Source organism: Pseudomonas sp. GW821-FHT05H12, assembly GCF_059419385.1.
The window spans coordinates 101036-188640 of record NZ_JBWKRS010000011.1 but is presented as its reverse complement, the minus strand read 5'-3'; the positions used below and the strand labels follow the sequence as shown (position 1 = coordinate 188640).

Sequence of the window (87605 nt, the reverse complement as noted above, 5' to 3'; positions counted from 1 at the left end):
CCCCCCCCCCCCCCCCCCCCCCCCCCCCCCCCCCCCCCCCCCCCCCCCCCCCCCCCCCCCCCCCCCCCCCCCCCACATCTATATTGAGTTCCTGCAGTAAGTTTTGTGGTGTGGCTTACACCACCAACGACAACAGCATGATGAAGATCAGCGCCACAATCGACAGGATGGTCTCCATCGCCGTCCAGGTCTTGAACGTCTCAGCCACAGTCATGTTGAAATACTGCTTCACCAGCCAGAACCCCGCATCGTTGACGTGAGACAGGATCAACGAGCCCGCCCCCGTCGCCAACACCAGCAGTTCACGGTTAACCCCCGGAATCATCCCCACCACCGGCACCACGATGCCTGCGCCGGTAATGGTCGCCACGGTCGCTGAACCGGTCGCCACACGAATCACCGCCGCCACCAGCCACGCCAGCAAAATCGGGTTGATCTGCGCGTTCACCGCCATGTGGCCGATCACGTCACCCACGCCGCTGGTCACCAGCATCTGCTTGAAACCACCGCCAGCACCGATGATCAGGATGATCGCAGCGGTGGGCGCCAGGCTGGCGTCGAGCAGCTTGAGGATCTGTTTGGAACCGATGCCCTGACGATGGCCAAAGGTGTACAGCGACAGCAGCAAGGCCAGCAACAGCGCGGTGATCGGGTGGCCGATCATGTCCATCCAGTTGCGAATGGCGTGGCCGTCCGGCAGGGCGATGTCGGCGAAGGTCTTGAGCAGCATCAGGAACACCGGCAGCAACACGGTGATCAGTGTCACGCTGAAGCTGGGCAGGTTCTTGTTTTCTGGTTCACGGGCCAGTTGGTCGACCAGTTCCTGGGACGGGTTGCCCGGGATGTACTTGGCGATGAACGTGCCGAAGATCGGGCCAGCGATGATGGCAGTCGGCAGTGCGACGATCAGGCCGTAGAGGATGGTCTTGCCGATGTCCGCGCCAAACACGCCGATGGCCAGCAGCGGGCCCGGGTGCGGCGGCACCAGGCCGTGCACCGCCGACAGGCCGGCGAGCAACGGGATGCCGATCTTGATCAGCGACACACCGGTGCGGCGCGCGACGATAAACACCAGCGGGATCAGCAGTACAAAGCCGATCTCGAAGAACAGCGGGATGCCCACCAGGAACGCGGCGAACATCATCGCCCACTGCACTTTCTCTTTACCGAAGGCGCGGATCAGCGTCTGGGCGATCTGATCGGCGCCGCCGGATTCGGCCATCATCTTGCCGAGCATCGTGCCCAGTGCGAGGATGATGCCGACAAAGCCGAGCACGCCGCCGAAACCGTCCTGGAACGCCTTGATGATCTTGTCCACGGGCATGCCCGAGGTCAGGCCGAGGAAGCCGGCCGCGATGATCAGTGCAATGAACGGGTGCACCTTGAACTTGGTGATCAGAACGATCAACCCGATGATAGTGACCACTGCATCGAGCAGTAGGTAAGACTCGTGGGACATGCCAAACATGGGGGGTCTCTCCTGTTTGTTGTTGTTATTAAAGCGGGTGTTGAATCTTTCGCCGGGGATAGCGCTATCTTTTCCGGCAAAAAATTAATGAGTAGGTTCAAAGCCGTGTTGCAGCCACCAGGCATGGGTTTGCTCGGCCAGCTCCTCGACGCTGTCTTCGCTGGCATTGAGGGCCAGGGTCAGCGGCTCGCCCACGGGCGATTCAAGGGTGGCGAACTGGCTGTCTATGAGGCTTGCCGGCATGAAGTGGCCGGGGCGATGGGACACGCGGTCGGCGGCGACGGCGCGGGTCAGCTCCAAAAAGACGAACCCCAGGCCGGGCGCGGCTTCACGCAGGTGGTCGCGGTATTTCTTTTTCAGGGCCGAACAGGTGAGCACCGGGTGCTCGCCCGCCTTGAGCGAACGGCGCAATTCATCGCACAGGATGTCGAGCCAGCCGGCGCGGTCGTCGTCGTTGAGGGGGTGGCCGGCGCTCATCTTCTCGATGTTCGCGGCGGGGTGAAAGCTGTCGCCTTCGATGGCGGTGGCGCCGTTCAGGCGGCACAGGGCCTCGCTGACGCTGGACTTGCCACAGCCGGAAACACCCATGATGACCAGGGCGGTAACAGGTTGACTCATGAAACACCTCAGGACGCAGATAGCGCTACCTTTGCACGCTGTAAGGCTAGTGCAAAAACAGGCTTTTCCCGCGCCGTCTTGTCATTTTTATGGAGTGACGCGTGCATCCTCTCCAATCATTTGAACCGGATCAGGCAACCCTGCGTTCAAGCATTTGCAGCCATTTGGAGACAGCGCTACCTTAGTGCCTCGATTTTTGTTTGGCAAGCCGCCTGATGACCTCCAAGAACGATAAAAAATTGCGCACCACGGGTCGCCCGACCCTCAACGAAGTCGCCCGCCTGGCCGGCGTCAGCCCGATTACCGCGTCCCGCGCCTTGCGGGGCGTGAGCACCGTGGCCAAGGAACTGGTGGAAAAAGTCCAGCAGGCCGCCAGCGAGCTGAACTACGTGGTCAACCCGGCCGCCCGTGCCCTGGCGTCGGCCCAGAGCCATTCGGTGGTGGTCATCGTGCCGTCGCTGTCCAATCTGCTGTTTATCGAAACCCTCGAAGCCATCCACCAGGTACTGCGGCCCAAGGGCTTTGAAGTGCTGATCGGCAACTCCCACTATTCCCGCGAAGAAGAAGAAAACCTGCTGCGCAACTACATGGCCTACCAGCCACGGGGCTTGCTGCTGACCGGCTTCGACCGCACCGAGAGTGCGCGACGGATGGTCGAGGCCAGCAATGTGCCGTGCATCTACATGATGGACCTGGACCCCAACGCCGGCGTGAACTGCGTGGGGTTCTCGCAACTGAGCGCAGGGGAAACCGCAGCGGCGCACCTGCTGTCCCGTGGGCGCAAGCGCCTGGCGTATATCGGCGCGCAGTTGGACCAGCGCACGTTGCTGCGCGGCGAGGGCTTTCGCCGTGCGTTGCAGCAGGCAGGCCTGTACGACCCGGCGCTGGAACTGCTGACCCCGCGGCCTTCCTCCGTCGGTCTAGGAGGCGAGCTGTTCCTGCAGATGCTGGCAGCCCATCCAGATGTGGATGCGATCTTCTTTGGCAACGACGACCTGGCCCAGGGCGCCCTGCTGGAAGCCCTGCGCCATGGCATCAAGGTGCCAGAGCGTGTGGCGGTGCTGGGTTTCAATGACCTGCCGGCGTCATCCTTCATGGTGCCGCGCCTGAGCAGCATCAGCACCCCGCGAGAAGCCATCGGGCGACGTGCGGCGGAGCATTTGCTGACGGTCATGGCGGGCAACAAGATCGCCAAACCGGTGGTGGACATGGGGTTTGAACTGCAGGTGCGTGAAAGTACCTGAGCTGCCTGAACGCATTCCTTTATGGGAGCCGGCTTGCCGGCGATGGCGGTGTGTCTGGCAATGATGCGCCGGCCGATCTGCCGCTATCGCAGGCAAGCCAGCTCCCACATTTTTGACCGTGCCCGCTTGAGAGGAAGGAGCCGGCTTGCCGGCGATGGCGGTGTGTCTGGCAATGATGTGCCGGCCGATCTGCCGCTATCGCAGGCAAGCCAGCTCCCACATTTTTGACCGTGCCCGCTTGAGAGGTAGGAGCCGGCTTGCCGGCGATGGCGGTGTGTCTGGCAATGATGTGCCGGCCAATCCACCGCTATCGCAGGCAAGCCAGCTCCCACATTTCGACCGTGCCCGCTTGAGAGGTAGGAGCCGGCTTGCCGGCGATGGCGGTGTGTCTGGCAATGCTGTGCTAGCCAATCCACCGCTATCGCAGGCAAGCCAGCTCCCACATTTTGACCGTGCTGGCTCCTACGGTGATGTGGCGGGTCAGTCCGGGTTGGCCAGCCGTTGTACCAGCGCCGAGGCGCCTTTGTGCAACGGCTGATGCTTCAACCACACCGCGTTCACCACCATCGCCAGCCCGTTCTCGATGTTCTTGAAGTTCAGCCGCCGCAACCGGCCTGCCGCCAGCAATGGCGCCACCGCCGACTGCGGGAAATTGCCCCAACCCAAGCCCGCCTCGACCATGTCCAGCGCCATGCCCAAGCTGTCGGTACGCCAATAGGATTGCCCCACGAGTGGGCGGCGATCGCTGAGAGGACTGTCCCGGCCCGCCACCAGAATCTGGCGTACCCGCACCAGGTCTTCCAGAAACGGCTCGCCTTGCGCCTGCGGATGGTGCGGGCCGATACAGGCGATCAACTGCTCACTGGCGACAAACTGAAAACGCTCCAACACGTTCACGCTCAGCCCTGCAAACACCACGCACACCTGCACGCGCCCGCTGTGCAGCAACTGCAACACGTCATCTTGTGGCGCCGTCAGCACTTCGATTTCCAACAGTGGAAATTGCTCGCTGATGTCGGCGATGGCCGCGAGCAAACGCCGAGTATTGATATCCACCCCCACACCGATCGACAACTTGCTTTCCAGCCCCTGGGACAGTTGCAACGCATGCACCTGCAACTGCTTGAGCTGTTCGGCCATCAACCGCGCATGGGGGATCAGCGCCAGCGCGAGGTCGGTGGGCACCGGCTCGCGGTGGCTGCGATCAAACAGCAGGTAACCCAGTTCAGCCTCAAGGTTGGCAATGCCCATGCTCACCGCCGAAGGTACCTTGCCCAGTGCCCGCGCCGCCGCTGAAAACGAGCCGCCCTCCACCACTGCCAGGAACACTTCAACGCTGTCGCTGGAAAAGCTCATCTCGCCACCTGTCAATAAAACTGAAAGCTTCTGACTTTTTGTGTCAGTCATATTGACGCTATCTTCCGCGCCTAGTGACGTTCCTGTCACCCGAAAAAAGAGGAAGCGGTATGCAAGGCGTGAAACGCAAACTGGTGTATGTGTCGCTCTATGAGCTGATCGGCATGACCTTCTCGGCTCTCGGCCTGGCGCTGCTGTCCGGCACACACCCCTCCAGCACCGGGCCCCTGGCCGTGGTGATCACCACCGTCGCGGTCACCTGGAACTTCATCTACACCTCGCTGTTCGAGCGTTGGGAAAGCCGCCAGCATGACCGCACGCGCACGGTCAAACGGCGCATCGCCCACGCGGTAGGGTTCCAGCTGACGCTGATCGTGTTCCTGATTCCGCTGATCGCCTGGTGGATGAACGTGAGCCTGGTGCAGGCGTTCCTGCTGGACCTGGCGCTGATCCTGTTCATCCCCTGCTACACCTTTACCTTCAACTGGCTGTTCGACCGCACCTTCGGCCTGCCCGCATCGGCGCTACCCGCCACGTCGGCGTAGCTTCGAGCGTGCACCGCTGCTAGATTCCTTCAGGTCATCTTCAGCGACAGGGAAGCACCATGGGACACTCACTGAAAATCCTCGGCCGTACGTCCTCTATCAACGTGCGAAAAGTCCTCTGGACCTGCCAGGAACTGGGCATCGACTACCACCGCGAAGACTGGGGTATCGGCTACAGCCCCACCCAGTCCCCCGAGTTCCTCGCCCTGAACCCCAACGCCCAGGTGCCGGTGCTGATCGACGACCATGGCGTGTTGTGGGAATCCAACACGATCTGCCGTTACCTCGTAGGCCTCTACCAACGCCACGACCTGCTGCCTGCCGAGCCCGCCCCACGGGCCCGGGTGGAGCAATGGATGGACTGGCAAGCCACCGAACTCAACCCGTCATGGGGCTACGCCTTCCACGCCCTGGTGCGCCAGAACCCGGACTACCAGGACCCGCAACGCATCAACGCGGGCGTGCAGGCCTGGAATGACAAGATGGGCCTGCTGGAGCAACAGTTGCTGAAAACGGGCGCCTATGTGGCCGGTGATGAGTTCAGCCTCGCCGACATCCTCGTCGGCCTGTCGGTACACCGCTGGCGCAACGCGCCGCTGGAGCACCCGCACTACCCGGCGGTCGAGGCGTATTACCAGCGGCTCAGCCAGCGCCCGGGTTTCCAGAAATTTGCCCTGGACGGTCACAACTGAGCCCCGCGCCATAAAACCTGCAAACACAACGCCTTGGCGCAATAAATCGGTGAATGTGAGGCCAAACACAGGCAACTTCACATGCACCGATTTCCGTTAGCCAGCTAAGATTCCAGGCCACTGCTCCTGGAATCTCGCTCATGTCGACACTCACTGCCTCTGCCACGGACGGTATCGACCCGATCCGTGCCGCCCATATCAGCGCGCGCATTGACCGCCTGCCCGCCGTCGCCACCGTCTGGCGCCTGGTGGCGCTGTTGTCGATTGGCGGTTTTTTCGAGCTGTATGACCTGTTCCAGACCGCCTACATCAGCCCGGGCCTGATCAGCGACGGGCTGTTCCACACCGGCAGCGAGGGCGTGTTCGGCTTCTCGGACCAGGCCGCGTTCGCCTCGGCCACCTTCCTCGGCCTGTTCCTCGGCGCCAGCCTGCTCAGCCCGATTGCCGACCGTTTCGGGCGCCGCGCCATCTTCACCTTCGCGCTGGTCTGGTACACCGTCGCCACTGTGTTGATGGGGATCCAGACCTCCGCCCTGGGCATTATCTGCATGCGTTTTCTGGTGGGCATTGGCCTGGGAATCGAGTTGGTGACCATCGATGCCTACCTGTCGGAACTGGTACCCAAGCGCATGCGCAGCTCGGCGTTTGCCTTTGCGTTTTTTGTGCAGTTCCTGTCGGTGCCGGCCGTGGCGCTGATGTCGTGGTGGCTGGTGCCCCAGGCGCCGTTTGGCATTTCCGGCTGGCGCTGGGTGGTGTTGGCCAGTGCAGTGTTTGCACTGTTTATCTGGTGGCTGCGCAAACGCCTGCCGGAATCACCACGCTGGCTCGCACAGAAAGGCCGCTTCGAGGAGGCCAGTGCGATCCTCGACACCCTGGAAGCCCGCTGCCAGAAGGATCACGGCAAGCCCCTGGATGCGCCAGAGCCCGAGGCGGTCAGCGTGCAAGGCAGCGGCCGCTTTGCCGATATCTGGCAACCGCCATACCGCCGCCGCGCGTTGATGCTGATCGTGTTCCATGTGTTCCAGGCCATCGGTTTCTTCGGCTTCGGCAATTGGTTGCCGGCATTGCTGTCGGGCCAGGGCGTCAGCGTGACCCACAGCCTGATGTACGCGTTCATCATCACCCTGGCCTACCCGCTGGGGCCGTTGCTGTTCGTGAAGGTGGCCAATCGCTTTGAGAACAAATGGCAGATTGTCGGCTCAGCCTTGGGCGCGATGATCTTCGGCAGCCTGTTCGCCCTGCAAACCACGGCGGTGGGCCTGGTGATCTGCGGGGTGATGATTACCTTCTGCAACGCCTGGCTCAGTTTCAGCTATCACTCGTACCAGAGCGAGCTGTTCCCCACCAACATCCGGGCGCGGGCGGTGGGGTTCTGCTATTCGTTCAGCCGCTTGTCCACGGTGTTCAGCAGCCTGTTGATCGGCCTGATCCTCGACCACCTGGGCACACCCGGCGTACTCGCGTTCATTGCCAGCAGCATGTTGATCGTGATGATCACCATCAGTGGGTTCGGGCCGCGCACGCGCAACCTGGCGCTGGAGAACATCGCCCACTGACGGCAAGGATCGGCCGTCGACAGGACAATACTTGCCGCGACGGCCGCGCCAGCCCCAATAAATACGGGGGCATGGCCCCCGGCACGCTATTTGCTCCACCTGTGGCACCGAACACACCCCAGGTGAGCAATCATGCTGATCAACAACAACACCCAAGCCATTTCCACCGTGCAACAGCTCAAGCGTGCCGACATGGACCCGGCCAACGCCGCCGCCAGCACGCTGTACAGCGGCGCCCTGCAAGCCGCGCAGCAAAGTGTGACCGTACCGGCCGCGCAGAAGGACCTGGACAAGGCCAACGACCGTATCGACGAGGCCTTCGCCAAGACCCGCGTGCAGTTGCAGGCCACCACCGCAGCCCCTGCGGCGACCACCGATGTGCCGGCAGCCGGTTCCAGCACCAGCACTGCCCGCGCTGACTTCACCGACTACATGAACAAAACCCCGGCCGAGCGTATCCGTGAGCAACTGCTCAAGGAACAGGGTTTGACCGAGGAAGAAGTGCAGGCCATGCCGCAGGAAAAACAGGACGCAATCGCCAAGCAAGTGGCTGAGCGCGTGAAGGAGCAGCAGGATCAGCAAGTGGCTGCCAAAGCCACTGACCCGGCACAAGCCGTGAAAGAAACCCTGGCCGCAATCTGATAAACGCCCCCCTGTAGGAGCCGGCTTGCCGGCGATGAGGCCCTTGAGTTCGATGTTGATCTCAGGGACGCCATCGCCGGCAAGCCGGCTCCTACAGGTATGGGTTACGCAGTCGCCGGTATGGGTTGTTTCAGTTGCAGAGTGGCGTTATTGCAGTTGCAACGTCGAATTGAACTGACTGATCGCATCCACCACATGCCGTGACCCTTCCTGAATCTCCAGGATCACCTGCCCCGCCTCATTCGCCAGTTCCACCCCCAGCCCCGTGCGGCTCAAGCTCGACTGCATGCTCGACACCGCGCTCACGGACAGGTCGTGGTTCTTGCGCACCACATCCACAATCTCCACCGTTGCCTGGCTGGTCCGTGCCGCGAGGCTGCGCACTTCGTCGGCCACCACCGCAAACCCACGCCCGTGTTCACCGGCACGCGCCGCTTCAATCGCCGCGTTAAGCGCGAGCATGTTGGTCTGCTCGGCGATGCTGCGGATGGTTTGCACGATGGCGCCGATGATGTCCGACTGCTTGCTCACGGCATCGATGCTTTGCGCGGCTTGGTTCAGGTCGTGGGAAATTTCTTCGATGATCTGCACCGTTTGCTGCACCACCTCCGAGCCTTTGCGTGCGCAGGCGTCATTTTGTACCGAGGTGGCATGTGCCGAATCCGCCGCGGTGCGCAGGGTGGTGACCTGATCGGTGATGTCACTGGCGAACTTCACCACCTTGTACAACCGGCCGTTGGTGTCGAAGATCGGGTTGTAGGACGCTTCCAGAAACAGCGTCTTGCCGTATTTGTTTTTGCGCTCGAAACGATGGGAGTGATATTCGCCGCGGTTGAGCGAGGCCCAAAACGCCTTGTACGAAGGCGAATCCACCTCGCTGCGGTGGCAGAACATGCTGTGGTGCTGGCCGATGATCTCTTCACGCGAGTACTGCACGGTGCGCAGGAAGTTGTCGTTGGCGTTGATGATCTGGCCCTGGGGGGTGAACTCGATCACCGCCATCGAGCGACTGATAGCGTCGATCAGGCTCTGGTTTTCGTGTTCATGGTGGACCCGCGCGGAAATATCCGACGCCACCTTGATCACGCTCTGTACCTGGTTCTGGCTGTCGAGCACCGGCATGTAGCTGGCCTCCAGCCACACCTCCTGGCCGCGCTTGTTCAAGCGCATAAACGTGCCGCTGAGGGCCTCGCCCCGCGCCAGGTCGCGCCATAGCTTGGCGTAGGCCTCGGTGTGGGTGTAGGCCTCTTCGCAGAAGACCCGATGATGTTTGCCGCGAATCTCCTCCACGGTGTAGCCCATGGCTTTGCAGAAGTTATCGTTGGCATCGAGAATCACGCCATTGCGGTCAAACTCGATCATCGCCATGGAACGGCTGATGGCGGCGAGTTTGGCGTTGGCTTCAGTGAGGGCACAGGAGAAACGTTCGATTTCTTGCAGGTCGGATTTGTGATGGCGGTTGAACATGTTCAGATCACCCTTGATTCCCGGCGCCTGGAAGGCGCATTCCATTCATAAGTTGGATAGAGCTGGCAAACCTTTCATGGGGAACAAACCAACCGAATCGCTTTATATGGCAAGCGTCATCACGGTTCAGGGTGAGCATAGACAGGGCTTGGCGCTATGCAAGGTCACTAGTCAGCCAGCATTTTTAACAATGCGCTGACCGCAGCGGAGGCCGGGCGGGTTGGGGAACCGACCAGGGCAAATTCGCGGTGCATCGGCACCGTCAACGGCATGACACGCAGGCCATTTCGCTGGGCCGGCAAGGCCATTTCGGGCACCAGTGTCACGCCGACGCCTTCGCGCACCAGGCTGAAGGCACTGTTGAACTCACGCACTTCCACACGGATATCACGCAGGCTCAGCCCGGCTGCGGCCCCCAGGCTGCGGACGTTGGCGGTGCAACCACCGGTGGCCAGCACGAACGGTTGCTCCAGCAACTCCTCCAGCGATACCGTCGCTTCAGCCGGGCGCAGTGCGAACGCATGCTGGGCCGGCAATACAGCCATCCAGAAATCACGCCCCAGTACGGTGGCATTGCGCTCGGGCTTGGGGTTGAGCACCACGCCCAGGTCGATCAGGTCGGCCTCCAGCAAGGTGTGCACTTCGCTGTCGGTGACATCCAGGGTGGTGACGTCGATACCGGGGTTCAACTGACGGAAACGCTGCAGCAGCGGTGTCAGAAACGTCGCCAGCACCATGGGGAAACTCGCGATACGAATGCTCCCACGCAGCAGCGGGCGAGCTTCGTCGACGGTGGTCCGAATCGCCTGCAAGGCCCCGAGCATCACCCGCGCCTGTTCGATCACACTCAAGCCCAGGGCGGTCGGCAAGGTCTTGCGCGGCTCACGGGTAAACAATTGCGCACCCAGGGTCGCCTCCATGCCGGCCATGGCCTGGCTGGCGGCGGATTGGGTCATGCCCACGTGCTCGGCGGCGGCGGTGATGCTGCCGTGGTCGGCCACGGCCACCAGCAGGCGCCAGTGCATCAGGTTCATCATGGCAGTAGCTGTCCTTATGGCGGGGCTCTGAAGGTTTAATTTTACGCAAGGTGTCATGCCCGTGAGACTGGCGCAAATCCAAAGGAGTCGCCCCAGATGAAACTGTATTTCTTCCCCCACGCCTGCTCTCTCGCCCCGCATATCGTGCTGCGCGAATTGGCGCTGCCGTTCGAGCTGGTGCGGGTGGACAACCAGACCAAAACCACCGCCACTGGCGAGAACTTCCTGCAGATCAACCCCAAGGGCTACGTGGCGGCACTGCAACTGGATAATGGCCAGGTGCTGACCGAAGCCAGCGCGATCCTGCAATACCTGGCCGACCAGAAAACCGAAGCGGGCCTGGCCCCGGCCAATGGCAGTTGGGAGCGCGTGCGCTTGCAGGAATGGCTGAACTTTATCGCCAGCGAAATCCACGGCGGCCTGGCGATCTTCTTCAATGGCGCGATCCAGGGCGACGTGCGCGCCATGTTCCTCGCCACCTTGCACAAGCGTTTCGCGATTCTGGTGCAGACGCTTGAGCGCCAGGATTACCTGCTGGAGTCCGGGTATTCGGTGGCGGATGCCTACCTGTTCGTGGTGCTGCGCTGGGCGGCGTTTCACGATATTGACCTGCAGGAATGGCCGGCGCTGGCGGCGTTTCAACAGCGCATCAGCGAGCGGCCAGCGGTGGTAACCGCATTGGCCACCGAAGCCGCCTGACCTCACCCACCCACCTGTAGGAGCCGGCTTGCCGGCGATGAGGCCCTTAAATTCAATGTTGATCTCAGGGAAGCCATCGCCGGCAAGCCGGCTCCTACAGGGGGAAGGGGGCGGTTTGGAGGAAGGTGCTCAGGGCCAGCACGTCCACCGAGCCGGAGCGGTCCTGGTCCAGGTGCGCCACGTGGCGGCGCACCGCCTCATGGACCTGCCGCACGCCCTGCCCCAGTTGCAACGGGCCACGCAGGTCCACGGCCTGTGCGGCGACGATCAGCTCGATGCTCGCCAACCACAGCACCCGCTCGGTCAAACGGCGGGTCTTGTCGACCACCGCCAGCGCTTGCCCGGCGTAATCCTCCACGCGATCGGCCACTGGCACACTCACCGCCGGCAACGGGTTGGCCAAGTGCCCGATTTCGGCGACCAGCGCCGAGCTGGTGCGTTGCAAAGCCGCCATCCCGACATGCCCCGGCTGGGTGATCAAAAACCGTGGCAAGTCGCTGGACGCAGGCGATAACAACTTGGCAATGCGTTCAGCACTGCAAGCGGCGACCCGACTCAGCGCCAGCCCCACGCCTTCGGCCGCCAGCGCCAGATGGGTGCTGTCAAAATTCGCCGTGGCCAGTACCAACGCCTCTTCGCTGATCAACGCCGGGTTATCCGCACCGCTGCGCAGTTCCAACTCGACCAGATCATGCAGCTGTTGCGACGCCTGCTGCGCGGCGCCCTGTACCACCGTGGCACAGCGAAAGCTCAACGGGTCCTGCAAGCGGCGTGGGCCATCGGCCAACTCACCGCCCGCCAGCAGCTGTAGCAGCGCCGCCGATTGTTCGGCCTGCCCCGGCGCCGCTCGCAAGCGCGACGCCCACGGTTGGAACGGGCTGAGGTTGGCCCGATAGCCTTCGCACGAAAGCGCCAGCGCCGCCAGCAACGCATCCAGCACCTGCTGCGCTTCGGCCACCAGCAAGGCGCCCAGGCCGACACTCGCGGCATTCGCCGACACCAGCGCCAGGCCGTCCTTGCCGGTCAACGGCACCGACAACGCCAGGCTCAGATGGGCCAGGGGCGCCAGGTCACTCTCGCCCAACGAGCCGAGCAACGGCACCGCAGGCTCGACCCCGGTATTGAGCAGCGCCAGCAACGCATCCGCTGCCCCAGGTGAAATGCCTGAACGGCCCTGGGCCAACCCCGCCAAACGCGCCGCTATGATCGCGCGCACTTCCTGCCGGTTGGCCAGGCGCCCCACGCCCACCGCCCGACCCAGGGGAATATTCGCCTGCACAGGGGCCACCGGCGTATCCACCGCCGCGCCGAGGCCAGTGGTCAGGCCATAAATCGGTGTGCCTTCGGCGGCCAGTTTCAGCAGCAGTGCGTGGCCTTCCTCGATGCGCTGACGCGCTCCAGCGCTGAAGTCGGCCGGTGCATCCTGCCGGGCAATCGCCAATAAATCCGCGAGCGCCAGGCCTTGGGGATCCAGCTCAATCATGCCCAGCGCAACCGCTGGCCAATCCCCAGGCGCTTGGCTTTTTCCAGCAGGGCGTGGCCCAGGGCGATATCGCTGAGGCTCAGCCCGCGGTGCCAGAACAGGATGGTTTCTTCAGGGTTTTCCCGGCCGTTTTTCAAGCCGGCAACGATCTGCCCCAGCTCGGCATGCAGGGTGTCGGCACTGAGTTTCCCCGCGTCGACATGGGCACGCAGCGAACCGAAAAGGCCGCCTTTGCACTGGCCCCAATCATCGACCACCAACTTGCTCATGATGTCGGTGAGCGACAGTTCCACCGCGCTCATGGTGCCGTAAGGCACGACAAACGCCCCGGGTTTGATCCAGTTGGTGCGCAGCAACGGCTCGGGCTGATCCAGGCGCGAGGCCTCGACCACGATGTCGGCGCCACGCACGGTGCTTTCCCAATCCTCGGTGACGATCACCGGTTTGCCCAAGTCCTGGCGCAGGCGCTCGGCGAAGGCTTCGCGGCTTTCGCTGCGGCGCGAATGCACGCGGATTTCCTCGAAGTCGAACAGGTGATCCAGCAAGCGCACGTTCCAGTACGCCGTGCCACGGGCACCGATATGCGCCAGCACTTTGCTGTCGGGCCGGGCCAGGTACTTGGCGCCGATGGCGGTGACCGCGCCGGTGCGCATATCGGTGATGGCCGAGGCATCGAGGATCGCCTTGGGAATGCCGGTGGCCGGGTCCAGCAGGTTGAGGATCGCCAGTTCCGAGGGCAGGCCCTTGCGATAGTTGTCGACGAAATCCCCCACCACTTTCACGCCGGCGTAGCCGATGTCGCCGCCCAGCACACCACGCAGTACGTTGAAGTGGCCGTTGATCTCGCCGCCGGGAATCAAGTGGGTGCGCGGCTCGATCACCGCCTCGCCCCGGCCCTGGATCGCCAGGCTGGCTTCGATGGCGGTGAGAATTTCGTCGTTGGAGAGGCCCAGTTCATCGATGTCGAGGCCGTTGAGAAAGTCGATGTAGATCGGTTGCATGATTAAGGGGCCTTGAAGACGATTTGCTGCACATCGACCTTTTTCGGGATCAGGCCGTTGGCAAAGAACAGGTCGGCGGTGCGTTGCTGGTTGGCAACGTCGACGGCTTGCAGCGGGCGGATCGGCGCGGGCGAGCGGTGCTCGAAGTAGCTGCGCACCACGGCCGGTGGCAGGCCCAGGGTCTTGGCCATCAGGGCGATGCTGTCGTCGGGCTGGTCCAGGGACAGGCGCTGCGCCTTGGCCAGGGTCTGGATGATGGTGGCAACCACCTGCGGGTGCTGTTGTGCAAACGGATGGTTGACCACGAAGAAACTGCCGGCCGGGTTGAGGCCCTGGCCATCACCCAGCACGCGGGCGGAACCGTCGACCACGGCGGCCGAGTAGTACGGGTCCCACACCACCCACGCGTCGACCTTGCCCTGCTCGAACGCGGCGCGCCCATCGGACGGTGACAGGTACACCACGTTCACGTCTTTCCATTGCAAACCGGCGCGCAGCAGGCTTTTCAAGAACAGGTTGTGGGCACTGGAACCCTTGAGCAGCGCCACGCGCTTGCCCTTGAGTTCGGCCACGCTCTGGATCGTGCTGGCCTTGGGCACCAGCACCGCTTCGGTCTTGCCTTCATTGGGCTCCACGGCGAAGTACTGCAGATCAATGCCGGCCGCCTGGGCGAAGATCGGCGGGATGTCGCCGATATTGCCGATGTCCAGGCTGCCGCCGTTCAACGCCTCGATCAGCGGCGGGCCGCCGAGAAACTCGATCCACTGCACCTGGGTGCCGGGCAGCGCGGCTTCAAAGAGCTTGTGCTCACGGGCCAGCACCATGCTCACCGAGCTTTTCTGGTAGCCGATGCGCAAGGTGGCCGGGTCGGCCGCCAGCACGTGGCCGACGACCAGCGATAAAACGGCAGCAGCGAGGAATTTAAGCATCAGAGCGCCCCCTTGACCTTGGCCGCGACGTCCGCCGGCACCCACTGTTGCCAGACTTGCGGTTGCTCCTTGAGGAACGTCAACGCCACTTGGCGCGGTTGCTCACGCTTCTCGCTCATCTGTGCGAGGGTGCCATTGAGCAGGTCGATCGGCAGGTCGACTTTCTCGAAGAACGTCACCAACTGAGGGTACTGCGCCTTGAACGGCGCCGACACGCCAATCGCCAAATGCGCGGGCAACGAACGGGTGCCGATGGGGTGCGGATTGTGGGCGTCGGCCAGGGTTTTCCAGGCCTCGGCGTTGAACGGCGGCTCTTCCAGCTTGATCAGCTTGAAGCGGCCGAGCAGCGGCGTCGGCGACCAGTAGTAGAACAACACCGGCTTGCCGCGACGGATCGACGACGCCACCTCGGCGTCCAGCGCCGCGCCGGAACCGGTGCGGAAGTTGACGAAGGTGTCGGTCAGGCCATACGCCTTGAGCTTCTGGCTGTTGACGATCTCCGAGGTCCAGCCGGTGGGGCTGTTGAGGAAGCGCCCTTTGCTGGGGTCTTCGGGGTCACGGAACACGTCTTTGTAGCGCGCCAGGTCGGCCACCGATTTCAGCTCGGGCGCCAGCGGTTTGATACCCCGTTCGGCATCGCCCTTGATCACGTACTCGGGCACCCACCAGCCTTCGGTGGCGCCTTTGACCGTGTCGCCCAGGCCGAACACCTTGCCTTCACTTTCGGCCTTGACCCACGCCGGACTGCGCCCGGCCCACTCTTCGCCGATCACCTGAATGTCGTCCTTGGCCAGGGCGGCTTCCAGGCTCACGGTGCTGCCGGGCAAGGTGTCGGTGGGCAGGCCGTAGCCTTTCTCGACGATCACGCGCAGCACTTCGGTGATGAGGCTGCCGCTTTCCCAGGTGATGTCACCAAAGTGGATCGGCTTGACCGCGTCGGCGGCGGGCGCGTGTTGGGCCACCAGGGCCAGTGCCAGTAGTGAGCCACCGAGCAGGTGTTTGATCTTTTTCATGCAGAACCTCGTGGTGATTCGGATGAGTAATACGGTGCATTGGATGACGCCATCGCCGGCAAGCCGGCTCCTACAGATCAACTCAATCCTGTAGGAGCCGGCTTGCCGGCGATGGCCTCGACTCGATCTCAACCCTTAAAAGTCATAACTGAGCCGCGTGTAGTAAAACGCCCCCTCCGGCGCGGTTGGCGACAGGTAGCTGTATTGCTGACCGGGCGTCTGGCGCAGGCGGGTGTTGAAGTCGTCGGGTTTGCTGTCGAACAGGTTGTTCACGCCCACCGAGACGCGCAGTTGCTTGGTGAACGCGTAGTTCACGTCCAGGTCGGTGGTCCATTGCGCACTGAAGGTCTGGTCGTATTGGGCATTGGCTTCGGCAGCCGCGTATTTGCGGTATTTGCCGTAGCGGGTTTCGTTGAGGGCAATGGTCCACTGGCTGATCTTGTGCACCGCGCCGAACACCAGCTTGTCCTCGGGGTAGCCATGCTCGATAAAGCCACGGGCTTCGCGGGTCAGCACTTCGAAGCCGTTGGGGTTTTCGTGGACCTTCTCGATGGTGGTGCGGGCCTTGGTGTAGCCGGCCGACAGGTTCAGGTCACCGAACTGCGCAAGGTCAATGTTGTACTTGCCGACGATGTCGACACCCCGGGTGCGGGTGTCGGCGGCGTTGGTCATGAACTGCGCCCAGGAGTACTGGCCGTAGCCGGCATTGGTGAGGATCTGCTCGGCCAAGGGCCCGGAAATACCGCCGCTGAACAACAGCCGGTCGCGGATCGAGATCTGGTAGGCATCGACGGTCAGGGATGCGTGTTCGGTCGGTCGCAGCACCAGGCCCAACGAGTAGTTGGTGGATTTTTCTGGCTTGAGCGCCTGAGCGCCGAGGGCTCGGGCCGCCGGGTTGTCGGCCGGCAGCATGCGAGTCAGCACCGGGTTGCCGTTGACGTCCAGGTTGGTGGTGGTGGTCCACGACGTGCCGATCTGCCCCAGGCTCGGCGCGTGGTACGCGTTGTTGACCGTCGCGCGCACGCCCACTTGCGGGGTGAAGTCATAGCGCGCCGACAGCTTGCCCGTGGTGGCCGAGCCGAAGTCCGAGTAGTGCTCGGTGCGCCCGGCCACACCCACTTGCAGCTTGTCGGTGACCTGGTTTTCCAGGCCGAAATACACCCCGCCCACGTCGCGCTTGAAGGTGCCGGCGTCATCCGGCGTCAGGCCCGAAGCCTGCACCGCGCCCACTTGCACGTTGTCGATACCGCCATAGGAGTAGGAATCGTAGTCACCCGCCTCCAGGCGATATTGCTCATGCCGGTAGGCCACGCCGGCCGAAACGGTCAGCGGGTGGCTGGACCAGTTCACGTCCAGGTCCTTGGCGTAGTCGAGGGTGATGTTGGTCTGATCGTTGATCAGGGTGGCGACGTTGAATTTGGTCGGGCTGTTGGCGCCATAGCTGGGGTTGACGGTATTGAAGGCCAGTTCATCGTGCTCGTCGCGACCGTAGGTGGCGCTCAGGTCGAAGCGGCCGATGCTGTCGTCTTCGTAGCGGGTGCCCACGGTGATGGCGCCGTCTTCATAGCGATAACGGTATTTGGGGATCGTGCCGTTGGGGTAGATCGCCGCCACGTTATTCGGGCTGCTGGCCAGCAAAGGCGGCGTGTTGTTCACCGACGTGTCCTGGCCAAAAGTGGCGAAGCTGTAGAGGCGCCATTGATCGTTCAGGCCGATCTCGGCGTTGGCCGCCAGGTTGTATTTGTCACGCCCGGCACCGCCCCAGCGCGGGTCTTGCACCTGGCCGTCGGCCACGTACTTGTCGCCGATGTCGTCGGGTTTGTTGTTCAGGGTGTTGAAGCTCAGGGTCAGGAACCCATCGCCCGGCAGGCCGATGCCGTACCAGCCGTCGGTGGTCTTGCTGAAGCCGTCGCCCTGGGCGTACTTGCCCAGTTGCGTGTTGATACCGCCGCCGCTGTCGCGCTCCTTGAGCACGATGTTGACCACGCCGGCCACCGCGTCGGAGCCGTACTGCGCCGAGGCGCCATCACGCAGCACTTCGACGTGGTCGATGGCGCTGATGGGGATCATGTCCAGGTCGACCGGCTGGGCACCAATGAACGGCACGCCCCCGGAAATATTCACCACCGCCGAGGTGTGCCGGCGCTTGCCGTTGATCAGCACCAGGGTCTGATCCGGCGACAGGCCGCGCAGTGACGCGCCCTTCGGGTCCTGGCCACGGGTGGCGCTGTTGTTCTGCGGAAAGTTGAACGAGGGCAGCAACTGGAACAGCGCCTGGTTGAGGCTGGTGGCGCCGGTCTGCTTGAGTTCTTCGGCGTTGATCACGTCCACCGGGGCGCTGCTGGTCAGGGCGGTGGCGTCACTGCGACGGGTGCCGATGGCGACCACGCGGTCCAGGGTCGGCGCCTGCGCGGCACTGGTTTGCGCCTTGACGCTGCTGGTGGCGTTTTTGCTCGCGCCTTCCTTGATGATAAAGGCACCTTCCGGGCTGACCTGCACTTGCAGGCCAGTGCCCTTGAGCGCGGCGTCGACGGCCTGATGGGCCGACAGTGAACCGTCCACACTGGCCGAGGAATATTGGCCCAGCTGCGGGGTGAAGGAGATCACCTGGCCGCTCTGGCGGCTGATGTTCAGCAGCACTTCATCCAACGGGCCAGGAGCGATGTGGTAGACCTGGCGCGCCTCTTCGGCACTGGCGGCAAACGCGAAAAACAGGCTGGCCAACGGCACCAGGGCAAAGGTTCGAAGCGGCACACGGTTGAACTGACTCACTTTGGCTCCCCCCAAGGAAACTCGAGAACGCTGCTCCCCGCAGCGCTTACGGGAGTGATGTGGGACAGCGGGAGGAAAACTTGCAGATCGTTTGGTTATGTCCTTAGAACCCCCACCGAACAACCGCCGCTCTGTAGGAGCTGGCTTGCCAGCGATGCAGGCGCCTCGGTCTTTGTTTAGGACCGGGTTGATGCCATCGCCGGCAAGCCGGCTCCTACAGAGGTCAGGCCGCACTGACGGTCACCCACAGGCCGGTCCGGCGCGTGATGTGGATCGGCAAGGTGCGCGCCAGGGTGTCGAGGATTTGCTGGGGGTTGTCGAGGCGGTACAGGCCGCTGACGCGCAGGCCGGCGACAGCGGGGTCCAGGCGCAGCACGCCGTTGTGATACGGGCGCAACGCCTCGATCACCTCGGCCAGCGGGCGGTCGCGTACCTGCAGGAAACCATCGACCCACGCGGTCGCGGCGGAAGAACTGGCTTCAACAGGACCAAAGCCCGAACGGCCGTAGTGCACTTCATGACCGGCCGCCAGTTGCAGGCGCTCGCCGTCCTGACGGTCGATCTGCACCGCACCGTTAAGCGCGACGACCTGGCCCTGCCCTTCCCGCTCACGCACCAAAAAGCGATTGCCATAGGCGTGCAGGCGCGCGTGGTCAGTCTGGATCAGAAACGGTCGATTGCGGTCGCTGGCAACCTTGGCGAGTAACTCGCCTTCGCGCAGGCGCACTAGGCGCCGTTGCGAATCAAACTGGATATCCGCCGCGCTTTGCGCGTTCAACAGTAATTCGCTGCCATCGGCCAGGGTGACGGTGCGGCGCTCGCCGGTGCCGGTGCGGACATCGGCGGTCAGCTCCGACAAGCCCATGGGCTTGGCCAGCAGTGCTGCGCCGATAGCCACGCCAGCACCGGCCAACGCGACCTGCAACACCTGGCGCCGACTGGAAGGCGCGTCCAACGCCTGCTGCAACACTTTGCCGCTCACCCTCTGGGCCTGGGGAATCTGAAACACCCCCAGACGTGTCTCCAGTTGCTGGCACAGCGCTTCGTGGCGCGGGTCACTGGCGCGCCACTGGTGATAACGCTGCCAATCCGCCGCCGTGGCCTGACCCGAACGCAACAGCACGTACCAGTGCGTGGCACTGTCGATCAGTTCGTCGTTCATTCCAGACACAGCCGCAGGCAACGGTTGAGGGCGCTGGCCATGTAGTCACTCACGGAGCGCTGGGAAATGCCCAGCTCGGCCGCGATTTCCGGGTAGGTCAGGCCATTGAGCTGCGACAACAAAAAGGTCGCCTTGACCTTGGCCGGCAAGCCGTCGAGCAAGTGGTCGATGGCCTGCAGGGCTTCGAGCATTTGCGCCAGGTCTTCCGGCGAGGGCGCGCTGGAGGTTTCGTCGTTGTCGAGGGCGTCGAGGTAAGCGCGCTCCAGGTCCCGACGACGCCACAGCTGGTACATCAGGCGCTGGGCAATGGTGGTGAGCAAGGCGCGGGGTTGCCGGATCGGCATCACACCCGGCGAACTCAAGAGTTGGACAAAGGTGTCGGCGGCGATGTCTTCGGCGTGTGCACGGGAGTCGAGATGACGGTGCAAACGGCTGCACAGCCAGTCGTAATGACTGCGGAACAATCCGCCCACATAATCGCTGTGAGAAGTGTCGGCGCCGGACATAGTGGCTCCATTTGAGTAGGTTGCGCGTTATGTCCGGTGTTCCGGTGGGGCGATCCTAGCAAGGCGGCTTATTCTTTAATAATATTTAAAAGGTATTTTTATATAACCTTATTGAAGTACCGAGTATCCCGCGCTGGCGGCTTGCTGTTGATAGTCCAGCAGCACCTGATAGTCGTCTTCGCTGGCCGGGAGCACCTCCTGCACGCCCAGGGTTTCAACCACCTGCGGCAAATCCTGCAGCGCCTGGTTCATCGCCTGGCGAATCGTGGCGACCTGTTCATCGCTCAAACCCAGCGGGCCGATATAAGGCAAGGTCGGGCTGGGCGCGCTACGGGTGATGAGGCGCAGCCCCGCCACGTCCTGCGGGGCGAAACGGGCCAGGTAGTCGTAGGTCACGCTGTCGATGGCGGCGAGGTCGGCGCGGTTTTCCCGCAGCCAGCGCAGGCTCTCGCGGTGCGCGCCGCTGATGCCGACGCTGGCGAAGAAGCGGCCATCGCGCTGCAACGGCGCGAGGCGTTCGCGCAGCAGGTTCATGCCGCTGTTGGAATCATGGCCATTGATCACGCCACGGCTGTCGTAGAACTGCGCCAGGCTGGTACGCGGGTTGTCGTCGCGGGTCAGCAGCAGGCTGCAATGTTCGCCGCCGCTGCTGTGGGGCAACTCGTAGCGCGGGCGGCCGATGACGCGGACCCTGCCGCGCAACTGGGTCATCAGCGGGTAGCCGCAGGTTTGTGTGACGAGCAGTTCGGGGGCGAGCCACAGACCGTGCAGGTCTAGGTGGTCGGCGTTGCGGCGGCTGAGGCCGAGCCGTTCAAAAATACGTGCCAGCCACTGCTGGTTGGCCTGGTGTATGTGATCCGGCGCGACGTACATCAGCAACTCGGCGTAATGCTCACTCATGGTCTTGTCTCACGCAAAAGGATGCCGGGGGCTGTCGATGGCCTTGAGGCCGTGACGGCTGATCAACTGGCCATAGCCCTGCACCAGGAACCCACCGCTGCGGGCCACCCACTGCTCGCGGCGCGCACGGTAGACCGTGGGCAGCAAATACCAGGGCAGTTTCGGCAAGTCGTGGTGCACCAGGTGCAGGTTGTTGTTGAGGAACAGCCAAGTCCATGGCCAGGACGCTTCGTTGAGCACGGTGCGTTGTTCCGGTTGCGGGTGCGGGCGGTGTTCATAGTAGGAACGGATCGACGCCAGCGACAAGGCTGGCACGCTGACCAGCAGCAGGTAGTGCAGCACCGACAAGGCGCTGTAGTGGGCGATGAAGCTGAGCATTAGTACGGTGACGGCGCCGTGGCACAGCCACATCGGCCATACCTGCGGCAGGCGTTGCCACTCATGGCGGGCCAGCCGGCCAATCGCCAACGGAGCGGCCAACAGGAAACGGCCAAGCACGGTCTTGGTCAGCCAGTGCACGCCGCGTTCGAACAGCGAACTGCTGTCCCATTGGGCTTGCTTGAGGTAGCGGCTTTCCGGGTCGATGCCCGGCAGCGTGAGGTCTTCGTCGTTGTGGTGCAGCAGGTGGCTGTCGCGGTACAGCGTATAGGGGTACCACACGGCGAACGGCGCGTAGCCGAGCAGTTTGTTCACGAACAGCGAACGGGTGGGATGGCCATGGAGCAGTTCGTGTTGCACCGACAGCCACAGCGTCACCAGCGGGATCAGCAACAAGGTGCTCAGCCACAGGCCCAGCCAATGGCTGGCGAACATCACGCTGAACCAGCCGGCGTACACGCCGATGATCAGCAGCCAGGTCGGCCATTCGGTGCGTACGGTAAAACGTTGCGCCAGGGCTTCGATTTCCCGGCGTTGGGTCAGATCAAGGTAGTTGGCCATCGGCAGCTCAGAGCAGGTGTTTCCTGCTCTGTGCAGCGAGGCCGAAAAATCTTGCAGATCATTTGGTTCTAAGCTTGGAACTCAATGGCCGAACAAGCCGGTTTCGGATTTCTTGGCTTTCTTGTCGGCGCGTTTTTCATCGGCGGTCTTGGCCGGTTTCTTCTTCGCGGCTTTCTTTGAATCCATACCTTTGGCCATGATGCGTACTCCACGTGCAGGGGATGTAGCACTGGGTATACCACCTATTGGGCGGCAGAAGGCGCTTATAATCCCCGCCCCTTCACAACGCCTGTTTGACCACCATGCCTGAATTGACCCTGGAACTGCTGGCAGAGCCTCTGTGGCCGCTGCTGAACAAGTTTTATCGCAGCCACGACTCGTCGATGAAAGCCCTCAAGGGCGGGCGCTTGTGGGTAGCGCGGGAAAGCGAGATTGTCGCCGGGCTGTGCCTGACCCCGGTGGTCGGCGGGCAGTGGCTGACCGGCGTGTTCGTGGCCCCCACCTATCGCGGCCAGGGCCTGGCGGCGCGCTTGATCCGCCAGGCGGTGGCATCGCGTGAAGGCACGGTGTGGCTGCTGTGCCACCCGGACCTTGAGGGGCTTTATCAGCGCATGGGGTTCAGCCAGCAAACGCTATTGCCTCAGTCCTTGAGCGAGCGGCTGGTGCGCTACAAGCGCAACAAGCCGATGATCGCCATGGGCTTAGAACCGTTGGTGAGGTCGACCTTCGATAATGTGTGATCAGCCGGTGGAGGGCCCATGCTAGCCTCGACGGCACAGTGGCCCCAAACAGGACGATCATGAACAAGACGCTTGCAGCCCTCTCCCTCACCGCCCTCCTCGCCCCGGCCATGAGCCACGCAGCCGACGCATCGATCAGCGCCAAGCAATACGCCAGCGTGCTCGCCGGCACCTGGCGCGACCCGGCCAACAGTGCGCGTGATGTTTATCGCCACCCGCAACAGACCCTGGAATTCTTTGGCCTGGGCGCCAAACAGACGGTAATCGAAATCACCCCTGGGGGCGGCTGGTACAGCGAAGTGCTGGCGCCGCTGCTCAAGGACCACGGGCATTACATCGCCGCCGTGCAGGCAGCCAGCGTCAGTACCTACGCGCGCACGTCCGAAGAGAACCTGAAGAAGAAATTCGCCGCCGCCCCTGCGCAGTACGCCAAGGCCCAGGTGGTGGAGTTCAACCCCAAGGCGCCGGTGTTCGGCAAGCCGGCGTCGGCCGATGCCGTGCTGACCTTTCGTAATGTGCATAACTGGGTAGAAGCCGGCACCGCGCCGGCCACGTTCAGCGCGTTTTATCAGGTGCTGAAACCGGGTGGCGTGCTGGGTGTGGAAGACCACCGGGCCAAAGACGGGGCGGACCTGGAGGCCATCAAGGACAGCGGCTACCTGACCACCGCCCAGGTGGTGAAGCTGGCCACCGATGCCGGGTTCAAGCTGGCGGGGCAAAGCGAGGTGAATGCCAACCCGAAGGACACCAAGGACTATGCCGGTGGCGTGTGGACCTTGCCACCGACGTTGCGATTGGGTGAGCAGGACAAGGCCAGGTATGTGGCGATTGGCGAGTCGGACCGGATGACGTTGCGGTTTGTGAAGCCCGCCCAATAACCCGACTGAACACAAAACCAATGTGGGAGCTGGCTTGCCTGCTCCCACAGTTTTGATCGGTGTTGTGTCAGAGGGTCAGTCGTCGGCAGTGGGGTCCATGTCGGGGAACATCACTTCGATAAAGCCGAACTTGCTGAAGTCGGTGATCCGCGACGGGTACAACCGGCCGATCAGGTGGTCGCACTCGTGCTGCACCACCCGCGCATGAAAGCCGTCGGCAACGCGCACAATCGGCTCGCCCTTGGGGTCGAAGCCTTCGTAGCGAATCTGCTGGTAGCGGTTCACGGCGCCACGCAGGCCCGGCACCGACAGGCAACCTTCGTAACCCTCTTCCAGCACCGGGCTCAGCGGCGTGATCAACGGGTTGATCAGGATGGTCTGCGGCACCGGAGGCGCGTCCGGGTAGCGTTCGCTGGCTTCGAAACCAAAGATGACCAGCTGCAGATCAACGCCGATCTGCGGCGCGGCCAGGCCGACGCCGCCCACGTGTTCCATGGTCTGGAACATGTCATCGATCAACTGCCACAGCTCGGGGCTGTCGAACATTTCCGGGGGGACCGGTGGCGCAATGCGCAGCAGGCGCTCGTCGCCCATTTTCAGGATTTCACGGATCATCGATCAGACTTCATCGGTAGTGGGCTTGGAATGGTCACGGCCGAGGCCTGAGACGTGTTGTTTTTCATCCGTGTCGGCGTGCTCATCAAAATCCTTCTCGCCAGGGTCCTTGCCTTCGACCGACATGTGTTCGATCACGGCATTCATCTCCGCGCCGAGCAGCAGCACGGCGGCAGAAATATAGAAGTACAGGAGCAGGACGATGATCGCACCGATACTGCCATACATGGCGTTGTAGTCGGCGAAGGTTTTGACGTAGTAGCCAAAGCCAAGGGAGGCGACGATCCACACCACCACGGCCAGCACCGAGCCCGGAGTGATAAAGCGGAATTTCTGCTTCACGTCGGGCATCACGTAGTACATGAGGGCCACGGCGAACATCAGCAAGATCACAATCAGCGGCCAACGCAGGATGGTCCACAGCGTGACCACGATATCCTGCATGCCGATTTGCCCCGCCAGCCATTCCATTACCTGCGGGCCGAGCACCATCAGCGCGGCGGCGGCCAGCAACATGCCCGCGATTCCAACGGTGTAGAACACCGAGAGCGGAAAACGCTTCCAGATCGGCCGGCCCTCGACCACGTCATACGCGGCATTCATTGCGCTCATCATCAGGCGCACACCCGCCGAGGCGGTCCACAGGGCGATCACGATACCCACCGAAAGCAGGCCGCCCTTGGATTGCTGCAACTGGTCGATCACCGGGTTGACCTGCTCCAGGGCCTGGGGCGGCAGTACCAGCTCCGACTGCATGCGCAGCCAGCTGAAAAAGTCCGGCAGGCGCAGGAAACCGATCAGGGCGATCAAGAACAGCAGGAAGGGAAACAGGGAGAACAGCATCTGGTAGGCCAGTGCCGAGGCATAGGTGGGCATCTCGTCATCGACGAACTCTTTGACGGTGCGCACCAGCACCTGGTGCAGCTTGAGGCCTTGCAGTACCGGAAAGATCATAGCGTCTCCTTTCGCCGCAAAAAGGTTGAGTTCAGTGGGCGACTCAGGGGCCGTTTTCTACATCAAGGTAGCCTATTTGGCGACCTTGAAACAATTTCGAAACTTTAGCGGTAACAGATGACATAAAAACGGCCATCCGTGGATGGCCGTTTGCACTGCTGGAAAGCACACTTATTTGGTGGCTTTTTTCACAGCGTCCTTGGTGTCGCCAATCGCTTTTTCGACTTGGCCTTTCTTTTCCTGCACCACGCCTTCAGCGCGCAGTTTGTCGTTGCCGGTGACTTTGCCGACGCCTTGCTTGATGTTGCCGACGGCTTCGTCTTTCAAACCTTTTGCCTTATCCGCTGTGCTGCCCATGGTATTTCTCCAGAAGAACAATCAAGGGTTTTGGTCATTACCTAGAGATTGACCCGAGGCCGTTCGGCAGAGTTTCAATTATTTTCACGCGGCATTTCATCGCCGGCCGCAGGTTTGGCTTTATGTTTTGCAGCCAACCCACGAGAATGCCCGGCACATTCAGGCTATAACGCTGAATAACAGATCCCGTAGGAAGGTTATGAAACTCAATAAAGCACAGGCCATCGCCCGCAGAAACACCGAACTGGGCGGTGCCGTACTCGGCGTCAACAACTGCCACTTCACCGACCTGGACCGCAAGCGCAACATCTGGTGGTTCGACCTGCCGGTGGGCCGTATCGCGATCGGTCAGTACGAGTGGATCCACCTGTTGATGCACAACGCCGAGACCGACCAGTTGCTGCACCTGAAGGTGCCGACGGTGTTCCTGCGCGAGAAGCTCGAAGGCCTGGTGGTGCGCAATGCCGGCAAGCGCAAGCCGGAGATCACCCTGGAGCTGAGCGCGGACAAGGACTCGTTCCTCAAGGACGTGCGCCCGGCTGGTGCCGGTGTCAGCTTCGCGCAGTTTTCCCTGTAAACACTCGGTCAAAAAACTGTGGGAGCTGGCTTGCCTGCGATAGCGATATTTCAGTCACCTGATGTATCGACTGGCAAACCGCTATCGCAGGCAAGCCAGCTCCCACAGGGTATGCATTCCAAATCGGAAAATCAGCAGGCCACAAAAAACCCCGCATCAGCGGGGTTTTTTATGGGTTACTTTTTAAGGCCCAGCTTCTTCAGCTCTTCATCACGCAACTCACGCCGCAAGATCTTGCCCACGTTGGTGGTCGGCAACGCATCGCGGAATTCCACGGCCTTCGGCACTTTGTAACCGGTGAGGTTGGCGCGCATGTGCTCCATCACCTGGTCCTTGGTGAGCGTCGCGCCCGGCTTGACCACGATGAAGATCTTGATGTGTTCCCCGGACTTCTCGTCCGGCACACCGATGGCCGCGCATTGCAGCACGCCCGGCAGGCCGGCCAGCACGTCTTCCAGTTCGTTGGGGTACACGTTGAAACCGGAGACGAGGATCATGTCCTTCTTGCGGTCGACGATGCGCATGTAGCCGTCTTGCTGGATGAGCGCGATATCACCGGTCTTCAACCAGCCTTCGCTGTCGAGGATTTCGGCGGTGGCGTCTTCACGCTGCCAGTAACCCTTCATCACCTGCGGGCCCTTGATGCACAGCTCGCCGATTTCGCCCAAAGGCAACTCGCTGCCGTCATCGGCAATGACTTTGCACAGGGTCGACGGCACAGGAATGCCAATGGTGCCGATCTGGGTGTACTGGATCGGGTTGACGGTGGCCACCGGGCTGGTCTCGGTCATGCCGTAACCTTCGCAGATGCCACAACCGGTCACGTCTTTCCAGCGCTCGGCGGCCGCCAGTTGCAGGGCCATGCCGCCCGACAGGGTGACTTTCAATGCCGAGAAATCCAGCTTGCGGAACGCTTCGTTGTTGCACAGCGCCACGAACAGCGTGTTCAGGCCGACAAAGCCGCTGAACTTCCACTTGGACAATTCCTTGACCATCGCCGGCAGGTCGCGCGGGTTGCTGATCAGGATGTTGTGGTTGCCGATCAGCATCATCGCCATGCAATGAAAGGTGAACGCATAGATGTGGTACAGCGGCAGCGGCGTGATCAGGATCTCGCAGCCCTCGTTGAGGTTGGAGCCCATCAGCGCCTTGCACTGCAGCATGTTGGCGACAAGGTTGCGATGGGTAAGCATCGCGCCCTTGGCCACGCCGGTGGTGCCGCCGGTGTATTGCAGCACGGCCACATCGCTGCTGGCCGGGTTGGCATCGCTGACCGGTTGGCCATGCCCCTTGGCCAGCACGTCGTTGAACTTGATCGCCTTCGGCAGGTGGTAGGCCGGGACCATCTTCTTCACGTACTTGATGACGCTGTTGATCAGCAGGCGCTTGAGCGGCGGCAACAGGTCGGCGACTTCGGTCACGATCACGTGCTTGACGGAGGTCTTGGGCACGACCTTTTCCGCCAGGTGGGCCATGTTGGCCAGGCACACCAGGGCTTTGGCACCGGAGTCGTTGAATTGGTGTTCCATTTCCCGCGCGGTGTACAGCGGGTTGGTGTTGACCACGATCAGGCCGGCGCGGATGGCACCGAACACGGCGACCGGGTACTGCAGGACGTTGGGCAGTTGCACGGCGATACGATCACCGGGCTTCAAGTCGGTGTGCTGTTGCAGATACGCGGCGAACGCGCCGGACAATTCGTACAACTCACCGTAGGTGATGGTCTTGCCCAGGTTGCTGAAAGCCGGTTTGTTGGCGAAGCGCTGGCAGGACTGCTTCAGTACCGCCTGAATATTCGGATACTCGTCTGGATTGATGTCTGCAGCAATCCCGGCGGGGTACTTATCCTTCCAAAAGTCTTCGTTCATGGAAGCCCACTCCTCAGCGACGCGAATTCATCATCGCATTTGATGCGATTATTATTGGTGTATGTTTTTTAGGTGAATCTGGCGCTTTCAAGCAGGCCTAGACGTCACAAAGCGCGCCGAGAGTAGCAGCTTTGCCAAGGGCCGCCTAGAGCCAAAGGTGGGCCCCACAGTCATAATCACGACTGTCCTACAATATTTGGTCACACTTTAAACCAGGGCAAATTCCCCCAGTAAAAGGCTCTGGAATGGGCCTTTCAGATCAACAAATAGCAATGTGGGAGCTGGCTTGCCTGCGATGGCGGTGTATCAGTCAATACATCCTGTGACTGATACACCGCCATCGCAGGCAAGCCAGCTCCCACAATTTTTACCCTATTTCAAATCAAGCGATGTCGCGAAGCTCACGTCGCAGAATTTTCCCCACCGGCGTCATCGGCAACGACTCGCGCAACACAATGTGTTTAGGCACTTTGTACCCCGTGAAGTTGGCCTTGCAGTACGCCTTCAACTCTTCAAGGCTCACCCCTTGGGTGCGCGCCACCACAAACAGTTTGACCGCCTCGCCGGTGCGCTCATCCGGCACGCCGATCACGGCGCAGTTGGCCACGGCTGGGTGTGCCATCACCACGTCTTCGATCTCGTTGGGGTACACGTTGAAGCCCGAGACGATGATCAGGTCTTTCTTGCGGTCGACAATGCTCACAAAGCCATCGGTGTCGATCACCGCGATGTCGCCGGTCTTGAGCCAACCCTCGGCGTCCAGGGTCTCGGCGGTGGCGACCGGCTGCTGCCAGTAGCCCTTCATCACCTGCGGGCCCTTGATGCACAGCTCGCCCCGCTCGCCCAACGGTAATTCGCGGCTTTCATCATCGATGACCTTCATCGCCGTGCCCGGCACCGGAATGCCCACGGTGCCCAGCCGCGACTGGCTGCCATACGGGTTGGTGCTCGCCACGGGCGACGTCTCCGTGAGGCCGTAGCCTTCGCCGATGGAGCAACCGGTGAGTGCCTTCCAACGCTCGGCCGTGGCCTTGACCAGCGCGGTGCCGCCGGAGTTGGTGATTTTCAGGTGGGAGAAATCCAGGGTCTTGAAATCCGGGTGGTCCATCAGCGCCACAAACAAAGTGTTCAACCCGAGCAGGCAGGAGAACCGCCACTTCTTCAGTTCCTTGATAAAGCCGCCGATGTCGCGTGGGTTGGTGATCAGCACGTTGTGGTTGCCGGTCACCATCATGCACATGCAGTTCGCTGTGAATGCATAGATGTGATACAGCGGCAGCGGCGCGATCATCACCTCCTGCCCTTCCCGCACCAGCGGCTGGCCGTCATCGGCGACCTGGGACATGCACGCCCGCGCCTGCTGCATGTTGGCGACGAGGTTGCCATGGGTGAGCATCGCGCCCTTGGCCAGGCCGGTGGTGCCCCCGGTGTATTGCAGCACGGCGATGTCATCCAGTGTCACCGGATGGCGAGTCACGCCCAGGCCCGCGCCCATGCGCAGCGCACGCTTGAACGACACCGCCCGTGGCAGGCTGTAGGCCGGCACCATCTTCTTCACTTTGTCGACCACGGTGTTGATCAGCCAGCCTTTGGCGGCGGGCATGAAGTCGCCCATTTTGGCTTCGATCAGGTAGTCGATCTCGGTGTCGGCGCAGACTTCCTGCACCCGCGAACCGAACAGGTTGAGGTAAACCAGCGCACGCACGCCGGCGTCCTTGAACTGGTGGCGCATCTCCCGTGGGGTGTACAGCGGGTTGGTGTTGACCACGATCAGCCCGGCGCGCAGGGCGCCGAACACGGCAATCGGGTAATGCAGCACGTTGGGCATCTGCACCGCGATGCGCTCGCCGGGTTTGAGGTCGGTGTGCTGCTGCAGGTAACCGGCGAACGCCGCACTTTGGCGCTCAAGCTCGGCGTAGGTCAGGGTGATGCCCATGTTGCTGAATGCCGGACGGTCGGCAAAGGCCTTGCAGGAACGCTCGAACACCTCGATCACGGACTTGTAGGTGGTCAGGTCGATGGTGTTGGGAACGCCCGCCGCGCGTTTGTCATTCCAGAAATCAGGTTGCATTATTCTTGTCCTCTTACCTGAGTGTGTCCGACCGCTGCCGCTATAAAAGCAGGCGGCTATAAAAAGCGGAGCTTTGGGGACGTTAGCAGCTATGGCCAAACAGGCAAATACGCCAAACCGTGTCATTGATTGTATGAATCTTGCCCCTGAGGCGTAGGCTGATACCCAAGTCCCTGGCAGATGAGCTATACACTGCATCGAACCTGAGCAAAGGAAGCGCCATGAACCACAGCACCTTCTGGCTGACCGCGAATGACCGCAGCCGCCTGTACGTCAATCAATGGCTGCCGGAGGGCCCGGCCAAGGCGATGGTCATGCTGTCCCACGGCATGGCCGAGCACAGCGGCCGCTATGGGCGCCTGGCCGAGGCACTGTGTGGCGCGGGCTACGGGCTGTACGCACTGGACCAGCGCGGCCATGGCCGCACGGCGGACGAAGGCACGCTGGGGCTGTTCGCCGAGCACGACGGCTGGAACAAGGTGGTGAGTGACCTGGCCAGCCTGAACCAGCACATTGCGCACCAGCAAACGGGGCTGCCGATCATCCTGCTGGGCCACAGCATGGGCAGCTATATCGCCCAGGCCTACCTGCTGCACCACAGCGCCAGCTTGAGTGGCGCGATTCTCAGTGGTTCGAATTTCCAGCCAGTGGCGCTGTACCGTGCGGCGCGGGTGATCGCGCGCATCGAGCGCGCACGCCAGGGCTTGCGCGGGCGCAGTGCGCTGATCGACTTCCTGTCGTTCGGCTCCTTCAACAAGGCGTTCAAGCCCAACCGCACGGCCTTCGATTGGCTCAGCCGCGACCCGGCTGAAGTCGACAAGTACATCCATGACCCGCTGTGTGGTTTTCGTTGCACCAACCAGCTGTGGATCGACCTGCTGGGCGGCTTGCAACAGATCAGCAAGGCGTCCAACCTCGCCCAGATCGACCCGGGCCTGCCGATCCTGGTCACCGGCGGCGAATGTGATCCGGTGAGCGAGGGCAAGCGTCTCAACAGCCTGGCCCACGCCCTGCGTGAGGCCGGCTGCCAAAACCTGCAATTGACGATCTACCCGCAGGCGCGACATGAAGTGTTCAATGAAACCAACCGTGATGAAGTCACAGCGGATGTGCTGACGTGGCTCGACCAGGCCCTGACGCTGCACAGGCCGGCCCGCTACGAATAACTTTCCTTTAAAATCAGCCGATAATCTCCGATTAGCCACAGGATGTACCTTTAGATGACTCAGGTTACCAACACCCCGTACGAAGCCCTCGAAGTCGGCCAGACTGCCAGCTTCAGCAAGACCGTCGAGGAGCGCGATATCCAGCTGTTCGCCGCCATGTCCGGCGACCACAACCCGGTGCACCTGGATGCCGAGTACGCCAAAGCCACCATGTTCAAGGAGCGGATCGCCCACGGCATGTTCAGTGGCGCCCTGATCAGCGCCGCCGTGGCCTGCGAGTTGCCTGGGCCGGGCACCATCTACATCGGTCAGCAGATGAGCTTCCAGAAGCCGGTGAAGATCGGCGACACCTTGACCGTGCGCCTGGAAATCCTCGAGAAGCTGCCCAAGTTCCGCGTGCGCATTGCCACCCGCGTGTTCAACCAGCGCGATGAGCTGGTGGTGGATGGCGAGGCCGAGATCCTGGCGCCGCGCAAGCAGCAAGTGGTTGAGCTGACTGAGCTGCCGCCGATCAGCATCGGCTGATATTTATCTAACGAACAATGCAAAACAAATGTGGGAGCGGGCTTGCCCACGAAAGCGGTGGGTCAGTCACTTATCAGTCGACTGACACTCCGTCTTCGCGAGCAAGCCCGCTCCCACATGGTTTACAACATAGGGCTTAACAGGGCTTACGACTGAGCGCGAGCCTGATTACGCAGGGCTTTCACCTGGTCGTGGTTGCGCTGTGCGCCGTGGAACTGACGCTCCACCAGGTCACGAATACCCAGCAGGTTGTGCTTGTTGATTTTCTCGATCGCTTCCTTATAAGCCTTCAGTGCGTGGTCTTCACCGCGCTCGGCTTCATTCAGCACCGCCTCTTCATCTTTACCGGTGACCAGCGACTTCACGTCGACCCAGCCACGGTGCAGGGCGCCGGCCACACTGCCGGACTCTTCCGGATCACCACCCAAGGCACGCACGGCCGTTTGCAGCTCGGCGGCGGCGGTTGCGCAATCGGCAGAGCGTTTGACGAACAACGCCTTGAGCTCTGGGTGCTTGATGTCTTCAGCGCAGGTCGCGAAACCTTTCTGGCCATCTTTGCTGGTCTCGATCAGGTCGTTGAGTACGGAGATCGATTCTTTGTTGATGTCAGTCATTTTCCAATTCCTTGTGCGGGTTGAGAAGGTTGTCTTAATGATTGCAGCGCCCGTGCCAGGTTCTTGAAAATAATTTTTCCTTTGCCTTTCAATGACTTAATAATTATTGAACCATCTGTATGTACGTTATTTGCATGATCTGTCAATTGGCCTTCATGCAGAATGCCTGTATTTTCCAAGGCCTCGACTTAAACCCTTGAAGCCCCATGAACCCCGAAAAACTTGAACTGCTGATCACCCGCGAAATGCCCTTCGGCAAGTACAAGGGACGGATCATCGCCGACCTGCCCGGGCCGTACTTGAACTGGTTTGCCCGCGAAGGCTTCCCCCACGGCGAGCTGGGTGGTCTGCTGGCACTCATGCAGGAAATCGACAGCAACGGCCTGTCCGAACTGCTGGAGCCGCTGCGCGTAAAACACGGTAAGCCCGCCCCTCGCCATTAAGAGCCCCGCCATGCCAAGGAATGCTGATAACGAACGCCACTGGCAGACTATCGCCGGGAACTACGAACTGGAGCCTGGCCCGATCAACCTGGAAAACGGTTATTTCGGACGCATGAGCCGCGTGGTCCGGGCGCAGTACCTGGAGCACGTCGCGTTCATCAACCGCAGCAACTCGCTGCACGTGCGCCAGCGCTTCGAACAGGGCGAAAACGTCGAGATCCGGCGCCAACTGGCCGAGCTGATCAGCGTCGACCCCGAGTCCGTTGCCTTTACCCGTAACGCCACCGAAGCCTTGCAGTCGCTGATCCGCAACTACAACCGCCTGCAACCGGGCGACCAGGTGTTGATCAGCGATCTGGAGTACGACACGGTCAAAGGCGCGATGCGCTGGTTGGCCGGTGTCCGTGGTGTGGAAGTGATCGAACTGTCCCACACGCACCCGTCCAGTTTCGACAGCCTGGTGCAGACCTATCGCCAAGCGTTTGCTGAGTACCCACGCCTAAAGCTGATGGCCCTGACCCACGTCACCCACCGCACCGGTTTGGTAATGCCGGTTGAAGCCATTGCCAAGGCCGCCCGTGAGCACAGTATCGATGTGATCCTCGACGGCGCCCATGCCCTGGGCCAGATCGAGTTCAACCTGGCAGAGTTGGGTATCCAGTTCGCCGGCTTCAACCTGCACAAGTGGATCGGCGCGCCGCTGACCCTGGGCTTTCTGTACATCGCCCCGGAGCGCCTGGCCGACATCGACCCGGACATGGGCGAGTTTCACTACCCGATCACGGATGTGCGCGCGCGAACGTCCTACAGCACACCCAACTTTCCCGCGCTGATGACCTTGCCGTTGGTGTTTGAAGAACATCGCGCCTTGGGTGGCTCGGCAGCCAAGGGTGCACGGGTGAATTACCTGAGGGACCTGTGGGTGAGCCAGGTGCGGCCGTTGGCGGGAATTGAAGTGCTGACGTCGGACGATCCTCGGCTGTACTGCGGGATCACGGCCTTCAAGTTTGTCGGCCGGGACCAGCAGGCCATGGCCGACCACTTGCTCAAGGACTACAACCTGTTTACCACCACCCGCGTGGGCGCGGCATTTGGGACCTGTATTCGGGTGACGCCAGGGTTGGTCACCTCGGCGGCGGACATCAGTGTCCTGGTCAATGCCATCACCGAGCTAACCCCCCACTAAACCTGTGGGAGCTGGCTTGCCTGCGATAACGGTACATCAGTCACACTTGTACTTTCTGACCCAACGCTATCGCAGGCAAGCCAGCTCCCACATTTGAACATCGGAGTGCTTGGTTTTTCTGCGGGCAAAAAAAAGCGGTACACCGACCAAGTGCACCGCAAAAATGCCGTCAAGCACAGCAACAACGATTCGATAAATCAGATCAGTCCAGCAGCGCCAGCGCCTGAGCAGTGACTTCCTGGATACGAGCCCAGTCGCCGTTCTTGACCCACTCCGGGTCCAGCATCCAGCTACCGCCCACGCACATCACGTTTTTCAACGCCATGTAGCTCTTGATATTGGCCGGGCCGACGCCGCCGGTTGGGCAGAATTTGACTTCGCCAAACGGGCCGCCGAGGGCCTTGATCGCAGCCACGCCGCCGCTGACTTCAGCCGGGAACAACTTGAAGCGGCGATAACCCAGGCCATAGCCTTCCATGATGCCCGAGGCATTGCTGATGCCCGGCAGCAGCGGGATCGGGCTGTGCACCGAGGCTTCCAGCAGGTCGCGGGTGATGCCGGGGGTGACGATAAACTGCGAACCCGCCACTTCAGCGGCTTCGAGCATGTGGCGATCCAGCACGGTGCCAGCACCGGTGCACAGTTCAGGGCGTTGCTCGCGCAATACCTGAATGGCCTTGAGGCCGAACTCGGAACGCAGGGTCACTTCCAATGCGGTCAAACCACCGGCTGCCAGGGCATCGGCCAGCGGCAGGATGTCCTGTTCGCGGGCGATGGTGATCACCGGCAGGATCCGCGCCTTGGCGCAGAGGCTGTCGATCAGGGCAACTTTGTCCGCCATGGACACGGTCGGTTGAGGGCTGTTCATAGCGGCTGATCCTTGGCTCATGGGCACCAGTAAATCTCTAATGTAGGTTGCAAAAACGCGCGAATCGGCATGGCAGCGACGTCGTCACTCGCCAGCGCGGCGCTCAAGGTGGTCAATTTCGAACTGCCGGAGATCGACAGCACGGTGTAGTTCGCCGTGGCCAGCAGCGCGCGACTCATGGTCAGGCGCTGGTGCGGCACGGTCGGCGCCAGCATCGGCCAGCAACGGCGGGTACCGTTGGGCTGCAGGGCTTCGCTCAGGTTCGGGCTGTTGGGAAACAGCGATGCGGTGTGGCCGTCATCGCCCATGCCCAGTACCAGCACATCAATAGCTGGCAACTCGCCCAGCAGGCGATCGGCCTGCAAGGCGGCGTCTTCAAGGTTGGCGGCGGCGCTGTAGAGGCTCAAGAACTTGGCCTTGGCTGCCGGGCCTTTCAACAGGTGCTGCTTCAACAAACCGGCATTGCTGTCGGCGTGCTCCACCGGCACCCAGCGCTCGTCGGCCAGGGTGATGGTGACCTTGGACCAGTCCAGGTCTTGCTTGACCAGGTGCTGGAAAAACGCCACCGGGCTGCGGCCACCGGACACCACCAGAGTCGCTTCGCCACGGGCACTGAGGGCCGTGCGCAATTGCGCGGCCACATCATTGGCCAGGCCTTCCGCCAGCAGTACCGGCGTGCGGTACTCGTGAGGGGTGACGCCCTGGGGCAGTTTCAATTCAGATATCGCCATACCACGACCTCCCATCCCGCGTGATCAGTGCAATCGAGCTCATCGGCCCCCAGGAACCCGCCGCGTACGGCTTGGGCGCATCACCGGATTTCTTCCACCCGGCGATCAACTGGTCACACCACTTCCACGCGGCTTCGATTTCATCTTTGCGCACAAACAGGTTCTGGTTGCCGCGCATCACTTCCAACAGCAACCGCTCGTAGGCATCGGGGATGCGTGCGCTGCGGTAGGTGTCGGAGAAATTCAGTTGCAGCGGGCCGCTGCGCAGTTGCATGCCCTTGTCCAGGCCCTGCTCCTTGGTCATCACGCGCAAGGAAATACCTTCGTCCGGTTGCAGGCGGATGATCAGCTTGTTGCTGATCTGCAGGCGCTGCTCGGGGGCGAAGATGTAGTGAGACGGTTCCTTGAAATGGATGACGATCTGCGACAGCTTTTGCGACATGCGCTTGCCGGTCCGCAGGTAGAACGGCACCCCGGCCCAACGCCAGTTACGGATATCGGCACGCAGGGCGACGAAGGTTTCGGTGTCGCTCTGGGTGTTGGAATTCTCTTCTTCCAGGTAGCCCGGCACGGCTTTGCCGGCGCTGTAGCCCGCGATGTACTGACCGCGCACCACTTGGGTGGTCAGGCCTTCGGGGCTGATCGGCGCCAGGGCCTTGAGCACCTTGACCTTCTCGTCACGGATGCTGTCGGCAGACAGGTCGGCCGGCGGGTCCATGGCGATCAGGCAAAGCAGTTGCAGCAGGTGGTTCTGGATCATGTCGCGCAGCTGGCCGGCCTTGTCGAAGTAACCCCAACGGCCTTCGATCCCGACCTGCTCGGCCACGGTGATTTCCACGTGGGAAATGTAATGCTGGTTCCACTGGGTTTCGAACAGGCTGTTGGCGAAACGCAGGGCGATCAGGTTCTGGACGGTCTCTTTGCCCAGGTAATGGTCGATGCGGTAGGTGCGGTTCTCCGGGAAGAACTGCGCCACGGCGTCGTTGACCTTGCGCGAGGATTCCAGGTCGGAGCCGATCGGCTTTTCCAGGACCACGCGGGTGTTTTCCGCCAGGCCAGCCTTGGCCAGGTTTTCGCAGATGCCGCCGTACACCGCTGCCGGGGTGGCGAAATAGGCGATCAGGCGTTGTTCGCTGCCGACTTTTTCGGCAAGGGCGACGTAGTCGTCGGCCTTCATGAAATCGACGTGCACATACGCCAGCCGCGCGAGGAAGCGCTTGGCGACGGCTTCGTCCAGCTCCTTGCCGACGTATTTGCGCAGTTCTTTTTCGATACGGGCCAGGTGCTGTTGCTCGGTACCGGCTTCACGGGCCAGGGCCAGGATGCGGGTGTCGTCGTGCAAGAGCCCGGCGCCATCGAGTTGATAGAGGGCAGGAAATAACTTGCGCAGCGCCAGATCACCCAAGGCGCCAAACAGGGCAAAGGTGCAGGGTTCTACGGTTATCGAAGGCATGATGTTTGTTCTTTTATCAAGTTAAGCTACAAATACCTTTTTTCAAGGCATCACTCAAGGAAAAATGTAGTAATAACCACAACATTTTCCCGAAATACGCATTCCGAGTGGTGGTGTTCAGCTACGCTCAGTAGGATAGGCCACCTCCAAGGGCCGCTCGTCGATTGGTTGCCGCCCTTAATTTGCATCGTCGCCCGAAGGAAAGACTGAATGGACCGCGTGCGAAATCTTCTGGAACAGATCCAGAACCGCCTCGAAGAATTGAACAAGGCCGAGCGCAAAGTCGCAGAAGTCATCCTGCTCAACCCGCAGCAGGCCACCCGCTTCTCGATCGCCGCCCTCGCCCAGGCCGCCTCGGTCAGTGAACCGACGGTCAACCGTTTCTGCCGTTCGTTCGGCGTGAGCGGTTACCCTGAACTGAAATTGCAGCTGGCGCAAAGCCTGGCCAGTGGCGCCGCGTACGTCAGCCGCGCCGTGGAAGCCGATGATAACCCTGAGGCGTACACGCAGAAGATCTTTGGCAGCGCCATTGCGTCCCTGGACAGCGCCTGCCAGGCCCTGGACCCGGCCCTGATCAGCAAAGCCGTGGATCTGTTGATCCAGGCGCGGCAGATCCACTTCTTCGGCCTGGGCGCTTCGGCACCGGTGGCCATGGATGCGCTGCACAAGTTCTTCCGCTTCAACCTCGCCGTGACCGCCCATGCCGACGTGCTTATGCAGCGCATGATCGCCTCGGTGGCCCACACCGGCGAGTTGTTCGTGATCATTTCCTACACCGGGCGTACCCGTGAGTTGGTGGAAGTGGCGCGGATTGCCCGCAGCAACGGTGCCTCGGTACTCGGCGTGACCGCCGAGAACTCGCCGCTGGCCAAGGCCAGTACGGTGAGCCTGAATATTCCGTTGCCGGAGGACACCGACATCTACATGCCGATGACCTCGCGGATCATCCAGCTGACGGTGCTGGACGTGCTGGCGACCGGCATGACGCTGCGTCGCGGGGTGGATTTCCAGCCGCATCTGCGCAAGATCAAAGAGAGCTTGAATGACAGCCGGTATCCGGTGGGGGATGAGTTCAACTAGCAGGAATCTCCGCCAGCCGTACCGACCCTATCGCAGGCAAGCCAGCTCCCACAGGGGAATGCATTCCAAATGTGGGAGCTGGCTTGCCTGCGATGGCGCCATCAGCCTCACCGCTAAACCCCAGCCCTAGCCTGCAAACTGAGGTGCGCCCTCTCCCCCGGCGCCAGACTCGCCCCGGCCATCGCCGACTCTACGCACACAAACCCCGACGCCTCGTTGAAGCTCACCCCCAACAAGGGCCGGCTGCCGGGATGCCACACCACGGTGTCTGCGCTGTCGCCGGTGTCGATGCACAACTCACGCTGCCAGGCGTGGTCCTTGAGCTGCAGTTCGCCCTCGTGTTGGAACACCCGTTGGCACCCGCCCTCCACCCGCAGCTCGCCTTCCTGCTGACAGACCTGGCGGTTGAGCTGGTCGTAACCTTGCGCACCATCGAGCCCAGACAGCGCTATCTCGTCAACGTGACCAATACGCCAATACGCGTGCAATGCATGGCTCAACTGGCACGGCAACTCGTCCTGATGCTCGGTGCTCAGACGCAGCTCCAGGGTTTCGCCCAGGTGCGCGTGCAGGTCGACCTGCCAGTCGCACAGCTGCAATTGCCAGTGCAGGCGTACGCCGTCCTCGTCGGTGCTGCTGTCGAGCAGTTTCCAGTCGATGAGCCGCGCCCAGCCATGGGACGGCCAGGCGTTCTCGCTCGGATGGCGGCCATACCAGGGCCAGCACACCGGCACACCACCACGGATGGCGCCGACCTGGGGCCACTTGGCCGCACACCAGAGCCAGGGCTTCTGGCCCCGCGGCTGAAAATGCAGCAGTTGCGCGCCCTGGCGGCTGAACACCGCCTGGCACAACGGGTGGTCGATCACCAACACGTCGCGCATCTGAAAGCGTTCCCAGGCGAACACCGGTCGCTCGCGCAGGGATTTGAAAAAGCGTTGCAGCGGATGCTCATGCATGTGCCACGGTCCTGAATGTCTTTGTGGGAGCTGGCTTGCCTGCGATGGCATCAACGCAGCTTGCCTGCTGTACCGAGCCGCCTGGATCGCAGGCAAGCCAGCTCCCACAGGGAGATGTGCTCCCCTTCCTCAAAAAAAAGCGGGTAGCCATGGCTACCCGCAAAATGCGCACAGAGAGAAGGAGCTTATCGCAACAACGTTAGAACGTAGACTGAATTTTCAGGCCCGCTACCAACGCGTTGTCGACTTCTTTCACACCGCCTGGGTTGGCGACGTATTGCAGGTTGGGACGCACGGTCAGCCAGTTGGTGACGTGGAAGCCGTAGTTGATTTCGACGTTGTACTCGGTGTTACGCAGCGGTGCGAAACCCGATTGGTCGTAGTCGGTGAAGCCACCAGCAGCATTGAGCAGCTCGGCGTTTTTCTTCACGTCACTGTTGGCGTGGATACGGGAAACACCGATACCGACGTCATCCTTGGTGCGCGCGTCGAATGGACCTTTGTAGACCAGCATCAACGACTGGTAGTTGTCGACCAGGTTGGTGTCCTTGTCGTGGAAGGTCACGTTGGCCGCGATGTTCAGGCCGCGGGAAGCGTCGCCATTGTGCGTGGTGAGTTGTTGTTGCAGCACACCCCAGTAGCCGGTCTTGCTGCTACGGACACGGAAGGCCGCGCCGGTGGTGCCAGCGTCGTTACCGTTGACGTCTTCACGTACGTCGTTGGCATCGGCAGTGCTCTTGTAGTAACCCACACGGTATTCGCCCGGCAGGCCATTGACCTTCGGCGACCAGACCAATTCCACCGGGATCACGGTGCCCTTGGTGCCACTGCCGCTGAGCTTGAAGCCGTTGCCGTGCTCCAGCTGCGACGGGTTCTGGTTGTACGCACCGATTTGCGCATACAGCTCTGGCGTGATGTTGTACTTCACGCGGATAGCCGCCTGGCTCACCGGCCAGTTGTACCAGGTGTTCACGTAGTTACCCACTTGCGAGCCGCAGAACGACAGGTTCTGGAAGTCGCATGGGAAGGTGTTGAAGTCTTCGCCTTCACCGAAGTAACCGAGTTTCACATCCAGCTTGTTGTCGAACATCTGGTGCTGGATCCAGAACTGGGTCAGACGCACCATGTGGCCACGACCATCAACCTCTTGAGACGAACTCAAGGTGCCGGCACGCGGGTCGCCAATACGGTCATTGGAGATGTTTGCGCCATTACGGTTGGTCAGTTGGATCTTGGCCTGGGTGTTGTCCCAGCCCCACAGCTTTTGCAGATCCAGTGCTACGCCCAGACCGAACTGGTCAGCGTAACGGGCAGTTTTGTCGTTGTTGTAGCCACCGTGCAGGTTGCCACCGACTTCCCCAACGTAGTCAGCCTTGATGTCGATACCTTGCTCGATCAGCTTGGTACGCTCACCACCCCAATCGCCGGTCATCCACTTGGAATCGGAGCTGAATGCATCGGCCGCCATCGCATTGGCGGACAATACCAGGGCTGCTGCTGCTGACAGTTGGCAGATCAGCCGAGTGTTGTTGTGTTGCTTTTTCATCCCTACATCCTCGTCTTTATTGTTATTAAACTGTTTTTATCTAACGCGGTTTACTTTTTTTAGCTAAAACAACAAGTTATCTACTTCAGCGGCCTTTGAATTGAGCCACATTGTCGGCATGCCCTTGTGTAGGCGATGAAGAAGCAGTGCCCAGGCGCTCACCGGTCTTGGCGTCAAACAGCAACACTTTGGCCGGGTCAAACTGTAGGGTCAGGGTCTCGCCAACCTGCGGCGCCACATCCGGCGCCAGACGGCAGCAGACCTTGGTGTCATTGAGTTGCACGAACACCAGGGTGTCCGGGCCGGTCGGCTCGGTGACCTGGACTTCGGCGCGAATGCTCGACGAACCATTGCCCTCGCCCGCTGCCAGCAAGATCTGCTCAGGGCGCAGGCCGAGGATCACGTCACGGTCTTCGAGGCCCGCATCGTTCATGTTCAACGCCAGCTCGCAACGGGCCTGGCCGCTGTCGAGCAGGGCCACCAGGCGGCCGTCCTTGCGTTGCAGGCGCACGGGCACGAAGTTCATCGGCGGCGAACCGATGAAGCTCGCCACGAACTGGTTGGCCGGGTTGTTGTAGATCTCTTTGGGCGTGCCAAACTGCTGGATGATGCCGTCCTTCATGACCGCCACCTTGTCGCCCAGGGTCATCGCTTCGATCTGGTCGTGGGTCACGTAGACCGTGGTGGTCTTGAGGCGCTGGTGCATCAGTTTCATTTCGGTACGCATCTCGACACGCAGCTTGGCGTCGAGGTTGGACAGCGGTTCGTCGAACAGGTAGATCTTCGGGCGACGTGCGAGGGCGCGGCCCATGGCCACACGCTGTTGCTGGCCACCGGACAGCTGGCCCGGCTTGCGATTGAGCAGGTGCTCGATCTGCAGCAGCTTGGCTACGCGCGCCACTTCGGCGTCGATATCGGCCTGGGGCATTTTGCGGATCTTGAGGCCGAACTCGATGTTCTCGCGCACGCTCATGGTCGGGTACAACGCGTAGGACTGGAACACCATGGCGATGTCGCGATCCTTGGGGCTCATGCCGCTCACATCCTGGTCGCCGATCATGATCGCGCCGCCCGTGATGGTTTCAAGGCCAGCGATGCAGTTCATCAGCGTGGATTTACCGCAACCCGAAGGGCCGACCAGGATCAGGAATTCGCCTTCCTTGATCGACAGTTCGATGTTCTTCAAGGTGTCGGGCAGGCCGGCGCCATAGGTCTTGTTTACATTGCGAAGTTCAAGCGTAGCCATGATTACCCCTTGACCGCGCCGGCCGTGAGGCCGCGCACGAAATACTTGCCTGCGATCACATAGACCAGCAGGGTCGGCAACCCGGCGATCATCGCCGCTGCCATATCAACGTTATATTCCTTGGCCCCGGTGCTGGTGTTGACCAGGTTGTTCAGCGCCACCGTGATGGGCTGCGAGTCACCGCTGGAGAACACCACACCGAACAGGAAGTCGTTCCAGATCTGGGTGAACTGCCAGATCAGGCAGACCATGATGATCGGCGTGGACATCGGCAGAATGATCTGGCGGAAGATCGTGAAGAAACCCGCACCGTCCAGGCGCGCGGCCTTGATCAGCGCATCCGGGATACTCACGTAGTAGTTACGGAAGAACAGCGTGGTGAACGCCAGGCCGTAGACCACGTGCACAAACACCAGGCCGGTGGTGGTGCTGGCCAGGCCCATCTTGCCAAGGGTGAACGACGCTGGAAGCAGCACGGTCTGAAACGGCAGAAAGCAGCCGAACAACAGCAGGCCGAAGAACAGTTGCGAGCCCTTGAAGCGCCAGAACGACAGCACATAGCCGTTCAACGCACCGATGGCGGTGGAAATCAGCACAGCTGGAACGGTGATCTTGATCGAGTTCCAGAAGTAGCCGTCCACGGTGGCCCAGGCCTTGACCCAGCCGATGCCGGTGACCACGGTCGGCCAGCTCAGCAGGTTGCCGGTGCTGATGTCTTCCGGGGTCTTGAAGCTGGTGAGCAACATCACCACCAGCGGTACCAGGTACAGCAACACCGCGAGGATCAGCACCGCGTAGATCGCGATGCGGCTCAGGCTGATGGAAGGTTTGGAAGCGAGACTAGTCATTACGCTTGGTCCTCAGCTCGGAGTAGAGGTAAGGCACGATGATCGCGAGGATCGCACCGAGCATCAGGATTGCACTGGCCGAACCCATACCCATCTGGCCACGGCTGAAGGTGAACGAGTACATGAACATCGCAGGCAGGTCGGACGAGTAGCCCGGGCCGCCGGCGGTCATGGCCGCCACCAGGTCGAAGCTCTTGATCGCAATGTGCGCCAGGATCATCACCGCACTGAAGAACACCGGACGCAGGCTTGGCAGCACCACGCTCCAGTAGATGCGCGGCAGGCTGGCGCCGTCGATCTGGGCGGCGCGGATGATCGATTGGTCCACACCGCGCAGGCCGGCGAGGAACATCGCCATGATGAAGCCGGAGGCTTGCCACACGGCCGCGATCACCAGGCAGTAGACCACGCGGTCCGGGTCGATCAGCCAGTCGAGACGGAAGCCTTCCCAGCCCCAGTCCCGCAGGAGTTTGTCCAGGCCCATGCCCGGGTTGAGCAGCCATTTCCAGGCGGTACCGGTGACGATCATGGAGAGCGCCATCGGGTACAGGTAAATGGTGCGGATAAAGCCTTCGCGGCGGATTTTCTGGTCGAGGAAGATCGCCAGTGTCACGCCGATGACCAGGGTGATGCCGATGAACATCCCACCGAAAACCGCCAGGTTCTTGCTCGCTACCCACCAGCGGTCGTTGTCGAACAACCGGGCGTATTGCGCAAGGCCGGCCCATTTGTAGCTGGGCAGGAAGGTGGAGTTGGTGAACGACAGCACGAACGTCCACAGGATGTAGCCGTAAAAGCCCACCAGCACGATGAACATGCTCGGCGCCAGCACCAGTTTGGGAAGCCAGCGCTGCAGTGCATCGAACGGCGAGGCCTTGCTGAACACAGCAACAGAACTCATGGGAAAATCCAGTACAGGGAAAAAGGGCTACAGGGTGACTCTCTGCCGGAGCGCGGTTTGTGTGGGAGCTGGCTTGCCTGCGATGCAGCCAACTCGGTGTAACCGACACACCGCGTTGTTTGCATCGCCGGCAAGCCGGCTCCTACAAAAGCATCACTTGGCTGACTTGATCGCAGCGCCGAGTTTCTTGGCGGTGTCGGCCGGGTCGGCTTTCGGGTCGTTGATGTAGTTAGTCACGACATCAAAGAACGCACCTTGCACAGCCAGGGTGGTGGCCATGTTGTGGGCCATGCTTGGCTGCAGGCCGCCGGTCTTGGCGTCTGCCAGGAAGTCTTTGGCGGCGGTCTGGGCGCAGGAGTCAAAGCCGTAGGAGGCCATTTTCTCCAGCATGTCGGTGCGCACCGGGATCGAACCCTTGTTGATGCTGAAGACTTTCTGGAAGTTTTCACCCAGCACGACTTTGGCGATGTCCTGCTGACCGGCAGCAGTGCCTTTGTCTTTCTGCTTGAACACCGCCAGGGAGTCGATGTTGTAGGTGAAGGCTTTGTCGGTGCCCGGGAAGGCTACGCACTCGTAGTCCTTGCCGGCGACTTTCTTGGCAGCGGTCCATTCGGACTTGGCCCAGTCACCCATGATCTGCATGCCGGCCTTGCCATTGATGACTTTGCCCGCTTCCAGGTTCCAGTCCTGACCTTTGCCGTCGACGTCCATGTAGGTCGCGACTTTCTTCAGCTCAGTCAGGGCCTTGACCATTTCCGGGCCGGTCAGCGCGGCGTTGTCCAGGTCAACCAGGGCTTTCTTGTAGCCATCTGCACCCATCACCGACAAAACTACGGCTTCGAATACAGTGCTGTCCTGCCAAGGCTGGCCACCGTGGGCGAGCGGAATGAAGCCCGCCGCTTTGAGCTTGTCGCCGGCTGCGTAGAATTCTTCGAGGGTGGTTGGGTTCTTGGTGATCCCGGCTTTCTTGAAGACTTCCGGGTTGATCCACAGCCAGTTCACGCGGTGAATGTTCACCGGTACGGCAACGTAGTTGCCTTCGTACTTCACGGTGTCGGAGACTTTTTTGTCGAGCAGCGAGTCCCACTTCTCTTCTTTGGCGACGTCCTTGAGCACGTCGGTGTCGAGCAGGCCAGTCGACGCCCATTCCTGGATGTCCGGGCCTTTGATCTGGGCAACGCCTGGCGGGTTGCCAGCGACTGCGCGGCTTTTCAGCACGGTCATGGCGGTAGCACCACCACCGCCGGCGACGGCGCCGTCTTTCCAGGTGAAGCCGTCTTTCTCAACTTGGGCCTTCAGGACATCTACAGCCGCTTTTTCACCACCCGAGGTCCACCAATGCACAACTTCAACCGTCCCTTTCGAGTCGGCGGCAAATGCACTGAGGGGAAACAACGAGGCAATGGAAATAGCTACGGCGAGGCGATTAATCGCGTTCATCTGAGTACCTTTTCTTGTTGTTATGCATGCAAGTCTAGAGCTTGCGCTGCACGGAGTTTAAACAGGGATTTTCCAGGCGCAGGTAACAAAGGGACGCACAAATGTCACCAGCTCGTGACATAAGCGCCGCGCCCCAAAGCGCTGGCCATGCTGGGTGCCAAGGGTAACGCAGGCAGCAACACCGCTTGCCAGGCATGGTACAGGTCGGGTTTGCCGCCCCAGATCTTGCTGCTGGGTTGGTTTTGCGGGCTCAGTTCGTGATGCCAACTGCCGTGCAGACGGTCGATGAAATGGGTTTCGCAGAACTCCCAGAAGCGTCGGTACCAGGTCTCGTAATGCAGCTCGCCGGTACGCTTGAGCAGCGCTTGCGCGGCGGCGCTGGCCTCGGCGTGGGTCCAGTGCAGGCGCTCACGCACCACGGGGCGCTGGCTCCAGTCCAGGGTGTAGACGATGCCGGGCGCACCGTCCACGGCCCAGGCGTACTCGCAGGCGCTGGCGAACAAGCCCTTGGCGTCGGTCACCAGCCAGTCGGGCGTGGCGAGCCCGGCCTGCAGGCGCGCGGCTTCCAGGTGCAGCACCAAGCGCGCCCATTCAAAACCGTGGCCGGGGGTGATGCCATAGGGGCGAAAGCCATCGGCGGGGTTGTCTTCGTTGTAACCGAGCAGGGGTTGCCAGTGGGCGTCAAAGTGCTCGATGACCATGTGCTGGTTGCCCGCCGCATGGGTGTGGATAACACGCTCGACGATGCGCAACGCACGGTCCAGCCAGCGCGTGTCACCGGTGACATCGGCCAGGGCCAGGAAGGCTTCGGTGGCGTGCATGTTGCTGTTGGCGCCACGGTAGGCTTCGATGCCGCTCCAGTCCTGGGCAAAGGACTCGAGCATCACGCCCTCCTCCTCGCTCCAGAAGAACTGGTCGATGATATGGATGGCGTCGTTCAACAGATTCTGTGCGCCGGGCGCGCCGGCCACCACCGCCGAGCTGGCGGCGAGCGCGACGAACGCATGCAGGTAGGCTGCTTTGCCACGGTTGCCATCCCGCGCGTGAGGCGTGGCGAACCAACCACCGTGCTCGCTATCACGCAGGGGACCACTCAGGGCAGCCACACCGTGCGCTACCAGATCGGCATAACCGGGCAACCCCATGGCGTGGGCCATGGCAAAGCTGTGGGTCATGCGGGCGGTGTTCATGGTCTCGGCGTGGGCATCGGCGGGCAGTTGGCCATTGTCGTCCAGGTTGCCGAAGCCCTCGGGCAGTCGAGAGGCCTTGGCGAACGACAGCAGGCGCTGGCCTTCATTGGCGAGCCAGGCGTGATGGGCAGGTGCGTTCAGCCAACTGCTGGCAGGCAGTGGGTGGGTGGTCATGGGTGGCCCTTATTATTTTTTGTGGGATGACCGGAGTCTAAACAAGGGCGAGGTGGGGGCAAGTAACGAAGGGCAAGGGAAATGTCACCGGCCAGTGACAATTCCAAATGGGAGAGAGGGCACTTGTAGTGAGCGGGCTTGCCCCGCGCTGGGTGGCGCAGCCGCCCCAACCCAGGCACCGCATTTATCCAGTTAACCTGCGTTGGCAGGTTTTGGGGCCCCAGCGCGGGGCAAGCCCGCTCACTACAGGCAGCTCAGCGGGCGGGGGTGTTGAGTTGTTGTTGCAGGTTCTGCACCTGGCTTTGCAAGGTAGTGATGTTGCGCGTGGTCTGGATGCGGAACACGTCGAACTCCTTGTTGGTCGGCGCGTCGCTGTTGCCCGGCTGGTTGTCCTGGGCACTCTTCAACACCACCAGGTCCTGCTCGAGACGGGCGATGGCCGCGCTCGGGTTGCCCTGCTTCTTCAGGGCGGCCACGTCGGCGGACAAGTCCTTGATCTCGGTATCACGCTTGCCTGCATCACCTTGCGCGGCTTTCAAAGTCGCTACGGCATCGGTCAGGGCCTGGACCTGCCCTTGCAGCTTGGCGTTGGCGTTCGACAGGTCGGTGGTGCTGGCGGTCATCTGCGCCAGGCGCTGGTCCAGCACGGTGGCCTGGCCGGCGACGCCGACCTGCTGCTTGCCCTGTTCCAGCAACTGGCTTTCCAACTGCTTGATCTGCAACTTGAGGGCTTCACTGCCATTGTTCACGCTGGCTTCGCTGGCCACCACCTTGCCGGAAATATCCTGCAGGCGCCCCGCCGCTTCTTCGCTGATGCGCGCGAAACTTTCCTGGGTGGCGACCAGTTGCTGGCCCATCAGGGAGATCTGCTGGAAGCTCCACCAGGCGAGGCCGGCGAAGGCGATCAGCAGCGCGCCGACCAGCGCCCACAGCGGGCCGGTGCTGGCACTCTTGACCTTGACCACCGGCGTCGTGCGCGAACGCACGGAGGTGGCGGGAGTCGGCTCGAAATCATCATCGTCCCCGTGGTCTGCCCGCAGGCTGGGAACATTGTCGAAATCGTCGTTAGCATCGTTACGCATGTATCAACCCTGAATCGGTGAGATGGCTGCCTGGAAAGCCGAGCGACCGGAGTATAAACCGCGCCCGCGCCGCACTGGTCGACCTGAAACCTCGAATTCGGTTCCCGATGTGTTGCCTGATGTGAGCTTACTTGAGCCCAGGATCCTGGGCTTTCCACCAACTGCAGAACTCGTCGAGGGCGGTCCACAGGCTGACCTTGGGCTCGTAGTCCAGATAATGCCTCGCCCGGCTGATGTCGAGGGTGAAATCTTTGTTCATCACCTGCATGCCCAAGCGTGATAACGCCGGCTCCGGACGCCCCGGCCACATCGCGCAGAACGCTTCGTTCAACGCCGCCACACTGTAGGCCAGGCCGTAGGACCGATATCGGGTGACCTGTGGCATGTCCATCTGGCGCATCACGTAGTTCACTACATCCCACACCGGCACCGGCGTGCCATTGCTGATGTTGTAGGCCTTGCCCAAGGCCGAGCCCGTGGCCAGCAAACTGCTGAGCAGCGCCTCGTTCAGGTTGTGCACGCTGGTGAAGTCGACCTTGTTCAAGCCGTCGCCGACGATGGCCAGGCGGTTCTTGCGCTGCATCTTCAGCAGACGCGGGAAAATGCTCATGTCCCCGGCGCCGGTGACAAAGCGCGGGCGCAGGGCAATCACCTCCAGGCCGAACTCCTGGGCGCCAAACACCTTTTGCTCGGCCAGGTACTTGGTGGCAGCGTAAGGATGCTTGAAGCGCTTGGGCACTTGCTCTTCGGTCAGGCCCAGGTGGTCGCGCCCATCAAAGTAGATCGACGGCGACGACAAGTGCACCAGGCGCCCCACCCGTTGTTTCAGGCAGGCTTCGACGACGTTTTCGGTGACCAGCACATTGCCTTGGTGGAAGTCCTGATATTTGCCCCACAACCCGACGGCACCGGCGCAATGCACTACGGCCTCGACATCGCGGCACAGGTCGCGCACCAGGTCGGCGTCATTCAGGTCACCCTGGATAAACTCGGCGCCACGCCGTATCAGGTGCTCCACACCTTCGGCACGTCGCCCGTTGACCCGTACGTCCAGGCCCTGCTCCAGGGCGAAACGCGCAAAGCGCCCGCCAATGAAGCCGCTTGCGCCGGTGACCAGAATTTTCATGTATTACCCCGTGCTCTTTCGTTTTTCATCGCTGTTGCCTTGACGCCCGCTGTCACGCCAACGGCACCAGCCATTGGCCACACGCCTGGGCCAGATGGTCGGTCAACAAGCCCAACAATTGCCCGCCACTGCGCCAATGATGCCAGTACAGCGGCACATCGATGGGCTTATCTGGCAATAACTCCAGTAAAACGCCCTTTTCCAGTTGGTCACGTACCTGCAATTCGGGCACCAGGCCCCAGCCGAGACCGGCTTCTGTCAGGCGGATAAACCCTTCCGACGAGGGGCACAAATGGTGTTCAAAACCACCGTCCACGCCCAAGGAAGCCAGGTAGCGGTGTTGCAGGAAATCATCCGGGCCGAACACCAGCGCCGGAGTCCGGGCCAACTGATCCGCGCGCACACCGTTTGGGAAATGCCGCGCAATAAAGGCCGGACTGGCCAGCGCCCGATAGCGCATGGCACCGAGCAACAGGCTGCGGGCACCGGCCACCGGGCGCTCGCTGGCGCAGATACAGGCCGCCACTTCACCGGCACGCATGCGCTTGAGGCCCACGGTCTGGTCCTCCACCACCAGGTCCAGCAACAAGTGCTGCTCGGCGCAAAAGCCACTGACCGCTTCGGCCCACCAGGTGGCGAGGCTGTCGGCATTCAGGGCGATGCGCAGGCGCTCGGGCATACCCTCTTCGTCCAGCGCCGGCACCTGGCTTTGCAGGTCACGCTCCAACAGCCGCACCTGTTGCACATGGTTGAGCAGGCGGCGGCCGATATCGGTGGGCGTCGGCGGCGTAGCGCGCACCAGCACCGGTTGGCCGATACGGGCTTCCAGCAACTTGATGCGCTGGGAGATCGCCGATTGCGACAGCCCCAACACCTGGGCGCCACGCTCGAAACCGGCCTGTTCCACGATCGCCGCCAGGGCGGAAAGCAATTTATAGTCGAACATCAGTTTCTCTAATGAGCGATCAGCAATATTGGTTTTTCTTATACAGCGTAGTCCGTGAGAATGACCAGCATTGCTTCTCTCTACTTCAAGGAACTTCACATGGCTGGCGAAACCGCCCTGGCAACCCTGCTGCGCAGCATGAGCCCGCAACTCAATGACGGTGACTACGTGTTCTGCACCCTGCCCGACAACCGTATCCCGCCAGGGTGCGAGGCGATCGGCAGCTTTCGAGAACAGGAAGGCCTGACGCTGATTGTCGAGCGCCAACAAGCAGAAGACGCCGGGCTGAGCTTCGACTACGTCGCTGCCTGGATCACCCTGAATGTGCATTCAGCCCTTGAAGCCGTTGGCCTGACGGCCGCGTTTGCCAGCGCCTTGGGCAAGGCTGGCATCAGTTGCAACGTGATCGCCGGTTTCTACCACGACCACCTGTTTGTCGGCCGCGCCGATGCCGAGCGCGCCATGGGCGTGCTGCGGCAACTGGCAGCAGACGCGGAGTAACTCACTATGTGGCAAAGCTACCTGAACGGGCTGTTGGTGGCCCTGGGCCTGATCATGGCCATCGGCACACAGAACGCATTTGTGCTGGCGCAAAGCCTGCGCCGTGAACATCACTTGCCCGTGGCGGCGCTGTGCGTGGTATGCGATGCGTTGCTGGTGGCTGCGGGCGTGTTCGGCCTGGCCACGGTGCTGGCACAGAACCCACTGTTGCTGGCAGTTGCGCGCTGGGGCGGCGCGGCGTTCCTGCTGTGGTACGGCACCCTGGCATTGCGCCGGGCGTTTTCCAAACAAAGCCTTGAACAAGGCGATAACCTAAAGGTGCGCTCATTGCGTGACGTGTTGCTCAGCGCCCTGGCCGTGACGTTGCTCAATCCTCACGTGTACCTGGACACCGTGCTGCTGATCGGCTCGCTGGGCGCGCAACAAACCGAACCCGGCGCTTATGTCGCGGGGGCGGCCAGCGCGTCGTTCCTGTGGTTCGCCACCCTGGCGCTCGGCGCTGCGTGGCTGGCGCCCTGGTTGGCACGCCCCGCAACGTGGCGTCTGCTGGACCTGCTGGTGGCGGCGATGATGTTCAGCGTGGCTTATCAATTGATTGCCGCGTAGCGAATATTCCAAAACGCTCTGGAACCTCTATCCCACACAGTTGTTGCGTGGTTTTGCCGCACCCCCGGTGCTATGATCCGGACCCTGCGCCGCAAAGAGTACAAACTCCCCGGCGCTTGTTTGGCCGCCCGTGATCGGCCTTGCGCTCACCGCAACTGACCTGATTAGGAGAATCATCATGGCTTTCGAATTGCCGCCGCTGCCCTACGCACACGATGCCCTGCAGCCGCACATTTCCAAGGAAACCTTGGAATACCACCACGACAAGCACCACAACACCTATGTCGTGAACCTGAACAACCTGGTGCCAGGCACCGAGTTCGAAGGCAAGACCCTGGAAGAGATCGTCAAATCCTCCTCGGGCGGCATCTTCAACAACGCCGCTCAGGTCTGGAACCACACCTTCTACTGGAACTGCCTGGCGCCAAACGCCGGTGGCCAACCTACCGGCGCGCTGGCTGAAGCCATCAACGCTGCGTTCGGTTCGTTCGACAAGTTCAAGGAAGAGTTCACCAAGACGTCCGTCGGTACCTTCGGTTCCGGTTGGGGCTGGCTGGTGAAAAAGGCTGACGGTTCCCTGGCCCTGGCCAGCACCATCGGCGCCGGCAACCCGCTGACCAGCGGCGACACCCCGCTGCTGACCTGCGACGTCTGGGAACACGCCTACTACATCGACTACCGCAACGTGCGTCCAAAGTATGTGGAAGCGTTCTGGAACCTGGTCAACTGGAAGTTCGTGGCTGAGCAGTTCGAAGGCAAAACCTTCACTGCCTAAGCAACCCTTGCAGTAAAAAAAGCCCGGTGATTGCCGGGCTTTTTTGTGGGCGATGGAACCAGAGCCACGACACGAACCACGCAGGGAGGGAGAGGAATTGACCTCTACTACCTGTCGGAGAATTCAATATGTCCATTGCAGCAGCCGCCGCAGCAACAGCCGCTATTCCACTGGTTGGCGATCTCGTGAAAGCGGCACTTCCCGTCGCGGGCGAAGTTGTCAAAGCGGCCTCAGCGCTCCTTCAACCCTTCGCCGATGGGGCGGCAAAAAAGATTTTCGGCGAAGACACTTCAGACGCTAACCAGTCTGGAACCATCAACTTTGCGACCACTGTCGATAAAAAGATCACTTTCGACCTTCCCAAGTCGGCGTAACCGTCCACTTGATTGAGGCGCCGCCCATCAGCGGTCAGGTCTCTTCAGGCAGGCGGGTGTCAATCCGCCTTGCCCTTCCCTCATTGCCTCCCCCGCCAGATCATCTTTAACCCGCCTTTGCCCCAATGTTCCTTTGACTGCCATCACGAGATTGCCAATACTCATGGCATATTGAGGCTACCCGCATGGAACAAGGAATGACCCTTTGAAGCTGGAACTCAAAAACAGCTTGTCGGTGAAGTTGCTACGGGTTGTGCTGCTGTCGGCATTGATCGTGGGCGTGGCACTGAGTGCGGCGCAGATCGTTTTCGATGCCTACAAGACGCGCCAGGCCGTGGCCGGTGATGCCCAGCGTATCCTCGACATGTTTCGCGACCCCTCGACCCAGGCCGTCTACAGCCTGGACCGCGAGATGGGCATGCAAGTGATCGAAGGCCTGTTCCAGGACGATGCCGTGCGCATGGCCTCTATCGGTCATCCCAACGAAACCATGCTCGCCGAAAAAAGCCGCGCACTTCAGCAATCGCCCTCTCGCTGGCTGACCGACCTGATTCTTGGCCAGGAACGCACCTTTACCACCTCACTGGTCGGCAAAGGCCCCTACAGCGAGTATTACGGCGACCTGAGCATCACCCTGGACACCGCCACCTACGGCAAGGGCTTTCTGGTCAGTTCGGTGATCATCTTCATTTCTGGCGTGCTGCGCGCCTTGGCCATGGGCCTGGTGCTGTACCTGGTCTATCACTGGCTGCTGACCAAGCCGTTGTCGCGGATTATCGAACACCTGACCTCGATCAACCCGGACCGGCCCAGCGAACACAAGATCCCGCTGCTCAAAGGCCATGAACGCAACGAGCTGGGGCTGTGGATAAACACCGCCAACCAGTTGCTCGAATCCATCGAACGCAACACTCATTTGCGCCATGAGGCCGAAACCAGCCTGCTGCGCATGGCCCAGTACGACTTTCTCACCGGTTTGCCGAACCGCCAGAAATTGCAGGAGCAACTGGACAAGATCCTGATCGACGCCGGCCGCCGTCAGCGTCGCGTGGCGGTGTTGTGCGTGGGCCTGGATGACTTCAAAAGCGTCAACGAACAGTTCACCTACCAGGCCGGTGACAAACTGCTGCTGGCCCTGGCTGACCGTCTGCGCGCCCACAGTGGCCGCCTGGGTGCCCTCGCCCGCTTGGGCGGTGACCAATTCGCGCTGGTACAGGCCGATATCGACCAGCCCTACGAAGCCGCCGAACTGGCGCAAAGCATCCTCGATGACCTGGAAGCCGAGTTCGCCCTGGAGCACGAGCAGATTCGCCTGCGCGCCACCATCGGCATCACCTTGTTCCCGGAAGACGGCGACAGCACCGAGAAGCTGCTGCAAAAAGCCGAACAGACCATGACGTTGGCCAAGAGCCGCTCGCGCAACCGCTATCAGTTCTATATCGCCAGCGTCGACAGCGAAATGCGCCGGCGCCGCGAGCTGGAAAAAGACCTGCGCGAGGCCCTGAACCGCGAGCAATTCCACCTGGTGTACCAACCTCAGATCAGCTACCGCGACCATCGCGTGGTGGGCGTGGAAGCGCTGATTCGCTGGCAGCACCCGGAACACGGCCTGGTGCCGCCGGACCTGTTCATCCCGCTGGCGGAACAGAACGGCACCATTATTCCGATCGGCGAGTGGGTGTTGGACCAGGCTTGCCGGCAGTTGCGCGAATGGCATGACCTGGGCTTCACCGACCTGCGCATGGCGGTCAACCTGTCCACAGTGCAACTGCACCACACCGAGCTGCCGCGGGTGGTCAACAACCTGATGCAGATCTACCGCCTGCCGCCGCGCAGCCTGGAACTGGAAGTCACCGAGACCGGCCTGATGGAAGACATCAGCACCGCCGCCCAACACTTGCTGAGTCTGCGTCGCTCCGGGGCGCTGATCGCCATCGATGACTTCGGCACCGGCTATTCGTCGCTGAGTTACCTCAAGAGCCTGCCGCTGGACAAGATCAAGATCGACAAGAGCTTCGTGCAAGATCTGCTCGATGACGACGACGATGCGACCATCGTGCGCGCCATCATCCAACTGGGCAAAAGCCTGGGGATGCAGGTGATCGCCGAAGGGGTGGAAACCGCCGAACAAGAGGCCTACATCATTTCCGAAGGCTGCCACGAAGGTCAGGGCTACCACTACAGCAAACCGCTGCAGGCCCGGGAGCTGGCGGCCTTTCTGAAGCAGTCCGAGCGCAACAACGCGGCGATTCTCTGAAACAGCAAAACGATACTAAATATTTCCCTCGCATAAACCTTTACACAAAATGCAAATCTTTCGCATTATGTCGCAGTTTTTGCGCTCCCCCGCGCGCCCTATCAACAACCGAAGCAGGATGTTCGCCATGATTCGTATGCCCCTGGCCACCGCCAGTCTGCTGGCCATTGCCATTTCTCTCGCCGGTTGCGGCGAAGGTAAAGACAAGGCCGCCGCAAACCAGGCGCCGACCCCGGCTGCCAGCACTACCGCTCCAGCGGCTGCCACCCCAGCAGGCCAGGTCGACGAAACGGCCGCCAAAGCCGTGGTCGCGCATTACGCTGACATGGTATTCGCGGTGTACAGCGACGCCGAGTCCACTGCAAAAACCCTGCAAACCGCCATCGACACCTTCCTGGCCAACCCGAACGACGAAACCCTGAAAGCAGCCCGTACTGCTTGGATCGCCGCGCGCGTGCCGTACCTGCAGAGCGAAGTGTTCCGCTTCGGCAACACCATCATCGACGACTGGGAAGGCCAAGTGAACGCCTGGCCCCTGGACGAAGGCCTGATCGACTACGTCGACAAATCCTACGAGCACGCCCTGGGCAACCCGGGCGCCAACGCCAACATCATCGCCAACACCGAGATCCAGGTCGGCGAAGACAAGGTCGACGTCAAGGACATCACCCCGGAAAAACTCGCCAGCCTCAATGAGCTGGGCGGTTCCGAAGCCAACGTTGCCACCGGCTACCACGCCATCGAATTCCTGCTCTGGGGCCAGGACCTCAACGGCACCGGCCCTGGCGCGGGCAACCGCCCTGCCTCCGACTACCTGACCGGCGACGGCGCCACGGGCGGCAACAACGAGCGTCGCCGCACCTACCTGCGCGCCGTGACCCAACTGCTAGTGAGCGACCTGGAAGAAATGGTCGGCAACTGGAAACCCAACGTCGAAGACAACTACCGCGCCACCCTGGAGGCAGAACCTGCCACCGACGGCCTGCGCAAAATGCTGTTCGGCATGGGCAGCCTGTCCCTGGGCGAACTGGCCGGTGAGCGCATGAAGGTTTCCCTGGAAGCCAACTCGCCAGAAGACGAGCAAGACTGCTTCAGCGACAACACCCACAACTCGCACTTCTACGACGCCAAGGGCATCCGCAACGTCTACCTGGGCGAGTACACCCGTGTCGACGGCACCAAGATGACCGGCGCCAGCCTGTCGTCCCTGGTGGCCAAGGCCGACCCGGCTGCCGACAGCGCGCTCAAGGCCGACCTGGCGTCGACCGAAGCGAAGATCCAGGTCATGGTTGACCACGCCAACAAAGGCGAGCACTACGATCAGTTGATCGCTGCCGGTAACGACCAGGGCAACCAGATCGTGCGCGACGCCATCGCCGCACTGGTCAAGCAGACCGGTTCGATCGAAGCCGCTGCCGGCAAGCTGGGCATCAGCGACCTGAACCCGGACAACGCTGATCACGAGTTCTGATCCGTTCGGTGTTGAGAGAGGCGACCTTCGGGTCGCCTTTTTTATGCGCGCACTCTCAGCCACCCCATACTCCTGTGGGAGCTGGCTTGCCTGCGATAGCGGCGTATCAGTTAATGAAGATGTTGCTGACCCACTGCTATCGCAGGCAAGCCAGCTCCCACAGTTGATCTACGTTGCTCCCAAGCCCCGGTTTACATGCTCTGCACCGCAGGTAGAATGGCGCCTCTGCCCAATCACCCGAGCACATTTCATGGCGTTGCCGACCCTACGCATCATCGGTTTCATCATCGGCATCTTCCTGATCACCCTTGCGATCGCCATGGTCGTCCCGATGGCCACCCTGGTGATCTTCGAACGCACACAAGACCTGCCCTCGTTCCTGTGGGCCAGCATGATCACCTTTATCGCCGGCCTAGCCCTGGTCATTCCCGGCCGCCCCGAGCATGTGCACCTGCGTCCCCGGGACATGTACCTGCTCACCGTCACCAGCTGGGTGGTGGTGTGCGTGTTCGCCGCCCTGCCCTTTCTGCTGACCCAGCACATCAGCTACACCGACTCGTTTTTTGAAAGCATGTCCGGCATCACCGCCACCGGTTCCACGGTGCTGAGCGGGCTGGACAGCATGTCCCCGGGCATCTTGATGTGGCGCTCGCTGCTGCACTGGCTCGGCGGCATCGGCTTTATCGGCATGGCGGTGGCGATCCTGCCGCTGCTGCGCATCGGTGGCATGCGCCTGTTCCAGACCGAGTCCTCGGACCGCTCGGAAAAGGTCATGCCCCGCTCACACATGGTGGCGCGGCTGATCGTGGCGACGTATGTGGGCATCACGATCCTCGGCAGCCTGGCGTTCTGGTGGGCCGGCATGGGCCTGTTCGACGCGATCAACCACGCGATGTCAGCCATTTCCACCGGGGGTTTCTCCACCTCCGATGAGTCCCTCGCCCACTGGAAACAACCTGCCGTGCACTGGGTGGCGGTGGTGGTGATGATTCTCGGCAGCCTGCCGTTCACCCTGTATGTGGCCACGTTGCGCGGCAACCGTCGGGCACTGATCAAGGATCAGCAGGTACAAGGCTTGCTCGGCCTGTTGATCGTGACCTGGCTGGTGCTCGGCACCTGGTACTGGTGGACCACCGACCTGCACTGGCTGGACGCGCTGCGGCATGTGGCGGTGAACGTCACGTCCGTGGTCACCACGACCGGCTTTGCGCTGGGGGACTACAGCATCTGGGGCAACTTCTCACTGATGCTATTCTTCTACCTGGGCTTTGTCGGCGGCTGCTCCGGCTCTACGGCGGGCGGCATCAAGATCTTCCGGTTCCAGGTCGCCTATATCCTGCTCAAGGCCAACTTGAACCAGCTGATTCACCCGCGCGCGGTGATCAAGCAGAAGTACAACGGCCACCGCCTCGATGAAGAAATCGTACGCTCGATCCTGACCTTTTCGTTCTTCTTCGCTATCACCATCTGCGCCATTGCCCTGGCCTTGTCGCTGCTCGGGCTGGATTGGATGACCGCGTTGACCGGCGCCGCCAGCACCGTGTCCGGCGTGGGCCCGGGCCTGGGCGAGACCATCGGCCCGGCCGGCAACTTCGCCAGCCTGCCGGATGCGGCCAAGTGGATCCTGTCGTTCGGCATGCTGCTGGGGCGGCTGGAGATCATTACAGTCTTTGTTCTGTGCATTCCGGCGTTCTGGCGTCACTGACCGTCGAGGCTTCCAGCAAACGCGCCCGGTATTCGCCGGGCGTGGCGTCGAACCAGCGGCGAAACGCGCGGAAGAAATTGCTCGGGTCGGCAAACCCCAGCAGGTAGGCGATTTCCAGCAGGGTCATGCTCGGCTGTGCCAGGTACTGCTCGGCCAATTCGCGGCGGGTGTCGTCGAGCAGCGATTGGAAACTGGTGCCTTCCTCCTGCAAACGCCGCTGCAGCGTGCGCTGGGACAGGTGCAGGGTCTGGGCGACCACCTCACGCTTGGGCTCGCCCTGGGGCAACAGGCGACACAGCACCTGCCGCGCCTTGTGGGTCACGCGGCTTTCCGAAAAACGCGCCAGGTATTCACCGGCAAACCGATCATGCAACAGCGCCATGGCCTCGTTGGCCGTGGGCAGCGGCGCGTCCATGTCGGCCCGCTCGAAAATCAACGCGTCATAGGGTGCGTTGAATTCCAGGGGGGCGTGGAAGGCTTGTTTATAGGGCGCCAGGTCCACCGGCTGATCGCCTTGCAACAGCACCTTGCGCGGCTGCAGGGTACGTCCGGTCAACCAGCCGCAGAGCGCCAGGGCGCTGGCCAGCGAGGCCTCGGCGCTTTGTCGGGTGGGCGGCAAGTGGTCACCATGCACCGTCAGAATCAGCGCATAGCCTTCGGGCAACAGTCGGAAACTCAGGTCGGCACTTTCAGCGATGATCCGCTGGTAGCGCACCAGGCGCATAAAGCCTTCGGCCAGCGTGTTGCTGGACATCAGCGCATAACCGGCCACATGAAAGGATGCAGGGCGCACCACCTTGCCCATGTTCAAGCCTATCGCCGGGTTGCCCGACAGCTCGACCGCCCGCTGCCAGAGCCGGGTCATGGAGTCTTGTGGAAAACGCGCATCAGGGTCACTGAGGGCGGCATAGTCCAGGCCCAATTGCTTGAACAAGGCACGGCAGTCCAGGCCGTCCATTTCCAACGCCTTGACTATCCCCATCGCCCAGCTTGCAGAAGTTGTTCGTTCGCTCATGGCGTCTTCTTAAAAAAGCAGGCTTAAACGGCAGCCAGGAAGCCAAGGATACTAAAGTGGCATCTATTGTCACTGGCTGTTACCACTGATCACTCTAGACTCAAATAAGCTCCCCGCCGAACATCTGTTGGGCACCACAATAACGAGAGGGCCGGCTACAGTGGAAAATGTCAGACAATTCAATAGCTTCGCTGAGTTCTACCCGTATTACCTGAGCGAACACAGCAACAGCACCTGTCGGCGCCTGCACTTTATCGGCACTACGCTGGTGATTGGCATCCTGGCCTATGCCATCGGCAGAGGTTCATTGGGCCTGCTGATCGCCTTGCCGATAGCCGGTTACAGCTTTGCCTGGGTCGGCCATTTCTTCTTCGAAAAAAACCGCCCGGCGACCTTCCAGCACCCGTTCTACAGCCTGTTGGGGGATTTTGTGATGTACCGCGACATGATCCTGGGCAAGGTGCCGTTCTAGCCCCACGACCGTTTTAAGCGTGAAAGTTCGTACATCCGTCGAGATAAAAATCTTTTTGTCATTTTAGGTGCTGTATCCTGCCAAGGCTTTTTGAGAGCGCGGAATCACCTGCGATTGATAAAACAGACCTTGCGAGGAGCGACAACGATGCACGAGATACCTAATCTCCCCTTCCCAAGCCTGCACCCAACCGAGCAGCCAACACCGCAGCAGGCCAGCAACAAGCAGCCTGAGGCCAAAGAAGCAAAACCAGTCGACAGCAAACGCCAGGACTGACGCCGTAACAGACCGTGTGGAAAGCGCAACTTTGAGCGCTTTCCACACTGCCTGAAGACTTTGGATACCGCGATGACCGACACCCTCCCCGACTCTCCCGACGCCGCCGTACTCGACGCTGCCCTGCAGATGGTCGACGTGTGGAACCGTCTGAGCGCCGACAAACAGGCTTTGCTGCTCAAGCGCTTCGGCACCCAGGAAAACGCCCTGGCCGCCCTGGTGACCACCCAGCTGTTGGCCCCTGCCCAGCCTTGACGTCTTTTTGAGCGACGATTTTTGCTTTTGCCGCCCTGCGCAGGCCAAAGCACCGGTATCATTAGCAGCCTATCTTTACCTGCTGCGACAGTGGACCTTTCCCATGCCAGATAACCAGCGCCCCATGGCGGTCACGCTGCAAGTCGTTTCCATCGTGTTGTTTACCTTTATCGGCTACCTGAACATCGGCATTCCCCTCGCCGTGTTACCGGGCTATGTGCACAGTGAACTGGGCTATGGCGCGGTGATCGCCGGCCTGGTGATCAGCGTGCAATACCTGGCCACCCTGCTGAGCCGCCCGTATGCGGGCAAAATCATCGACAACCTGGGCAGCAAGCGCGCGGTGCTGATCGGTTTGGCCGGTTGCGGCCTGAGCGGCGTGTTCATGTTATTCGCGGCATTCTTTTCCAGCTTGCCGGCCTTGAGCCTGGGCAGCCTGCTGATCGGCCGCCTGGTGCTGGGCAGCGCCGAAAGCCTGGTAGGTTCCGGCGCCATCGGCTGGGGCATTGGCCGCGTCGGTGCGGCGAATACCGCCAAGGTCATCTCCTGGAACGGCATCGCCAGCTACGGGGCGCTGGCCGTCGGCGCACCGCTGGGCGTGTTGCTGGTCAGGAACTTCGGGCTGTGGAGCATGGGCGTCAGCATTATTCTGCTGGCGGTCGTCGGCCTGATGCTGGCCTGGAATAAAGTCGCCGCGCCTATCGTTGCCGGCGTGCGCCTGCCGTTCATGAACGTGCTGGGCCGGGTATTGCCCCACGGCTGCGCCCTGGCCTTGGGTTCGATCGGCTTTGGCACCATCGCCACCTTCATCACGCTGTACTACACCACCCAGCATTGGGATAACGCGGTGTGGGCCTTGAGCCTGTTCGGCGCCAGTTTTATCGGCGCACGCCTGCTGTTTGGCAATTTGATCAACCGGATTGGCGGCTTTCGCGTGGCCATCGCCTGCCTGTCGGTGGAGGTCCTTGGCCTGCTGTTGCTGTGGCTGGCGCCGGACGCCAACCTGGCTCTGGCCGGTGCGGCGTTGAGCGGGTTCGGCTTTTCCCTGGTGTTTCCGTCCCTGGGTGTGGAGGCGGTCAACCTGGTGCCAGCGTCCAGCCGGGGTTCGGCCGTGGGGGCTTATTCGTTGTTTATCGACTTGTCCCTGGGCATCACTGGCCCTCTGGCGGGCGCCGTGGCGGCAGGCTTTGGCTTTGCGTCGATCTTCCTGTTCGCCGCCCTGGCCGCCTGCGGTGGGTTGCTGCTCAGCGTCTACCTGTACCGCCAGGCCCCCAAAGCCCGCGAAGCGCGCGACGCCTAGAAGTCGACCTTGCCGCGCCCGGCCTTGATCGTGCCGCGCTTGGTCTTGGATTCCAGGCGGCGCTTTTTCGAGCCCAGGGTCGGTTTGGTCGGGCGGCGCTTCTTTTCCACCTTGGTGGCGCTGAGGATCAGTTCCACCAAACGCTCCAATGCATCCGCGCGATTCTGCTCCTGGGTCCGGTATTGCTGGGCCTTGAGCACCAGCACGCCTTCACTGGTAATGCGGCTGTCCCGCAGCGCGAGCAAGCGCTCCTTGTAGAACGCCGGCAGCGACGAGGCTGGAATATCAAAGCGCAGATGCACCGCGCTCGACACCTTGTTGACGTTCTGCCCACCGGCGCCCTGGGCGCGGATGGCGGTCAGCTCGATCTCGGAATCGGGCAAGTGCACATTATTGGAAATGACCAGCATCACTGAAAAACCTTAGGCAACGGACAAGCCCAACTCGGACAACAACATCGACGCCTGGGCTTTGGAAATCACGGCGCCTTTGAACAGTTTGGCATCATTGAGGCGAAACCCGCTCAAATCCGCGCCACGCAAATCCGCGCCAGCGAAGTTGGCACCGTTGATGCGCGCATGGGCCAGGCTGCAGTCGATCAGTTCAGCCTTGCGAAAGTCCGCGTCCGACAAGTCGCTGTCGGAGAAATCCAGGTTATTGAGCACCGTGCGCGCAAACGACAAGCCGGATAAAAACGCGCTGTTGAGCAAGCTCTCACTGAAGCTCAGGCCCAATGAAGCGCAATGGGTAAAGTTGGCGCCGGTCAACTTGCACTGCTCAAAATGGGCCTGGGACAGTTTGCTGCGTTGCCAGCGAGTGTTGTTCAGGTCGCAACTGTGGAACTGCGCTTCCAACAGATTCGCCGCTTCGAAGATCGCCTGGCCGGCGCGACAGCTTTTCCACTGCGTGCCTTCCAGCCGTGAGCCGAGGAACGAAGTCTGGACCAGGATACAGCGCTCGAATACCCAGTGGTCCAGTGCCATGCGTGACAGGTCGGCCCCGCTCAGGTCGACCCCCACCAGGCGCAAAGGCCCGCCGTGTTTGTCGATCAGGTCTTCCAGCTCGTCGCGCTGCAGGGTGCCGCCGTCGATGTCGGTGTGGTGCATGGAGGTCTCATGAAGAGCAGGAACGAGGTGAGAGTCTAACTCGCAACATCATGAAGTGCAGAAAAAATGCAGCTAGCTTCGTATTTGGCTATATTGGGATCCTCTGAGCATCATCAATTGCGGGTTTTCTGCATGTTAATCGAATTTTCTGTCAGTAATTTTCGCTCCTTTCGGGAGAAACAGACCTTGTCGATGGTGGCATCGCCTCGTCTAGGAAAGAAGCAAAACGTTTTTGATCCAGAAGTGATCGGTGAAAACCTGCCAAAGTTGTTAAAGGTTGCCGCCATTTACGGACCTAACGCTTCAGGCAAGTCGAGCCTTATCAAAGCACTTCAAGTCATCTCTTCTCTATTACACCAATCGCCAAGTAACCAATACTTGATACCCGTGGCCCCGTTTCGATTCGATGCTGCGCTCGCAGATAAACCGAGCTGCTTTGAGTTCAACTTCATTGAGAACGGTCTTCGTTTCCAATATTTTCTATCCACAACCTCAACACGCGTCTTTGAAGAGTCTTTGATCTCGTACCCGAGAGGACGGGAAACACTGCTTTACTCAAGAACATTCCATCCGGAAACGGGGGAGAAATATATTCTAGGAGATTCACTGGAAGGCGACACTATTGTTCACGAGGCGTGGAAGAACCTTACTTCCCCCAAAAGCCTTTTTTTGGCTCAAGCCGTACTTAATAGCAGCGAAAAACTCCAGCAATTGAGGACTCCTTATAACTGGCTTAAGTCTTCGTCAATCTGCGTGGAGCAGGACGATATAAATTCAATTTCGCTTTCCTCTCGAACTATCATTATGCGGGATTCAAAAGCGAAAGAATTACTCCAAGACCTCCTTCAACGACTAGACGTACCCATCACCAACATACGCTTTGAGGAGAGCCCAAAGTTAAAAGAAATAGACATAGATTCCTCTGGCTTCAGGGAGTACACAAAATTAATTGAGAAAGAATCAAAAACCAAGCTAACACATACAACCGCGTTAGGAGAGGCTGAGTTTGACTTCAGTGAGGAGTCTGGCGGAACTCAAAACCTTGTAGCATTCTGGCTACCACTACTTAACTTAAGCCACGCAACTAGAGACATGCTTGTAGTTATCGACGAATTCGATAGTAGCTTGCATCCTAAAATCGTCGAAAGCCTTGTTCAGGACCATTTGAATAGCGTTGGAAAATCCCAACTAATATTCACAACACATGACACCCATCTCATGAATACCAAACTTCTGAGACGAGACCAGTTCTGGCTTACCGAACGTGATGCTAATGGTGCAACCCAAATGTTTTCCGTACACGACTTTCAAGGAAGGGACAGTGAAGATATCGAGAAACGTTATTATGAAGGCCGCTACCGCGGATTGCCGATTCTAAGCAGGAGCTGAATATGGCGCGCACAGCGGACTCATTCAATAGACCGGATTCCCGATTTCATCAACAAGCAACGATTCTAATCATCTGTGAAGACCTGCAGTCGAGCAAGGTCTACCTACAAGATGCCGCTAGTCATTTTCGCTCCAACGCGAAATTTGAAATCATTCACTGTGGTGTTACTCATCCAATGGGGATCGTCGAGCATGCCGTGCAGCGGCAGAAAAAGTTTGACAAGGTGTTTTGCGCTATCGATAGGGATACACATGAATCCTTCGATGACGCACTTCGGCTTGCAGAAAAACACGATAAAATAACAGTCATCGCGTCATATCCCTGCTTCGAATACTGGTTACTGTTGCACTTCGGCTACACCCGAAAACCGTATTCCCGTTCAGGTAAACATTCAGCAGGCGATCTAGTCGGGGCAGATCTACGAGCCAAGCGAGGAATGGAGAACTACGCCAAGTCAGGCCTGAAGGGCTACTTTAAGATGCTGGTAGGCGAGCCGCTCAACAACGCGCGCAAGTATGCGCCACGAAGCCTGCAAGATGCGATAGAGAGCAACGATAGAAACCCAAGCACCGAAATTCATCTACTGATCGATGAGTTTGAAGCGATTTCGAAACCTAAAAAACTGTAACTCCCTTACAAAAAACAAACCCGACGCAAGGTCGGGTTTGTCGTTCAAGGCAAGCTGAATCACTCGGTTACCGAAGCAGCAACGCCCGACAACTCCTGCGCCTTACGCTTGTTCTTGACCCAGTAGCATACCGCCATGAACGCCACCCACACCGGGATCGCGTACACCGACACCTGGATCCCCGGGATCATCAGCATGATTACCAGGATAAACGCCACGAACGCCAGGCAAATGATGTTGCCGTACGGGTACCACAGCGCCTTGAACAACGGCACCTGGCCGGTGCGGTTCATGTGCTGGCGGAACTTGAAGTGGGAGAAGCTGATCATCGCCCAGTTGATCACCAACGTGGCCACCACCAGGGACATCAGCAGTTCCAGGGCATGTTGCGGGATCAGGTAGTTCATCAGCACCGCCACCAGGGTAACGGCCGCCGAGGCAAGGATCGAACGTACCGGCACGCCGCGCTTGTCGATCTTGGCCAACGCCCGTGGCGCATCGCCCTGCTCGGCCATGCCCAGCAGCATGCGGCTGTTGCAGTAGGTGCCGCTGTTGTACACCGACAACGCCGCAGTCAGTACCACGAAGTTGAGGATGTGCGCGGCAGTGTTGCTGCCCAGCATCGAGAACACCTGCACGAACGGGCTGCCGCTGTAGGCATCGCCGGAGGCGTTGAGGGTTTGCAGCAGGCTGTCCCAAGGGGTCAGCGACAGCAGCACCACCAGTGCGCCGATGTAGAAGATCAGGATGCGGTAGATCACCTGGTTGATCGCCTTTGGGATCACGGTGCGCGGTTTGTCCGCTTCGGCAGCGGTGAAGCCGAGCATTTCCAGGCCACCGAAGGAGAACATGATGATGGCCATGGCCATCACCAACCCACCGACGCCGTGGGGGAAGAAGCCGCCGTGGTCCCACAGGTTGCTCACCGAGGCTTGCGGGCCGCCGCTGCCGTTGACCAGCAGGTAGCTGCCCAGGGCGATCATGCCGACGATGGCGACCACCTTGATGATCGCAAACCAGAATTCGGCTTCACCGAAGACTTTGACGTTGGCCAGGTTGATCAGGTTGATCAGCACGAAGAACGCCGCAGCCGAGACCCAGGTCGGGATCTCGGGCCACCAGTAGTGCACGTACTTGCCGACGGCGGTCAGCTCCGACATGCCCACCAGGATGTACAGAATCCAGCAGTTCCAGCCCGACAAGAAGCCGGCGAAACCGCCCCAGTACTTGTGGGCAAAGTGGCTGAAGGAACCGGCGACCGGCTCTTCGACGATCATTTCGCCGAGCTGGCGCATGATCATGAAGGCGATGAAGCCGCAGATGGCATAGCCCAGGATCATTGACGGGCCGGCGGATTTGAGCACCCCGGCCGAGCCCAGGAACAGGCCGGTGCCGATGGCGCCCCCGAGGGCGATCAACTGGATATGCCGATTTTTCAGGCCGCGTTTCAGCTCGCCTGAAGAGGAATGGGGTCCACTCATGAAAAGGGTCTCACGCAAGGTTTGATGATGTTGAATGCACGTTGCTGTCTTGAATCTCGACTCAAGCAGCGCCGCTCAAACCCCAGCGCAGGCACCAGGAATACAGCGTCTTTCTAAGGGTCATGCGTCACCTGTTTGTTTTTATCTGTGACGAAATCGAACCCGTCTGGCTCGTGGCCAGGCGGAGTGATCAGGGTAGGTAAACCCTGGGTCTTAGCCTTTTGCGTGGGTACGCAAGGGGGGGTCACAGTAAAACGCGGCGCATTGTACACCGCTCGACAGCTTCGGGCGGCCCTCGGGAGGGGCACGCGACAATCTGTCAGGCATTCCTTACAGCGGCGCCGACCTCAAGAATGTGGCAATTTTTTCGTAAATTAATCGTTACAGCACGGAAAATAAGCGTTACAGCCGGCAACAACCAGAAAAATGTCGGTAGGAAATTTCCGCCAAATTACCTTCGCCAGTCCGTTGTTTTTTCTAAATAAATATTTCTGGCGCAAAAACAGAACAAAAAATCCAAATGAGACCGTGTCAATAAATATTTTGCATTCCGAAACACTCTCTCCTAGGTTCTTCCCACTTGCCCAGTGAAGCCCGCTGGCAAGCCGTTCTCAAACAACGTCCTCTAGGAGAAACACCATGCAAGCACTGGAAAACGACCTGGAAACCGAACTGCAACTCGACGATTGGTTTGAAGCGCCGACCCATGAGGCCGCCGTTGAAATGATGCAAGCCGACGCCGTCGTGCCGTTCGGCACCGCGATGTGGCCGTTCTAATACCCGGCAGGCACTGGCAGGTGCTGTGCACGGCATCTGCCTCCTTACCCAAGGCACAGAAGGACACCCGTCATGGACAAGGCCCGCGCCGTCGAACACTTCCTCTACTACCTGGCCCACCACCCGGCCCTCAGCGGCCTGAACCGGCCGACCGTGCTGCTGGGCCATACCGAGCGCTATGACGCCATCGCCCAGGCGATCACCCACGGCAGCGCCGCCCGTTTCAACTTCCAGGTGCAGCGCCTGGACCTGGTCGCCAGCGACAGCCTGGCCCAGGCCATCGAAGCCTGTGACCTGTACCTGTTTCTCTACGACTCTTCCACCCTGCCCAACCCACGCGCCGAAGGCCCGGACTTTATCCACGCCCTGCAAGGCGTGATGGCCGAGCACTGGAAGAAATCCCTGCTGTTCAAGGACTATGGCGACTATTTCTACGACACCTTCAGCGTCGAACCGCAGCGCATCGCCGACCTCAACGCCACGCTGATCCGGCGCATGTCCCAGGCCAACGTGCTGAGCTTTACCGACAAGCACGGCTCGCGCCTGGAAGCGCCGATGAGCAGCATCAAGAAGTGGACCAATATCAACGGCGTCGGCAACCACGACCTGGCCCCCGGTGAGATCGCCACCCACAGCGAGGCCATCAACGGCCAGGTGCGGTTTGTCGGCACGTTTCTGAGCACCATCCCCTTTGCGCGCAAATACGGCGTGTTGCAGTCACCGTTGGAACTGTGGATCGAGAACTCGACCATCTGCAGCGTGGCCAGCGACGTGCCGGGGCTGGCGGATGACTTCAACAAATACCTGAACGCCAACCCGTCGAACCGGCGTGTGGAGGAATTGGGGATTGGCACCAATGAAGGCGTGAAGGATTTGTACGCACGCAACGCCGGGTTCGAGGAGCGCCATTGCGGGTTGCACCTGGGCCTGGGCGGCGGGCAGAAAGGCAGCCATCACCTGGACTTGATCTTTGCCAGTGGGGTGCTGGCGTTGGATGACAAGCCGGTCTTCGACGGCACCTTCGCCTTCTAGACACACCGCTACCCCCTGTAGGAGCCGGCTTGCCGGCGATGGCGCCAGCAAGTCTTGCACCCGGCTTCAGGACGCCATCGCCGGCAAGCCGGGCTCCTGCAAGGATTGGCGTTGGTCATGAATTCGATCCAAAAAAAACGCCAACCCTAGGGTTGGCGTTTTTGTGCAGCGTTTAACACATCACTGCGGTTTCTTGCGACCAAAACCAGGACGCTGACCCGAACCGGCCGGGGCGCCGCGGCGTTTGCCTGACGGCTCGTCCGCTACCAGTTTCGGGCCAGGGCGCTTGTTCGCTGCCGGCTTGGCTGGACGCTTGGTGCTGGCGTTATCAGCCGGACGATCGCTTTCACCGCGGTTGCTGCGACCACCGGCCGGCGCTGGGCGCGGTGCACGTGGCGCACGCTCACCTTCCTGGCGGGACGGCGCAGTTGGGCGACGCTCGCCTTCGATCTGCGGCTCACGGGAAATGCGACCGCCAGTGGCCGGTGCATTCAACGCTGGGCGCAGGGTACGGGCCACGCGCTCGGTACGGGCCACAGGGCGCGACGATTTACGCTGCATACGCTCAAGCTTGTCTTTGCTCTTGGCGTTCATCTGCGGCATCGCCACCGGTGTCAGGCCCACTTCGGCGCTGAGGATGTCAACTTCGTACTGGCTCATTTCGCGCCAGCGGCCCATCGGCAGGTCGGAGTTCAGGAACACCGGGCCGAAACGCACGCGCTTCAGGCGGCTGACCACCAAGCCCTGGGATTCCCACAGGCGACGTACTTCGCGGTTACGGCCTTCCATCACCACGCAGTGGTACCAGTGGTTGAAGCCTTCACCACCTGGCGCCTGCTTGATGTCGGTGAACTTGGCCGGGCCGTCTTCGAGGACAACACCCGCTTTCAAGCGCTCGATCATCTCGTCGTCAACTTCGCCACGTACGCGCACGGCGTATTCGCGGTCCATCTCGTACGACGGGTGCATCAGGCGGTTGGCCAACTCACCGTCGGTGGTGAACATCAGCAAGCCGGTGGTGTTGATGTCCAGGCGACCGATGTTGATCCAGCGGCCTTCTTTGGGCTTGGGCATCTTGTCGAACACGGTCGGACGGCCTTCCGGGTCGTCACGGGTGCAGATCTCGCCGTCCGGCTTGTTGTACATGATCACGCGGCGCACCGATTCGGCGGCCTCTTCACGCTTGATGACCTTGCCATCAATGGTGATTGCATCGTGCAGGTCGACGCGCTGGCCGAGGGTAGCCTCGACGCCGTTGACCTTGATGCGCTTCTGGGTGATCCAGGCTTCGACGTCGCGGCGCGAGCCCACGCCGATACGCGCCAGCACCTTTTGCAGTTTTTCGCCTGCTGGGCCGATTTCCTGGCTGTCGTTCTGGTCTTTGTCGTTCATCTTAAGCACCTCCCGGTGGGTCGATTCAGGCGTGGCCTGAAGAGTGTTGAAAGCGGGGCTTTGGCCGACGGTGTCGGCAAAGGGTCGCGAATCATACGCGTATGGCGCGCGTTGCGCATCAGAGACTAGTCGATAAAGGTTAAGTCACCTGCTGTGCGCCGACAGATGGCCCTGTAGGAGCCGGCTTGCCGGCGATGGCTGCCTTGAGGCAGGCAGTGTCTATTCGGGCGCTATCGCCGGCAAGCCGGCTCCTACAGGGGACGGTGGTGTTTGGCAGAGGGTGTCAGTCTTCGAACTGCCGACGCTCGGCTTCGATGGCTTCGGCCAGGGCGCGGGCTTCGTCTTCTTCGTCGCTCAGGGGCGGCTGTTCCAGGGCGGCGACGGCGGCCAGGAGTTTTTCGCGGGCTTCGGCGACGCCGAGGATGTCTTCTGCGGGCTCGGGCTCAGGTTCGATTTCAGGCCCAACGTCGACGCTCTGCTCGGTTTGCGGCTCCGCAGCGCCGTCACGCAGCAAATCGTCGAAGTCGGTCTTGATACCCTGCTCCATGTCGTCCAGTTCCAGCAGCAAGGTGTGGAAACTGGTTTCATCCTTCGGCTCTTCCGGCTCGGCGCTGGCGTCGGCCAGTTCCTGCAGGCCTTGAGGCACCGGCGCGTCGTCGAAGTCGAGCACCGGCTCGGCTTCCATCTCGCGCAGTTCGGCGAGCGGCGGCAAATCGTCGAGGTTCTTCAGGTTGAAGTGGTCGAGAAACACCTTGGTGGTGGCGAACATCGCCGGTTTGCCGGGCACGTCGCGGTAGCCGACGATGCGGATCCACTCGCGCTCCAGCAGCGTCTTGACGATATGGCTGTTGACCGCCACGCCCCGCACGTCCTCGATCTCGCCCCGAGTAATCGGCTGGCGATAGGCGATCAACGCCATGGTCTCCAGCATCGCCCGCGAATAACGCTGCGGGCGTTCTTCCCACAAGCGGCCGACCCACGGGGAAAACTTCTCACGGATCTGCAGGCGATAACCCGACGCCACTTCGCGCAGCTCAAAGGCACGGCCGTCGCAGGACTTGCGCAGGATCTCCAGCGCCTTCTTGAACACCGGCGGCTCAGGGCGCTCGGCTTCTTCAAAGAGTTCGAACAGGCGCTCCAACGATTGCGGTTTGCCCGAGGCCAGTAGAAAGGCCTCCAGCAACGGGGCCAGTTCGCGAGGTTCAGTCAGATTCATCGATTCAGCTCTTTATTCGGCTCGCGCCCGCACGTGGATAGCCGCAAAAGGCTCATTCTGGACCAGCTCGACCAAGGATTCCTTGACCAGTTCGAGGATCGCCATAAAGGTCACCACCACCCCCAGGCGCCCCTCTTCCGCAGTAAACAGCTCGACAAACGGCACAAACCCGCCGCCCTTGAGGCGTTCCAGCACGTCGCTCATGCGCTCACGGGTCGACAGTGCCTCGCGGCTCACCTGGTGGCTTTCAAACATGTCGCCACGGCGCAGCACCTCGGCCATGGACATCAGCAATTCTTCCAGGCTCACGTCCGGCAGCAACTTGCGCGCGCGGGCCTCGGGTGCATCGAGCTTGGGCACCACCACGTCACGGCCCACGCGGCTCAAGCCGTCGATGCCTTCGGCGGCGGCCTTGAAGCGTTCGTACTCCTGCAGGCGGCGGATCAGTTCGGCACGCGGGTCGTCTTCTTCGGCTTCCACCGTCTCCGAACGCGGCAGCAACATGCGCGACTTGATCTCGGCAAGCATGGCGGCCATCACCAGGTACTCGGCGGCCAGTTCCAGGCGCACCGACTGCATCAACTCGACATAGCCCATGTACTGGCGGGTGATTTCCGCCACCGGGATGTCGAGGATGTTGATGTTCTGTTTGCGGATCAGGTACAGCAGCAAGTCCAGCGGGCCTTCGAAGGCTTCAAGGAAGACTTCCAGGGCATCCGGCGGGATGTACAGGTCCAGCGGCATTTCCATGACCGCCTGGCCATAGACCATGGCAAATGGCAGTTCCTGCTGGGCGCCGGCCTGGGGGTCAACCGTTTCCACCACCGACATTCAGGCCTCGACCATGAACGGAGCCGGGTCGCCGCAACCCACGCGGATCACTTCGGGTTCGCCGTCGGCCAGGTTGATCACGGTGGACGCCTTGTTGCCGCCGTAGCCGCCATCGATGATCAGGTCCACCTGTTTTTCCAGCAGTGAACGCATTTCGTACGGGTCGTAAAGCGGCTCGGTCTCGCCGGGCATGATCAGCGACACACTCATCAGCGGCTCACCCAGCTCCGCCAGCAGCGCCAGGGCAATCGGGTGCTCGGGCACGCGCAGGCCGATGGTGCGCTTCTTGGGGTGCAGCAACAGGCGCGGCACTTCACGGGTGGCGTTGAGAATAAAGGTGTAGGGCCCCGGCGTGTGGGCCTTGAGCAGGCGGAAGGTGCCGGTGTCGACCTTGGCGAACAGGCCGAGCTGGGACAGGTCGCTGCAGATCAGCGCGAAGTTGTGCTTGTCGTCCAGCTGACGCAGGCGTCTGACACGCTCGACCGCGCCCTTGTCGCCGATCTGGCAACCAATGGCGTAGGACGAGTCCGTTGGGTAGATCACCACGCCACCGGCACGAATGATCTCCACGGCTTGCTTGATCAGGCGCGCCTGAGGGTTTTCCGGATGAATCTGGAAGAATTGACTCACGTGTTCTACCTGTTCAGACGGTGGCAATAATGGGGTCATGCTTGAATCGCCCCCACAAGAGCGGCAGGTCTTCCGGGACGGGGCGGTATTCGCCGATCTCGGACCAGCCGCCTGGGCCATGAAAATCACTGCCGGCGCTGACCAGCAGACCAAATTCGCGGGCAAGAATCGCCAGGCTGCCCACCTGTTCGGCGGGCTGGTGCCCGTTGACCACCTCGATCGCGTGGCCGCCCGCTCCAATATAGTCGGCAATCAGCTTGCGGCGCTTGCTGCGGGTGAAATCGTAATGCCAGGGATGTGCCAGGCTGACCCAGGCCCCGGAGGCCCGCAGGGTCTCGACGGTGTCTTCCAGGGTCGGCCAGTGTTGCTTCACATCCCCCAACTTGCCGGCGCCCAGCCATTTGCGGAAGGCTTCGGCACGGTCTTTAACAAAACCTTCACGCACCATCCAGTCGGCAAAGTGCGGCCGGGCCGGTGCGTTGCCGCTGTCCCCCAGCTCCTGCTGGATGGCGCGAGCGCCGTCGAGGGCATTGGGCATGCCTTTGAGGCTGAGTTTTCGGCTTATTTCTTCGGACCGCAGCCAGCGGCCATCGTGCAAATTGGCGATGGCCTGCACCAACGGCGGGGCCTTTTGGTCGAAGCCGTAGCCCAGCACATGAATGGTGGCGCCGCCCCAGGTGCAGGACAACTCCACGCCGTTGACCAGTTGCATGCCCAATGAATGGGCGGCTTCACGGGCTTCGTCCAAGCCTTCGAGGGTGTCGTGGTCGGTCAACGCCAGGACTCGCACGCCTTTTTCAAACGCACGCGCAACCAGTACCGCGGGCGCCAGGGCGCCGTCGGAGGCCGTGCTGTGGCAGTGCAAATCAACATTCACGGGGATGTGTAACCTCAAGTCAGCTGGCGCTTTCGCTACCAAGGATGTTTGTTATTATGCCGCCACATCCAGCTTCTGGCTCTTACTGTGAAACAATTCATCGACTTCATCCCGCTGTTGTTGTTTTTCATCGTTTATAAACTCGACCCCCGGGTCATCGATCTCGCCGGCCATGAGCTGACCGTCGGAGGCATCTACAGCGCCACCGCCGTGCTGATCATCAGCTCTGTCGTGGTCTACGGCGCCATCTTCATCTCCCAGCGCAAGCTGGAAAAAAGCCAATGGCTGACCCTGGTCGCCTGCCTGGTCTTCGGCAGCCTGACCTTGGCCTTCCACAGCGAAACCTTCCTCAAGTGGAAAGCCCCGGTGGTGAACTGGCTGTTCGCCCTGGCCTTCATCGGCAGCCACTTCATCGGTGACCGCCTGCTGATCAAGCGGATCATGGGCCACGCACTGACCCTGCCGGAGCCGGTCTGGACACGCCTGAACGTGGCCTGGATCGTGTTTTTCCTGTTCTGCGGCGCTGCCAACCTGTTCGTGGCGTTCACCTTCCAGAGCTACTGGGTCGACTTCAAGGTGTTCGGCAGCCTGGGCATGACCGTATTGTTCCTGATCGGCCAGGGTATCTACCTGTCGCGCCACCTGCATGACACCGACCCTACCACGCCAAAAACCGAGGACTGACATGCTCTACGCCATCATTGCCACCGACGTCGCCAACTCGCTGGAAAAACGCCTGGGCGTTCGCCCGGCCCACCTGGAGCGTCTGAACGTATTGCAAGCCGAAGGCCGCCTCGTGCTGGCGGGCCCACACCCGGCTGTCGACAGCAATGACCCGGGGGCAGCAGGTTTCACCGGCAGCCTGGTGGTTGCCCAATTTGCCTCCCTGGCCGATGCCCAGGCCTGGGCCAAGGCCGATCCGTATGTCGCGGCAGGCGTTTATGCCGACGTCGTGATCAAGCCGTTCAAGCAAGTCCTGCCTTGATAAAGACGGCGCCGAACCTAATCGGTTCGGCAAACGCCTAATGGCTCATCATTCTCGGTAACCTGCCGACAACGTTCTGAATATTCGTGTGGAATCAGGAGTTCCGATGCGCTTAAGTCAGTTGTGTCTGTTGGCAGTGTTAATGATCGGGGCCACGGCCCACGCTGAAGAAACCTCGAACACCGGCAGTTCCACGCCCCTGTCCTTGAGTGCCGGCAGCCAGATCACCGATTTGCAGCAACGTTTGAAAGAAAGCGAGCGGCTGCGCGAAGAACTGAGCAAACAATTGCAAAACGCAGACGCTGCTCGCGAAAGCGCCCAACTGAGTCGCTTGCGCCAGGAGAACCAACGCCTGGTCCAGCAACTCAAAGAAGCACAGGGCGGCGCCTTGACCCGCTGGCTGACCGAGCAACAACAGTGGTTTGTCACCGGTGGGGCCGTCGCACTGATCGCCTTGCTGTGCGGGATCTTCGCCAGCGGTGGGCACCGTCGCCGTCGACAATGGCTAAATTGAGTGAGTCATGAGCGAGCTGTTACTGATAGATGATGACCAGGAGCTCTGTGAGCTACTGACCAGTTGGTTGAGCCAGGAAGGTTTCCAGGTGCGTGCCTGCCACGACGGCTTGAGCGCGCGCAAAGCCCTGGCCGACAGCGCGCCGGCCGCGGTGGTGCTCGACGTGATGCTGCCCGACGGCAGCGGCCTTGAGCTGCTCAAGCAATTGCGCAATGACCACCCGGAATTGCCGGTGCTGATGCTCTCGGCCCGGGGCGAACCGCTGGACCGCATCCTCGGCCTGGAGCTGGGCGCCGATGATTACCTGGCCAAGCCCTGCGACCCGCGCGAACTCACGGCCCGCCTGCGCGCCGTGTTGCGCCGCAGCCACCCGGCCGCCGTGTCCACCCAGCTGGAACTGGGCGACCTGTGCTTCAGCCCGGTGCGTGGCGTGGTCACGATCGATGAACAGGAATTCCCCCTCACCGTTTCCGAAAGCCGCCTGCTGGAAGCCTTGTTGCGCCAGCCGGGTGAGCCGCTGGACAAGCAGGAACTGGCGCAGATCGCCCTGGGCCGCAAGCTGACCCTTTACGATCGCAGCCTGGACATGCACGTGAGCAACCTGCGCAAGAAGATCGGCCCGCACCCGGACGGCCGCCCACGTATCGTGGCGTTGCGTAGTCGGGGCTACTACTACAGCCTATAAGCGCTGCACTAATCCTCTGTGGGAGCTGGCTTGCCTGCGATGGGATCAACTCGGTCCGTCTGTGAGACCGAGTCGTCTGCATCGCAGGCAAGCCAGCTCCCACAAGGAATATACCCAGCGCTCTTAATAGTTTTGTCAGTTCGCACCAAAACCCTCTTTACCCAAGCTTTACCCACACCTGACCGCCGCTGACCTCTATCTCCTTAATCTACTCACATCCGGACTCACCGGAATAGAGACAGGAGAATCACCATGCGCAAGACCCTTATCGCTTTGATGTTCGCCGCTGCCCTGCCCACCGTTGCCATGGCGGCACTGCCTGACGGCCCAGGCCCGATGGGCGGCCCCGAAGGCCACATGATGGGTGGCCCGGGCCACGGCGGTGAACACGGTCCGCGTGGCAAAGGCGGCCCCTTCAGCCAGCTGGACCTGACCAAGGAACAGCGCCAGCAGATCGGCAAGCTGATGGGCGACCAATGGCACGCTCGCAAAGACCTGGTCAAAAAGTACCTGGACAAACTCCCGGCCGCTGACCAGAAAGCCATGCAGGACGAGATCGCAGCCGGCAAGCAGAAAACCCAGGCCGACATCCGCGCCGTGCTCAAGCCTGATCAGCAGAAGAAGTTCGACGAGATCGTCAAGAAGCAAGCCGAGCGCCGTGCCGAGTGGAAGGAATTCCAGGCCTGGAAAGCGCAACAACCGCAAAAAGCGCAATAATGGCTTAGCGTCACGCTCCAGCCCAGTGGTCACCGCCACTGGGCTTTTCCTGTTTGAGGGTTTCCTGTGCGTTCATTGTTCTGGCGTATCCTGGCCAGCTTCTGGCTGGCCATCGCCCTGGTTGCCGGGTTGTCGATTCTGCTTGGGCACATGCTCAACCAGGACGCCTGGATTCTCAGCCGTCACCCTGGCCTTAACAACCTGGCGCAGGAGTGGACGCAGCTCTATGAAACCCAGGGCGAAGATGCCGCCCAGGAATTGCTGCAACAGCGCAAACGCCAGTACCACATCGACGTACAAGTGCTGAATGAAAGCGGCGACCCGGTGGTGCGTGGCACCTTCCCGCGCCGTGCCGCCGCCTTCGAAGCCCGGCAAAACGACAGCCAGGACGGCCACCTGCCGTGGCGCCGCCTGACCGCCGAATACACCAGTGAAAAAACCGGCGACACCTACCTGCTGATCTACCGCATTCCCCACCCGGAACTGGATGCCTGGCACCGCAGCAGCCTGGCGTGGCCCTTGAGCGCGCTGGCGATCGCCCTGGTGGTGCTGACCCTGTTCAGCCTGCTGGTGACGCTGTCCATTACCCGCCCGCTCAGCCGCTTGCGTGGCGCGGTGCATGACCTCGGCCAGACCACCTACCAGCAAAACAGCCTGGCGCGACTGGCCAACCGGCGCGATGAGTTCGGCGTATTGGCCACCGATTTCAACCGCATGGGCGCGCGCCTGCAAAGCCTGATCGGCAGCCAGCGCCAACTATTGCGGGACGTGTCCCACGAGCTGCGCTCGCCGCTGGCACGCCTGCGCATCGCCCTGGCCCTGGCCGAACGCGCCAGCCCCGAAGAACGGGAAAAACTCTGGCCCCGCCTGACCCGTGAATGCGACCGCCTGGAAGCACTGATCAGCGAGATCCTGGTACTGGCCCGCGTCGATGCCGACAACGCCGGCGCCGAAGAAGTCGACCTCACCCCACTGCTCAAGGCCTTGCAAAAGGACGCGCAATTGGGCGCGCCCGACCAGGTGGTGCAACTGAGCGCCGAACCCGACCTGCACCTCAAAGGCTGGCCGACCATGATCGAACGTGCCGTGGACAACCTGCTGCGCAATGCCCAGCGCTTCAACCCGCAAGGCCAGCCCATCGAATTGAGCGCCCAGCACCTGGGCGAACGCATTCTGATCAGCGTGCGCGACCACGGCCCCGGCGTTGAGGATGAACACCTGAGCCAATTGGGCGAGCCGTTTTTCCGTGCCCCCGGCCAGGCCTCCCAAGGCCACGGGCTGGGCCTGGCGATTGCGCGCCGCGCAGCGGAACGCCATGGCGGCAGCCTGATCCTGGCCAACCATCCGCAGGGCGGTTTCATTGCCAGCATCGACCTGCCGTTGGAACCGGGGGTTGCCACACCGCCCTGAGGATCTTCTATAGTGGCCCTTCTCTTACGGAGGGCCTTTGATGACTGACCTGCTGACACCCATCCAAGCCGCACTCGCTCTACCCCCTACACCGCTGACCTTTACCGAAGCGGGCGCCCTGCCCTCGACCTTCGCCGTGACCGACCTGGCCAGCGCCAGTATCGGCGCCGCCGGCCAGGCCGTTGCCCGGTTGATCGAGCAACAGACCGGGCGCTTGCCCAGTGTCACCGTGGACCGCCGCCTGGCGTCGTTCTGGTTTTCTTCCTCGATTCGCCCGGTCGGCTGGCAAGTGCCGCCCCTGTGGGACCCGGTGGCCGGTGATTACGCCTGCGCCGACGGTTGGATCCGTTTACACACCAACGCGCCCCACCACCGCGCCGCGGCCGAACGCGTACTGGGCAACGTCGCCGACCGTACCGAGATGGCGAGCAAAGTGGCTCACTGGAACGCGGCCGAACTGGAACAGGCGATCGTCGATGCAGGCGGTTGCGCCGCGCAGATGCGCAGCTGGCAAGCCTGGCAGGCCCACCCGCAAGGGCTGGCGGTAAATGCCGAAGCGCTGGTGCAGCGCCACACCTATGAAACCACCACCGACAAACCCTGGCTCGGCAGCGTGGCGCGCCCCTTGGCCGGCCTCAAGGTGCTGGACCTGACTCGCGTATTGGCCGGCCCGGTGGCCAGTCGTTTCCTCGCAGGCTTGGGCGCCGATGTGCTGCGCATCGATTCGCCCTCCTGGAACGAACCCGGCGTCGTGCCGGAAATGACCCTGGGCAAACGCTGCGCCCGCCTGGACCTCAAGAGCGCCGAAGGCCGGCAGGTCTTTGAAAACTTGCTTAAAGAGACCGACATCCTGTTCCACGGTTACCGCGCCGATGCCCTGGAGCAACTGGGCTACACCGCCAACGCGTTGCAACAGATTGCGCCCGGCCTGATCGACGTGAGCCTCAACGCCTACGGTTGGAGCGGCCCATGGCGCAACCGTCGTGGCTTCGACAGCCTGGTGCAGATGAGCAGCGGGATCGCCGACGCGGGCATGGCCTGGAAACAGGCGGACAAACCGGTGCCTTTGCCGCTGCAGGCGCTGGATCACGCCACCGGCTATCTGATGGCGGCCGCTGCGATTCAGGCGTTGAGCGAGCGGTTGAAGTCGGGGCGTGGTGGTTCGGCGCGGTTGTCGTTGGCGCGCACGGCGACCTTGTTGGTGGAGGCTGGGCAGGTGCCGGAGCAGCCGGCGTTGCGGGCCGAGGAGCCGAGTGATCAGGGGTTGGTCGTAGAGCAAACCAGTTGGGGCCCTGCCCATCGTTTATTGGCGCCGTTAACCATCAGCGGCACGCCGTTGCAGTGGGATTTGCCGGCAGGGGAATTGGGGTCGCATCGGGCGCAGTGGTGACCTGAAAGCCGCTATCGCCGGCAAGCCGGCTCCTACAGGTGATCGCATTCCAATTGTAGGAGCCGGCTTGCCGGCGATGAGGCCCTCACGGCCACCCTCAATCCCCCCGGCTCAACGACGTCCACAAATGCTGCGCGGCATACGCCCGACGCGGCCGCCACGCCTCGGCACGCGCCAATAACTGCCGCGCCGACACCGGCCCGCCTTCCAGCGCCGTCAGCGCATTGATCAAGCCAATATCCCCCGACGCAAACGCATCGGCTTCACGCATCTGGCGCATGGCGATGTACTGCGCCGTCCAATCGCCAATCCCGGGCAACGCGACCAAGCGCGCCACGCCTTCCTTGAGGCTGGCCTTGGGTTCAAACAGTTCAGGGTCATCCAACAGCGCCTGGGCCACACCGGACAAGGTGCGACCACGGGCCTTGGGCATGCCCAATGTGGCCAGGTCCGCCGCCGCCAACACCTCGGCTGACGGGAACACATGGGTGATGCCAGCGCAGGGCGTCTCCAGCGGCGTACCGTATTGCGCCACCAACTTGCCCGCCAGGCGGATCGCCGCGACCACCGTGATCTGCTGGCCCAGCACGGCACGAATGGCCAGCTCCAGGCCATCCCAGGTGCCAGGCACCCGCAAACCGGGGCGCGCGGCAACCAATTGCGCCATCAGCGGGTCCTTCGCCAATTGCGGGTTGATCAGTCGCGGCTGGGCGTCCAGGTCGAACATCGTGCGCAATCGCCGCTCGATCTCGGGCAAGGCCGACCGGGTTGGAAAATCAACGTCGACGTCCAACCAATCCCCCGCCCCCGGCGCCACGCTGATCAGGCCAGGTTGCCCGTTCACACTGATACTGCGCCGGTACACGCCGGCCTCGACGGTCTCCAACCCGCTGATCGCCCGCACCGACAAAAAACCCACCATCGCCGCCCAATCGTAGGGCGGTTGATACGCCAGTCTCACAACGACAGCACCCCGCTGTACAACCCATACGCCGCCAGCCCCGCGCCAGCGATCACGCAGCTGAAAATGCCTTTTTCCATGGCCGTGAACAAGGGCTGGCCCTGCTCACGCTTGGCCAGTGCAAACAGGATCACCCCCGGCGCGTACAACAGCGCCGACAGCAGCAGGTATTTCAAGCCGCCGGCATACAACAGCCACACGGCGTAGCCGAGGGCGATCAGACCGACGAGCAAATCCTTCATGCGGCGGCGCTGGGCACCTTCATAGGTTTCACCGCGCCCACTCAACAGCACGGCGTAGGCCGCCGACCACAGGTACGGCACCAGAATCATCGAGGACGCCAGGTAGATCAGCGTGGTGTAGGTACTTTGGGAAAACAGCGTAATCACCAGGAACAGCTGGATCATCACATTGGTCAGCCACAAGGCATTGACCGGCACCTGGTTGGCATTTTCCTTCTTCAAGAACGCCGGCATGGTCTTGTCATGGGCGGTGGCGTAGAGGATTTCCGCACAGAGCAGCGCCCAGGACAGCAAGGCACCGAGCAACGAAACCGCCAGGCCGACGCTGATCGCCATCGCGCCCCAAGGGCCGACGATATGTTCCAGCACACCGGCCAACGACGGGTTTTGCAATTGCGCCAGTTCCGGCTGGCTCATGATCCCCAGGGACAGCACATTCACCAGCACCAATAGCGCGAGCACGCCGAGAAACCCGATCACCGTGGCGCGGCCCACGTCTGAACGCTTTTCGGCGCGGGCCGAATACACGCTGGCGCCCTCAATGCCAATAAACACAAACACGGTGACCAGCATCATGTGACGCACCTGGTCCACCACGCTGCCCATGCTCGGGTTGCCCAGGCCCCAGATATCGCGGGTGAAGATATCGGCTTTGAACGCCACGGCAGCAATCACGATAAACATCAGCAACGGCACGATCTTCGCCACGGTGGTCACTTGGTTGATGAACGCCGCCTCCTTGATCCCGCGCATCACCAGAAAATGCACGGCCCACAGCAACAACGACGCACACGCGATGGCGATGGGCGTGTTGCCTTGGCCGAACACCGGGAAAAAGTAGCCGAGGGTACTAAATAGCAACACGAAGTAACCGACGTTGCCCATCCACGCACTGATCCAATACCCCCAGGCGGATGAAAACCCCATGTAGTCGCCAAAACCTGCCTTGGCGTAGGCATACACACCGGAGTCCAACTCGGGTTTGCGATTGGCCAGGGTCTGGAACACGAAAGCCAGGGTCAGCATGCCGACAGCGGTGATCGCCCAGCCGATCAACACGGCACCGACCTCGGCGCGGGCGGCCATGTTCTGCGGCAACGAGAAAATCCCGCCACCAATCATCGAGCCCACCACCAGTGCAATCAGGGCGCCAAGTCGAAGTTTCTGGGCCGGTTGGGACATGAAGACTCCTGAATAAAATAATTGTTTGAGCTGACAACTGTGCACTCAACTAATTAACTCAGCGAGTGTAGCGTTTATTAGAGACCGCGATAAAACAGCCACGCTCATAACGTAATGGCATGTCAGTTTATCGAGTTTAGGCTTATTTAGAATTTAAATACCGCTTGAACTTCTCCACGCGCGAGCTACGCCACACTGTCAATGAGAAAAGTTTGCACATTCAGGAAAACAGACTAGCTTCAAACGTCCACACCCCTGACTAAATGATTAACCACAACGGGCGCAAGGCTCTGGAACAAGCCTTCCCGAGGACTTCTATCGCCCCCGAACTTTCAGCCTAAGTCATTAATTCACAATGGAATGTGCCAATGAAGTGATCTGAGTCAGCTGTTTGAATAGCGCACAGAATTATTCTGTGTTCTCTCTTCTCCTGCATTGGAGTCACGCAATGTCTGAAACTCCCGGAAAACTAAGGCTTGGTGCGCTCGTTGCACTTGTCGTGGGCTCGATGATCGGCGGGGGGATCTTCTCACTGCCGCAGAACATGGCCGCCAGCGCCGACGTCGGCGCCGTTTTGATCGGTTGGGTCATCACCGCCATCGGCATGCTGACCCTCGCATTTGTGTTCCAGACCCTCGCCAACCGCAAACCCGACCTCGACGGCGGCGTCTACGCCTACGCCAAGGCCGGCTTCGGCGACTACATGGGTTTCTCGTCCGCCTGGGGTTACTGGATCAGCGCCTGGCTGGGCAACGTCGGTTACTTCGTGTTGCTGTTCAGCACCCTCGGTTACTTCTTCCCTATCTTCGGCGAAGGCAACACGCCAGCGGCCGTGATCGGCGCCTCGGTGTTGCTGTGGGCCGTGCACTTTTTGGTATTACGCGGGATCAAGGAAGCGGCGTTCATCAACCTGGTGACCACCGTCGCCAAGGTGGTGCCGCTGGTGCTGTTCGTGTTGATCGCCCTGTTCGCGTTCAAGCTGGACATCTTCACCGCTGACATCTGGGGCGTGAAAAACCCGGACCTGGGCAGCGTGATGAACCAGGTGCGCAACATGATGCTGGTCACCGTGTGGGTGTTCATCGGCATCGAAGGCGCGAGCATCTTCTCGTCCCGTGCGGAAAAACGCTCCGACGTGGGCAAGGCCACCGTGATCGGCTTTATCACCGTGCTGCTGTTCCTGATGCTGGTGAACGTGCTGTCCCTGGGGATCATGACCCAACCGGAACTGGCCAAGCTGCAGAACCCATCGATGGCCGCCGTGCTGGAGCATGTGGTGGGCCACTGGGGCGCGGTGCTGATCAGCGTTGGCTTGATCATCTCGCTGCTGGGGGCGCTGCTGTCGTGGGTGCTGCTGTGTGCGGAGATCATGTTCGCCGCCGCCAAGGACCACACCATGCCGGAGTTCTTGCGCAAGGAGAACGCCAACCACGTACCGGTCAATGCCCTGTGGCTGACCAACGCCATGGTGCAGCTGTTCCTGGTGATCACGCTGTTTTCGGCCAGCACCTACCTGTCGCTGATCTACCTCGCCACCTCAATGATCCTGGTGCCTTACCTGTGGTCGGCGGCCTACGCGCTGCTGCTGGCGGTGCGCGGCGAGACCTACGAAACCGCGTTGGCCGAGCGCAAGAAAGACCTGTTCATCGGCGCCATCGCGCTGGTGTACGCGATCTGGCTGCTCTACGCCGGCGGCACCAAATACCTGCTGCTCTCTGCCCTGCTCTACGCCCCCGGCGCGATCCTGTTCGCCAAGGCCAAGCGGGAACTGGGCAAACCGATTTTCACCAACGTCGAGAAGCTGATTTTCGCCGCAGTGGTCATTGGCGCCCTGGTGGCGGCCTATGGGCTCTACGACGGCTTCCTGACGCTGTAATTGTTGATAACTGGAGGATCTGTAATGACCACGGAAAAAGTGAAGTACGGCGTACATTCCGAAGCCGGCAAACTGCGCAAAGTCATGGTGTGCTCCCCAGGTTTGGCCCACCAGCGGCTGACCCCCAACAACTGCGATGAACTGCTGTTCGATGACGTGCTGTGGGTGGCCCAGGCCAAGCGCGACCACTTCGACTTCGTGACCAAGATGCGCGAGCGGGATATTGATGTGCTGGAAATGCACAACCTGCTCACCGACATCGTCGCCATCCCCGAAGCGCTGGACTGGATCCTGGAGCGCAAGATCACCGCCAATACGGTTGGCCTGGGCCTGGTCAATGAGGTCGGCTCCTGGCTGCGCAGCCTGGAACCGCGCAAGACCGCCGAGTATTTGATCGGTGGCGTGTCGGCCGATGACCTGCCGAGCACCTTCGGTGGCAAGGCCATCGAGATGTTCCGCGATTTCCTCGGCCACTCGAGCTTCATCCTGCCACCGCTGCCCAACACCCAGTTCACCCGTGACACCACCTGCTGGATCTACGGCGGCGTGACGCTCAACCCGATGTACTGGCCGGCGCGACGCCAAGAGACCTTGCTGACCACCGCCATCTACAAGTTCCACCCCGAGTTCACCAACGCCGACTTCCAGATCTGGTACGGCGACCCCGACCAGGAACACGGCGCCTCGACCCTGGAAGGCGGCGACGTGATGCCCATTGGCAACGGCGTGGTCCTGATCGGCATGGGCGAGCGCTCGTCCCACCAGGCGATCGGCCAGTTGGCGCGCAACCTGTTCAAGAACAAGGCGGTGGAAAAAGTCATCGTGGCCGGCCTGCCGAAATCCCGCGCGGCGATGCACCTGGACACCGTGTTCAGCTTCTGCGACCGCGACCTGGTCACCGTCTTCCCCGAAGTGGTCAGCCAGATCGTCCCGTTCACCCTGCGCCCTGACGAGAGCAAGCCCCACGGCATCGATATCCAACGGGAGAAAACCAACTTCCTCGACACCGTGGCCGCCGCCCTCGGCCTCAAGGCCCTGCGCGTAGTGGAAACCGGTGGCAACAGCTTCGCCGCCGAACGCGAGCAGTGGGACGACGGCAACAACGTGGTGGCCGTGGAGCCAGGCGTAGTCATTGGCTACGACCGCAACACCTACACCAACACCCTGCTGCGCAAGTCCGGGGTGGAAGTCATCACCATCAGCGCCGGTGAACTGGGCCGTGGCCGTGGCGGCGGCCACTGCATGACCTGCCCGATCATCCGCGACCCAATCGACTACTAAGCGACCATCCACCCGGCGGCCTCCACCCGAGGCCGACCGGGCCGATTACCGAACTCAAGGAGAATCATCATGGCGTTCAACATTCACAACCGTAACCTGCTCAGCCTGGAACACCACACCCCACGCGAGCTGCGCTACCTGCTGGACCTGTCCCGCGACCTCAAGCGCGCCAAGTACACCGGCACCGAACAGCAACACCTCAAGGGCAATAACATCGCGCTGATCTTCGAAAAAACCTCCACTCGCACCCGGTGTGCCTTCGAAGTGGCGGCCTATGACCAGGGCGCCAATGTCACCTACATTGACCCGAATTCCTCGCAGATCGGTCACAAGGAAAGCATGAAGGACACCGCCCGCGTGCTCGGGCGCATGTACGACGCCATCGAGTACCGTGGCTTCAAGCAGGAGATCGTCGAAGAGCTGGCCAAGTTCGCCGGCGTGCCGGTGTTCAACGGCCTGACCGATGAGTACCACCCTACCCAGATGATCGCCGACGTGCTGACCATGCGCGAACACGCCGACAAGCCGATCCACGAGATCAGCTACGCGTACCTCGGGGACGCGCGCAACAACATGGGCAACTCGCTGTTGCTGGTGGGCGCCAAGCTCGGCATGGACGTGCGCATCTGCGCGCCAAAAGCCCTGTGGCCCCACGATGACCTGGTGGGTCGCTGCAAGAAATACGCAGAAGAAAGTGGCGCACGCATTACCCTCACCGAAGACCCGAAAGCCGCGGTGAAGGGTGTGGACTTCATCCACACCGACGTGTGGGTATCGATGGGCGAGCCGGTGGAAGCCTGGGCCGAGCGTATCGAGCAACTGCTGCCGTACCAGGTGAACGCCGAGCTGATGAAAGCCACCGGCAACCCGCGCACCAAGTTCATGCACTGCCTGCCGGCGTTCCACAACAGCGACACCAAGGTGGGCAAGCAGATTGCCGAGCAATACCCGCACTTGGCCAACGGCATTGAAGTGACGGACGACGTGTTCGAATCGCCAGCTTGCATCGCCTTCGAGCAAGCGGAAAACCGCATGCACACCATCAAGGCGATTTTGGTGTCGACCCTGGCTGACCTTTAAGGCACGACACCGTCAATGTGGGAGCTGGCTGGTGTGAGATCTGGCTTTTGTGGGAGCTGGCTTGCCTGCGATGCAGGCAACTCGGTCGCTCAGGTAGACCGCGGTGATGCCATCGCGGGCAAGCCCGGCTCCCACAAAAAGCCCGGCTCCCACATTGACCGTGCTCCTTCATCAGAATTTTCAGAAGGACATTCGCTATGCGTATCGTCGTAGCACTGGGCGGTAACGCCCTGCTCCGTCGTGGTGAACCCATGACGGCGGACAACCAACGCGCCAACATCCGAATCGCCACCGAACAGATCGCCAAGATCCACCCCGGCAACGAACTGGTGATCGCCCACGGCAATGGTCCGCAAGTCGGCCTGCTGTCGTTGCAGGCGGCGGCTTATACCCAGGTCTCGCCGTACCCGCTGGACGTGCTCGGTGCCGAAACCGAAGGCATGATCGGCTACATCATCGAACAGGAACTGGGCAACCTGCTGGACTTCGAGGTGCCGTTCGCCACCCTGCTCACCCAGGTGGAAGTGGACGCCAAGGACCCGGCCTTCAAGAACCCGACCAAGCCCATCGGCCCGGTGTATTCCAAGGCCGAAGCAGAAAAACTCGCCGCTGAAAAAGGCTGGGCGATTGCGCCGGACGGCGACAAGTACCGTCGCGTGGTCGCCAGCCCACGGCCCAAACGCATCTTTGAAATCCGCCCGATCACCTGGTTGCTGGAAAAAGGCAGCATCGTGATCTGCGCCGGCGGCGGGGGTATCCCGACGATGTACGGCGAGGACGGCAAGCTCAAAGGCATTGAAGCGGTGATCGACAAAGACCTCTGCTCCTCGTTGCTGGCCGGGCAGTTGAAGGCCGATTTGCTGGTGATCGCCACCGACGTCAACGCGGCCTTTATCGACTACGGCAAGCCCACTCAAAAAGCCATCGGCCAGGCCCACCCGGACGAAATGGAAAAACTCGGCTTCGCCGCCGGCTCCATGGGGCCCAAGGTGCAAGCCGCCTGCGAGTTCGCCCGCCAGACTGGAAAAACCGCCGTCATCGGTTCACTCTCGGACATCGAAGCGATTGTCCAGGGCAGCGCCGGCACGCGCATCAGCACGGCAAAACCTGGCATCACCTACCTGTGAAGTAGAGGAGAAACGCCTATGGCCACCTTTGAACCGGGTCACTTGCACGTCGAACGTCATGCGCTCAACGCCCAGGACTATAGCTACAACCTGTGCATCGACTATGAAGTCAGCCAGGATCCCAAGGAAGGCAAGGGGATGCTGTTCAAACTGCATGGCTCGGTCCAGGGCAAAGACCTCAAGGAAGAGTTTTTCCTACCCAAGGACCAGGCGTTCGACTTTGCCCGGCATGCGATGAACATCGCGCAGAAGTACGGCATGCCGAAGATCGCCGTGCTCAATGGGGCGATGCACAAGCAGTACGACCTGATGTTCGAGGATGTGCGGCATCAGCTGGATGTAAAACCCGGCGATCCGATCAAACCCGAACACCTGGAGTAACCCGATTTCACTGACACCGGCGATCCCCTGTGGGAGCTGGCTTGCCTGCGATGGCGGTGGATCAGTCACTGAAAATAGTGACTGTCAGTCCGCTATCGCAGGCAAGCCAGCTCCCACATTTTTTGATCTGCATCGCCTGTCAGGCATACTGGCCACCTCCCGCTTCCCAGAACCAAACGCCACCCCATGCGTATCCACGTCAGCTTCATCGACCGCGTCGGCATCACCCAGGAAGTCCTGGCCCTGCTCGGTGGGCGCAATCTCAACCTGGATGCGGTAGAGATGGTGCCGCCCAACGTCTACATCGATGCGCCAACCCTGAGCGCCGACGTACTCGAAGAACTGCGTGACGCGCTGTTCAGCGTGCACGGTGTGCAGGCCGTGACCGTGGTGGACATCCTTCCCGGCCAGCGCCGTCACCTGCAACTCGACGCCCTGCTGGCCGCCATGACCGACCCGGTACTGGCCCTGGACAGCGCGGGCAAGATCCTGCTGGCCAACCCGGCCCTGATCGCGCTGTACGGGCGTGAACCGGCCGGCGAAAGTATCAGCGACCTGTTCAACGACCCGGCGCTGCTCGACACCTTGCTCGAACACGGTTTTCGCCTGCCCCTGCGCGAGATCAGCGTCAACGGCCAGACCCTGCTGCTGGATGCCACGCCGATCACCGACGCCGGCGCCCTGCTGACCCTGTATCAACCCAACCGCATCGGCGAACAGCTGTCAGCGTTGCACCACGACCATGCCGAAGGGTTTGACGCGCTGCTGGGCGAGTCCCCGGTGATCCGCACCCTCAAGGCGCGGGCGCAGCGGGTGGCCGCGCTGGATGCGCCGCTGTTGATCCAGGGTGAAACCGGCACCGGCAAGGAGCTGGTGGCCCGCGCCTGCCACGCCATCAGTGCGCGGCACAGTGCGCCGTTCCTGGCGCTGAACTGCGCGGCGCTGCCGGAAAACCTCGCCGAAAGCGAACTGTTCGGTTATGCGCCCGGTGCCTTTACCGGCGCGCAACGGGGCGGCAAGCCGGGGCTGATGGAGCTGGCCAACCAGGGCACGGTGTTCCTTGATGAGATCGGCGAAATGTCGCCGTACCTGCAGGCCAAGCTGCTGCGCTTTCTCAATGACGGCAGCTTCCGTCGTGTGGGGGGCGACCGTGAAGTGAAGGTCAATGTGCGCATCCTCAGCGCCACCCACCGCGACCTGGAAAAGATGGTCAGCGAAGGCACCTTTCGCGAAGACCTGTTCTACCGCCTCAACGTGCTCAACGTCGAAGTGCCGCCCCTGCGCGCACGCGGCCAGGACATTCTGCTGCTGGCGCGCTACTTCATGCAGCAAGCTTGCGCGCAGATCCAGCGCCCGGTGTGCCGCCTGGCGCCCGGCACGTACCCGGCGCTGCTGGGCAACCGCTGGCCAGGCAACGTGCGCCAGTTGCAGAACGTGATCTTCCGCGCCGCCGCCATTTGCGAAAGCAGCCTGGTGGACATCGGCGACCTGGACATCGCCGGCACCTCGGTGGCACGCCAGAGCGACGGCGAAATCGACAGCCTGGAACAAGCCGTGGAAGACTTCGAGCGCAACCTACTGGAAACCCTCTACACCAGCTACCCCTCCACCCGCCAACTGGCCAGCCGCTTGCAGACCTCCCACACGGCGATTGCCCATCGCCTGCGCAAGTACGGCATTCCAGCCAGCAAACCCTGAATACGCACGATCAAAATGCACGCGATCACATTGTAGGAGCACAGGGGGGGGGGGGGGGGGGGGGGGGGGGGGGGGGGGGGGGGGGGGGGGGGGGGG

84 protein-coding genes and 2 pseudogenes are annotated in these 87605 nt (G+C 61.3%); 41 read left to right on the top strand and 45 right to left on the bottom strand.

Annotated elements, in window-relative coordinates; translation table 11 throughout:
- Positions 1 to 115: 115 nt before the first annotated feature.
- The gene (locus AC07SU_RS12630; RefSeq protein WP_176998013.1) at positions 116 to 1468 is read right to left on the bottom strand and encodes a GntP family permease; all 1353 of its coding nucleotides are present in this window, start codon (positions 1466 to 1468) and stop codon (positions 116 to 118) included.
- 84 nt (positions 1469 to 1552) lie between these two features.
- A complete protein-coding gene (locus tag AC07SU_RS12625; protein ID WP_016973129.1) occupies positions 1553 to 2086 on the bottom strand; it encodes a gluconokinase in 534 nt (177 codons plus the stop codon).
- A 212-nt stretch (positions 2087 to 2298) separates the two neighbouring features.
- Between AC07SU_RS12625 and gntR the strand changes: the two genes are divergently transcribed.
- Entirely contained in the window at positions 2299 to 3330 is a 1032-nt protein-coding gene (gene gntR / locus AC07SU_RS12620) for an HTH-type transcriptional regulator GntR (protein WP_176998023.1), read from the top strand.
- A gap of 480 nt (positions 3331 to 3810) precedes the next feature.
- Here the strand turns inward: gntR and AC07SU_RS12615 are convergent, their stop codons facing one another.
- Positions 3811 to 4686: a LysR family transcriptional regulator gene (locus AC07SU_RS12615; protein ID WP_494997194.1), complete on the bottom strand. Its 876-nt coding sequence runs from the start codon at positions 4684 to 4686 to the stop codon at positions 3811 to 3813.
- 110 nt (positions 4687 to 4796) lie between these two features.
- Between AC07SU_RS12615 and AC07SU_RS12610 the strand changes: the two genes are divergently transcribed.
- From AC07SU_RS12610 to AC07SU_RS12595, 4 genes are all read left to right on the top strand, one after another.
- Positions 4797 to 5231, top strand: a complete 435-nt coding sequence (locus tag AC07SU_RS12610) for a PACE efflux transporter (protein ID WP_494997193.1) — start codon at positions 4797 to 4799, stop codon at positions 5229 to 5231.
- Between the two features lie 59 nt (positions 5232 to 5290).
- Positions 5291 to 5923, top strand: coding sequence for a glutathione S-transferase family protein (locus AC07SU_RS12605; protein ID WP_494997192.1), 633 nt, complete (start codon positions 5291 to 5293; stop codon positions 5921 to 5923).
- A 140-nt stretch (positions 5924 to 6063) separates the two neighbouring features.
- Complete coding sequence (locus AC07SU_RS12600; RefSeq protein ID WP_494997191.1) at positions 6064 to 7479, top strand: MFS transporter; 1416 nt, start codon at positions 6064 to 6066, stop codon at positions 7477 to 7479.
- A 132-nt stretch (positions 7480 to 7611) separates the two neighbouring features.
- A complete protein-coding gene (locus tag AC07SU_RS12595) occupies positions 7612 to 8121 on the top strand; it encodes a hypothetical protein (protein ID WP_176994219.1) in 510 nt (169 codons plus the stop codon).
- Positions 8122 to 8268: 147 nt separating this feature from the next.
- On the opposite strand, the pseudogene AC07SU_RS12590 reads toward AC07SU_RS12595, so the two are convergent.
- The 3 genes and pseudogenes from AC07SU_RS12590 to AC07SU_RS12580 form a co-directional block, all read right to left on the bottom strand.
- Positions 8269 to 8673: pseudogene (locus tag AC07SU_RS12590) on the bottom strand (methyl-accepting chemotaxis protein); the annotation flags it as partial.
- A 138-nt stretch (positions 8674 to 8811) separates the two neighbouring features.
- Positions 8812 to 9588, bottom strand: a pseudogene (locus tag AC07SU_RS12585) (PAS domain-containing protein); the annotation flags it as partial.
- A gap of 167 nt (positions 9589 to 9755) precedes the next feature.
- Positions 9756 to 10625, bottom strand: coding sequence for a LysR family transcriptional regulator (locus AC07SU_RS12580; protein ID WP_494997190.1), 870 nt, complete (start codon positions 10623 to 10625; stop codon positions 9756 to 9758).
- Between the two features lie 96 nt (positions 10626 to 10721).
- On the opposite strand from AC07SU_RS12580, the gene gstA reads away from it, so the two are divergent.
- Positions 10722 to 11324 (top strand): glutathione transferase GstA, encoded by a 603-nt coding sequence (gene gstA, locus AC07SU_RS12575; RefSeq protein WP_176994222.1) that lies wholly within the window; start codon positions 10722 to 10724, stop codon positions 11322 to 11324.
- 94 nt (positions 11325 to 11418) lie between these two features.
- Here gstA and AC07SU_RS12570 read toward each other — a convergent pair whose 3' ends face one another.
- From AC07SU_RS12570 to AC07SU_RS12530, 9 genes are all read right to left on the bottom strand, one after another.
- Positions 11419 to 12807: an aromatic amino acid lyase gene (locus AC07SU_RS12570; protein ID WP_494997189.1), complete on the bottom strand. Its 1389-nt coding sequence runs from the start codon at positions 12805 to 12807 to the stop codon at positions 11419 to 11421.
- On the bottom strand, positions 12804 to 13808 hold the full coding sequence (locus AC07SU_RS12565; protein WP_494997188.1) for an ornithine cyclodeaminase family protein: 1005 nt from the start codon (positions 13806 to 13808) through the stop codon (positions 12804 to 12806). The genes AC07SU_RS12570 and AC07SU_RS12565 overlap by 4 nt, the downstream gene beginning before the upstream one ends.
- Before the next feature lie 2 nt (positions 13809 to 13810).
- Positions 13811 to 14737, bottom strand: coding sequence for an aliphatic sulfonate ABC transporter substrate-binding protein (locus AC07SU_RS12560; protein ID WP_494997187.1), 927 nt, complete (start codon positions 14735 to 14737; stop codon positions 13811 to 13813).
- A complete protein-coding gene (locus AC07SU_RS12555; protein ID WP_176994225.1) occupies positions 14737 to 15750 on the bottom strand; it encodes an ABC transporter substrate-binding protein in 1014 nt (337 codons plus the stop codon). Before AC07SU_RS12555 ends, AC07SU_RS12560 begins: the two co-directional genes overlap by 1 nt.
- A gap of 135 nt (positions 15751 to 15885) precedes the next feature.
- Positions 15886 to 18522, bottom strand: coding sequence for a TonB-dependent receptor domain-containing protein (locus AC07SU_RS12550; RefSeq protein WP_494997186.1), 2637 nt, complete (start codon positions 18520 to 18522; stop codon positions 15886 to 15888).
- 223 nt (positions 18523 to 18745) lie between these two features.
- Positions 18746 to 19684, bottom strand: a complete 939-nt coding sequence (locus AC07SU_RS12545; protein ID WP_494997185.1) for a FecR domain-containing protein — start codon at positions 19682 to 19684, stop codon at positions 18746 to 18748.
- A complete protein-coding gene (locus tag AC07SU_RS12540; RefSeq protein ID WP_494997184.1) occupies positions 19681 to 20190 on the bottom strand; it encodes a sigma-70 family RNA polymerase sigma factor in 510 nt (169 codons plus the stop codon). Before AC07SU_RS12540 ends, AC07SU_RS12545 begins: the two co-directional genes overlap by 4 nt.
- 108 nt (positions 20191 to 20298) lie before the next feature.
- On the bottom strand, positions 20299 to 21090 hold the full coding sequence (locus tag AC07SU_RS12535) for a phosphate/phosphite/phosphonate ABC transporter substrate-binding protein (RefSeq protein WP_494997183.1): 792 nt from the start codon (positions 21088 to 21090) through the stop codon (positions 20299 to 20301).
- A 9-nt stretch (positions 21091 to 21099) separates the two neighbouring features.
- Positions 21100 to 22029 (bottom strand): fatty acid desaturase, encoded by a 930-nt coding sequence (locus AC07SU_RS12530; protein ID WP_494997182.1) that lies wholly within the window; start codon positions 22027 to 22029, stop codon positions 21100 to 21102.
- Between the two features lie 302 nt (positions 22030 to 22331).
- Here AC07SU_RS12530 and AC07SU_RS12525 point away from each other — a divergent pair, with 302 nt between their 5' ends.
- Both AC07SU_RS12525 and AC07SU_RS12520 read left to right on the top strand, forming a co-directional pair.
- On the top strand, positions 22332 to 22769 hold the full coding sequence (locus AC07SU_RS12525) for a GNAT family N-acetyltransferase (RefSeq protein ID WP_494997181.1): 438 nt from the start codon (positions 22332 to 22334) through the stop codon (positions 22767 to 22769).
- A gap of 59 nt (positions 22770 to 22828) precedes the next feature.
- A complete protein-coding gene (locus AC07SU_RS12520; RefSeq protein WP_494997180.1) occupies positions 22829 to 23647 on the top strand; it encodes a class I SAM-dependent methyltransferase in 819 nt (272 codons plus the stop codon).
- A 75-nt stretch (positions 23648 to 23722) separates the two neighbouring features.
- Here AC07SU_RS12520 and def read toward each other — a convergent pair whose 3' ends face one another.
- The 3 genes from def to AC07SU_RS12505 all read right to left on the bottom strand — a co-directional run bounded on the left by def (position 23723) and on the right by AC07SU_RS12505 (position 25573).
- Positions 23723 to 24262, bottom strand: a complete 540-nt coding sequence (gene def / locus AC07SU_RS12515) for a peptide deformylase (RefSeq protein WP_226456213.1) — start codon at positions 24260 to 24262, stop codon at positions 23723 to 23725.
- 3 nt (positions 24263 to 24265) lie between these two features.
- The gene (locus AC07SU_RS12510; RefSeq protein ID WP_176994234.1) at positions 24266 to 25216 is read right to left on the bottom strand and encodes a YihY/virulence factor BrkB family protein; all 951 of its coding nucleotides are present in this window, start codon (positions 25214 to 25216) and stop codon (positions 24266 to 24268) included.
- Positions 25217 to 25387: 171 nt separating this feature from the next.
- On the bottom strand, positions 25388 to 25573 hold the full coding sequence (locus tag AC07SU_RS12505; protein ID WP_176994235.1) for a CsbD family protein: 186 nt from the start codon (positions 25571 to 25573) through the stop codon (positions 25388 to 25390).
- 199 nt (positions 25574 to 25772) lie between these two features.
- Here AC07SU_RS12505 and AC07SU_RS12500 point away from each other — a divergent pair, with 199 nt between their 5' ends.
- Positions 25773 to 26150, top strand: coding sequence for a hypothetical protein (locus AC07SU_RS12500; RefSeq protein WP_176994236.1), 378 nt, complete (start codon positions 25773 to 25775; stop codon positions 26148 to 26150).
- A 176-nt stretch (positions 26151 to 26326) separates the two neighbouring features.
- Here AC07SU_RS12500 and fadD1 read toward each other — a convergent pair whose 3' ends face one another.
- The gene (fadD1, locus tag AC07SU_RS12495) at positions 26327 to 28018 is read right to left on the bottom strand and encodes a long-chain-fatty-acid--CoA ligase FadD1 (RefSeq protein WP_494997179.1); all 1692 of its coding nucleotides are present in this window, start codon (positions 28016 to 28018) and stop codon (positions 26327 to 26329) included.
- Between the two features lie 382 nt (positions 28019 to 28400).
- Complete coding sequence (gene fadD2, locus AC07SU_RS12490; RefSeq protein ID WP_494997178.1) at positions 28401 to 30089, bottom strand: long-chain-fatty-acid--CoA ligase FadD2; 1689 nt, start codon at positions 30087 to 30089, stop codon at positions 28401 to 28403.
- A gap of 221 nt (positions 30090 to 30310) precedes the next feature.
- On the opposite strand from fadD2, the gene AC07SU_RS12485 reads away from it, so the two are divergent.
- Both AC07SU_RS12485 and AC07SU_RS12480 read left to right on the top strand, forming a co-directional pair.
- Positions 30311 to 31255, top strand: a complete 945-nt coding sequence (locus AC07SU_RS12485; RefSeq protein ID WP_494997177.1) for an alpha/beta hydrolase — start codon at positions 30311 to 30313, stop codon at positions 31253 to 31255.
- A 54-nt stretch (positions 31256 to 31309) separates the two neighbouring features.
- Entirely contained in the window at positions 31310 to 31780 is a 471-nt protein-coding gene (locus AC07SU_RS12480) for a MaoC family dehydratase (RefSeq protein ID WP_176994240.1), read from the top strand.
- A gap of 146 nt (positions 31781 to 31926) precedes the next feature.
- Here AC07SU_RS12480 and AC07SU_RS12475 read toward each other — a convergent pair whose 3' ends face one another.
- On the bottom strand, positions 31927 to 32394 hold the full coding sequence (locus AC07SU_RS12475; RefSeq protein WP_025858443.1) for a ferritin-like domain-containing protein: 468 nt from the start codon (positions 32392 to 32394) through the stop codon (positions 31927 to 31929).
- Positions 32395 to 32600: 206 nt separating this feature from the next.
- Between AC07SU_RS12475 and AC07SU_RS12470 the strand changes: the two genes are divergently transcribed.
- Positions 32601 to 32837: a DUF3820 family protein gene (locus AC07SU_RS12470; RefSeq protein ID WP_176994242.1), complete on the top strand. Its 237-nt coding sequence runs from the start codon at positions 32601 to 32603 to the stop codon at positions 32835 to 32837.
- Between the two features lie 10 nt (positions 32838 to 32847).
- Positions 32848 to 34023: an aminotransferase class V-fold PLP-dependent enzyme gene (locus AC07SU_RS12465; RefSeq protein ID WP_494997176.1), complete on the top strand. Its 1176-nt coding sequence runs from the start codon at positions 32848 to 32850 to the stop codon at positions 34021 to 34023.
- A 202-nt stretch (positions 34024 to 34225) separates the two neighbouring features.
- Here AC07SU_RS12465 and AC07SU_RS12460 read toward each other — a convergent pair whose 3' ends face one another.
- The 3 genes from AC07SU_RS12460 to zwf are packed head-to-tail and all read right to left on the bottom strand — an operon-like array spanning position 34226 to position 37075.
- The gene (locus tag AC07SU_RS12460) at positions 34226 to 34891 is read right to left on the bottom strand and encodes a bifunctional 4-hydroxy-2-oxoglutarate aldolase/2-dehydro-3-deoxy-phosphogluconate aldolase (protein ID WP_176994244.1); all 666 of its coding nucleotides are present in this window, start codon (positions 34889 to 34891) and stop codon (positions 34226 to 34228) included.
- Between the two features lie 17 nt (positions 34892 to 34908).
- Positions 34909 to 35622 carry a 6-phosphogluconolactonase gene (pgl, locus tag AC07SU_RS12455; RefSeq protein ID WP_494997175.1) on the bottom strand — a complete coding sequence of 238 codons (714 nt, stop codon included), beginning with the start codon at positions 35620 to 35622 and terminating at the stop codon, positions 34909 to 34911.
- Positions 35609 to 37075 carry a glucose-6-phosphate dehydrogenase gene (gene zwf / locus AC07SU_RS12450; protein WP_176994246.1) on the bottom strand — a complete coding sequence of 489 codons (1467 nt, stop codon included), beginning with the start codon at positions 37073 to 37075 and terminating at the stop codon, positions 35609 to 35611. The genes pgl and zwf overlap by 14 nt, the downstream gene beginning before the upstream one ends.
- Before the next feature lie 219 nt (positions 37076 to 37294).
- Between zwf and AC07SU_RS12445 the strand changes: the two genes are divergently transcribed.
- A complete protein-coding gene (locus AC07SU_RS12445) occupies positions 37295 to 38155 on the top strand; it encodes a MurR/RpiR family transcriptional regulator (protein WP_174554056.1) in 861 nt (286 codons plus the stop codon).
- Positions 38156 to 38268: 113 nt separating this feature from the next.
- On the opposite strand, the gene AC07SU_RS12440 is transcribed toward AC07SU_RS12445, so the two are convergent.
- From AC07SU_RS12440 to AC07SU_RS12395, 10 genes are all read right to left on the bottom strand, one after another.
- A complete protein-coding gene (locus AC07SU_RS12440; RefSeq protein WP_494997174.1) occupies positions 38269 to 39114 on the bottom strand; it encodes a D-hexose-6-phosphate mutarotase in 846 nt (281 codons plus the stop codon).
- A 199-nt stretch (positions 39115 to 39313) separates the two neighbouring features.
- Entirely contained in the window at positions 39314 to 40660 is a 1347-nt protein-coding gene (locus AC07SU_RS12435) for a carbohydrate porin (protein ID WP_178925096.1), read from the bottom strand.
- 85 nt (positions 40661 to 40745) lie between these two features.
- The gene (locus AC07SU_RS12430) at positions 40746 to 41906 is read right to left on the bottom strand and encodes an ABC transporter ATP-binding protein (RefSeq protein WP_176994249.1); all 1161 of its coding nucleotides are present in this window, start codon (positions 41904 to 41906) and stop codon (positions 40746 to 40748) included.
- A 2-nt stretch (positions 41907 to 41908) separates the two neighbouring features.
- A complete protein-coding gene (locus tag AC07SU_RS12425) occupies positions 41909 to 42754 on the bottom strand; it encodes a carbohydrate ABC transporter permease (RefSeq protein WP_178925093.1) in 846 nt (281 codons plus the stop codon).
- The gene (locus AC07SU_RS12420; protein ID WP_017253695.1) at positions 42747 to 43655 is read right to left on the bottom strand and encodes a carbohydrate ABC transporter permease; all 909 of its coding nucleotides are present in this window, start codon (positions 43653 to 43655) and stop codon (positions 42747 to 42749) included. The genes AC07SU_RS12425 and AC07SU_RS12420 overlap by 8 nt, the downstream gene beginning before the upstream one ends.
- 153 nt (positions 43656 to 43808) lie before the next feature.
- The gene (locus AC07SU_RS12415) at positions 43809 to 45095 is read right to left on the bottom strand and encodes an ABC transporter substrate-binding protein (RefSeq protein ID WP_176994251.1); all 1287 of its coding nucleotides are present in this window, start codon (positions 45093 to 45095) and stop codon (positions 43809 to 43811) included.
- Positions 45096 to 45199: 104 nt separating this feature from the next.
- The gene (locus tag AC07SU_RS12410) at positions 45200 to 46459 is read right to left on the bottom strand and encodes a D-mannose isomerase (protein ID WP_494997173.1); all 1260 of its coding nucleotides are present in this window, start codon (positions 46457 to 46459) and stop codon (positions 45200 to 45202) included.
- Between the two features lie 254 nt (positions 46460 to 46713).
- Positions 46714 to 47541 carry an ATPase gene (locus AC07SU_RS12405; protein ID WP_176994253.1) on the bottom strand — a complete coding sequence of 276 codons (828 nt, stop codon included), beginning with the start codon at positions 47539 to 47541 and terminating at the stop codon, positions 46714 to 46716.
- A 127-nt stretch (positions 47542 to 47668) separates the two neighbouring features.
- Positions 47669 to 48667, bottom strand: coding sequence for an NAD-dependent epimerase/dehydratase family protein (locus AC07SU_RS12400; protein ID WP_176994254.1), 999 nt, complete (start codon positions 48665 to 48667; stop codon positions 47669 to 47671).
- A gap of 52 nt (positions 48668 to 48719) precedes the next feature.
- Positions 48720 to 49613, bottom strand: a complete 894-nt coding sequence (locus tag AC07SU_RS12395) for a LysR family transcriptional regulator ArgP (RefSeq protein ID WP_176994255.1) — start codon at positions 49611 to 49613, stop codon at positions 48720 to 48722.
- A 99-nt stretch (positions 49614 to 49712) separates the two neighbouring features.
- On the opposite strand from AC07SU_RS12395, the gene AC07SU_RS12390 reads away from it, so the two are divergent.
- From AC07SU_RS12390 to AC07SU_RS12360, 7 genes are all read left to right on the top strand, one after another.
- Complete coding sequence (locus tag AC07SU_RS12390; RefSeq protein WP_176994256.1) at positions 49713 to 50114, top strand: ACT domain-containing protein; 402 nt, start codon at positions 49713 to 49715, stop codon at positions 50112 to 50114.
- A gap of 6 nt (positions 50115 to 50120) precedes the next feature.
- Positions 50121 to 50720, top strand: coding sequence for a LysE/ArgO family amino acid transporter (locus AC07SU_RS12385; RefSeq protein WP_494997172.1), 600 nt, complete (start codon positions 50121 to 50123; stop codon positions 50718 to 50720).
- 178 nt (positions 50721 to 50898) lie between these two features.
- Positions 50899 to 51495 (top strand): superoxide dismutase, encoded by a 597-nt coding sequence (locus tag AC07SU_RS12380; protein ID WP_003212997.1) that lies wholly within the window; start codon positions 50899 to 50901, stop codon positions 51493 to 51495.
- A gap of 128 nt (positions 51496 to 51623) precedes the next feature.
- Positions 51624 to 51869, top strand: coding sequence for a hypothetical protein (locus AC07SU_RS12375; RefSeq protein ID WP_176994258.1), 246 nt, complete (start codon positions 51624 to 51626; stop codon positions 51867 to 51869).
- A 205-nt stretch (positions 51870 to 52074) separates the two neighbouring features.
- On the top strand, positions 52075 to 54126 hold the full coding sequence (locus tag AC07SU_RS12370; protein ID WP_176994259.1) for a putative bifunctional diguanylate cyclase/phosphodiesterase: 2052 nt from the start codon (positions 52075 to 52077) through the stop codon (positions 54124 to 54126).
- Positions 54127 to 54253: 127 nt separating this feature from the next.
- Positions 54254 to 55597: an imelysin family protein gene (locus tag AC07SU_RS12365; protein ID WP_494997171.1), complete on the top strand. Its 1344-nt coding sequence runs from the start codon at positions 54254 to 54256 to the stop codon at positions 55595 to 55597.
- 250 nt (positions 55598 to 55847) lie between these two features.
- Positions 55848 to 57302, top strand: coding sequence for a TrkH family potassium uptake protein (locus AC07SU_RS12360; RefSeq protein ID WP_176994261.1), 1455 nt, complete (start codon positions 55848 to 55850; stop codon positions 57300 to 57302).
- Here AC07SU_RS12360 and AC07SU_RS12355 read toward each other — a convergent pair.
- Positions 57259 to 58317 carry an AraC family transcriptional regulator gene (locus AC07SU_RS12355; RefSeq protein ID WP_494997170.1) on the bottom strand — a complete coding sequence of 353 codons (1059 nt, stop codon included), beginning with the start codon at positions 58315 to 58317 and terminating at the stop codon, positions 57259 to 57261. The genes AC07SU_RS12360 and AC07SU_RS12355 overlap by 44 nt on opposite strands.
- A 160-nt stretch (positions 58318 to 58477) precedes the next feature.
- Between AC07SU_RS12355 and AC07SU_RS12350 the strand changes: the two genes are divergently transcribed.
- From AC07SU_RS12350 to AC07SU_RS12340, 3 genes are all read left to right on the top strand, one after another.
- A complete protein-coding gene (locus AC07SU_RS12350) occupies positions 58478 to 58789 on the top strand; it encodes an Mpo1-like protein (protein ID WP_176994263.1) in 312 nt (103 codons plus the stop codon).
- Positions 58790 to 59137: 348 nt separating this feature from the next.
- A complete protein-coding gene (locus AC07SU_RS12345) occupies positions 59138 to 59320 on the top strand; it encodes a hypothetical protein (protein WP_176994264.1) in 183 nt (60 codons plus the stop codon).
- 103 nt (positions 59321 to 59423) lie between these two features.
- Positions 59424 to 60620: an MFS transporter gene (locus tag AC07SU_RS12340; protein WP_494997169.1), complete on the top strand. Its 1197-nt coding sequence runs from the start codon at positions 59424 to 59426 to the stop codon at positions 60618 to 60620.
- Here the strand turns inward: AC07SU_RS12340 and arfB are convergent.
- Positions 60617 to 61030, bottom strand: a complete 414-nt coding sequence (gene arfB, locus AC07SU_RS12335; RefSeq protein ID WP_494997168.1) for an alternative ribosome rescue aminoacyl-tRNA hydrolase ArfB — start codon at positions 61028 to 61030, stop codon at positions 60617 to 60619. The genes AC07SU_RS12340 and arfB overlap by 4 nt on opposite strands.
- A gap of 12 nt (positions 61031 to 61042) precedes the next feature.
- On the bottom strand, positions 61043 to 61726 hold the full coding sequence (locus AC07SU_RS12330; RefSeq protein WP_494997167.1) for a pentapeptide repeat-containing protein: 684 nt from the start codon (positions 61724 to 61726) through the stop codon (positions 61043 to 61045).
- A gap of 132 nt (positions 61727 to 61858) precedes the next feature.
- Here AC07SU_RS12330 and AC07SU_RS12325 point away from each other — a divergent pair, with 132 nt between their 5' ends.
- Together AC07SU_RS12325 and AC07SU_RS12320 are read left to right on the top strand one after the other, a co-directional pair.
- Positions 61859 to 63115 (top strand): AAA family ATPase, encoded by a 1257-nt coding sequence (locus AC07SU_RS12325; RefSeq protein WP_494997166.1) that lies wholly within the window; start codon positions 61859 to 61861, stop codon positions 63113 to 63115.
- Between the two features lie 2 nt (positions 63116 to 63117).
- Positions 63118 to 63744 (top strand): RloB family protein, encoded by a 627-nt coding sequence (locus tag AC07SU_RS12320; protein WP_494997165.1) that lies wholly within the window; start codon positions 63118 to 63120, stop codon positions 63742 to 63744.
- Between the two features lie 59 nt (positions 63745 to 63803).
- Here AC07SU_RS12320 and AC07SU_RS12315 read toward each other — a convergent pair whose 3' ends face one another.
- Positions 63804 to 65225 carry an amino acid permease gene (locus AC07SU_RS12315; protein ID WP_494997164.1) on the bottom strand — a complete coding sequence of 474 codons (1422 nt, stop codon included), beginning with the start codon at positions 65223 to 65225 and terminating at the stop codon, positions 63804 to 63806.
- Positions 65226 to 65864: 639 nt separating this feature from the next.
- Between AC07SU_RS12315 and AC07SU_RS12310 the strand changes: the two genes are divergently transcribed.
- A complete protein-coding gene (locus AC07SU_RS12310; protein ID WP_003175756.1) occupies positions 65865 to 66002 on the top strand; it encodes a hypothetical protein in 138 nt (45 codons plus the stop codon).
- 72 nt (positions 66003 to 66074) lie between these two features.
- A complete protein-coding gene (locus AC07SU_RS12305) occupies positions 66075 to 67034 on the top strand; it encodes a CgnE/CgnB domain-containing protein (RefSeq protein ID WP_494997163.1) in 960 nt (319 codons plus the stop codon).
- Between the two features lie 180 nt (positions 67035 to 67214).
- Here the strand turns inward: AC07SU_RS12305 and rluB are convergent, their stop codons facing one another.
- The 5 genes from rluB to AC07SU_RS12280 form a co-directional block, all read right to left on the bottom strand.
- On the bottom strand, positions 67215 to 68426 hold the full coding sequence (rluB, locus tag AC07SU_RS12300; protein WP_494997162.1) for a 23S rRNA pseudouridine(2605) synthase RluB: 1212 nt from the start codon (positions 68424 to 68426) through the stop codon (positions 67215 to 67217).
- A 283-nt stretch (positions 68427 to 68709) separates the two neighbouring features.
- Complete coding sequence (gene scpB / locus AC07SU_RS12295) at positions 68710 to 69642, bottom strand: SMC-Scp complex subunit ScpB (RefSeq protein WP_494997161.1); 933 nt, start codon at positions 69640 to 69642, stop codon at positions 68710 to 68712.
- 12 nt (positions 69643 to 69654) lie between these two features.
- On the bottom strand, positions 69655 to 70473 hold the full coding sequence (locus AC07SU_RS12290; RefSeq protein ID WP_065887637.1) for a segregation and condensation protein A: 819 nt from the start codon (positions 70471 to 70473) through the stop codon (positions 69655 to 69657).
- Positions 70474 to 71103: an L-threonylcarbamoyladenylate synthase gene (locus tag AC07SU_RS12285; protein WP_176994410.1), complete on the bottom strand. Its 630-nt coding sequence runs from the start codon at positions 71101 to 71103 to the stop codon at positions 70474 to 70476.
- A gap of 13 nt (positions 71104 to 71116) precedes the next feature.
- Positions 71117 to 71980 carry a PHP domain-containing protein gene (locus AC07SU_RS12280; RefSeq protein ID WP_176994274.1) on the bottom strand — a complete coding sequence of 288 codons (864 nt, stop codon included), beginning with the start codon at positions 71978 to 71980 and terminating at the stop codon, positions 71117 to 71119.
- Between the two features lie 87 nt (positions 71981 to 72067).
- Between AC07SU_RS12280 and AC07SU_RS12275 the strand changes: the two genes are divergently transcribed.
- The 7 genes from AC07SU_RS12275 (at position 72068) to AC07SU_RS12245 (ending at position 77681) form a co-directional block, all read left to right on the top strand.
- Positions 72068 to 72664: a septation protein A gene (locus tag AC07SU_RS12275; RefSeq protein ID WP_178925316.1), complete on the top strand. Its 597-nt coding sequence runs from the start codon at positions 72068 to 72070 to the stop codon at positions 72662 to 72664.
- Position 72665: 1 nt separating this feature from the next.
- On the top strand, positions 72666 to 72965 hold the full coding sequence (locus AC07SU_RS12270) for a YciI family protein (protein ID WP_494997160.1): 300 nt from the start codon (positions 72666 to 72668) through the stop codon (positions 72963 to 72965).
- A 106-nt stretch (positions 72966 to 73071) separates the two neighbouring features.
- Positions 73072 to 73479 (top strand): SH3 domain-containing protein, encoded by a 408-nt coding sequence (locus AC07SU_RS12265; RefSeq protein WP_176994277.1) that lies wholly within the window; start codon positions 73072 to 73074, stop codon positions 73477 to 73479.
- Between the two features lie 7 nt (positions 73480 to 73486).
- Complete coding sequence (locus AC07SU_RS12260) at positions 73487 to 74164, top strand: response regulator transcription factor (protein WP_176994278.1); 678 nt, start codon at positions 73487 to 73489, stop codon at positions 74162 to 74164.
- A gap of 252 nt (positions 74165 to 74416) precedes the next feature.
- A complete protein-coding gene (locus AC07SU_RS12255; protein WP_176994279.1) occupies positions 74417 to 74881 on the top strand; it encodes an LTXXQ domain protein in 465 nt (154 codons plus the stop codon).
- Between the two features lie 66 nt (positions 74882 to 74947).
- Entirely contained in the window at positions 74948 to 76291 is a 1344-nt protein-coding gene (locus AC07SU_RS12250) for a sensor histidine kinase (protein WP_494997159.1), read from the top strand.
- Positions 76292 to 76331: 40 nt separating this feature from the next.
- Complete coding sequence (locus AC07SU_RS12245) at positions 76332 to 77681, top strand: CoA transferase (RefSeq protein WP_494997158.1); 1350 nt, start codon at positions 76332 to 76334, stop codon at positions 77679 to 77681.
- 97 nt (positions 77682 to 77778) lie between these two features.
- Here the strand turns inward: AC07SU_RS12245 and AC07SU_RS12240 are convergent, their stop codons facing one another.
- Entirely contained in the window at positions 77779 to 78642 is an 864-nt protein-coding gene (locus AC07SU_RS12240; protein WP_494997157.1) for a DNA-3-methyladenine glycosylase family protein, read from the bottom strand.
- Positions 78639 to 80066, bottom strand: coding sequence for an arginine-ornithine antiporter (gene arcD, locus AC07SU_RS12235; RefSeq protein ID WP_494997156.1), 1428 nt, complete (start codon positions 80064 to 80066; stop codon positions 78639 to 78641). The genes AC07SU_RS12240 and arcD (AC07SU_RS12235) overlap by 4 nt, the downstream gene beginning before the upstream one ends.
- A gap of 448 nt (positions 80067 to 80514) precedes the next feature.
- On the opposite strand from arcD (AC07SU_RS12235), the gene arcD (AC07SU_RS12230) reads away from it, so the two are divergent.
- The 6 genes from arcD (AC07SU_RS12230) (at position 80515) to gcsR (ending at position 87509) form a co-directional block, all read left to right on the top strand.
- Positions 80515 to 81942, top strand: coding sequence for an arginine-ornithine antiporter (arcD, locus tag AC07SU_RS12230; protein WP_494997155.1), 1428 nt, complete (start codon positions 80515 to 80517; stop codon positions 81940 to 81942).
- A gap of 24 nt (positions 81943 to 81966) precedes the next feature.
- The gene (gene arcA, locus AC07SU_RS12225) at positions 81967 to 83223 is read left to right on the top strand and encodes an arginine deiminase (protein ID WP_494997154.1); all 1257 of its coding nucleotides are present in this window, start codon (positions 81967 to 81969) and stop codon (positions 83221 to 83223) included.
- 69 nt (positions 83224 to 83292) lie between these two features.
- Positions 83293 to 84303, top strand: coding sequence for an ornithine carbamoyltransferase (locus tag AC07SU_RS12220; protein WP_176994286.1), 1011 nt, complete (start codon positions 83293 to 83295; stop codon positions 84301 to 84303).
- Between the two features lie 197 nt (positions 84304 to 84500).
- Positions 84501 to 85430, top strand: coding sequence for a carbamate kinase (gene arcC / locus AC07SU_RS12215; protein WP_176994287.1), 930 nt, complete (start codon positions 84501 to 84503; stop codon positions 85428 to 85430).
- 18 nt (positions 85431 to 85448) lie between these two features.
- Positions 85449 to 85811, top strand: a complete 363-nt coding sequence (locus tag AC07SU_RS12210) for a DUF5064 family protein (RefSeq protein WP_176994288.1) — start codon at positions 85449 to 85451, stop codon at positions 85809 to 85811.
- A 186-nt stretch (positions 85812 to 85997) separates the two neighbouring features.
- Complete coding sequence (gene gcsR / locus AC07SU_RS12205; RefSeq protein WP_176994289.1) at positions 85998 to 87509, top strand: transcriptional regulator GcsR; 1512 nt, start codon at positions 85998 to 86000, stop codon at positions 87507 to 87509.
- Positions 87510 to 87605: the final 96 nt, after the last annotated feature.

Bases quoted from the DNA above. Each gene is read 5' to 3' on its own strand.
- AC07SU_RS12380 (WP_003212997.1), top strand. From the start codon at position 50,899: ATGGCTTTCGAATTGCCGCCGCTGCCCTACGCACACGATGCCCTGCAG.
- AC07SU_RS12595 (WP_176994219.1), top strand. From the start codon at position 7,612: ATGCTGATCAACAACAACACCCAAGCCATTTCCACCGTGCAACAGCTC.
- rluB (WP_494997162.1), bottom strand. From the start codon at position 68,426: ATGAACGACAAAGACCAGAACGACAGCCAGGAAATCGGCCCAGCAGGC.
- AC07SU_RS12415 (WP_176994251.1), bottom strand. From the start codon at position 45,095: ATGAACGCGATTAATCGCCTCGCCGTAGCTATTTCCATTGCCTCGTTG.
- fadD1 (WP_494997179.1), bottom strand. From the start codon at position 28,018: ATGAACGAAGACTTTTGGAAGGATAAGTACCCCGCCGGGATTGCTGCA.
- AC07SU_RS12410 (WP_494997173.1), bottom strand. From the start codon at position 46,459: ATGACCACCCACCCACTGCCTGCCAGCAGTTGGCTGAACGCACCTGCC.
- AC07SU_RS12540 (WP_494997184.1), bottom strand. From the start codon at position 20,190: ATGTCCGGCGCCGACACTTCTCACAGCGATTATGTGGGCGGATTGTTC.
- AC07SU_RS12530 (WP_494997182.1), bottom strand. From the start codon at position 22,029: ATGGCCAACTACCTTGATCTGACCCAACGCCGGGAAATCGAAGCCCTG.
- def (WP_226456213.1), bottom strand. From the start codon at position 24,262: ATGATCCGTGAAATCCTGAAAATGGGCGACGAGCGCCTGCTGCGCATT.
- AC07SU_RS12265 (WP_176994277.1), top strand. From the start codon at position 73,072: ATGCGCTTAAGTCAGTTGTGTCTGTTGGCAGTGTTAATGATCGGGGCC.
- AC07SU_RS12425 (WP_178925093.1), bottom strand. From the start codon at position 42,754: ATGACTAGTCTCGCTTCCAAACCTTCCATCAGCCTGAGCCGCATCGCG.
- AC07SU_RS12580 (WP_494997190.1), bottom strand. From the start codon at position 10,625: ATGATGAACCTGATGCACTGGCGCCTGCTGGTGGCCGTGGCCGACCAC.
- AC07SU_RS12465 (WP_494997176.1), top strand. From the start codon at position 32,848: ATGCCAAGGAATGCTGATAACGAACGCCACTGGCAGACTATCGCCGGG.
- AC07SU_RS12360 (WP_176994261.1), top strand. From the start codon at position 55,848: ATGGCGTTGCCGACCCTACGCATCATCGGTTTCATCATCGGCATCTTC.
- AC07SU_RS12630 (WP_176998013.1), bottom strand. From the start codon at position 1,468: ATGTTTGGCATGTCCCACGAGTCTTACCTACTGCTCGATGCAGTGGTC.
- fadD2 (WP_494997178.1), bottom strand. From the start codon at position 30,089: ATGCAACCTGATTTCTGGAATGACAAACGCGCGGCGGGCGTTCCCAAC.
- AC07SU_RS12505 (WP_176994235.1), bottom strand. From the start codon at position 25,573: ATGGGCAGCACAGCGGATAAGGCAAAAGGTTTGAAAGACGAAGCCGTC.
- AC07SU_RS12245 (WP_494997158.1), top strand. From the start codon at position 76,332: ATGACTGACCTGCTGACACCCATCCAAGCCGCACTCGCTCTACCCCCT.
- AC07SU_RS12340 (WP_494997169.1), top strand. From the start codon at position 59,424: ATGCCAGATAACCAGCGCCCCATGGCGGTCACGCTGCAAGTCGTTTCC.
- AC07SU_RS12475 (WP_025858443.1), bottom strand. From the start codon at position 32,394: ATGACTGACATCAACAAAGAATCGATCTCCGTACTCAACGACCTGATC.
- AC07SU_RS12555 (WP_176994225.1), bottom strand. From the start codon at position 15,750: ATGAAAAAGATCAAACACCTGCTCGGTGGCTCACTACTGGCACTGGCC.
- AC07SU_RS12395 (WP_176994255.1), bottom strand. From the start codon at position 49,613: ATGTTCGACTATAAATTGCTTTCCGCCCTGGCGGCGATCGTGGAACAG.
- AC07SU_RS12430 (WP_176994249.1), bottom strand. From the start codon at position 41,906: ATGGCTACGCTTGAACTTCGCAATGTAAACAAGACCTATGGCGCCGGC.
- arcD (WP_494997156.1), bottom strand. From the start codon at position 80,066: ATGTCCCAACCGGCCCAGAAACTTCGACTTGGCGCCCTGATTGCACTG.
- gcsR (WP_176994289.1), top strand. From the start codon at position 85,998: ATGCGTATCCACGTCAGCTTCATCGACCGCGTCGGCATCACCCAGGAA.
- AC07SU_RS12565 (WP_494997188.1), bottom strand. From the start codon at position 13,808: ATGCAACCGATCTACATCGACTTTCTCAACGGCCTCGACATCGATGAA.
- AC07SU_RS12400 (WP_176994254.1), bottom strand. From the start codon at position 48,667: ATGAAAATTCTGGTCACCGGCGCAAGCGGCTTCATTGGCGGGCGCTTT.
- arcC (WP_176994287.1), top strand. From the start codon at position 84,501: ATGCGTATCGTCGTAGCACTGGGCGGTAACGCCCTGCTCCGTCGTGGT.
- AC07SU_RS12355 (WP_494997170.1), bottom strand. From the start codon at position 58,317: ATGAGCGAACGAACAACTTCTGCAAGCTGGGCGATGGGGATAGTCAAG.
- AC07SU_RS12605 (WP_494997192.1), top strand. From the start codon at position 5,291: ATGGGACACTCACTGAAAATCCTCGGCCGTACGTCCTCTATCAACGTG.
- scpB (WP_494997161.1), bottom strand. From the start codon at position 69,642: ATGAATCTGACTGAACCTCGCGAACTGGCCCCGTTGCTGGAGGCCTTT.
- AC07SU_RS12525 (WP_494997181.1), top strand. From the start codon at position 22,332: ATGCCTGAATTGACCCTGGAACTGCTGGCAGAGCCTCTGTGGCCGCTG.
- AC07SU_RS12390 (WP_176994256.1), top strand. From the start codon at position 49,713: ATGGCTGGCGAAACCGCCCTGGCAACCCTGCTGCGCAGCATGAGCCCG.
- AC07SU_RS12290 (WP_065887637.1), bottom strand. From the start codon at position 70,473: ATGTCGGTGGTGGAAACGGTTGACCCCCAGGCCGGCGCCCAGCAGGAA.
- arcD (WP_494997155.1), top strand. From the start codon at position 80,515: ATGTCTGAAACTCCCGGAAAACTAAGGCTTGGTGCGCTCGTTGCACTT.
- AC07SU_RS12305 (WP_494997163.1), top strand. From the start codon at position 66,075: ATGGACAAGGCCCGCGCCGTCGAACACTTCCTCTACTACCTGGCCCAC.
- AC07SU_RS12385 (WP_494997172.1), top strand. From the start codon at position 50,121: ATGTGGCAAAGCTACCTGAACGGGCTGTTGGTGGCCCTGGGCCTGATC.
- AC07SU_RS12485 (WP_494997177.1), top strand. From the start codon at position 30,311: ATGAACCACAGCACCTTCTGGCTGACCGCGAATGACCGCAGCCGCCTG.
- arcA (WP_494997154.1), top strand. From the start codon at position 81,967: ATGACCACGGAAAAAGTGAAGTACGGCGTACATTCCGAAGCCGGCAAA.
- AC07SU_RS12420 (WP_017253695.1), bottom strand. From the start codon at position 43,655: ATGAGTTCTGTTGCTGTGTTCAGCAAGGCCTCGCCGTTCGATGCACTG.
- AC07SU_RS12460 (WP_176994244.1), bottom strand. From the start codon at position 34,891: ATGAACAGCCCTCAACCGACCGTGTCCATGGCGGACAAAGTTGCCCTG.
- AC07SU_RS12520 (WP_494997180.1), top strand. From the start codon at position 22,829: ATGAACAAGACGCTTGCAGCCCTCTCCCTCACCGCCCTCCTCGCCCCG.
- AC07SU_RS12405 (WP_176994253.1), bottom strand. From the start codon at position 47,541: ATGCGTAACGATGCTAACGACGATTTCGACAATGTTCCCAGCCTGCGG.
- AC07SU_RS12600 (WP_494997191.1), top strand. From the start codon at position 6,064: ATGTCGACACTCACTGCCTCTGCCACGGACGGTATCGACCCGATCCGT.
- AC07SU_RS12260 (WP_176994278.1), top strand. From the start codon at position 73,487: ATGAGCGAGCTGTTACTGATAGATGATGACCAGGAGCTCTGTGAGCTA.
- AC07SU_RS12325 (WP_494997166.1), top strand. From the start codon at position 61,859: ATGTTAATCGAATTTTCTGTCAGTAATTTTCGCTCCTTTCGGGAGAAA.
- AC07SU_RS12365 (WP_494997171.1), top strand. From the start codon at position 54,254: ATGATTCGTATGCCCCTGGCCACCGCCAGTCTGCTGGCCATTGCCATT.
- AC07SU_RS12320 (WP_494997165.1), top strand. From the start codon at position 63,118: ATGGCGCGCACAGCGGACTCATTCAATAGACCGGATTCCCGATTTCAT.
- AC07SU_RS12270 (WP_494997160.1), top strand. From the start codon at position 72,666: ATGCTCTACGCCATCATTGCCACCGACGTCGCCAACTCGCTGGAAAAA.
- AC07SU_RS12615 (WP_494997194.1), bottom strand. From the start codon at position 4,686: ATGAGCTTTTCCAGCGACAGCGTTGAAGTGTTCCTGGCAGTGGTGGAG.
- AC07SU_RS12345 (WP_176994264.1), top strand. From the start codon at position 59,138: ATGACCGACACCCTCCCCGACTCTCCCGACGCCGCCGTACTCGACGCT.
- AC07SU_RS12480 (WP_176994240.1), top strand. From the start codon at position 31,310: ATGACTCAGGTTACCAACACCCCGTACGAAGCCCTCGAAGTCGGCCAG.
- AC07SU_RS12500 (WP_176994236.1), top strand. From the start codon at position 25,773: ATGAAACTCAATAAAGCACAGGCCATCGCCCGCAGAAACACCGAACTG.
- AC07SU_RS12435 (WP_178925096.1), bottom strand. From the start codon at position 40,660: ATGAAAAAGCAACACAACAACACTCGGCTGATCTGCCAACTGTCAGCA.
- AC07SU_RS12625 (WP_016973129.1), bottom strand. From the start codon at position 2,086: ATGAGTCAACCTGTTACCGCCCTGGTCATCATGGGTGTTTCCGGCTGT.
- AC07SU_RS12210 (WP_176994288.1), top strand. From the start codon at position 85,449: ATGGCCACCTTTGAACCGGGTCACTTGCACGTCGAACGTCATGCGCTC.
- AC07SU_RS12375 (WP_176994258.1), top strand. From the start codon at position 51,624: ATGTCCATTGCAGCAGCCGCCGCAGCAACAGCCGCTATTCCACTGGTT.
- AC07SU_RS12535 (WP_494997183.1), bottom strand. From the start codon at position 21,090: ATGAGTGAGCATTACGCCGAGTTGCTGATGTACGTCGCGCCGGATCAC.
- zwf (WP_176994246.1), bottom strand. From the start codon at position 37,075: ATGCCTTCGATAACCGTAGAACCCTGCACCTTTGCCCTGTTTGGCGCC.
- arfB (WP_494997168.1), bottom strand. From the start codon at position 61,030: ATGCTGGTCATTTCCAATAATGTGCACTTGCCCGATTCCGAGATCGAG.
- AC07SU_RS12310 (WP_003175756.1), top strand. From the start codon at position 65,865: ATGCAAGCACTGGAAAACGACCTGGAAACCGAACTGCAACTCGACGAT.
- AC07SU_RS12315 (WP_494997164.1), bottom strand. From the start codon at position 65,225: ATGAGTGGACCCCATTCCTCTTCAGGCGAGCTGAAACGCGGCCTGAAA.
- AC07SU_RS12560 (WP_494997187.1), bottom strand. From the start codon at position 14,737: ATGCTTAAATTCCTCGCTGCTGCCGTTTTATCGCTGGTCGTCGGCCAC.
- gstA (WP_176994222.1), top strand. From the start codon at position 10,722: ATGAAACTGTATTTCTTCCCCCACGCCTGCTCTCTCGCCCCGCATATC.
- AC07SU_RS12570 (WP_494997189.1), bottom strand. From the start codon at position 12,807: ATGATTGAGCTGGATCCCCAAGGCCTGGCGCTCGCGGATTTATTGGCG.
- AC07SU_RS12220 (WP_176994286.1), top strand. From the start codon at position 83,293: ATGGCGTTCAACATTCACAACCGTAACCTGCTCAGCCTGGAACACCAC.
- AC07SU_RS12330 (WP_494997167.1), bottom strand. From the start codon at position 61,726: ATGCACCACACCGACATCGACGGCGGCACCCTGCAGCGCGACGAGCTG.
- AC07SU_RS12510 (WP_176994234.1), bottom strand. From the start codon at position 25,216: ATGATCTTTCCGGTACTGCAAGGCCTCAAGCTGCACCAGGTGCTGGTG.
- AC07SU_RS12610 (WP_494997193.1), top strand. From the start codon at position 4,797: ATGCAAGGCGTGAAACGCAAACTGGTGTATGTGTCGCTCTATGAGCTG.
- AC07SU_RS12470 (WP_176994242.1), top strand. From the start codon at position 32,601: ATGAACCCCGAAAAACTTGAACTGCTGATCACCCGCGAAATGCCCTTC.
- AC07SU_RS12545 (WP_494997185.1), bottom strand. From the start codon at position 19,684: ATGAACGACGAACTGATCGACAGTGCCACGCACTGGTACGTGCTGTTG.
- AC07SU_RS12440 (WP_494997174.1), bottom strand. From the start codon at position 39,114: ATGCATGAGCATCCGCTGCAACGCTTTTTCAAATCCCTGCGCGAGCGA.
- pgl (WP_494997175.1), bottom strand. From the start codon at position 35,622: ATGGCGATATCTGAATTGAAACTGCCCCAGGGCGTCACCCCTCACGAG.
- AC07SU_RS12255 (WP_176994279.1), top strand. From the start codon at position 74,417: ATGCGCAAGACCCTTATCGCTTTGATGTTCGCCGCTGCCCTGCCCACC.